Source organism: Clostridium sp. TW13 (assembly GCF_024345225.1).
Taxonomy (GTDB): domain Bacteria; phylum Bacillota; class Clostridia; order Clostridiales; family Clostridiaceae; genus Inconstantimicrobium; species Inconstantimicrobium mannanitabidum.
In genome coordinates this window covers 2076172-2191514 of the sequence record NZ_BROD01000001.1, presented here as the reverse complement: position 1 = coordinate 2191514, position 115343 = coordinate 2076172, and the positions used below count along the sequence as shown (strand labels likewise).

At 29.3% G+C, this 115343-nt stretch carries 106 protein-coding genes, 1 other RNA gene, 2 riboswitches and 1 other annotated feature (1 of these 110 running past the window's edge); of the genes, 80 read left to right on the top strand and 27 right to left on the bottom strand.

What is annotated here, in order from left to right:
• Positions 1-41 precede the first annotated feature (41 nt).
• The 7 genes from OCU47_RS10815 to OCU47_RS10785 all read left to right on the top strand — a co-directional run bounded on the left by OCU47_RS10815 (position 42) and on the right by OCU47_RS10785 (position 6289).
• Positions 42-1661, top strand: a complete 1620-nt coding sequence (locus OCU47_RS10815) for an ATP-binding protein (RefSeq protein WP_261828611.1) — start codon at positions 42-44, stop codon at positions 1659-1661.
• A gap of 635 nt (positions 1662-2296) precedes the next feature.
• Positions 2297-2911: a DUF488 domain-containing protein gene (locus OCU47_RS10810; protein ID WP_261828610.1), complete on the top strand. Its 615-nt coding sequence runs from the start codon at positions 2297-2299 to the stop codon at positions 2909-2911.
• Positions 2912-3364, top strand: a complete 453-nt coding sequence (locus tag OCU47_RS10805; protein WP_261828609.1) for a DUF488 domain-containing protein — start codon at positions 2912-2914, stop codon at positions 3362-3364.
• A 13-nt stretch (positions 3365-3377) separates the two neighbouring features.
• Positions 3378-4067, top strand: coding sequence for a dual OB domain-containing protein (locus OCU47_RS10800; RefSeq protein ID WP_261828608.1), 690 nt, complete (start codon positions 3378-3380; stop codon positions 4065-4067).
• Positions 4068-4553: 486 nt separating this feature from the next.
• Positions 4554-5534 carry an SMEK domain-containing protein gene (locus OCU47_RS10795; RefSeq protein ID WP_261828607.1) on the top strand — a complete coding sequence of 327 codons (981 nt, stop codon included), beginning with the start codon at positions 4554-4556 and terminating at the stop codon, positions 5532-5534.
• A 191-nt stretch (positions 5535-5725) separates the two neighbouring features.
• Positions 5726-5926, top strand: a complete 201-nt coding sequence (locus OCU47_RS10790; protein WP_261828606.1) for a hypothetical protein — start codon at positions 5726-5728, stop codon at positions 5924-5926.
• Between the two features lie 123 nt (positions 5927-6049).
• Positions 6050-6289 (top strand): hypothetical protein, encoded by a 240-nt coding sequence (locus OCU47_RS10785; protein ID WP_261828605.1) that lies wholly within the window; start codon positions 6050-6052, stop codon positions 6287-6289.
• A 120-nt stretch (positions 6290-6409) separates the two neighbouring features.
• On the opposite strand, the gene OCU47_RS10780 is transcribed toward OCU47_RS10785, so the two are convergent.
• Entirely contained in the window at positions 6410-6649 is a 240-nt protein-coding gene (locus OCU47_RS10780) for a hypothetical protein (RefSeq protein WP_261828604.1), read from the bottom strand.
• Between the two features lie 245 nt (positions 6650-6894).
• Here OCU47_RS10780 and OCU47_RS10775 point away from each other — a divergent pair, with 245 nt between their 5' ends.
• The 4 genes from OCU47_RS10775 to OCU47_RS10760 all read left to right on the top strand — a co-directional run bounded on the left by OCU47_RS10775 (position 6895) and on the right by OCU47_RS10760 (position 12767).
• Positions 6895-8904, top strand: coding sequence for a cell division protein FtsA (locus OCU47_RS10775; RefSeq protein WP_261828603.1), 2010 nt, complete (start codon positions 6895-6897; stop codon positions 8902-8904).
• Positions 8905-8911: 7 nt separating this feature from the next.
• On the top strand, positions 8912-10102 hold the full coding sequence (locus OCU47_RS10770) for a M20 metallopeptidase family protein (RefSeq protein ID WP_261830619.1): 1191 nt from the start codon (positions 8912-8914) through the stop codon (positions 10100-10102).
• Between the two features lie 70 nt (positions 10103-10172).
• Positions 10173-11144, top strand: coding sequence for an RluA family pseudouridine synthase (locus OCU47_RS10765; protein WP_261828602.1), 972 nt, complete (start codon positions 10173-10175; stop codon positions 11142-11144).
• Between the two features lie 12 nt (positions 11145-11156).
• Positions 11157-12767 carry a putative polysaccharide biosynthesis protein gene (locus OCU47_RS10760; protein WP_261828601.1) on the top strand — a complete coding sequence of 537 codons (1611 nt, stop codon included), beginning with the start codon at positions 11157-11159 and terminating at the stop codon, positions 12765-12767.
• Positions 12768-12823: 56 nt separating this feature from the next.
• Here the strand turns inward: OCU47_RS10760 and spoVB are convergent, their stop codons facing one another.
• The gene (gene spoVB, locus OCU47_RS10755; protein WP_261828600.1) at positions 12824-14335 is read right to left on the bottom strand and encodes a stage V sporulation protein B; all 1512 of its coding nucleotides are present in this window, start codon (positions 14333-14335) and stop codon (positions 12824-12826) included.
• Between the two features lie 203 nt (positions 14336-14538).
• On the opposite strand from spoVB, the gene OCU47_RS10750 reads away from it, so the two are divergent.
• The 11 genes from OCU47_RS10750 to aspS all read left to right on the top strand — a co-directional run bounded on the left by OCU47_RS10750 (position 14539) and on the right by aspS (position 27355).
• Positions 14539-15828 (top strand): PQQ-dependent sugar dehydrogenase family protein, encoded by a 1290-nt coding sequence (locus tag OCU47_RS10750; RefSeq protein ID WP_261828599.1) that lies wholly within the window; start codon positions 14539-14541, stop codon positions 15826-15828.
• Positions 15829-15896: 68 nt separating this feature from the next.
• Positions 15897-16415, top strand: coding sequence for a hypothetical protein (locus OCU47_RS10745; RefSeq protein ID WP_261828598.1), 519 nt, complete (start codon positions 15897-15899; stop codon positions 16413-16415).
• Entirely contained in the window at positions 16390-18057 is a 1668-nt protein-coding gene (locus OCU47_RS10740) for a B12-binding domain-containing radical SAM protein (protein ID WP_261828597.1), read from the top strand. Before OCU47_RS10745 ends, OCU47_RS10740 begins: the two co-directional genes overlap by 26 nt.
• A gap of 213 nt (positions 18058-18270) precedes the next feature.
• A complete protein-coding gene (locus tag OCU47_RS10735) occupies positions 18271-19224 on the top strand; it encodes an MraY family glycosyltransferase (protein WP_261828596.1) in 954 nt (317 codons plus the stop codon).
• 63 nt (positions 19225-19287) lie between these two features.
• Positions 19288-19401, top strand: a riboswitch (SAM riboswitch).
• A 269-nt stretch (positions 19402-19670) separates the two neighbouring features.
• Positions 19671-20567 carry a methylenetetrahydrofolate reductase [NAD(P)H] gene (gene metF, locus OCU47_RS10730; protein WP_261828595.1) on the top strand — a complete coding sequence of 299 codons (897 nt, stop codon included), beginning with the start codon at positions 19671-19673 and terminating at the stop codon, positions 20565-20567.
• Positions 20568-20597: 30 nt separating this feature from the next.
• Complete coding sequence (locus tag OCU47_RS10725) at positions 20598-21053, top strand: S-ribosylhomocysteine lyase (RefSeq protein ID WP_261828594.1); 456 nt, start codon at positions 20598-20600, stop codon at positions 21051-21053.
• Between the two features lie 8 nt (positions 21054-21061).
• Complete coding sequence (locus OCU47_RS10720; RefSeq protein ID WP_261828593.1) at positions 21062-21748, top strand: methionine synthase; 687 nt, start codon at positions 21062-21064, stop codon at positions 21746-21748.
• Positions 21741-24113 (top strand): homocysteine S-methyltransferase family protein, encoded by a 2373-nt coding sequence (locus OCU47_RS10715; protein WP_261830618.1) that lies wholly within the window; start codon positions 21741-21743, stop codon positions 24111-24113. The genes OCU47_RS10720 and OCU47_RS10715 overlap by 8 nt, the downstream gene beginning before the upstream one ends.
• Positions 24114-24223: 110 nt before the next feature.
• Entirely contained in the window at positions 24224-25057 is an 834-nt protein-coding gene (locus tag OCU47_RS10710; RefSeq protein ID WP_261828592.1) for a hypothetical protein, read from the top strand.
• Positions 25058-25124: 67 nt separating this feature from the next.
• Positions 25125-25592, top strand: coding sequence for a peptide deformylase (gene def / locus OCU47_RS10705; RefSeq protein ID WP_261828591.1), 468 nt, complete (start codon positions 25125-25127; stop codon positions 25590-25592).
• 79 nt (positions 25593-25671) lie between these two features.
• Positions 25672-25894 (top strand) — a binding site (T-box leader).
• 171 nt (positions 25895-26065) lie between these two features.
• Entirely contained in the window at positions 26066-27355 is a 1290-nt protein-coding gene (gene aspS, locus OCU47_RS10700; RefSeq protein WP_261828590.1) for an aspartate--tRNA(Asn) ligase, read from the top strand.
• A gap of 58 nt (positions 27356-27413) precedes the next feature.
• Here aspS and OCU47_RS10695 read toward each other — a convergent pair whose 3' ends face one another.
• Positions 27414-27866: a PA2169 family four-helix-bundle protein gene (locus tag OCU47_RS10695; RefSeq protein WP_261828589.1), complete on the bottom strand. Its 453-nt coding sequence runs from the start codon at positions 27864-27866 to the stop codon at positions 27414-27416.
• Between the two features lie 60 nt (positions 27867-27926).
• Positions 27927-28772 (bottom strand): SDR family oxidoreductase, encoded by an 846-nt coding sequence (locus OCU47_RS10690; protein WP_261828588.1) that lies wholly within the window; start codon positions 28770-28772, stop codon positions 27927-27929.
• A 174-nt stretch (positions 28773-28946) separates the two neighbouring features.
• Between OCU47_RS10690 and helD the strand changes: the two genes are divergently transcribed.
• The 7 genes from helD (at position 28947) to OCU47_RS10655 (ending at position 35450) form a co-directional block, all read left to right on the top strand.
• Positions 28947-31235 carry an RNA polymerase recycling motor HelD gene (helD, locus tag OCU47_RS10685; protein WP_261828587.1) on the top strand — a complete coding sequence of 763 codons (2289 nt, stop codon included), beginning with the start codon at positions 28947-28949 and terminating at the stop codon, positions 31233-31235.
• A 97-nt stretch (positions 31236-31332) separates the two neighbouring features.
• Positions 31333-31584, top strand: a complete 252-nt coding sequence (locus OCU47_RS10680; RefSeq protein WP_261828586.1) for a DUF1292 domain-containing protein — start codon at positions 31333-31335, stop codon at positions 31582-31584.
• 12 nt (positions 31585-31596) lie between these two features.
• Positions 31597-31986, top strand: coding sequence for a hypothetical protein (locus OCU47_RS10675; RefSeq protein WP_261828585.1), 390 nt, complete (start codon positions 31597-31599; stop codon positions 31984-31986).
• 62 nt (positions 31987-32048) lie between these two features.
• A non-coding RNA gene (gene ssrS / locus OCU47_RS10670) (6S RNA) lies at positions 32049-32238 on the top strand.
• Between the two features lie 594 nt (positions 32239-32832).
• Positions 32833-33012, top strand: coding sequence for a DUF896 domain-containing protein (locus OCU47_RS10665; RefSeq protein WP_261828584.1), 180 nt, complete (start codon positions 32833-32835; stop codon positions 33010-33012).
• 13 nt (positions 33013-33025) lie between these two features.
• Positions 33026-33940 carry an HPr(Ser) kinase/phosphatase gene (gene hprK / locus OCU47_RS10660; protein ID WP_261830617.1) on the top strand — a complete coding sequence of 305 codons (915 nt, stop codon included), beginning with the start codon at positions 33026-33028 and terminating at the stop codon, positions 33938-33940.
• 100 nt (positions 33941-34040) lie between these two features.
• Entirely contained in the window at positions 34041-35450 is a 1410-nt protein-coding gene (locus OCU47_RS10655) for an aminopeptidase (protein ID WP_261828583.1), read from the top strand.
• A gap of 117 nt (positions 35451-35567) precedes the next feature.
• Here OCU47_RS10655 and OCU47_RS10650 read toward each other — a convergent pair whose 3' ends face one another.
• Both OCU47_RS10650 and OCU47_RS10645 read right to left on the bottom strand, forming a co-directional pair.
• Positions 35568-36431 (bottom strand): PHP domain-containing protein, encoded by an 864-nt coding sequence (locus OCU47_RS10650; protein WP_261828582.1) that lies wholly within the window; start codon positions 36429-36431, stop codon positions 35568-35570.
• 90 nt (positions 36432-36521) lie between these two features.
• On the bottom strand, positions 36522-37001 hold the full coding sequence (locus OCU47_RS10645; RefSeq protein ID WP_261828581.1) for a DUF4883 family protein: 480 nt from the start codon (positions 36999-37001) through the stop codon (positions 36522-36524).
• A 113-nt stretch (positions 37002-37114) separates the two neighbouring features.
• On the opposite strand from OCU47_RS10645, the gene OCU47_RS10640 reads away from it, so the two are divergent.
• From OCU47_RS10640 to sufU, 9 genes are all read left to right on the top strand, one after another.
• Positions 37115-37555 (top strand): hypothetical protein, encoded by a 441-nt coding sequence (locus tag OCU47_RS10640; RefSeq protein WP_261828580.1) that lies wholly within the window; start codon positions 37115-37117, stop codon positions 37553-37555.
• Positions 37556-37633: 78 nt separating this feature from the next.
• The gene (locus tag OCU47_RS10635; protein ID WP_261828579.1) at positions 37634-38674 is read left to right on the top strand and encodes a pyruvate kinase; all 1041 of its coding nucleotides are present in this window, start codon (positions 37634-37636) and stop codon (positions 38672-38674) included.
• Positions 38675-38923: 249 nt separating this feature from the next.
• Positions 38924-39673, top strand: coding sequence for a DeoR/GlpR family DNA-binding transcription regulator (locus OCU47_RS10630; protein WP_261828578.1), 750 nt, complete (start codon positions 38924-38926; stop codon positions 39671-39673).
• Positions 39674-39695: 22 nt separating this feature from the next.
• On the top strand, positions 39696-41579 hold the full coding sequence (locus OCU47_RS10625; RefSeq protein ID WP_261828577.1) for a PTS fructose transporter subunit IIABC: 1884 nt from the start codon (positions 39696-39698) through the stop codon (positions 41577-41579).
• Positions 41580-41743: 164 nt separating this feature from the next.
• On the top strand, positions 41744-42490 hold the full coding sequence (gene sufC / locus OCU47_RS10620) for a Fe-S cluster assembly ATPase SufC (protein ID WP_261828576.1): 747 nt from the start codon (positions 41744-41746) through the stop codon (positions 42488-42490).
• A 19-nt stretch (positions 42491-42509) separates the two neighbouring features.
• Positions 42510-43919 carry a Fe-S cluster assembly protein SufB gene (gene sufB / locus OCU47_RS10615; RefSeq protein ID WP_261828575.1) on the top strand — a complete coding sequence of 470 codons (1410 nt, stop codon included), beginning with the start codon at positions 42510-42512 and terminating at the stop codon, positions 43917-43919.
• 10 nt (positions 43920-43929) lie between these two features.
• Positions 43930-45030 (top strand): Fe-S cluster assembly protein SufD, encoded by a 1101-nt coding sequence (gene sufD / locus OCU47_RS10610; protein WP_261828574.1) that lies wholly within the window; start codon positions 43930-43932, stop codon positions 45028-45030.
• The gene (locus OCU47_RS10605; protein WP_261828573.1) at positions 45023-46255 is read left to right on the top strand and encodes a cysteine desulfurase; all 1233 of its coding nucleotides are present in this window, start codon (positions 45023-45025) and stop codon (positions 46253-46255) included. The genes sufD and OCU47_RS10605 overlap by 8 nt, the downstream gene beginning before the upstream one ends.
• Before the next feature lies 1 nt (position 46256).
• Positions 46257-46691 carry a Fe-S cluster assembly sulfur transfer protein SufU gene (gene sufU, locus OCU47_RS10600; protein ID WP_261828572.1) on the top strand — a complete coding sequence of 145 codons (435 nt, stop codon included), beginning with the start codon at positions 46257-46259 and terminating at the stop codon, positions 46689-46691.
• Positions 46692-46763: 72 nt separating this feature from the next.
• Here sufU and OCU47_RS10595 read toward each other — a convergent pair whose 3' ends face one another.
• The 3 genes from OCU47_RS10595 to OCU47_RS10585 all read right to left on the bottom strand — a co-directional run bounded on the left by OCU47_RS10595 (position 46764) and on the right by OCU47_RS10585 (position 49064).
• Complete coding sequence (locus tag OCU47_RS10595; protein WP_261828571.1) at positions 46764-47738, bottom strand: glycosyltransferase family 2 protein; 975 nt, start codon at positions 47736-47738, stop codon at positions 46764-46766.
• 171 nt (positions 47739-47909) lie between these two features.
• Positions 47910-48311: a bacteriohemerythrin gene (locus tag OCU47_RS10590; protein WP_261828570.1), complete on the bottom strand. Its 402-nt coding sequence runs from the start codon at positions 48309-48311 to the stop codon at positions 47910-47912.
• 114 nt (positions 48312-48425) lie between these two features.
• On the bottom strand, positions 48426-49064 hold the full coding sequence (locus OCU47_RS10585; protein ID WP_261828569.1) for a histidine phosphatase family protein: 639 nt from the start codon (positions 49062-49064) through the stop codon (positions 48426-48428).
• Between the two features lie 192 nt (positions 49065-49256).
• On the opposite strand from OCU47_RS10585, the gene OCU47_RS10580 reads away from it, so the two are divergent.
• On the top strand, positions 49257-49637 hold the full coding sequence (locus OCU47_RS10580) for a GntR family transcriptional regulator (protein ID WP_261828568.1): 381 nt from the start codon (positions 49257-49259) through the stop codon (positions 49635-49637).
• Position 49638: 1 nt separating this feature from the next.
• Positions 49639-51015: a DUF5808 domain-containing protein gene (locus tag OCU47_RS10575; protein ID WP_261828567.1), complete on the top strand. Its 1377-nt coding sequence runs from the start codon at positions 49639-49641 to the stop codon at positions 51013-51015.
• Positions 51016-51178: 163 nt separating this feature from the next.
• Here the strand turns inward: OCU47_RS10575 and OCU47_RS10570 are convergent, their stop codons facing one another.
• On the bottom strand, positions 51179-52153 hold the full coding sequence (locus OCU47_RS10570; RefSeq protein ID WP_261828566.1) for an alpha/beta hydrolase: 975 nt from the start codon (positions 52151-52153) through the stop codon (positions 51179-51181).
• Positions 52154-52382: 229 nt separating this feature from the next.
• Here OCU47_RS10570 and recQ point away from each other — a divergent pair, with 229 nt between their 5' ends.
• Both recQ and OCU47_RS10560 read left to right on the top strand, forming a co-directional pair.
• A complete protein-coding gene (gene recQ, locus OCU47_RS10565) occupies positions 52383-54833 on the top strand; it encodes a DNA helicase RecQ (RefSeq protein ID WP_261828565.1) in 2451 nt (816 codons plus the stop codon).
• A 75-nt stretch (positions 54834-54908) separates the two neighbouring features.
• Positions 54909-55664 carry an exodeoxyribonuclease III gene (locus tag OCU47_RS10560; RefSeq protein ID WP_261828564.1) on the top strand — a complete coding sequence of 252 codons (756 nt, stop codon included), beginning with the start codon at positions 54909-54911 and terminating at the stop codon, positions 55662-55664.
• A 197-nt stretch (positions 55665-55861) separates the two neighbouring features.
• Here the strand turns inward: OCU47_RS10560 and OCU47_RS10555 are convergent, their stop codons facing one another.
• Positions 55862-57088, bottom strand: a complete 1227-nt coding sequence (locus OCU47_RS10555; RefSeq protein WP_261828563.1) for an aminopeptidase — start codon at positions 57086-57088, stop codon at positions 55862-55864.
• 358 nt (positions 57089-57446) lie between these two features.
• Here OCU47_RS10555 and polA point away from each other — a divergent pair, with 358 nt between their 5' ends.
• The 5 genes from polA (at position 57447) to OCU47_RS10530 (ending at position 62871) form a co-directional block, all read left to right on the top strand.
• On the top strand, positions 57447-60044 hold the full coding sequence (gene polA, locus OCU47_RS10550) for a DNA polymerase I (protein ID WP_261828562.1): 2598 nt from the start codon (positions 57447-57449) through the stop codon (positions 60042-60044).
• Positions 60045-60086: 42 nt separating this feature from the next.
• Positions 60087-60692, top strand: a complete 606-nt coding sequence (gene coaE, locus OCU47_RS10545) for a dephospho-CoA kinase (RefSeq protein ID WP_261828561.1) — start codon at positions 60087-60089, stop codon at positions 60690-60692.
• Positions 60693-60708: 16 nt separating this feature from the next.
• The gene (locus OCU47_RS10540; RefSeq protein WP_261828560.1) at positions 60709-61263 is read left to right on the top strand and encodes a lytic transglycosylase domain-containing protein; all 555 of its coding nucleotides are present in this window, start codon (positions 60709-60711) and stop codon (positions 61261-61263) included.
• Between the two features lie 32 nt (positions 61264-61295).
• Positions 61296-62222 (top strand): alpha/beta hydrolase, encoded by a 927-nt coding sequence (locus tag OCU47_RS10535; protein ID WP_261828559.1) that lies wholly within the window; start codon positions 61296-61298, stop codon positions 62220-62222.
• 61 nt (positions 62223-62283) lie between these two features.
• Positions 62284-62871, top strand: coding sequence for a protein kinase (locus OCU47_RS10530; protein WP_261828558.1), 588 nt, complete (start codon positions 62284-62286; stop codon positions 62869-62871).
• 117 nt (positions 62872-62988) lie between these two features.
• Here the strand turns inward: OCU47_RS10530 and OCU47_RS10525 are convergent, their stop codons facing one another.
• Together OCU47_RS10525 and OCU47_RS10520 are read right to left on the bottom strand one after the other, a co-directional pair.
• The gene (locus OCU47_RS10525) at positions 62989-64461 is read right to left on the bottom strand and encodes a HAMP domain-containing sensor histidine kinase (RefSeq protein WP_261828557.1); all 1473 of its coding nucleotides are present in this window, start codon (positions 64459-64461) and stop codon (positions 62989-62991) included.
• The gene (locus tag OCU47_RS10520) at positions 64448-65131 is read right to left on the bottom strand and encodes a response regulator transcription factor (protein WP_261828556.1); all 684 of its coding nucleotides are present in this window, start codon (positions 65129-65131) and stop codon (positions 64448-64450) included. The genes OCU47_RS10525 and OCU47_RS10520 overlap by 14 nt, the downstream gene beginning before the upstream one ends.
• A 95-nt stretch (positions 65132-65226) precedes the next feature.
• Between OCU47_RS10520 and OCU47_RS10515 the strand changes: the two genes are divergently transcribed.
• Both OCU47_RS10515 and OCU47_RS10510 read left to right on the top strand, forming a co-directional pair.
• A complete protein-coding gene (locus OCU47_RS10515; protein ID WP_261828555.1) occupies positions 65227-65706 on the top strand; it encodes a TspO/MBR family protein in 480 nt (159 codons plus the stop codon).
• Between the two features lie 120 nt (positions 65707-65826).
• Positions 65827-67992, top strand: a complete 2166-nt coding sequence (locus OCU47_RS10510; protein ID WP_261830616.1) for a type IA DNA topoisomerase — start codon at positions 65827-65829, stop codon at positions 67990-67992.
• A 190-nt stretch (positions 67993-68182) separates the two neighbouring features.
• Here OCU47_RS10510 and OCU47_RS10505 read toward each other — a convergent pair whose 3' ends face one another.
• The 4 genes from OCU47_RS10505 to OCU47_RS10490 all read right to left on the bottom strand — a co-directional run bounded on the left by OCU47_RS10505 (position 68183) and on the right by OCU47_RS10490 (position 71747).
• Positions 68183-69019: a tetratricopeptide repeat protein gene (locus OCU47_RS10505; protein WP_261828554.1), complete on the bottom strand. Its 837-nt coding sequence runs from the start codon at positions 69017-69019 to the stop codon at positions 68183-68185.
• 70 nt (positions 69020-69089) lie between these two features.
• A complete protein-coding gene (locus OCU47_RS10500) occupies positions 69090-69887 on the bottom strand; it encodes an ABC transporter permease (protein ID WP_261828553.1) in 798 nt (265 codons plus the stop codon).
• Entirely contained in the window at positions 69877-70641 is a 765-nt protein-coding gene (locus tag OCU47_RS10495) for an ABC transporter ATP-binding protein (RefSeq protein ID WP_261828552.1), read from the bottom strand. The genes OCU47_RS10500 and OCU47_RS10495 overlap by 11 nt, the downstream gene beginning before the upstream one ends.
• Positions 70642-70724: 83 nt before the next feature.
• Positions 70725-71747, bottom strand: a complete 1023-nt coding sequence (locus OCU47_RS10490) for an ABC transporter substrate-binding protein (RefSeq protein WP_261828551.1) — start codon at positions 71745-71747, stop codon at positions 70725-70727.
• Between the two features lie 490 nt (positions 71748-72237).
• Here OCU47_RS10490 and OCU47_RS10485 point away from each other — a divergent pair, with 490 nt between their 5' ends.
• From OCU47_RS10485 to OCU47_RS10455, 7 genes are all read left to right on the top strand, one after another.
• Entirely contained in the window at positions 72238-74127 is a 1890-nt protein-coding gene (locus OCU47_RS10485; RefSeq protein WP_261828550.1) for an ABC transporter substrate-binding protein, read from the top strand.
• 93 nt (positions 74128-74220) lie between these two features.
• Entirely contained in the window at positions 74221-75195 is a 975-nt protein-coding gene (locus OCU47_RS10480) for an ABC transporter permease (protein WP_261828549.1), read from the top strand.
• 3 nt (positions 75196-75198) lie between these two features.
• Positions 75199-76122 (top strand): ABC transporter permease, encoded by a 924-nt coding sequence (locus OCU47_RS10475; RefSeq protein ID WP_261828548.1) that lies wholly within the window; start codon positions 75199-75201, stop codon positions 76120-76122.
• A 12-nt stretch (positions 76123-76134) separates the two neighbouring features.
• Positions 76135-77142: an ABC transporter ATP-binding protein gene (locus tag OCU47_RS10470; protein ID WP_261828547.1), complete on the top strand. Its 1008-nt coding sequence runs from the start codon at positions 76135-76137 to the stop codon at positions 77140-77142.
• 20 nt (positions 77143-77162) lie between these two features.
• Positions 77163-78179 carry an ABC transporter ATP-binding protein gene (locus tag OCU47_RS10465; protein WP_261828546.1) on the top strand — a complete coding sequence of 339 codons (1017 nt, stop codon included), beginning with the start codon at positions 77163-77165 and terminating at the stop codon, positions 78177-78179.
• Positions 78119-78382, top strand: a complete 264-nt coding sequence (locus OCU47_RS10460; RefSeq protein WP_261828545.1) for a hypothetical protein — start codon at positions 78119-78121, stop codon at positions 78380-78382. Before OCU47_RS10465 ends, OCU47_RS10460 begins: the two co-directional genes overlap by 61 nt.
• 4 nt (positions 78383-78386) lie before the next feature.
• Positions 78387-79637 (top strand): glycoside hydrolase family 26 protein, encoded by a 1251-nt coding sequence (locus tag OCU47_RS10455; RefSeq protein ID WP_261828544.1) that lies wholly within the window; start codon positions 78387-78389, stop codon positions 79635-79637.
• Positions 79638-80016: 379 nt separating this feature from the next.
• On the opposite strand, the gene OCU47_RS10450 is transcribed toward OCU47_RS10455, so the two are convergent.
• The gene (locus OCU47_RS10450; RefSeq protein WP_261828543.1) at positions 80017-81426 is read right to left on the bottom strand and encodes an aspartate ammonia-lyase; all 1410 of its coding nucleotides are present in this window, start codon (positions 81424-81426) and stop codon (positions 80017-80019) included.
• 463 nt (positions 81427-81889) lie between these two features.
• Here OCU47_RS10450 and OCU47_RS10445 point away from each other — a divergent pair, with 463 nt between their 5' ends.
• Positions 81890-82330 carry an Lrp/AsnC family transcriptional regulator gene (locus tag OCU47_RS10445; protein ID WP_261828542.1) on the top strand — a complete coding sequence of 147 codons (441 nt, stop codon included), beginning with the start codon at positions 81890-81892 and terminating at the stop codon, positions 82328-82330.
• A gap of 59 nt (positions 82331-82389) precedes the next feature.
• Here the strand turns inward: OCU47_RS10445 and OCU47_RS10440 are convergent, their stop codons facing one another.
• From OCU47_RS10440 to OCU47_RS10420, 5 genes are all read right to left on the bottom strand, one after another.
• A complete protein-coding gene (locus OCU47_RS10440; RefSeq protein WP_261828541.1) occupies positions 82390-82641 on the bottom strand; it encodes a hypothetical protein in 252 nt (83 codons plus the stop codon).
• A 37-nt stretch (positions 82642-82678) separates the two neighbouring features.
• Complete coding sequence (locus OCU47_RS10435) at positions 82679-83947, bottom strand: D-alanyl-D-alanine carboxypeptidase family protein (RefSeq protein ID WP_261828540.1); 1269 nt, start codon at positions 83945-83947, stop codon at positions 82679-82681.
• Between the two features lie 103 nt (positions 83948-84050).
• Positions 84051-84782 carry a type 1 glutamine amidotransferase gene (locus OCU47_RS10430; protein WP_261828539.1) on the bottom strand — a complete coding sequence of 244 codons (732 nt, stop codon included), beginning with the start codon at positions 84780-84782 and terminating at the stop codon, positions 84051-84053.
• 11 nt (positions 84783-84793) lie between these two features.
• A complete protein-coding gene (locus OCU47_RS10425; protein ID WP_376778035.1) occupies positions 84794-86149 on the bottom strand; it encodes a MurT ligase domain-containing protein in 1356 nt (451 codons plus the stop codon).
• 62 nt (positions 86150-86211) lie between these two features.
• The gene (locus OCU47_RS10420; protein WP_261828537.1) at positions 86212-87087 is read right to left on the bottom strand and encodes a hypothetical protein; all 876 of its coding nucleotides are present in this window, start codon (positions 87085-87087) and stop codon (positions 86212-86214) included.
• Positions 87088-87322: 235 nt separating this feature from the next.
• Here OCU47_RS10420 and OCU47_RS10415 point away from each other — a divergent pair, with 235 nt between their 5' ends.
• The 16 genes from OCU47_RS10415 (at position 87323) to OCU47_RS10340 (ending at position 103434) form a co-directional block, all read left to right on the top strand.
• A complete protein-coding gene (locus OCU47_RS10415; RefSeq protein WP_261828536.1) occupies positions 87323-88180 on the top strand; it encodes an undecaprenyl-diphosphate phosphatase in 858 nt (285 codons plus the stop codon).
• Positions 88181-88403: 223 nt separating this feature from the next.
• Positions 88404-89501 (top strand): 6-phosphofructokinase, encoded by a 1098-nt coding sequence (locus OCU47_RS10410; protein WP_261828535.1) that lies wholly within the window; start codon positions 88404-88406, stop codon positions 89499-89501.
• 232 nt (positions 89502-89733) lie between these two features.
• Entirely contained in the window at positions 89734-90513 is a 780-nt protein-coding gene (locus OCU47_RS10405) for a serine hydrolase (protein WP_261828534.1), read from the top strand.
• Between the two features lie 266 nt (positions 90514-90779).
• A complete protein-coding gene (locus tag OCU47_RS10400) occupies positions 90780-90980 on the top strand; it encodes an alpha/beta-type small acid-soluble spore protein (protein WP_261828533.1) in 201 nt (66 codons plus the stop codon).
• A gap of 240 nt (positions 90981-91220) precedes the next feature.
• Positions 91221-91565: a hypothetical protein gene (locus tag OCU47_RS10395; RefSeq protein ID WP_261828532.1), complete on the top strand. Its 345-nt coding sequence runs from the start codon at positions 91221-91223 to the stop codon at positions 91563-91565.
• A 188-nt stretch (positions 91566-91753) separates the two neighbouring features.
• On the top strand, positions 91754-92332 hold the full coding sequence (locus tag OCU47_RS10390) for a hypothetical protein (protein ID WP_261828531.1): 579 nt from the start codon (positions 91754-91756) through the stop codon (positions 92330-92332).
• Positions 92333-92396: 64 nt separating this feature from the next.
• The gene (locus tag OCU47_RS10385; RefSeq protein WP_261830615.1) at positions 92397-93665 is read left to right on the top strand and encodes a dihydroorotase; all 1269 of its coding nucleotides are present in this window, start codon (positions 92397-92399) and stop codon (positions 93663-93665) included.
• 244 nt (positions 93666-93909) lie between these two features.
• Positions 93910-94833 (top strand): aspartate carbamoyltransferase, encoded by a 924-nt coding sequence (gene pyrB / locus OCU47_RS10380; protein WP_261830614.1) that lies wholly within the window; start codon positions 93910-93912, stop codon positions 94831-94833.
• 1 nt (position 94834) lies between these two features.
• Positions 94835-95272, top strand: coding sequence for an aspartate carbamoyltransferase regulatory subunit (locus OCU47_RS10375; protein ID WP_261828530.1), 438 nt, complete (start codon positions 94835-94837; stop codon positions 95270-95272).
• A gap of 30 nt (positions 95273-95302) precedes the next feature.
• Positions 95303-96175 (top strand): orotidine-5'-phosphate decarboxylase, encoded by an 873-nt coding sequence (pyrF, locus tag OCU47_RS10370; RefSeq protein WP_261828529.1) that lies wholly within the window; start codon positions 95303-95305, stop codon positions 96173-96175.
• An 11-nt stretch (positions 96176-96186) separates the two neighbouring features.
• Entirely contained in the window at positions 96187-96936 is a 750-nt protein-coding gene (locus OCU47_RS10365) for a dihydroorotate dehydrogenase electron transfer subunit (RefSeq protein ID WP_261828528.1), read from the top strand.
• 23 nt (positions 96937-96959) lie between these two features.
• The gene (locus OCU47_RS10360) at positions 96960-97862 is read left to right on the top strand and encodes a dihydroorotate dehydrogenase (protein ID WP_261828527.1); all 903 of its coding nucleotides are present in this window, start codon (positions 96960-96962) and stop codon (positions 97860-97862) included.
• 27 nt (positions 97863-97889) lie between these two features.
• Positions 97890-98564 (top strand): orotate phosphoribosyltransferase, encoded by a 675-nt coding sequence (pyrE, locus tag OCU47_RS10355; RefSeq protein ID WP_261828526.1) that lies wholly within the window; start codon positions 97890-97892, stop codon positions 98562-98564.
• Between the two features lie 186 nt (positions 98565-98750).
• Positions 98751-98828, top strand: a riboswitch (ZMP/ZTP riboswitch).
• Positions 98829-98969: 141 nt separating this feature from the next.
• The gene (gene pflB / locus OCU47_RS10350) at positions 98970-101198 is read left to right on the top strand and encodes a formate C-acetyltransferase (protein WP_261828525.1); all 2229 of its coding nucleotides are present in this window, start codon (positions 98970-98972) and stop codon (positions 101196-101198) included.
• A 130-nt stretch (positions 101199-101328) separates the two neighbouring features.
• Positions 101329-102048, top strand: coding sequence for a pyruvate formate-lyase-activating protein (pflA, locus tag OCU47_RS10345; RefSeq protein WP_261828524.1), 720 nt, complete (start codon positions 101329-101331; stop codon positions 102046-102048).
• Between the two features lie 114 nt (positions 102049-102162).
• Complete coding sequence (locus tag OCU47_RS10340) at positions 102163-103434, top strand: M48 family metallopeptidase (RefSeq protein ID WP_261828523.1); 1272 nt, start codon at positions 102163-102165, stop codon at positions 103432-103434.
• Positions 103435-103485: 51 nt separating this feature from the next.
• Here the strand turns inward: OCU47_RS10340 and OCU47_RS10335 are convergent, their stop codons facing one another.
• A complete protein-coding gene (locus OCU47_RS10335; RefSeq protein WP_261828522.1) occupies positions 103486-104091 on the bottom strand; it encodes a 3'-5' exonuclease in 606 nt (201 codons plus the stop codon).
• Between the two features lie 225 nt (positions 104092-104316).
• Here OCU47_RS10335 and OCU47_RS10330 point away from each other — a divergent pair, with 225 nt between their 5' ends.
• From OCU47_RS10330 to OCU47_RS10315, 4 genes are all read left to right on the top strand, one after another.
• On the top strand, positions 104317-105273 hold the full coding sequence (locus OCU47_RS10330; protein ID WP_261828521.1) for an L-lactate dehydrogenase: 957 nt from the start codon (positions 104317-104319) through the stop codon (positions 105271-105273).
• A gap of 337 nt (positions 105274-105610) precedes the next feature.
• Positions 105611-106249 (top strand): site-2 protease family protein, encoded by a 639-nt coding sequence (locus tag OCU47_RS10325; RefSeq protein ID WP_261828520.1) that lies wholly within the window; start codon positions 105611-105613, stop codon positions 106247-106249.
• Positions 106250-106498: 249 nt separating this feature from the next.
• A complete protein-coding gene (argS, locus tag OCU47_RS10320; RefSeq protein WP_261828519.1) occupies positions 106499-107980 on the top strand; it encodes an arginine--tRNA ligase domain-containing protein in 1482 nt (493 codons plus the stop codon).
• The gene (locus OCU47_RS10315; RefSeq protein WP_261828518.1) at positions 107964-108785 is read left to right on the top strand and encodes a ribonuclease H-like domain-containing protein; all 822 of its coding nucleotides are present in this window, start codon (positions 107964-107966) and stop codon (positions 108783-108785) included. Before argS ends, OCU47_RS10315 begins: the two co-directional genes overlap by 17 nt.
• Positions 108786-108865: 80 nt before the next feature.
• On the opposite strand, the gene feoB is transcribed toward OCU47_RS10315, so the two are convergent.
• Both feoB and OCU47_RS10305 read right to left on the bottom strand, forming a co-directional pair.
• Positions 108866-110629, bottom strand: a complete 1764-nt coding sequence (gene feoB, locus OCU47_RS10310) for a ferrous iron transport protein B (RefSeq protein WP_261828517.1) — start codon at positions 110627-110629, stop codon at positions 108866-108868.
• Between the two features lie 9 nt (positions 110630-110638).
• On the bottom strand, positions 110639-110857 hold the full coding sequence (locus OCU47_RS10305) for a FeoA family protein (RefSeq protein WP_261828516.1): 219 nt from the start codon (positions 110855-110857) through the stop codon (positions 110639-110641).
• A 233-nt stretch (positions 110858-111090) separates the two neighbouring features.
• On the opposite strand from OCU47_RS10305, the gene OCU47_RS10300 reads away from it, so the two are divergent.
• Entirely contained in the window at positions 111091-111831 is a 741-nt protein-coding gene (locus OCU47_RS10300; protein ID WP_261828515.1) for a ribonuclease H-like domain-containing protein, read from the top strand.
• Between the two features lie 37 nt (positions 111832-111868).
• On the opposite strand, the gene OCU47_RS10295 is transcribed toward OCU47_RS10300, so the two are convergent.
• On the bottom strand, positions 111869-112738 hold the full coding sequence (locus OCU47_RS10295; RefSeq protein WP_261828514.1) for a ComEC/Rec2 family competence protein: 870 nt from the start codon (positions 112736-112738) through the stop codon (positions 111869-111871).
• A 142-nt stretch (positions 112739-112880) separates the two neighbouring features.
• Here OCU47_RS10295 and OCU47_RS10290 point away from each other — a divergent pair, with 142 nt between their 5' ends.
• A complete protein-coding gene (locus tag OCU47_RS10290) occupies positions 112881-113585 on the top strand; it encodes a lysophospholipid acyltransferase family protein (RefSeq protein ID WP_261828513.1) in 705 nt (234 codons plus the stop codon).
• Positions 113586-113807: 222 nt separating this feature from the next.
• On the top strand, positions 113808-115343 hold the 5' portion of the coding sequence (locus OCU47_RS10285) for a phosphoenolpyruvate carboxykinase (ATP) (protein WP_261828512.1). The gene runs 213 nt beyond the window's last position; 1536 of the gene's 1749 nt are visible here — the first part of the coding sequence; the start codon lies at positions 113808-113810; the stop codon falls past the right edge of the window.

Sequence of the window (115343 nt, the reverse complement as noted above, 5' to 3'; positions counted from 1 at the left end):
ACATAAATTGAAATTTTAATGTAATGGAGTTGATTGATATTATGGATGTATTCATGCCTAAAGTTCAGGCAGTTGCTATGTTTAAAGAGATTGCTTTAAATATTAAGAATCCTAATGAAGTTGTTCGTGAAGGAATAAGTAATTGTTATGATGCAGACGCAAAAAATATTTGGATAACTATAAGAAGAAATTTGAATGGTGATGTGGAGATAATCATACGAGATGATGGAAACGGAATGAATATCGATGAGATACATTCTTTTTTTAATTTAGGTGACTCGAAAAAAATGGTGGAGAATATAGGAGAAAAGGGGCTTGGAACTAAAACTTTTTTTAAAAGTAAAAGGATAATTATTAGTACTAAGTGCAATAATGAGAACGGCTATATAGTAGAAATGGAGAATCCGTGGGAACATCTCTTAAACGGAATAGTTCCTACTTATACAGTAGAAAATGGAGATATGCAAGAAAATGGTACAGAAATCACTATAAGTGGATATATTATTGATAACCCTGAAAAGTATTTTAATTATTATAGTTTGAAAGATTATATTCTATGGTTTACAGCAGGTGGAAATTTTAAGAACATATTTGCAAATAATTTAATGTTGCAAAGTAGAGTAAAGGATATGAATAAATCTCCTAAAATACATATATATGACCAAATTTTAAATAGGCAGTGTCAAATGACAGGGGTTCATCAATTTGCAGCGCCAAGTGAGAATCCTAAAGAAGATCCTAACAATAGAAAGTATAAAAGAAGCGTAAATTATTGTAGGGCATTCGGTCCATTTAATGTGGAGACTACATTAAATGGAGAGTATGTTTCATTACAACTCTATGGAACTGTGTCTGGAGTTAATTGCAGGAGAAAAGTATGCAAGTTGAGGCAATCTGAAACGTATAAGGCAAGGTTTGGAATATATTTATGTAAAGATTTTATCCCGTTTGAAAGAGCGAATTTCTTGCTAGGTGATGAACAATATTATCATTACCACATACTGGTTAACTCTCAAAATTTTGAATTGACTGCAGACAGAAATAGTATAAGTAACATGGAGAGTGCGACAGTAAAGTGGATATTTAATCAAGTAGAAGATATATTTAAAAATAATATTAAACCTATAGCGGAAAAAGAATACTTTAGGATGAGAAAGGAAGAGGAGGAATCATATGATGCTGAATGCAGAGTAGTAGCAATGAATAATTATGTCAAGAAGATAGATTTGGTAGATAATTTATATATAAATGATATACCAATTAAAAAGATTCCACAGTGTGAGTATGAGGTCGCATTATTATTTGCTGCTATGTTAGCCAATGAAAAAACAAAAAAATTAGTGGAAGATATTAAGAATATTATTTCTTATTCTAGTCGAGCAACTACAGATGTAATATGTACAAATTATAATGAAGAAATAGTTTTAGTTGAGATAGAGTATAAATTGAGTAATATTTTTAAACACAAGCATCCAATTGGAACGTATGATTATGTAGTTTGTTGGAAGATAGATTTAGAGCAGAATGTAATTAATCAAGTTAATAACGTAAATACAGTATTGGTTAGTGAAGGAGATGAAAAATATATTGTAACTCAAAAAAATAAGAAAATGAAAGTGATGGAGTTAAGTGCACTTTTAAATAAAATCTATAGATCTTAATCACTTTTGATTAGTAAAATGGATATATTATTAGAGATATAAATATATTTAGAATTGATATAGATTATTTTGAATCATGGTAATAATAGATAAGAGTTATTTTAGTATATTTATTATAATAAAGAAAACTGCTAGTATTATTGTTGTAACAGTAATGTAATATAGCAAAGTAAAGTAGCCTATTATAAAAGGCTATTTTTATTTTGAAGAAGAACTGTGAATTAAGCAATTATATTGTTAAGTTTTGGTGTTTGCTTTTTTCAAGAGGTTAGTTGCCTATATCTTATAGATAAATTGATGTATATATTATAAAATGTACAACTAATTCATAATATTTAAGAGGATAAGATTGAAGAATACATTACTTGCGATGTAATACTATAGTGATAAAATTTACATAAATTGTAGAATAATTATAAGTATTGGTGTAAAATAGAAGTAGCAAATTAGTTTAGAATTATTGAATATATAAGCAGATGTTTGTTTAAATAGATAAAAATAGAAATATAGGTTTATGCATTAAATTAGAATTTGTAAGCATAAAAATGTTGCAATTAAATTATATTTTATATAAACATTTTACAATGAATCAAATTACCTACAAATATTAATGATAAAAAGAAATGAGGTGCTACATGAGAATATTTACGATAGGGCATTCAAATTATCCAATAGATTATTTTATTTCACTATTGAAAATAAATAAAATTAATTGTGTGGTTGATGTTAGATCAACTCCGTACTCAAAGTATACACCGCAATATAATAGGGAAGAAGTAAAAAAATTATTAAATATAAAAGGTATAACCTATATTCATATGGGAGAAGAGTTTGGAGCAAGAAGAGAAAAAAAAGAATTGTATTCAAAAGAGGGATATCTTGATTTTGAAAAGACTAGAAAGGATTCAATTTTCTTAAGTGGAGTTGATAGAATTATTAATGGATGTAAAAAAGGTTATAATATTGCATTAATGTGTACTGAAAAAGATCCATTTGATTGTCATAGGTGCATTATGGTAGGAAAAGGTTTGGAGGATAATGGATTCGAAGTAGATCATATAATGCAAGGAAACAAACATATAAAGCAAAAGGAAATTGAAAGAAAACTACTTGATAAATATTTTAAAGATAGAAATCAGATTATGCTTGAGTCAGTGCAAGGAAAAATTTTGTCTATAGAAGAAATGATAGAAGAATCTTATAAAAAAAGAAATAAAGAAATAGGTTATCATATGGATGAGGGTGAATAAATGATTAAGGTTTATACAATTGGTTTTACAAAAAAGACAGCAGAAGAGTTTTTTAATTTACTAGAACTAAATAATATTAAAGTAGTGCTAGATGTTAGATTAAACAACGTAAGTCAGTTAGCAGGTTTTACAAAGGGCAATGATCTTAAATATTTTTTATACAAGATACTGACTGTTGAGTATTTACACAATACCCAATTTAGTCCTACTAAGGAAATACTTATGGACTATAAAAATAAAGTTATTACTTGGGGAGAATACGAAAAAGAATTTAATATGTTATTAAGAAAAAGGAAATTAGAAACATATATAAGAGAATATTTGATAGATAAGTTAGATAGTATATGTATTTTGTGTAGTGAAAGTGAACCGACTTTTTGTCATAGGAGGTTAGTAGCCGAATACATTAAAGAAATATTGACTGGAGAAGATATAGAAATTATACATATTTAAATGGGGGAAGGATATGGATAAAAAGGTTATAATTCTTACAAAGTCAGATAAAAATGGTGGATATTGTGTTGCTGGAATTGATACTAGTAACGGAAAATTTATTAGATTAGTATCAGAAGATGAAGAAAGTGAATATGCACTATTTGATAGTGATATAACTTATGAAGATGGTCAGTGTTTAAAAGTAATGGATACAATTTATGTGAAATTGAAAGATAAGCAAGATTGTTGGTTTCAACCAGAAAACTACATTATTGATTCAGAATACTATTTGAAAAAAATAGGGACAGCAACGTTAGATCAAATTAAAAACTATCTTACACATCAAGATTATATCTTTTATAATAATAGCAATTCGATTTTAACCAATGAATTAAGAAAACAGTTAAAAAAATACTCATTACTAATTGTTGAACTAGATGAATTGAATTTATGGAGAGATAAATTCAAAGAAAAAAGAATTATGGCAAGTTTTTTATATAATAATCAACGATATAGTTATATTAAGATAACAGATTCAATATTGACAGAAAAATATTATTATGAAGTTTGTCAATCTGAACCACGACCTTATACACTGAACAATGTTATAGTGATATTTAGCCTAGCATGTGTTTTCAATATGAACGCTTCACATTATAAATTAATTGCTAATATAATCGAGCAACCACGTAGGGTTGGGTTTAGAAATATTATGTTTTAAACTAGTAATTATTTTTATGTATTACGTATAAATAAACTTTAGTCGAGGCTATATAGTCTAGTCCAAAGATCTTTGGACTAGACTATATAGCCTTTTTTATTTTGCTTATGTTAATGAACTGTGTTGATAATCTGATATATTAAGAGAAATCTATATAAGAATCCCATTGACATACAAGCCAGGACATCTGCCTCAAAAATATATTTTAAAATAAAACAAAATGATTTTCTGAAATTAAGAATAGAATTTGTGTTGGAATATAAAATAAGTTATGATAAAAATGCAAATGAAGAAGAATTCTATCGTCCAATAAACAGGTATATAATAAATAACAATGAATTCTAAACCTATAATATGTCACAATAAAGTGAGAGATTATACATAAATAATGATGTATACAATGTGATTATTAGCAAAGAATGAAGTTGCTTAGAAAATAATTGATATTTATTAGGCAATATTATATTTATTGATAGGAGGTACTGTATGATTAAAAGATCTAAAAAAGTAGAAGAAATTATAAAGGGACTTGCTTTGCTACAGTATTACATTAAATTTAATAATAAGTTATCCAAATATGATGTAAATAAGGATTGTGAATATTTTTTTTGTGATTTATTTAATATTGCATATGATTTAGAATTAAGCAATATGAATAGAATTCAAAAAAACTATCCGTCAATTGATTTGGGAAGTACCAATGATAAAATATCAGTTCAGATAACTGCAACAACTTCAAAGAAAAAAGTTGATGAGACAATTCAAGGTTTTGAAGATAAAGAACTATATAAAGAGTATAAAGAACTGTGGATATTTACTTTATTTGAAAAGCATTCGATGAAAAGTAATACTTATAAAAGTAATAAATACTTAATTAAGCGTATAGATTTGTATGATTTTATCAATGAAATTATGAATCTAAATAAGAAAAAGATTGAGAAAATTGCAAGTTACTTAGATGATAACTTGGAGAATTGTATGGATTCTGTTAATGGATCAATCGAGCATTCTAAAGGTAGTATAAAAAAAGGTAGTACATATGAGCAATATTTATGTTATGTGTTTGGAGAAGATTCAATAAAAGACATAGATAAAGATTATCGCAAAGAATATTTTAAAGTAATTGATGAATTTTCAAAAAAATTAATTAAACTAAGTAAAACTACAAGGAAATATTTAGTCACATGTATGAACTATCCTATTAAAGAACACTTATCACATGAGAGATTGGTAATGAGTTGGAATGAAGTATCTAGTAATGTTAAAGACATAAATAAATTATCAAGCCAAATAAGCATATTAATTGATAACAAATTTATCAGTCCTGATGATGACTCAGATTATGCATGTATCAGGATTTATGAATATGATTACGATATATTGTATGATTTATATTGTTATTGTAATGAGAAAGATATATCAGTTTCAGATATAATAGTTGAGTTAGATTTTACAAAATTAGACTAGATTATTTTCTATAAGATATATTTAGTAAAGTTATAGAAAACTCACATTAAATAGTTATTATATCATTTATTTAGTTTTCTATAAAAATATTCACACATTAATATTTTGTTGGGATTACAAGAGCAATAAATAATTTATATTTGTACTCTCCTAAAATGATAGCAGGTAAATTTAAAAATAGAAGTCCATTTATGAATGAAGTGAGATTTGAAAAAGTAACAATCAATGAGGAATCTGTAGAAGGAAAAAGCGTAAATCATAGGTCTTTCGGAAAAGGGATAATACAGAAACAAGACAATGATGAGATTACTATAAGCTTCCAGGATGGGATAGTAAGGAAATTTTCATATAAGGTATTATTAGAGAATAATTTATTAAATTTTATAGATTAAATTTTAATAAATAATAGTTTTAATAGCTAAAGTATGTTATTTTATTAATATATAAAATATGATAAGATATATAACATAATATTATAAATAAAATGATTTGAAAATTAATAAGGAGTGAATCAAATGGGGGCAATGAGTGTACGTGAAGAACAGTTATATGATTTAAATATGCAGTTAATTCAAATAACAGGTGTTAATGTATTAGTAAGATATAATTTAGAAACGGAGCTTATAGAAATAACTTATGTTACAGATAAGGTGGCAAGAACTGAAACTATAAAGGAAGAAAACATAGATAGATATATTGAATATGTTAAAAACCCAGGAACTAATCTTTTTAATATAGGTTTTGAAAGAGGCTAATAAGTAATTTTGTAAAGTGACTGTATTAGAATGTATAAGTGTACATTTTATGCAGCCACTTTATTTTTTTAATAAAATCATTACAAATATGAAAAATAATTAAATAATTTCGTAATAATTTTAATGATGAGAATTAAGAGATTTAATAAAATATCCTAAAATAAAAGCACCTAAAGAGAATAGCATAATTTTTTGAGTACTTTTCCCGTTTTCACAACAGCTAATTATAGTATCAATTGGATCACATTTAGCTGAAGCTTCATGGTTTTCGCAACAATTATGATTTGGTCTCCGGATCTTTATTCTTTTTGACATTTGATTAAGTTCTTTATTTAAGTTTACTCCTACACTACTATTCATAAAAATCACCTGCCTTTAAATATATTTTCCCAAAATATAAAAAAAATATTTAGAAAAAATAATAATTAATATAAAAATTATCGAAATAGTTGTGAGTTGAATAGTAAAGTATTATAATATATAATTTTAGTTAAGGCATCTGAAAATAAATAACAAGTTCCGGAATATGTCGTATAAGGACTTAATTATTTTTTGAAGATGCCTAAGTTACATAAAGTTAAAATAATGTTAAATGAGGAGTATTTATGAATATAGAGAATTTAAGTGAAAGAGAAGCAATATTTTCTTTAGATATAGGGACAAGAAGTATTAAAGGTACAGTTGGTGTTGTGAGAGATAAAAAATTCTGTGTAGTAGCAGAAAAGCTTATAGAACATAAGGAAAGAGCCATGTTAGATGGGCAAATACACGACATAGGTCTAGTTGCTGATACAGTTAGAAATATTAAAGCATATATAGAAAAGGAAATAAATATAAATTTAAGCAGTGTTTCAATTGCAGCAGCTGGAAGATTTTTAAAGACTGTAGAAGCTTCCTATGAGACAGATATAGATGATGTAGAAATAGATAAAAATTTAGTTAGAACAGTAGAAATGGGAGCAGTTAAAGAAGCAGAAGCTGTTATAAATAAACAAACAAATGGAAAATTATATTGTGTTGGCTATTCGGTTAAAACGTATTATTTAAATTCTTATGTTATTTCAAATTTAGTGGGGCATAAGGGAGAAAAGATAAAGGTTGATGTTATAGCTACATTTTTACCAAGATCTGTAGTAGATAGTCTTTATTCTGTTATGAATAAAGTTAATTTAAAAGTTGAGAATTTAACACTAGAACCTATAGCGGCATTAGAAGCAGTAATTCCTCAAAATTTGAGATTGCTAAATATTGCTTTGGTGGATATTGGAGCTGGAACTTCAGATATAGCAATATGCAACAATAATAGTATATCTGCATATGGGATGGTTCCTTTAGCTGGAGATGAGGTTACTGAGGCAATAGCACAGGCATATTTAGTAGATTTTATCACTGCAGAAAGAATAAAGAGACAATGTAGTGATAAAGAAGAGGTTACATATACTGATATTTTAGGGTTGGATAATACAATTAAGAGTGAAGATGTATTAAAGGTTATTGAACCTGTAGTTGATAAAATGACTAACGATGTTGGAGAACGATTATTAGAACTTAATGGCGGAAAGGCTCCTAGTGCTGTATTTTTAGTTGGAGGCGGAGCTCACACTCAATTTTTTAAAGAATTTATAGCTAAAAAGTTAAATTTACCAGTACAAAGAATTGCTATAAAGGGCAGGGAAGCAGTAATTGATTGTGTATGTGATGATATGAGTATAGGCAGTACAGGGGTAACTGTTCTAGGAATAGCGTTGGTTGCTATTAAGAATATGGGAAAAGATTTTATTGATGTTACGCTAAATGATTCAACTATAAGTTTATTTAATTCCCATAAGCATTCGGTGATGGATGTACTTATGAATGCACAAATAAATCCTAAAGTACTTATTGGCAAGAATGGCAAAAATATCAGATTCATGGTAAATGGCATAAAGCGCTTGGGATTTGGAGAGTTTGCAGTAGGAGCAAAAATATTACTTAACAATATAGAAGCTACCTTGGAAAGTGAAGTTAGTAATGGAGATGTAATCAAAGTAGATTTTGCACAAGATGGAAAGGATGCAGCTCCTAAGGTAATGGAATATATATCAGAAGTAGATGAAAAATATTTTTATTACAATGAAGAATTAATAAATATAGAGCCTATAGTAAAAATAAATAATGTTCTATCTCAGGTAGATTCTATAATTAAGAATAATGATGATGTTGAGATAATTTTTCCTAAAACCATAGGGGAAGTGAAAAAGTATGTAATTTCATGTAATGATGATGAGATTTTAAGTATTGGAGATATTAAGTTAGAAGATGACTATGAAATTAAAAATGGAGATAAAATAGTTACAAAGAATATATATAATGAAGAGAAAAAAGAAACACTAATAAATACGGATACAACATTTATTGGTGAAGAGGATACATTTAACCCTTTAAAAGTAATAGTTAATGGTAAAGAGTGTATATTAAAAAATAAAAAGCAATATATTTTTGTAGATATATTCAATTTTATTGATTTTGATTTACAAGCATCTAAAGGGATGATTAATTTACAATTAAATGGGGAGAAGGCATCTTATACAGATGTGTTAAAGGAAAATGATATAATTAAAATATTTTGGGAATAAGGAGGATATTATGGATTTTTATAAGGAAGCACTTGAAATAAAAGATTTGCTTATTGAAGTAAGAAGAGATTTACACGAAAATCCTGAATTAGGGTTTGAGGAATTTAGAACTTGTGGAAAGATTCAAGAATATTTAACAAAGGAAGGTATTAACACAGAAGTTATAGCTAGGACTGGAGTTTGCGGAATAATTCAAGGTGAAAAAGAGAGTATATCAAAACCTAAGGTAGTGGCATTAAGGGCAGATATAGATGCGTTACCAATTCAAGAAAAGAACAATTGTTCTTATAAATCCAAAGTTGCTGGAAAGATGCATGCGTGTGGTCATGATGCCCATACAACAATTCTGTTAGGAGCAGCTAAAATTTTAAACAGACATAAGAAGGATTTCTCTGGAACAATTAAACTTATGTTTGAACCAGCTGAAGAAACTACAGGTGGAGCTCCTGTAATGATAAAAGAAGGAGTTTTAGAAAATCCTAAAGTTGATGGAGTTTTTGGATTGCATGTAACAGAAGATTTACAGGTTGGAAAAATAAAAGTAAAATATGGTGTAGTCAATGCGGCATCAAATCCATTTACAATTAAGATAAAGGGTAAAGGTGGTCATGGTGCAGCACCTCAATATACAATAGATCCCGTAGTTATATCAGCTCAGGTGGTTTTAGCCTTACAAACAATAGTAAGTAGAGAAATTACTCCAACAAATCCTGCAGTAATAACTATTGGAAGTATAAATGGAGGAACAGCTCAAAATATAATTCCAGATGAAGTTGTTCTTAAAGGAATTATAAGAACGATGGATAAAGATGATCGAGAGGAAGTTAAGAAGAGATTAAATGAAGTTGTTAAAGGCATTTGTGCTTCAATGAGAGCAGAAGCGGAAATTGAAATAGAAGAGAGTTATCCTTGCCTTTATAATAATGATGCTATGGTTGATATAGTAAAAGGTTCAGCTAGTAGCATTTTGGGAGAAGAGAATGTAACAAATCAAAAAGCTCCAAGTATGGGAGTTGAGAGCTTTGCTTATTTTGCAATGGAGAGGGATGCAGCATTTTATTTCTTAGGAACAGGTAATAAAGAAAAGAATACAGATGTGCCAGCTCATAATGCATTATTTAATATAGATGAGGATGCATTACCAATTGGGGTAGCAATTCAGTGTGCTAACGCTTTTAATTATTTGACAAATGAGTAAAAAAAGCTTAATCTCATATAATGGATAAATCTTTATTACAAATGAAAATAAAAATGGGAGTTGATCTTTTTTGAAAATAGAAATAGGAGCAAATGAGGCGGGACAAAGATTTGATAAGTTTTTAAGAAAATTATTAAAGGATGTTCCACTTAGTGCAATATTCAAAGGGCTTAGAAAAGGCGATATAAGGGTAAATGGGAAAAAAGAAAAAGAAAAATATAGTTTGCAAATAGGCGATGTCATTGAAATAAAATATATGAATGTAAATATTACGCCAAAAAGTGAAGAAACTTTTAATACCGTAGATATTAGTGGAATTAAAATTACTTATGAGGATGAAAATATTTTACTCATAGAAAAATGGCCGGGAGTTTTGGTACATTCTGATAGAAAGAATGGAGAACCAACATTGACTGATTATGTTTTATCTCATCTATATAAAAAGGGAGATTATCAACCAGAAAAGGAGATTACATTTGTACCAGCTTCTTGTAATAGATTGGATAGAAATACTTCTGGAATAGTTATTTTTGGGAAAAACTTTGAATCTTTAAAAATACTTAATGAATTAATTAGAGAACGTAAGATTAAAAAGTATTATACAGCCCTTGTAAAGGGAAGAATTAGTGATGGTATACATACAGCTTATATTTCTAAGGATGAGAGTAAAAATTTATCTAAGGTTTTTGATGATAGCAAGCCTAATACCAGTAGAATTCAAATGGATGTTAAGACAATTCAAAGTAATGGAGCTTATTCTTTATTAGAGATTGAATTAATAACAGGAAAGAGTCATCAATTAAGAGCACATCTTTCTCACTTAGGAAATCCTATAATTGGGGATCCTAAATACGGAGATCCTAAATTAAATGCCTTTTTTGATAATAAGTTTGGGCTTAACTATCAATTTTTATATGCGTATAAACTAATATTTAGAGATGTACCAGAAAAACTTGAATATATGAAAAACAAAACTATAGCAGAAAGTTTACCTCCTATATTTAAAAAGATTAAGAAGGATGTTTTTAAGTTTTCAATATGATAGGAGATTCTTATGAAAGAACAGTCAACTAAAAATGGAATTTTAATATTGTCAATAGCAGGAATATTGGCGAAACTATTAAGTTTATTATATGTACCGATATTACAAAAGATAATTGGCCCTGAAGGATATGGATCATATCAGAAGATTTATGAAGTATTTGTTTTTATTTATGCTCTAACGAGTCTTGGAACACAAACAGCGGTGTCTAAATATGTAGCTGAGTTATCAGCTAAAGGCCAAGAAAAAGATGCCCTAAGGGCCTTTAACTTAGCAAGAAATACATTGTTTTTAGTGGGAAGTAGTTTTACAGTAGCTTTAGTAGTATTTGCAAAACCTATTGCTAATTTAGCAAGTAGTCCGGGAATATATGTAGGTTTAATAGCTTTAGCACCTTCTATAGCTATTACTGCTGTGTTGAGTTCTTACAGAGGATATCTACAGGCGAAGAACTTGATGACTCCTATAGGAATATCACAAGTACTAGAGCAGTTTTTTAATGTTTTAGTAAGTTTGATTTTTGCAGCTTTATTTATTAAGTATGGGTACAACTTTGGTGGTGCTGGCGGAACTATTGGTACTTCTGTTGGTGGAATCATAGCTATCATAATAATTATGAGGACCTTTATTAAGAATAAATTGGATAGAGAGGCGAGAAAAAATGATGTGACAGGAATTTTAGTTTCTAATAAGCAACATTTAAAGACTCTTTTATCCTATGCTTTTCCAATAACTTTAAGTGCAGGTATGCAAAATTTAGGAGCAGTAGTAGATACGTTTATTATAAGTGGAAGATTGAGATTTGCAGCAGGTTTTAGTGAAATGCAATCTGATGCGTTATATGGAACTTTAGGTTTATATAAAACTGTTTATTATGTTCCTTTAGTTATTATAACAGCTGTAGTTACAGCTATGTTGCCAAAGATAATTAAAAGTTATACATTAGAAAGTGGCAAGGAGCTACGATATAATGTGAGAATGGCACTTAGAATAACTTTGATGATAATAATTCCATCAGCTTTTGGCTTAAGTGTATTAAGCAGAGAGATATATGAGGTATTAGGATTTAGACAGCAAGGAGCAATTTTATTAACTTGGGGAGCTTTTGTCGTTATTTTTATGGCAATAGTTCAGACTCAGTCAGCTGTTTTGCAAGGAACAAATCAGTTGTTTTTTGTCGTAAAATCTTTGTTAATAGGTACTATATTAAAAATAATATGTAACTATGTTTTAGTTGGAATTAGAGGGGTTAATATTTACGGAGCAGTATTTGGTGGATACCTATGTTTTGTAGTGCCAATGTTTATAAATCAAGCAAGAATAGCGCACAGTATTAAAACAAAATTGTCGCTTATTAAATTATCTTTAAAACCTCTTATAAGTAGTTTGATTATGTATGCAGTGATATTTATAAGTAAGTATGTTATTTTTGGATTGAGTGCTAAAATTGGGTTAAGAGGTATTCTTAAGTTATTTCCTTTAAGTATAGTGATACTCATAGGTGTGATTGCATACTTTGGTATGATGGTGATATTAAAGGCAATAACTAAAAAAGATCTAGATACAGTATCACCTAAGATCTATAATATGCTGCCTATTATGCTGAAAAATAAAATTAAATAGGAAAATATAAAAAAGTTATCTTAGTTTAAGATAGCTTTTTTATATTTAAATAAATATTAATTAATGTCCAGCGTTTTTGAATATTTTATAGCAAATAAACCTATTAAGCCATACACAATGCATATAATAGTTAAGCTTGTTATTATTGGATGAACACATGAAAGTAAAGGCAAAGTAATTTTGGCTAAAAAGTATACAAATAAACCAACTAATATATAAATAATTACATTTGAAAGAGATACTTGGAAATTAGTTGTTTTTTTAACTTCATGTAAGTTAAGAAGTAAACTCAAGCTAGATATTATACAAGCTGTTATAGCATATCCATAAATATTTATGGAAGGAATTCCTGTTAAGACATATAAACAACACAATTCTAATGTTTCAGTTAATACTGCATTTCTTAAAATTATTTTTTGTTTTGATAAACCATTCAAAATGCCAAACATAGTCATTGAAGTAAAAGCTATAGGTGCAGCAATTGAGGCTGCTCTTATATAATTACCTAAGTCGTTTTTATTAAATAAAATTTTTCCGAGATAATTAGGAATTAAATTACATACAACTATAGAACCTATACCAATTAAAAAAACAATTAATAATACTTTTTTTATTCTTGCATTAGCAGAATAATAGTCTTTTTTGCTCATGGTTTGCGATAAGTCTGGAATTAAAACTGTATTTAAAGAATTTATTATTACTAAAGGGAAAAAAACCACAGGTAGAGCCATGCCAGAATATTTACCTATCATTTCAAGAGCAATGCTATATGAAAATCCAGCACTTAAAAGTCGTCTTGGAACTATTAATGCTGAAAATGTATAGAAAGCATTATTCAAGAAGGCATTTAAACATAGAGGTAAAGAAATAATAAGTATATCAAAAGTTAACTGAAATTTACTTTCAGTTTTAGTCTTAATATAAACAGTATGTTTACACTTATATTTATAATATAAATATAAAAGCAATAAACTCTGCAATTCTCCTATAGCTAAGGATATATATGCTGCGCAAACAAGACTTGAAAGAGTATCAGTAGCAAAACCTGTTATTAGCAGTGAGATAACTAAAATTCTCATGGACTTTTCTAGAATATCTATAAAGGCAGGAATTTTAATTTCAGAAATTCCGTAGAAATATCCCTTTAATATGTTTGAAAGAGCAATAAATATCATAGCAGGACAAGTAACTTTTATTGCAAGTATAGTTCTTGGGTCCTTGATCCATATCATTCCTATGGCAGGAGCAGCAAAGAAAACAGCAATACCTACTACTGAAGCCCAAAATAAATTGAAAAGAGTTATTGTTTTAATACTTTTGAATAAATTGCTATAATCACCTTTTTCAGAATATACAGCTGAAATTTTTGATATAGCAGCAACTATGCCTGCAGTCATTAGTCCAATAAATAAATTATATACAGGCATTACGAGATTATATAACCCCATGCCTTCTGAGCCTAGTACCTTAGAAAGATAAACAGAGAAAATAAAGCCTAAAATCCCTACAGTTATATTTCCAGAGGTAAGCATAAATGTATTTTTATAAAATGAGTCTTTCTCAACCATATAAATCCTCCATAAAGCTTTTACTAAGGCATTTGAACGTAAATAGTTTTATATGCTAGTTTGTTTTCACATGCCTAATTAATGAATATTCAAATAATAAAAAAATATTCTTTAAAATTATTTTAATTTAAGCAAGTATAGAGGGAATTATTTTTAAAAGATTTTAGTATTAATATATAGAACTAATTTCATGGGGGAAAGAAATGAGGAGAATATTTAAAGTTGCAGTTATGATAGTACTCTCTTTTTTATTTGCTTGCTATATATTTGGTTTTATTAGTTATGCAGGCATTGAATTTGATGATGAGAAAATGGATTATTCTATTAGTATAAAAGGAATAAAGAATTCAGTAGCCTTTGATGTCAATAAGGATGGTGAATTTATAATTGCAAAGAAGGATAAAATTTTATATTTAAAAAAGGATGGAAAGATTGAAACTTTATATTCTGATTCGCAAAACAACATTATAGATATGGTATTAAAAGACAGCATTATTTATATGGTAAAAGGAAATACATTATTTAGTTTTGATATAGATACTAAGAAGCTAAAACAATTATTAAATAATATTCCTATAAGGGGACAAGAGAATGAATGCAAACTGCTAGTTAATGGAGAAAATGTTTTACTTTCAATTGGAGCAGTTAGTAATTCTGGAATTATTGAAGATAAACAAATGGCTTTTGGGCAAGAAGTTTATGATAGAACTCCTATAGATTTATATTCAACAGGCAAAGTTTTTGGTAAATATAATACTGGAGCATTTAGTCCAATAGGTAAGAGTGTAAGTGAAGGTGAGAAAATAAATGGGACTCTACCAGCTAATGCTTGCATATTGAGTATAGATAAAAATAATAAAATAAAAGTTTTTGCAAGCGGAATTAAAAATGTTATTGGATTTGGTATAACAAGTGATGGAAACTTGATAGCTGCAGTATCAGGGATGGAGGAAAAGGGTATAAGACCTATTTCAAATGATAAGGATTATATATACGAAATCAAAGAGGGAGATTGGCTTGGTTGGCCAGATTTTAGTGGAGGAGATCCAGTAACTTCTCCTAGATTTAGAGTAAATGAGGAAAAGGTAAATTTTTTGCTTCAAAATCATATGACAGAAAACCCAAAATCACCATTGTATCAACACAAAGATGTTAATTCAATATCTTGTATGACACTATTAAATAACGATATATATAAAGATAATGTTTTATTTTATGATAAGAAAGATAGTACTTTAGACATTCTTAAAAACAATCGACTCCCATTCAAAATATTAAAATTAAATAAAAGAAGTAAGATAGTAGATTTAAAAAATGTAAATCAATCAATCTATATGTTGGATGGCGAAAAGGGTGTTATATATAATATTTTTAACAAGAGTAATGCAAATAGCAACAATTCAAATATTTTAGTATATTATTTTATTGGAATAATACTTGCTGGAGTAATTTTTATAGAAGGCAAAAAAATGAATGAAAAACTATCCAAATAATGGATAGTTTTTTAGTTTTATGGTAAAATATTCTAAATAGTTATAAAATTTAAAGGTGGTTATTTTGCATGATAATAGACATGTCTAAGTATTTGTTCAATGGGGATGTAATTGATATAAGTAAAGATAATTACAATATAATATATAATGTGATAAAATATGCTGAAGATGAAATTAGCATAGATTATATTGAGGAAGAGTATGATTTGCCTAAAGATAATAAATTTAATAGTTGTGTATGCTTTTTAACAATTGGTAAAATAAATACTACAAGAGGAAAAGAAAAAATTTTAAAAAAAGCAAGTAAATTTTTAAGAGAGGATGGGTATATTTATCTTTGGGATGTGTTAAAAGAAAAAAGAGAAAGTTTACAAATTCCAATAAAGGTTTTGATGCCTAATAATGAAATAAAGCTAATTAACTATACAAATAAGAATATTTTTTGTGAAAATAAAGAAAGAGATTTTAAATCTATAGTTGATAAATACTTTGAAATAGAGGAAACTAAGATTAGCGAAAAAATTATTTTTATTAAAGCAAAAATGAAAGGAACAAAGAAAGATGAAAATATTATTAACAGCAATTAACTCAAAATATATTCACAGTAATTTAGCAGTGAGATATTTAAAAGCATATACTAAAGATTTAGAAGCAGAGTGTAAAATTAGAGAATTTACTATAAATGATAGAGTAGAAAGAATTTTGGAAGAAATAATAAGTGAAAAGGCTGATGTAGTAGCATTTTCTTGCTACATATGGAATATGGAATATGTTAGAAAACTAGCAGCATTAATTAAATTGGTGGATGCCGATATAGAAATTCTTTATGGTGGGCCAGAAGTAAGTTATGACAGTAAGATGGTGCTTGATGAAAATCCAGGTGAGTATGTTATAGTTGGCGAAGGTGAAGAGACTTTTAGAGAATTTGTTCAATATAAATTGAAAAATAAATCCTTAAATGATATTTTAGGTTTGACTTATAGATATGGTGACGAAGTAGTACAAAATCCAGTAAGACCAGCTTTAGATATGAATACATTAATATTTCCTTATGAGGCAGATGAAGAGTTAGGAGAGAAGATAGTGTATTATGAAGCTTCTAGAGGCTGCCCGTTCAGTTGTAAGTATTGCTTAAGTTCTACAGATCATGGAGTAAGATTTTTAGAGGTAGAGAGAGTAAAACGTGAGTTAATGTATTTTATAGAGAAAAAAGTTAGACTTGTAAAGTTTGTAGATAGGACATTTAATTGTAAGCATGATTATTCTATGTCTATATGGAAATTTCTAATGGAACAAGATACTAAGACAACTTTTCATTTTGAATTGTCTGCAGATTTGCTTAAGGACGATGAAATTGAATTGCTTAATAAAGCACCTAAAAATAGATTTCAATTTGAAGTTGGAGTTCAAACAACGAACGAAGAGGTGCTAAAGAATATACAAAGATATGTTACTTTCAATAAACTTAAAGAAAAAGTTTTTGGAATACAGAAAGGAAATAATATAAAACAACACTTAGATTTAATTGCTGGGTTACCAGGAGAAGATGTAGAATCATTTAAAAAGTCATTCAATGATGTTCATTCATTGAGACCTGAAGAAATTCAATTAGGCTTTTTAAAATTACTAAAGGGATCTTCTATGCGTGAAGAGGCTGAAAGATGGGGAATGAGTTATTCACCTTATGCACCATATGAAATATTAAAAAGCAATAAGGTAAGTTATGAGGAAATGATAATGTTGAAGAAGGTAGAAGAAATGGTAGATAGGTACTATAATTCTGGAAAGTTTAACTCAATCCTAGGATTCTTAGAGCCTAAGTTTAAATCAGCATTTGATTTTTATTATGAATTATCAAAGTTTTACGATCAAAGTGGTTATTTTGATAGAAGTATAGGTAATGTAGAATATTATAAGGTGATTCACGATTTTGCAGCAGAAAAGTTAAATGAGGAAGAGCAAATAGTTTTAGATGAATTAATAAAATATGACTACCTTTGCTTTAATAAAAAAAGATGGCTTCCTCCATTTTTAGATAGATGTCTTGAAAAGGAAGAAGAGAAAGAAATTAAAGAAATTCTTAGAGGTAAGGAGCCTTATAATAAATTTCATATTGAAAAATTCAAAATAGATGTAAATAGATATCTTCAAGATAACTTCATAAGTAAAAAAGATTTTTATTTGATTTTTAATGAAGAAAATGATGAAAAAGCAGAATTTATCAAGTAATAAATAAATCTGCAACAATTATCTTTATGATTTTAAGTTTTACAAAGGTTATTGCTAAATTTTATTTAAAATGTAAGAAAAACTTATTATAAAATTCATTAAAATGTTAAAAATTAATAATATAATTATATTTAATGATAAATAACTCTTTAATAATAGTTATTTATCTTATATAATAATAAAGGAAATTATTTAAAAATTGAGGAGAATATTATGGTTAAGTATTTATATGCATTTATTATTTCTCTACTAATAGTACTAATAATAACTCCTATGCTTATGAAATTTTCACATAAGATTGGTTTTACAGATAAACCGACATCAAGAAAGAAGCATAATAAACCTATGCCATTATGTGGTGGTATAGCAATGTATCTATCTTTTATTATCTTATATTTAGTTATTTTTGGGTTAAAAGAGCCGCAAAATATTGCAGTTGTAATTACTACAACTATGGTAATGTTTATTGGAGTAATTGACGATTATTATAAAACTAAAGGAAAAGAGTTCAAGATTTATCCAAGAGTTATTATCCAGATTTTGGCGGCGATAATTTTGTATAAATCAGGAATGATTTTTTCTGGAATAACAAATCCTTTTAATGGTGCATACGTAGTATTACCAAAAGCATTACAGTTTATTTTGAGTATTACTTGGATGTTTGGTGTTACTACCGTAATTAATTGGTCTGATGGTATGGACGGACTTGCAGGAGGTATAACTGCTATATCTAGTAGTACATTGTTTGTAGTGGCTTTAGCTAAGGGGCAGACAGATTCTGCTATGATGTCTATAATTTTAGTTGGAAGTACAATAGGATTTTTACGATATAATAGGCATCCGGCAAAAGTGTTTATGGGAGATTCAGGAGCTAATTTTTTAGGCTTTATTTTAGCTATAATAGCTTTAGATGGAGCGTTTAAACAAGCTACAGTAGTATCGATTTTAATACCATTTCTAGCATTGGGAGTTCCTATATTTGATAATATATTTGTAATAATAAAAAGATACGTAGAAGGAAAGCCGATATATAAGGCTGATAGAAGTCAAATACATTACAGACTTCAGGAGAGAGGATTAAATACTAGGCAAGTAGTGACATATATTTGTTTATTGAGTGTTTGCTTAAGTTTAATTTCATTAGTGATATTATATTTAAATCACTAAAAAATATTTTAAATTTTCTTTACAGAATGACATTTACGCTATATAATAATAGCAACAAAATAAATTTTATCAAGAGTGGTGGAGGGACTGGCCCTATGAAACCCAGCAACCTAATTAAATTTTACATTGAATTTGAATAAGGTGCTAACTCCTGCAGCAATAGCTGAAAGATAAAGATGTCACTGAAAGTTTTGAACCTAAGGGATATCCTTAGGTTTTTTTTATTCTTTAGAATACTATAATAAAATCAAATTTGTGTACAACTTATATAAAAGGTTATTTGATTAGGTTGCGTATGGAAAAAGAATAAAAAAGAAATTATATTCGCCTGCCAAGTTTTTCTCACGTTCGTTCGAAAAGGCAGATGCGTAAAAAAAATCTTCGGCTCCATAGTCGCCTGTGATTTTTTTATTTGGGTTATTAGATTAATTACTTGGGGGGAAGATATGTTAATTAGAGATATTTTCAAACAAAAAAAAATTACCTTGTCTTTCGAGGTATTTCCACCAAAACCGACTTCTGACATAAGTACAGTATATAGCACAATTGAGGAACTTAGTTCACTTAGACCTGATTTTATAAGTGTGACTTATGGGGCAGGTGGATCATTTACAGATAGTAAAACATTAGAATTATCTTCAATTATCAAACAAAAACATGATATTGAGGCTATTGCTCACTTAACATGTATAAGTTCATCTGAAGAGGAGATAAGCAGGGTTATTAAGAGTTTAAAAGAAAGAAATATAGAAAATGTTTTGGCTCTTAGAGGGGATATACCTATAGATAGAAGTGCTAATGGCAGCTTTAACTATGCCACAGATCTTATAAAGTATATAAAGAGTCAGAGCAATCTAGGAATATCAGCAGCTTGCTATCCTGAAGGACATGTGGAAGGCAAAAACTTAGAAAAGTCTGTTAGGATAATGAAGTTAAAAGAAGAATTAGGGACAGATCATTTTATATCTCAATTGTTCTTTTCAAATAATGCTTACTATGATTTTATGAATAGAGTCTATCAGCAGAATATAAAGGTTCCAATAGAAGCTGGTATAATGCCTGTAACCAATAGAAAACAGATTGAAAGAATGGTGGCTCTTTCTGGAGCAAGTTTGCCTCATAAATTCTTAAAAATTATTGATAAGTATGAGCATTATCCAGATGCTCTTCAAGAAGCAGGTATAGCTTATGCGATAGATCAGATAATTGATTTGGTATCCTCAGGGGCTAGAGGTATACATCTATATACTATGAATAAACCTTACGTGGCAAAAAAAATAACAGAAACTGTAAGACCAATTTTAGATGCTATTAATAGCAAAGAAGAAAAAGAAATTGTATAAATTGTTTTAAAAATTAGGAGGAATTAAATTATGGAAAAAGTAGAAAGTTTTCAATTAGATCATAGAAAGGTTAAAGCACCTTATGTAAGAAAATGCTGTGTATTACAAGGACCTAAAGGAGATTCAGTTACAAAGTTTGACTTAAGATTTTGCCAACCTAATAAAGAGAGCATTCCAACAGCAGCAATTCATGCACTAGAGCATTTACTTGCAAATTATTTAAGAGAAGATGTAGAGGGCATAATTGATTTGTCACCAATGGGATGTAGAACAGGTTTTTATATTAGCCTTTTTGGGGATAGAGAGCCTAGCGAACTTAAAGCAGCATTAGAGAAAGCCTTAGGTAAAGTTCTTGAAGCAAAGGAAGTTCCAGCAGCTAATGATTTACAATGTGGTAACTATAGAGATTTATCTTTGTTTGGTGCTAAAGAATATGCTAAGGAAGTACTTGATAAAGGATTTAACTTAAATATATATGGGGAATAGGTAAGCTAATGGATGGAAGAGACTTTGAAGTAAATAAAGAGGAAGTCTTAAGATATTTAGGCTATAGAGGACAGGAAATTGACTGTTCTCTTCATAGTTTAATAGATGAATTAAGAAAAGAGATAAGGGAATTAAGTAAAATCAGGTTTATTTATAAAGAATATAATATTAAGCAAAGTGATGGAGTTATTGAATTAGAAAATAGCTCTATTTCTTTAGCTGGACATAGTATAACAGCACATTTGCAAAATAGCAAGACGGCTATAGTAATGGCAGCTACTTTAGGAAATAACGTGGATTTAAGAATAAGATATTATGAAAAAATAGATATGCAAAAAGCACTGATTTTAGATGCATGTGCAACTACTCTTATTGAAGAAGTTTGTGATGCTGTGGAGAAAACAATTAGAGATAAGGTGGCAAGTAGAGGAAATCTAAATTATAGGTATAGTCCTGGATATGGTGATTTGACTTTAGATTGTCAGAGAGGTATTGTAACAAGCTTAGAAACTCCAAAGTATTTGGGACTAAACCTTAATAGTCATAATATACTTATCCCAAGAAAATCTGTTACTGCAATATTGGGGTGGGTTTCAGATGAAAAGCCTGTAGAGACAAAAAGAGGCTGCGAGTATTGTAGATTAAAAGATAGTTGTAATTTTAGGAAAGGTGGTAAAAGTTGTGGCAATAAGTAAAAAAGATTTTAAGGATAGAATTTTTTTATTTGATGGAGCAATGGGGACTATGCTTCAAAAGGCTGGACTTAAGGGTGGGCATATTCCAGAGGAACTAAACATTGATAATAAAGAAACAGTGATTGATATACATAAAAAATATATTCAATCAGGCTGCGATATAATTACTACCAACACATTTGGTGCTAATAAATTGAAAATTGAAAAATCAAAATATTCTTTAGAGGAGATTGTTAAGGCGGCTATTGAAAATGCAAAAGAAGCTAGAAATGAAAATCAATCAGCAAATATTGCTTTAGATATAGGTCCAATTGGAGAACTTTTAGAACCAATGGGAACATTAAGCTTTGACGAAGCTTATGAAATATTTAAAGAAGTAGTATTACTTGGAGAAAAGTATGGTGTTGATTTATATATAATTGAGACTATGACAGATTTAAATGAAGCAAGAGCAGCAGTATTAGCCGTTAAAGAAAACTCTGAAAAACCTGTAATATGTACCATGACCTTTGAAAAGAGTGGAAGAACATTTACTGGGGTATCACCAGAAGCAATGTGTTTAACTTTAAATGGACTTAATGTAGATGCATTAGGTGTTAATTGTTCTTTAGGACCAAAAGAATTAGAGCCAGTAGTAGATATTATTTTAAAAAGTTCTACCAGTCCTGTAATTGTACAACCAAATGCAGGATTACCAATTAGTGTTAATGGAGAAACGATTTTTAATGTAAAAAAAGAAGAGTTTGGTCAAAGTATGCTAAGTTTTGTTAAGAAGGGTGTCAGCATTGTTGGTGGTTGTTGCGGAACTACTGAGGAGTATATTGCATATTTAAAAGATCTTATTAAGAATGAAGCTGTGAGTCAAAGAGAGATTACATATAGTCCTAAGATTTGCAGTGCTTCTAAGGTTGTAAATATTGATGGGGTAAAAGTCATAGGCGAAAGAATCAATCCTACTGGCAAAAAGCTTTTTAAGGAAGCTCTTAGGAATAATGATATTGATTATATTATTAAAGAGGCAATTTCTCAAATTGAACTTGAGGCAGATATACTAGATGTAAATGTAGGACTTCCTGAAATAGATGAAGTAACATATATGGTTAAAGTAGTAAAAGAAATTCAAAGTGTTACTGACACCCCACTTCAAATTGATTCTAATGACCCTAAAGTTATTGAAGCAGCTTTAAGAGTATACAATGGAAAGGCAATTGTTAACTCTGTAAATGGAGAAGAAAAGAGTTTATCTACAATTTTGCCAATAGTAAAGAAGTATGGGGCAGCAGTGGTTGGACTTACATTAGATGAAAATGGAATACCTAATACAGCTGAAGAAAGGGTAGCTATTGCGAAGCGAATAGTCAAGAGAGCAGAGGTATTGGGCATTAATAGAAATGATGTATTTATAGATACATTAACATTAACAGTATCGGCACAACAAGAACAAGCTTTAGAAACAATCAAAGCCGTAAGATATATAAGAGATGAACTGGGATTAAAGACTGTATTGGGAGTTTCTAATATATCATTTGGATTACCAAACAGGGAGCTTTTAAATAGAACATTTTTAACAATGTGCTTAAATAATGGATTGACCTTGCCAATAATAAATCCTAAAAGTCAAGAAATTATGGACACAATAAAAGCTTTTAAAGTATTAAGTATGGAAGATTTAGAAGAAAAAAATTATATTAAGCATTTTTCAACAAATAAAGAGGAACCTAAAATTGCCAAGAGTGGGGAAGCTTTATCTTTGAAGGATATAATAATTAAGGGAATGAAAGAAGATGCAAAAAAAGCTACAAAACTTTTACTAGAGACTAAGAAGGAACTTGATATAGTTAATGAAGACCTTATACCAGCCCTTGATATAGTTGGCGCAAATTATGAGAAAGGATATATCTTCTTGCCACAGTTAATAGGTTCAGCAGAAACAGTTAAGAATTCTTTTCAAGTTTTAAAAGAAAGTCTTAATAGTACTGGTGGCCAAAGTATTTCAAAAGGGAAAATAGTTTTAGCTACAGTTAAAGGGGATATACATGATATTGGAAAGAACATTGTAAAGGTAATCTTGGAAAACTACGGATATGAAATTATAGATCTTGGTAGAGATGTACCTATTGAAAATGTAGTAGAAGCAGCCAGAGTACACAAGGTTAAACTTGTAGGATTGAGTGCATTAATGACTACTACAGTTAAGAGCATGGAGGAAACAATAAAATCTTTGAGGGATAATAATATAGATTGCAAAGTTTTTGTAGGTGGTGCTGTACTTAATGAAGATTACGCTAAAATGATAAAGGCAGATTATTATGCCAAAGATGCTAAAGAAGCTGTTGAAATCGCTAAAATAGTATATACTGAGTAGAATTAATTATAAATATATGTGTATGTTAAGAAAATTTTAAGGTTTTATAGTGATTTTTATTAAGCTTTAGATTTTATAATCTTCTTATAGTGAGATAGGAGGAAGTTATTATGAAAACTAAAAAGAAAACAATTTTGGCATCTTTAATCCCTGGGTTTGGTCATTTTTATATTGGGTTAAGAGCTAGGGGAGGAATATTTCTTCTGGCGCAAATCATATTCTATATTTTAATAAGGAGCGTGCATTATAACAGTGAAAATAGTGTATCAATACTATCGTTTCAAAGTTTTAGTGTATCAAGTATAATTCAACCCTTTTGCTGGATACTTTATGTGTGTTCAATAATGGATGCCATAGTGTGCTTTGAAAATATTTTTACAGGAAAAATAGATATAAATGATGAAGAAGCTGAAGAAAAGAGAGATAGAAAGCTTATAGGAATGATTTTGAATATAATACCAGGAGTTGGACATCTTTTTTTAGGAAAGGTAAACAAAGGAAAGAGTTTATTATTATTGTTTTTTTTAATTTATGTAATAGCCAATGTTGTTAATTTGCAAATACTTACAATAGCGCTAATGCTATTGATAGTTTTAAGTGTATTGGACTTATATAGAGCTGAAGAAAGTGAGGTAAACAACAATCTATTTGAGATAAAAGATTTTTATGAAAAATGTAAAAAAGTATGTGTTGTTGCCGGAGTTTTATTAATTTTATATGCCATAGTATATGCAGCATCTGAAGTTTTGGCTTATTTCGGGAATGTTGAAATGGTTAATTATATAAAGTACTTTTTTAATATTGCTATAAATGCTCTAATTGCAATATTTATAGGATTCATTTTAATAAAAAATGGTATTAGATATTCTGAGGCAAAAGAAAAAGAATTGGACCAACAAATATCAGAAGAAAAAGAAAAAGAAAAAATTGATGAAGATTTTTAATGAAATTAATTAATTAATATGCCATAATATAATATATGTTATGAGATGAAAGGAGATATATTATATTATGGCAGTAAGAAAGATTATACAATTAGGTGATGAACGATTAAGAAAAGTTTGTGAGCCAGTTGAACAAATAGATGAAGAAATAAAATCTTTAATTCAAGATTTAAAAGATACGTTATATACAGTTGATGGAGTTGGCCTAGCTTCACCACAAATAGGTATCAATAAAAGGATTGTTTTTATTGATTTAAGAGATGAATCTGGTCCAATTGTACTTATTAATCCCGTAATAACTAAAGCACAAGGGAAAGAACAGGATTATGAAGGATGTCTTAGCTATGTAAATTATGAAGGTTTAGTAGAAAGACCTAAAAAAGTAGTGGTTGAAGCATTAGATGAAAATGGAGTTTTAAAAACATATAAGGCTGAAGGTATGCTTGCTAGATGTTTTTGTCATGAAATAGATCATCTTGAAGGAATAATGTATGTAGATAGAGCTATTGAGATGTATGAATTAGTTGAAGAATAAATCTACGTTAAATGTTATTCTTTAAAGTTTATAAGGTTGTTGACAAAATGGAATTTGAGTATTAAAATGATATCAATATTTAAATTCTGTGAGTAGCAGAGTAGTCTTTATAGGAGTATTTAAAGAGAGTGAGGAATGGTGGAAACCTCATAAGAAACTTTTAGATGAAAGACGGCTATGAGAAGTTTATCTGAAATTTTAAAGTAGGATAAAACGCTAACCTACGTTACAGGTAAGAGATGACTTTATATTTTTAAAGTTGAACAGGATGGCACCGTGAATATATACCTTTCACTCCTATATTGGAGTGAAAGGTTTTTTTATTTATAATGCTATATATTTGTTCAGTGAGAAATTATAAATTAATTAGGATGGTACCGTGAGATTTCCTCACTCCTATATGGAGTGGGGATTTTTTTATTTTAAATCTGCTGCAGAGGATTTGAAAAATAAAATTGCATGGAGGCGTTATTATGGAAAGAATATTGACAAATAAGTTAGAAAATAAGATGAATGAAGATGTTTTGATAAAGGGATGGATTCATAGAATAAAGGTAATGAAAAATATTAGTTTTTTAATTCTTAGAGATAGAGAAGGGCTTGTTCAATGTGTGGTAGATAAGGATGTTGAGTGGATAAAGCATGTTAGGTTAGAGAGTATAGTTTCTGTTATGGGTGTGGTTAAAGAAGGAAAGAACAAATATAAGAACTTAGAAGTAGAAGTTAAAGAAATCGAACTTGTAAATGAAGCTGTAGAGGAATTGCCAATAGAGATAAACAAGGATAAACTTGATATCTCGCTTGACACTATGTTGAATAATAGAATGCTTAGTTTAAGGCATGAGAGCAAAAAAGAAATAATAAGGATTGGTAATCTAATATTGAAGTCATTTAGAGATTTCTTAATAGAACAAGGGTTTACAGAAATAATAACTCCCAAAATAGTTTGTGAAGGTGCAGAAGGTGGGACAGAAGTATTTAAAGTAGATTACTTTGGGAAAAAAGCTTATCTTGCTCAAAGTCCTCAATTTTATAAACAGATGATGGTTATATCTGGTTTTGAGAGAGTATTTGAAATAGGAACGTTTTTCAGGGCGGAAGAGCATGATACAAAAAGGCATTTAAATCAATTTGTAAGTTTGGACCTTGAAATGGCATTTATTGAAGATGAAAATGACCTAATGAATTTAGAAGAGAAAATGCTTAATTATATCTTTGATGTTTTAGGAAAAGAAGCTGTTAAGGGCTTTGAAGCTTTGGGTTTAGAAACTCCTAAAATAGAGACTAGGTTTCCAAGATTGGATATGGAAGAAGTAAAGGATATACTAAAGAGAAAATACAATAAAGAGCTATTAGAAAAGGATTTAGATACTGAAGCAGAGAAATTACTTGGAAGATATATAAAGGAAAAATATAAGTCTGATTTTGTATTTGTAACAAACTATGGCAAGAAAAAAAGACCTATGTATACAATGCCAAAAGGAGAAAGTGGTACACATTCTTTTGATTTAATTTATAAAGGCACTGAAATAACTTCTGGAGCACAAAGAATTCATGACTACAATATGTTACTACAAAGTTTTAAAGAAAAAAATTTAGATGCTTCAAGTTTTGAAAGTTATATAAATTCCTTCAAGTATGGAGTTCCACCACATGGAGGATTAGCCATAGGCTTTGAGAGACTAGTAGCACAAATTTTAGATTTAGACAATGTCAGAGAAGTTACCTTGTTTACTAGAGATAAGAACAGAATGATACCATAAATTAAAGAAATACCTAAGGGTTCTTTTATGACCCTTAGGTATTTTAATGTAAGCAAAGCTATTTTTTATAGGGAATTCTTGTTGGAAAAGTATTTAAGAGTTCATCCTGATTCTTTAAGTCAGTTAATATTAATCTTTTTGAAATAGGATCTAAAGTGTTTTCATCAAGAAATTTATTGCCCATTTGTATTCCAGTTTGAACAGAATTATAAGCATTAGTCATTAGGTTATCATCACCTTTTATAGTAAAGGAATCCTTTATATTTGTAAAAACTTCAGTAGCTTTGCCTATAAATCCAGTATCATCTTTATTTTCACCATTCAAATCTGTAATTCTATCTATTACTAGAATTGCAGATTCTTTATAGTACATATAGATATTCATTAGTATTTTTTTTGTTTCATCTTCTTCGGCAAGTGATAAGTAATGATTAAATGTGTCTATTGCCATATACACTCCTTGAAGATATTTATTTAACGCGTCAACAATATTTTTATTTTTTTCTGCCATAGTAAAATCTCCTTTAAATAAATAGTGTAATCATAGTATTTACTAAGGAGATAGAAAATATTATAGTATATTTTTGTCGATTAATCCATTTAAATAAATATTCATACTTTCTTCCCAAGAAGGAATTTCTAAATTAAAAGACTTTTCAATTAAATTATTAGCTAAGGAACAATTTTTAGGCCTTGGTGCCAAAGAATCCATTGTAGATTTAGGTAAAGAAATGATCTTTTTATCATATCCTAAAAGGTCAAAGATATATTTAACTAAATCACATTTTGAAGTTTCACCTTTATTCACACAGTTGTAAACTCCGTACGAAGTAGAGTCAATTATGGACAGAATGGCTCTAGATAAATCTTGTACATAAGTTGGATTTACTACCATATCAGCAACCATGAAAATAGGGGTATTCCTTTTAGATAAAATGCTTTTTACGAAACATTTTTCTCCTCCGAAACACCAAGAGGTTCTTAGAATAAAATATTTTTTGCAAAGAGTCCTTATTAAGTTTTCACCAGCTAATTTAGATTTTCCAAAAATGTTTATTGGATTACAATTTTCATGCTCAGAATGAACATTAGTATTGTCAGAGCCATAAACTTGAGCGCTAGAAATATATACTAATGGTATGTCTAGTTTTGAACATGCTAAAGCAATGTTCATAGTGCCTAAGGTATTAACGGAATAAGATATTTGTTCATTAGCTTGACAATAATCAATGTTTGATATTCCAGCTGCATCAATAACAATGCTTGGAGCTTTACTTGAAATTATAGAAAAAACACTGGACTTAGATGTAATATCTAAATCATCTTTGCTTACAGAGATAATATCATGATAAGGTTCTAAATCTTTTGAGAGAAAACCTCCGATATTACCCTTTCCACCTAAAATTAAAATTTTCAAAATACTCACCTCATTAACTTTTGTTAAGGCATATAAACTTACTTATTTTTGAAGATGCCTAAATTGTTATATAATATTTATATTATTAATGTAGTGAAAATATTGACAATAAATCTAAGCTACTTTAAAATAAATTAGTTGTCAAAAGAAATTACAGTAGGGGGAGGTGCTCTTATGGAAAAACAGGAAGAATTACTTTATGAGAAGCAACATCTTTTAGATGTAAGAGAGTGGCTTAATTCATATGTGAAAAAGCAGATAAAGGAAGAAGAAAAATTAGAAACTAAAATTTTCAATATGAAGAAAGCTTCAAAAGGAAGCTATAACTATGAACTTGAAACAACAGAAAAGTTATATGCTGTGGTAAAGAAAAATGTTTCAAATTATAATGAGGCTAAAGAACAGCCCTATTTTGCCAGAATAGACTTTAGAGAATACAGAAAAGAAAAGGAAAGTCTCTATATAGGCAAGTATTCTTTAGGTGATTGGGATACTGGTGATGAAAAGGTTATAGACTGGCGTTCACCAATTGCAGATTTATACTATAGTGGAACGGAAGGTAAAGTTTATTACAAAGCTCCAGGAGGAGTTATTGATGGTGAACTTTCATTAAAAAGAAAATTTTTATTTAATGATGGTGCCTTAGAAGATATTTTTGATGAAAGCATAAATGATATAATCTTAAATAATGTTGGAGAAGAAGGTACAGAGCTTATTGATGAATTTTTGAAAATTAATCTAGAAAAAAGTAGTGGTAATAAGTTAAAAGATATTGTGGCTACAATACAAAAAGAACAGAATGAGATTATAAGATGGGATAAGAATCTTCCTATTATAGTTCAAGGAGCAGCTGGTTCAGGTAAAACTACTGTAGCATTGCATAGATTGGCTTATTTATTATATAGATATAAAGATAGTATAGTTGGAGAAAACATCTTGGTATTGGCTCCTAACAGTATATTTCTAGATTATATATCAGATGTATTGCCTAACTTGGGTGTAGATAAAGTTAATCAAAGAACTGTAGAAGAGTTTTTACTTAAAGTTGTAGGTTCTAGGATGAATGTAATTACGAAAGATCAAAAGTTAACTGCAATTCAAGAAGAATCTGAACAAAATAGAAAATTTATTTTTAATGAGAGTAAGTTGAAAGGTTCACTTTTATATAAAGAGATACTAGATAGATATATTAAAACTTTAGAGGTAAATGAAGCTCAAATTGATGACATAAAGATAGATCAATGGACTTTATTTCAAAGTAGTGAGATAAAGCGATTATTTTTAAAGGATTTAAATAACTTACCAATAAATAAACGTAAGGAAGAAATAAAGAAATATTTCTCTAAAAAATTAGGAGAAAATATCAAGAAGGTAATTGAGAAGATTGAACTTTACTACGAATACAAAATAAATAAGTTGAAAAAAGAGATAGATGATACTATTGAACGTAGGAAAGAATTAATAAAGATATATGATGAAAGAGATGAACTAAAGAAAAATACATTAAAAGAAGGCAAGGTAGCTTTTGAAGATTATTTTAAGCAATGGATAAATAAAGATATGAGAGATCAATATAAAGATTTTCTTTGTATTGATGACAACTTTGAAGAAATTACAGGCAATAAAATTCCATTAACATTGTGGGAGTATATAAAAGAAAAAACCTTAAGTAATTTCAGTGAAGGATATATAGATGCAGATGATTGTGCTGCTATGGCTTATTTAAAATTAAGAATAGATGGAATGCCTAAGATGACAGAGATAAAGCATGTTGTTATAGATGAAGCTCAAGATTATTCACCTTTTCAGTTATATGTAATATCAGAAATAGTTACAGGCAAGTCTATGACTATTGTAGGAGACTTAGGCCAAGGAATTTATTACTATAGAGGAATAAATGATTGGAATAACGTTATTAATGAAGTATTTAAAGAAAAATGTAGCTATAAAACACTTACACAAAGTTATAGAAGTACTATAGAAATAATAGAATTTGCAAATACAGTCTTAAGCAAACAAAAATTAAATTTGACTCCAACTAAACCAGTAATAAGACATGGGGCAAAACCAGAATTAATTAAATTAGATTCAGAACAAGACTTTATTAGTCAAGTAAACTCTATTGCAGAAAAAATAAAATCTGAAAATAAAAAGAGTGTAGCTATAGTTTGTAGGAATTTTGCACAATGCAAAGAAGCAGATAAAATTCTAAAAACTAAAGCCAACCAAATTAAATGGAAGATGGTAAAGGAAAATGATAAATCAATAAAGGATGACTTCATTATAATTCCTGCTCATCTAACAAAGGGATTAGAGTTTGACTGTGTTATAATTTATGATGCTAATAGTGAAAGTTATACTGCAAATGAGTTTGATTCTAAGTTATTATATGTTGTGTTAACTAGAGCATTACATTATGAATATATATTTTATAAAGGAGAAGTAACTCCATTATTAAAATAAGCATAAATATTTTAGGAAAATATTTGTGAAAAGGTTATAATACACATATATACTTATATATATTATATTAAACTAGAGATAGGGAATGGTGAAACAGATGGAAGAAAAAGAAATAATGTATTTTAAAGATGAAGAAGGTAATAAGGTTGCCTTTGAAGCAATCGCTAGAATATATCTAGAAGAACAAGAGTATTTAATATTATCTCCTCAAGGTGAGGATGTGAACGATGATGATGCTTTTGTTTTTAGAGTAGATGAAATAGATGGGAAACAAGAGCTAAATTTAGTTGAAGATGATGAAGAGTTTGAAAGAGTGAGAAAAGAATATAAGAAATTACTTTATAATTAAGGAGTGGAGAAAATGTATAAAAATGAAGTGATTGAATTTCTACTTGATAATTCTCTTTCTGAAGTAGAAGTAGTGAAAGACAAGAAAAATGTATTAGTATTAACTTTTTTCTATGATTTTGATAAAGATGAAATAGAAGCAGCAGAAAGTTATGCTAATGATGAAGGAGATTATGAGGAAAAAAGCACTGAATGGTATGGAGAGTTATTTTTGCCATACTTAAAGGACATAGCTGTAGACAATGTTAGTGATATTTTAGAAGAGCTTTCAGAGGAATTTTCATGCAGTTATGATATGAAATATGATGAGATGGATGCTAGCACTTATACGTATATGAAATATTATGTTGCTATAGCTTCACAAGATAGCGATGAAGATTTAGACGTGGAAGAATTCATTTAGATTATGTGTATTGGTACCAGTAAATAACATTGATTTTATTTTGTTGTATGATATAATCTAATTAAATCCTGAGATGTGCGCGAAGCTTATAGTATTCAACCTACATTATGTATACGGGATTTTCAACATTATTATGGATGACGGACTTCATTAATTCACATTGTGGCGGAAGATGTCAGAAGTAATATGAGAGAAACCCACCTGTGAGTAGCAGGTATGAATTTATAGGTGTGACGGCATGTTGGGATGTTTGATGTAACAATAAATGCTCCTTTTATAAAGGAGCATTTTTTTTATATAGTAAAGTAAATAGTGATTAAGCTGCTAATTTGGAATTGTAATGGGATATTTTAGCTATTCTTTGTCTATTTATATATTTTTTATAATGTATTGTTTGATATAATGATATTGGCTTGTCTAATTGCTGACTAAGGTATATTGTTAAATTATTTGTAGGGGCAAAAAATCTTAATGACAAATGTAAGAGTTTTTTAATTAAGTTGATTTTAAAAATAAGATATTTTTCATACATAACTTTACCTCCGATATTTATAAAATTATTATAGAATTATTATATCAAAAATATGCCAAATTTGAATTTTTTTCGTTCACCAACTTATGACAAAATAACTCAATGTTGTAAACAAAAATGAAAAAAGCGATAGAAATGGTTAATTTACATAAAATTCCAAAAACCTGTAAATGTAGAAAACAGTAATTTTGTAAATATTGGAAGTGTCGAAAGGTATTGAAAATTAATTGATATTTATATTCCAATACATTGATTATTATTGCATATAAAGGTAAAATGATATTGTTAATCTTAAAAAATAAGGAGAATGAAATATGAACATAGATGATATGGTTAAACGAATAAATGAACTTTATAAAAAATCTAAAGAAGAAGGCTTATCCGAAGAAGAAAAGATTGAGCAAGAAAGTCTTAGAAGACAGTATATAGACAATGTTAAGAATAACTTTAGATCACAATTACAAACTATAAAACCAAATAAACCAAAGAATTAGGGGAGAGATTATGATGGAGGTAAATGTTGAAAGATTAATAAGTGATTTTGAAATGGAAGTACTTGTTCCAGGAGAAAAAAACGTAACTATAGATGTAAATGATGTTACTAGACCTGGATTACAATTAGCAGGTTTTTATAATTATTTTGCTCCAGATAGAATACAAGTTATAGGTAAAGCTGAATGGAGTTTTTTAGATGATATGTCTGTGGATTTAAGAAAGAAGAGATTAAAGAAGTTTTTCAGCTTTAATATAAAGAGTTTAATAATTACTAGAGATTTAGAACCACATGAAGAATTAGTAACTTTGGCTAGACATAATAAAGTTTGGCTTATAAGAACAACTATGACAACTACAAAGTTTATAAGTAAACTTACTATTTATTTGGCAGACAAGTTAGCACCAGAAACAAGACTACATGGAGTGCTAGTTGATGTATACGGTATTGGAATACTTATAACAGGTGAAAGCGGAATAGGTAAAAGTGAAACTGCTTTGGAGCTTATAAAGAGGGGACATAGGTTAGTTTCTGATGATGCAGTAGATATTAAAGAGATAGATGGTGAACTTACAGGAACTTCTCCTCATATTACATTTGGAATGCTTGAAGTAAGAGGTATGGGAATCATAGATGTTTCGGCTTTATATGGATTAAGTTCAGTGCTATCACAAAAGGAAATAAAGCTAGTTATGAATTTGGAACATTGGAAAGATGATGGAGACTATGATAGACTTGGAATAAATGCAGAATATATGAATATTTTAGGCGTACCAGTAAGAAAGCTATCAGTACCAATAAGACCTGGAAGAAATGTTGCAGTCATAATTGAAGCTGGTGCAGCCAATTATAGATATAACTTAATGTCAGATGTTAGTCCTGTGGATATAATAGAAAGCAGAATGGAAAAAGAAAGCATGAATAAATAAAAAATATTTAAAGAATGTTGGCATTATTTGATAAAAGTAAGTATATGGTGTACAATTGATTATAAACTACTAAAAAATATAAAAATTAGGGGGCATATCGATGGCAGTAAAAGATTTAGAAAAGCAAAAGAAAAATGCATGGACAAAATATGATGATAAGGATTTAGAAAAAGTTTTTTCTTTATCAGATAGATATAAGAACTTTATGTCAAAATGCAAAACAGAAAGAGAATGTGTACTTGAACTTGTTAAGCAAGCAGAGGTAAAAGGATTTAGAAACCTTGAAACTATAATTAGTAAAGGCGAAACTTTAAAGAAGGGTGACAAGGTATATGCCAACAATAAAGATAAGAATTTAGCTTTATTTGTTATAGGAAATGAACCAATAGAAAATGGTTTAACAATACTAGGTGCTCATATAGATTCTCCTAGAATAGATTTAAAGCAAAATCCACTTTATGAAAGTAAAGAATTAGCATTGTTTAAGACTCACTATTATGGTGGTATAAAAAAATATCAATGGGTAACTTTACCTTTAGCAATTCATGGAGTAGTTATTAAGAAGACTGGAGAAAAAGTTGATATAGTAATAGGAGAAGATGATGAAGATCCAGTAGTTGGTATTTCAGATTTATTAGTGCATTTAGCAGCTGACCAAATGGGCAAGAAGGCTTCAGTGGTAATTGAAGGCGAATCATTAAATGTATTAATAGGCAGTATTCCATTAAAGGATGATGAAGAGGATGTTAAAGAAAAAGTAAAGGGTAACATCTTAAAGCTATTAAACGAGAAATATGGAATAGTTGAAGAAGATTTTATATCAGCAGAACTTGAGGTAGTACCAGCAGGAAAAGCTAGAGATTATGGTCTAGATAGAAGTATGGTAATGGCTTATGGTCATGATGATAGAATTTGTGCATATACTTCATTCGAAGCTATTTTGGAAATGAATAATCCAAACAGAACTTCTTGCTGTATATTAGTTGACAAAGAAGAGATTGGAAGCATGGGCGCAACAGGAATGCAGTCTAAATTCTTTGAAAACACAGTAGCAGAACTAATGGATAGAGTTGGAGAATATTCAGAATTGAAAATTAGAAGAGCGTTAACAAACTCAAAGATGTTATCATCAGATGTTAGTGCAGCTTTTGATCCAAATTATCCATCTGTAATGGAAGAAATGAATGCACCTTTCTTTGGTAATGGAGTTGTATTTAATAAATATACTGGTTCAAGAGGAAAGTCAGGTTCAAGTGATGCAAATCCAGAATTTATAGCTGAAATTAGAGCTGTAATGGATAAAAATAATATTTCTTGGCAAACAGCAGAGCTTGGAAAGGTTGACCAAGGAGGCGGTGGAACTATCGCTTATATATTAGCTAACTACAACATGAATGTAATTGATTGTGGAGTAGCATTAATGAACATGCATGCACCTTGGGAACTTGCAAGTAAGGCAGATATATATGAAACTTTCAAGGCATATGTAGCATTTTTAAGTGAAATATAATTTAATATGTTGATATAAAAAAGTGAACCTTAAGGTTCACTTTTTTTATTCTTTAGGATACTAGAATAAAATTAATTTGTGGATAAACTATAAAAAGGTTATTTGATTAGGTTGAGATTAGTAATTTGGATTAAAGTTATTAAACATACCATTATAAGTTTTTAAGAAGTTGTGTATATCTTCTAGAGGCATGGTTATATCTCCAATATCGCCATGTTTTGAATCATTTGGATCAATACCATGAAAATCTGATCCACAGGTAGCAACTAAATTATTAGTTCTACAAAGTCCAATTAATTTTAACGTATCATTTTTGAAATTTTGAGCATAATAAGCTTCCATACCGTCAAAACCTAAATTTAAAAATTTATCAATGGAAGATTTTTTTATTAAAACAGGATGAGCTAAAGATACAAAACAGTTAAATTTTTTTAATAGTTTTATACCATCTTGAGTTTCTATTTTTTTATTAGGAACATAAGCTTTAGAATCATTTCCGATAAATTTATCAAAGATTTCTTCCCAAGTATAGTTATAACCTGCTTCAAGTATAGCTTTAGCAATATGAGGTCGAGCAACTACGCCATTGCTTTCAGATATAATCTTGTTTATATCAATTTCTATATTGTAAAAGTCTTTTAAGTTTTTAACTATTTTGTTAGCTCTGCTTTCTCTTTTTTTCTTTAAATCTTCTAGGAACTCTAATAGTTCAGGATTTTTATAATTTTCATCTCTAAAGTATCCAAGAACATGAATGCTCTCATTATTAAAATCAGTTGATAACTCTATGCCAGGAATTAGTGTTAATCGTACTTCTTCAGCGGCAGTTAAAGCTTGTGGTATTCCTAGAGTAGTATCATGGTCAGTTAATGCTAAAATATCTACATTGTTGCTTTTGGCCCTTCTAATTACTTCAGTTGGAGATAATATACCATCTGAAGCTGTGGAATGGCAATGTAAATCTATTATAATTTTATTCATATTCAATCTCATCTCCTTTTTAAATAGTATATAATAACTAAACAAAAATTAAAAATAAAATTAGAGATAAGATTCAAATTCTAAATTATTTTAAAGATATTCTCTAAATATATATTTACAAAAACCATAAAGATTATAATTTCTAGGGATACCATCAGAATCAATATAATCCTCAACAAATTCACCATCCCAAGGATGAACAGCACAATATTTATCATTGTATATATTAATAACATATTTCTGGCTGTTTGCTTCAATAAACATTTTGTACTGAATTTTTTCATTAGAAATGTCATTTCCAGTATTAGTGATTATGTTCTTTTTTTTATCCATATGTTTAAAGAAATCAATTAATACTTTTTTTTCTTCATTAGAGATTTCTTTCTGTTTATACATATTTAAGTCTAGTATTTTTAAGTTATAAGAATTTGAATTAATAAGATTAGAGAGCTCATCACAGTAGTATGAATTTGAAGGCTTTTTTTCGAAAGATATAAATTTTGTGTTTGAACAGCCTTCAAGGGTTACAATTGAGAAAATTACAATCAAGCAGTAGAACAGTTTCTTCATTTAATCAGTCCTTTCGGAGAATTTCTATATATAATATGCAAAAAATTTTAAAAAAGAACTTACATAATATTTTTGAATAGGATATATTATAAAACCATGAATAGAGGTATAAAATGAAATATGGAATAGATATAAAGGATGAATATTTTGGAAATATAATTAAAGAAGGTTTGAAGAAAAAAGGACACAATATAATAAATTGTACAGATAATGGTGTTCCGATACTTGGAGAAGCAATAATGAAAAAGGCGATTTTAGCAAATCAAACAAAGATAGATGTATATGTACAAATAGATTTGAGCACTGAAAAAACACATGAATTAAAAATAGTAACAGGGTTTAAAAAGGTAGGCATGGAGTTGGTTGAAAGCATTGGTGAAAAATTAAAAGAGGCAGGATTTCAAGATATAGTAATAGAAAATGGAGATAAGCTATATTTGATAAAGCATATAGATTCTCCAGTAATTATTTTAGAAGTTAGAATTGGGGATAAGAGTGCAAGAAATGAAATAGCTGAAAAATTGGTTAATGCACTTTCATGTATTAATGATTGATCGAATATCAATATAAAATGTATAAATCAAAGTCTTCCATAATAAACATTATATAAATAATGTTTTTAGGGGGAGACTATGTACATAGTGGCTACATTAGGTCCTAGGACTGTTGGAGAGAAGCAAATAGTAGATATGATAAATGAAGGTGTTAATGCATTTAGAATTAATTTATCACATATGGATAAAGAAACTATAATAAAAGTTGTTAAATTTATTAAGCTACAATGTCCAAATATAAAGATAATAGGGGATCTGACAGGAAAAAAGATAAGAGTATCTGACATGTTAGAAGAAAGTTTTAAAATATATAAAAAGGAACGTCTAGTTTTTTGTGCTGAGGAGGATTATTGTAATTTAAATCATATATTTTTAGAAAGAAACATTAAGGTAGTTCCATTAAACATAAGTAGTGATTTAGTAAATCATATAACTACAAAAAGCATTTTTGTTAAAGATGGCAGGTATGAGATTAAAATCTTAGAGAAAAAAGGAAGTATATTAAATTGTGAAGCTGTTAATAGTTTATATATTACAAAAGGAAAAAGCTGCACTATAGCAGGAATTGATAGAGATAAAATGAGTATTCCTAAAAGAGATATGGATGATATACAGTTCTTAATTGATAACAAAATAGATATAGTTTTACTTTCGTTTATATCTTCACAGTTAGATGTTCAGGAATATAAGAAAATAATATACAAAAAAACAAAAGCAGCAAAAAGAGATATAGAAATATGGGCTAAAATTGAAACTAAAGAAGGCGTAAATAATATAAAAAAAATAAGTGATGAAATTGATACAATAGTCTTTGGAAGAGGGGACATGGTTGCAGAAGGTGGGCTTATTAATTTGCCAATATATCAATGGGGTGTATGCAGGGACTTATACAATTCAGGAAAGAAGCTTATAGTGGCTACAGATTTAATGGAATCAGTAGCTATAAAAGGCAAACCATCAATTGCAGAAATGAATGATATTTTCATAATGGTAAAAAATGGAGTTGGCGGATTTTTGCTTGCATCAGAAACAACCGTTCAGAATAATAGCATAGAATCTGTGAGAAATATAGTACGTGCTAGTAAGTATTATTATTCAATAATTAAAAAGAAGGTATAAATTTTTATTAGTTAAAGATACTAAAAAGTAGAGTTACCTAACTGCTTTCTAGTATTTTTTTATTTTACTATGCTAAGTATTAAATGAAAGATGTGATGGATAAAAATGATTTTATCATGCAAGAAATCATAAAAAATCATTAAAGTTGAAAAGATTTGAATGAAAATGATTTTTTATAAAAGATTTTGAACAAAAATGGTTGACAAACGTTTACATGCGGTGTATTATTTAATCAAGGAAGTGATAAAAATGCTAACAGAGGAAAGATACCAGATCATCCTAGAGAAATTAAAGTTGGATGGTATAGTATCAGTAAATGAGTTAATAACCAGTTTACAAACTTCAGAATCAACCATTAGAAGAGATCTAAATTCATTGCACAAGCAAGGTAAATTAAAAAAGGTACATGGAGGCGCGGTACTCCTTGAAGACAATTACTCAAAAAATGATTTCAAAGTTTCAATTAGAAAAGGTATAAATATTAAAAACAAGACAGTTATAGCAAAATATGCTGCCAGTCTAATTAAGGATAACGATGTGATATTTTTGGATGCTGGAACAACAACCGAAATTATTATAGATTATATAACAGCAAAAAATATTACAGTAGTAACTAATGGAATTGGGCATGCTAAAAGTCTATTAGAAAAAAATATTAAGGTTCATATTTTAGGTGGTGAAATCAAAGCTGTAACAGAAGCAGTTGTAGGTATTACTGCAGTACAAAATTTACAATCATATAACTTTTCTAAAGGATTTTTTGGAGCCAATGGTGTAAGTGTAAATAGTGGGTATACTACTCCAGACATTAATGAAGCAATGGTAAAAAAAGAAGCAATTAGAAGATGTGCAAAAACTTATATATTGGTAGATAGTTCTAAGTTTGAGGAAACAAGTTTTATTACTTTCTGTAAGTTACAAGATGCAATAATGATAACCGATGAATTAAATGACGTAAATTATGATGCGGAAGTTATTCAAACTAACAAATTCATTTAAATAATGAGAAGGGGGAAAAAAGATGCGTATAGTGGATTTATTAAAATCTAATTCAATTGACTTAAATTTTAATCCATCATCAAAGAGAGATGCCATAGATAAATTAGTAGACTTAATGCACAAAACTGGAAATATTAAGGATAAACAAACCTATAAAAAAGCTATTTTGGACAGAGAAGCATTAAGTACAACAGGGATAGGGGAAGGTATTGCTATACCACATGGTAAGAGTAATGCAGTAACTAAGGCTACTTTGGTAGCAGCAGTAAGCAAACAAGGAGTAGATTATGAAGCATTAGATGATATGCCTTCACATTTATTCTTTATGATAGCAGTACCAGAAGGAAAGAATGATACTCATCTACAGTTGTTAGCAAGATTGTCTACTATTTTGATGGATGAACAATTTAAAAATTCATTAATTAATTCAAAATCTCAAAAAGAATTTTTAGATTTAATTGATACTAAAGAAAAAGAGAAATTCGCAGAAGAATTAAAAGGGGACGGGGAAACTATGAATGATAAGCAAAAATATAAAGTTTTAGCAGTTACAGCTTGCCCAACAGGAATTGCTCATACATACATGGCAGCTGAAAAATTATCAACAACAGCGGCAAACAAAGGGATATCAATAAAAGTTGAAACAAATGGTTCAGAAGGAGCAAAAAATGTTTTAACAGCAGAAGAGATAAAAAATGCAGATTGTATTATTGTAGCAGCAGATAAAAAGGTTGAAATGGCACGTTTTGAAGGAAAGAAAGTACTTCAAACTAAAGTTGCTAATGGTATAAATAAAGCAGATGAATTAATCAGTAAAGCAGTGTCAGGTGATGTTCCAGTATATCATCATGGAGGAAATGGAGAAGCAGAATCCTCTGATGAAGGTGGAGTTGCACACAGCTTATACAAACAAGTAATGAATGGTGTATCTCACATGTTGCCATTCGTTGTTGGTGGAGGTATATTAATAGCGTTAGCATTCTTATTTGATAATTATGCGATTAACCCTAAGAGTTTCGGTAGTAACACTCCTTTTGCAGCATTTTTAATGAATGCAGGTAAAAGTGCATTTGGATTCATGCTTCCAGTATTAGCAGGTTATATAGCAATGAGTATAGGAGATAGACCAGCATTAGCAGTAGGTTTTGTTGGTGGTTTAATAGCTAGAGATGGTGGTTCTTCTTTCCTAGGAGCTTTATTTGCAGGTTTTGTTGCAGGTTATATAGTTGTAGCATTAAAGAAGATTTGCAGCAAGTTACCAAGTTCTTTAGAAGGAATAAAACCAATGTTAATTTATCCAGTAGTAGGTATTTTAGCTATAGTAGCTGTAATGGTATATGCTATCAATCCACCAGTTATAGCAATAAATGCAGGAATAAATGGCTTCTTAACAAGTATGGGAGCAGGTAGCAAGATATTACTAGGAATAGTTTTAGCTGCTATGATGGCAGTTGATATGGGTGGTCCAATAAACAAAGCAGCATACGTTTTTGGTGTAGCTCAATTAGATGCAGGAAACTTTGGAGTAATGGCAGCAGTTATGATTGGTGGTATGGTTCCACCATTAGCAATCGCTTTAGCAACTACATTCTTTAGAAATAAATTCAATAAGAAAGAAAGAGATGCTGGTTTAACAAACTATGTAATGGGTCTATCATTTATAACTGAAGGGGCAATACCATTTGCAGCTCAAGATCCATTAAGAGTATTACCTTCAATCATTGCTGGTTCAGCAGTTGCAGGTGCTTTATCAATGGTATTTAACTGTACACTTAGAGCTCCTCACGGTGGTATCTTCGTTGTTCCTGTTATAGGAAATCCATTTGGATACTTAATAGCTTTAGCTGTAGGATCAGTAGTTGGAGCATTATTATTAGGAATATTAAAGAAACCAGTTAACGAATAAAAAATAACTTATATGAAAAATCCTTTGAGTAGATTAATCTGCTCGAAGGATTTTTTTGCGTGAAAATTTTAGGATAAAATTTCTTGATTAATTCCTAGCAAAGTAGTAAGATATAAATAAACCAGAGTAAACAACTCTGAATTATCGTGTTAAGGAGTAGGGTTATGAGTGAAAATTTATTGAATATAACAAATTTAAAAACAGAAGTAGAGGGCAAAGAAATATTAAAGGGATTGAATCTAAAGATAAATGAGGGAGAAATTCACGTAATAATGGGACCAAATGGAGCAGGAAAATCTACTCTTGCCAATACCTTAATGAATCATCCTAAATATAATGTTGTCAGTGGAAATATTATTTTTCAAGGAGAAGAAATAAATGATTTGAAGACAGATGAAAGAGCTAAAAGAGGATTATTTTTATCTTTCCAATATCCAGAAGAAATATCAGGCATTACTGTAGAGAATTTTTTAAAATCAGCCAAAAAGTCATCAGGAGGTAGTGTATTAAAGCATTTAAAATTTGATTTGGATTTGAAGAAGAATATGAAGGAATTAAAAATGGACACTAGTTATGCAAAAAGATATTTAAATGTAGGATTTTCAGGTGGAGAGAAAAAAAAGAATGAGATACTGCAAATGCTTACTTTAGAACCTAAGTTAGCTATTTTAGATGAGACAGACTCAGGTCTTGATGTTGATGCAGTAAGAACAGTATCAAGTGGAATTAAGATGTTTTCAAATGAAAATAATGCAGTATTAATAATAACTCATAATACAAAGATACTTGAAAATTTAAAACCAGATTATGTTCATATTCTAGTGGATGGGAAAATAGTTAAAACAGGAAATGGCTCATTAGCAAGAGAAATTGAAGAAAAGGGTTATGAAGATTATAAAAAGACTTTGTAATGTAAGGCGGTGAAAAGAAATGTCATTGGATAAGAAAACAGAAATTGACGAAATGGATAGAGGAATCTATGATGTGAAAAATAGAGATAGTTTTAGTTTTAAAACTCAAAAAGGGCTAACTAAAGAAATTGTAGAAATCATATCTAAAGAAAAAAATGAACCTAGTTGGATGAAAGAATTTAGATTAAAATCTCTGAATATATATAATAACTTGTCAATGCCTACTTGGGGGCCAAGTTTAAATGAATTAGATATGGATAACATAGTAACATATGTTAGACCTAAGAGTAAGTTAAAAGGAAGTTGGGATGAAGTGCCAGAGGATATAAAGAAAACCTTTGACTTATTAGGCATTCCAGAAGCAGAAAAAAAGTCTCTAGCAGGTGTAGGCGCTCAATATGATTCTGAAGTGGTTTATCACAGTATTAAAGAAGAGTTGGTTAAGCAAGGTGTAATTTATACTGATATGGAAACTGCCATTAAAGAACATGAAGATATAGTTAAAGAATATTTTATGAAGTGTGTTACGCCAAGTGATCATAAATTCGTAGCATTACATGGTGCAGTATGGTCAGGCGGGTCCTTTGTATATGTTCCCAAGGGAGTAGAAGTAGATATTCCATTACAATCTTACTTTAGATTAAATTCTCCAGGAGCAGGTCAATTTGAACATACTTTAATAATAGTAGATGAAGGAGCAAAACTACACTTTATAGAAGGATGCTCAGCTCCTAAATACAATACAACAAATTTACATGCAGGTTGTGTTGAATTATTCGTAAAGGAAGGAGCTACATTAAGATATAGCACTATTGAAAATTGGTCTAAGAACATGTTGAACTTAAATACAAAGAGAGCAATAGTGGAGAAAAATGCAACTATTGAGTGGGTATCTGGTTCCTTTGGATCTAAGATTTCAATGTTATATCCAATGAGTATTTTAAAAGGTGAAGGTGCTAAAGCTGAATTTACAGGAGTTTCTTTTGCAGGTAAAGGGCAGAATTTAGATACTGGAGCAAAAATAGTTCATGCAGCACCTAATACATTTTCAACAATAAATTCAAAATCAATATCTAAAAATGGTGGTTCAGCAACTTATAGAGGAGTAGTAGTAGTAAATAGTAATGCTATAAACTCAAAGTCTATGGTTTCTTGTGAATCTTTGATGTTAGATAATATGTCTAAATCTGATACTATTCCAGTAATTGATTTAATGAATGATGAAGTAGAGATAGGGCATGAAGCTAAAATAGGAAAGATTAGTGATGAAGCTATATTTTATCTTATGACCAGGGGAATAAGTGAAAATGAGGCCAAAGCTATGATTGTAAGAGGTTTTGTAGAACCGATATCAAAGGAATTGCCTTTAGAATATGCTGTTGAAATGAATAATTTAATCAATTTAGAGTTGGAAGGAAGTATAGGATAGGGTGATAAATATGAAAGAAATGCAATTCGAAAATTTGAATAAGACACCAGTTAGGACTAAGAGCTGGCTTAACATAAATGATATAAATCTCAAAGGTTATATAATGCCTAATATAAGAAAGTTTAGCAATGTAAATATTAATAAAGCTGATAGTGGGATTATTATAGAAAGATTACAAAATCACATTAATTATGGATATAATCAAACTTTTGATTATGGAGTGAGCGAAGAGCTTATTAACCAAGGAAAAAATAATTATAATGAAGGTTACTTAATAAGAATATCAAAAAACACAGTTGCATTTAATCCAATTGTAGTAGAGTTTAATTTAGATAGTAACAATAACACTTTAGTTGATAATATAATTATTGTAGGTGAGGAGAATTCAAAAGCGAATATAATAATTAAGTATAAATCTGTAGATAACACAGAAGGATATCATAATGGTATATGCAGCGTATTTGCAGAAAAAAACAGCCAGCTTAAGGTGGTTAAAGTTAATATGCTAAGTGACAAGATAGCACATTTTGATTCTAATGTTTCTAATATAAAAAATGAAGGAAATGTAGATTTTATAGCGATTGATCTTGGAGGGCAGTACAGTATAACCAATTATCATGGAGATTTACTTGAAGCAAACTCAAGAACCACAGTAAATTCTGTATATTTAGGATGGGATGAAAAACTTATAGATATAAATTATGTAATTACTCATAAAGGTGAAAATAGTAAGTCTAATATAATTACAAAAGGTGCACTAAAAGATAATGCTAAAAAAACTTTCAAAGGAACAATTGATTTTAAAAGAGGGGCTTCTGGCAGTGTCGGAGCTGAAGATGAGTACTGCTTAATGCTTTCGAAAGAAGCAAGAGCAAAGGCGATGCCTTTATTGCTTTGTGAGGAAGAGGATGTTTCTGGTGAGCATGCGGCTTCATCAGGAAAAATTGATGAGGATAAATTATTTTATCTTATGAGTAGAGGATTAAGTTTTGATGAATCTAGAAAGTTGATTGTGCAAGCTGCTTTTAATCCTATAATCGATAAAATAGATGAGGCTCAGATTATTTCAGAAATTGTTGAAGAAATAGATAGGAGATTAATAAATGGATAATAAAGATTTTATAAAAGATTTTCCTATACTGAATTCAGAGTTAAATGGTAAGAAATTAGTTTATTTAGATAGTGCTGCTACAACTCAAAAACCAATGCAGGTAATTAATGCTATAGAAGAATATTATAAAAATTATAATGCAAATCCTCATAGAGGAGCTTATGAATTAAGCATATTAGCTACAAAAGTATATGAAGATGCGAGAGAAAAGGTAAAGAATTTTATAGATGCAGAAAGTTCTGAGGAAATAATATTTACTAAGAATGCTACAGAAGGATTTAATCTTTTAGGATATTCATATGGAATGAGTTTTATACAAGAAGGAGATGAAATAGTCATATCCATAGCAGAACATCATTCTAATTTGTTACCCTGGCAAAGAGTAGCAAAAGCTAAGGGTGCAATCCTTAAATATATGTATACTGATGAAAATGGTGAATTGTCTCTTGAAGAAATTGAAAGTAAAATTACAGATAAGACAAAGATCGTTAGTATAACCCATGTTTCTAATGCTATAGGTACTATAAATCCAGTAAAAACAATTATAGACTATGCTCATTCAAAGAATGCTGTAGTTATAGTAGATGGGGCTCAAAGTGTTCCTCATATGAAAGTAAGTGTAAGGGAATTAGATGCAGACTTTTTAGTTTTCTCTGGACATAAACTCTTAGCTCCAATGGGAATAGGTGTAGTTTATGGTAAGAGAAATTTGTTGGAGATTATGGAACCATATACACTAGGTGGTGATATGGTGGAGTATGTATATGAACAAGAATATACATATGATGATATACCATGTAAGTTTGAGGCTGGGACTCAAAATGTTGAAGGGGCAGTAGGTTTGGCAGCAGCTATGGATTATTTAAATGATGTAGGTATGGAAGTTATTGAAGAGATAGAGGGAAATTTAGTTTCTTATGCTTTAGAAAGATTAAATGCAATTCCATATGTTAAACTATTTGGACCTTCAGATGTAAAGAAGAGGACTGGAGTAATATCTTTTGAAATAGAAGGCGTGCATCCTCATGATGTGGCATCAGCATTAGATACTTATGGAGTATCAATCAGAGCAGGAAATCATTGCGCACAACCATTTATGAGATATATGGGAATAAGTGCAACTTGCAGGGCGAGTTTTTATTTTTATAATACTAAAGAGGATATAGATATACTTATAGAAGCTATTAAAGAGACATATAATATGTTTTCAAAGTGGAGGGATTAGTGTGGATTTAAGTTCAATATATACTGAATTAATAATGGAACATAGTACATCAAAACATAATAAAAGAAAGATAGATCATCCAGATATCTGTGAGCATGGACATAATCCAAGTTGTGGAGATGAGATTACTTTAGAGATAAAGTTTAATGAGGATATAATAGAAGATTTAGCATTTACAGGACAAGGATGTGCTATTTCTCAAGCTTCTACATCAATGATGATAGATTTAATAAAAGGGAAAAATAAAGAAGAAGCGCTGAAACTGGTAGAAACATTTATATCAATGATTAAGAGAGAAATAGATAATGATGATGAGTTAATGGTTTTGGAAGATGCTATGGTACTAAAGAATATATCTAACATGCCAGCTAGAGTTAAATGTGCTGTTCTTGCATGGCATACATTAAAAGAAGCTGTAGTAAAAGCTAATCATTAATGAAAATGTTGTGCAGAAAGGAGCAACTTTTGAAAATTACCGTAAATATTTTTCAAAAATTGCTCCTTTAATTTATATTATTGATTTATGATTTTCTTCATGAGAGATAAGTATAGTTTCGATAATAAATCTAGGTCTATGTTTAGTTTCATTATAGATTTTTCCGATATATTCTCCAATCACACCTAAAGATAAAAGTTGAATTCCACCAAGCATCCATATTGAAACAGTTAAGGAAGTCCAGCCTGTTACGGTTTTACCAAAGAATTTTACTATTAGTGTGTAAAGTAAGGCAAAAAAGCTTATTAAAAATATAGAAAAGCCTAAGCCAGTGATTATTCTTATAGGCTTAATACTTAGTGAAGTAACTCCATCTAAAGCAAAAGCAAGCATTTTCTTTAATGGATATTTTGATTCACCTGCAAAGCGCTCATGTCTTTCGTATTCAACTATAGAAGATTTATATCCAATTAAGGGTACAATTCCACGAAGAAACAGATTAACTTCTTTGAATTCAGCAAGACCTTCCAAGGCACGACTGCTCATAAGTCTGTAGTCAGCATGGTTGTAGACTACATCCACACCTAGCAAATTCATGAATTTGTAGAAACCTAAAGCTGTATTTCTTTTAAAGAATGTATCAGTTTTTCTTGAAGATCTTACGCCATATACGATGTCATTACCGTTGTAATATTCTTCAACAAACTTATCTATTACATCAATATCATCTTGTAAATCTGCATCTAATGATATTGTCATATTTGCATAGTCTTTAGCAGTCATAAGGCCAGCTAATAAAGCATTTTGATGCCCTTTGTTTCTGGATAGGTTTACTCCACAGAATATAGGGTTCTCATTATGCAACTCATTGATTATGGTCCATGTATTATCTCTGGAACCATCATTAACAAATAATATTTTGCTTTTCTCTGATATACTTTTATTTTTTATCATAGTTGATAATTTAACTAATAACCTCTTAGAGGTTTCTCTTAAAACTTGTTCCTCATTATAACAAGGAATAACTAAATATAACACTTCTTTCATAAAATACCTCCAACTAAAATATAGATTGATTTCGTTCTATATTGTTTCAATAACTATATTTTTACTTAGCAATGTGACAGTTTTGTGTTAGTTTTATGAAAATTTTAAGATTATTAATTGGAGGATATTTTGTAAGAAAGAGTATATACATCGATAATTGAAAATATAGATCTAATTATAAATTAACATTTTTAGTTTTGTATCTCTTTCTTTAATATGTGTTAATATATATCCATATAAAGTGTTTAAAAAGGTCTTGAGTTCGTTATAATCTTCGTTAGAGAAGTTAGTAATATCTATGTCAGTAAGTTTATTTATAAATAAAGTATGTTCATTAGTATGTTCATAAAAATCACTTGAATTTAAATCTTTTAAATAATTTTCTTCAAAATAAAAATGAAAAGTTACGAAGTTTCTAAAGTCACATAGAAGCATTATGGCATCCTCTTTTTTATCTACACCTATAGGAGTTTCTAAAAGTATCTCTAATTTTCTGCTAAGGCTGAATAAATACTTATGTTGTTGATCAATTATTTCTATTCCAGTACTAAAACTATCATCCCAAATTATCAATTATTTCGCCTCCTTAGGTTACTATGTTATTTTATTATAGAATTAATTATAATTAAATTCAATAAAATTCACCTGAATGCATAAAAAAACGACAAAATAGGACAAAATTATGGGTTAGGTTAGGGACTTAGATGAATAATTTACAGGAAGATGACTAGTATCATTTATAGTTACTATCTTAGGAGCCAATTCATCGTTGAAATTAATCTTACATATAGCCGTGTTTCCTATAGTGATTTTGTGATACATGGACATATCCCAGCCAAATAATCCAATCAATGCTGCTTTTATTATTCCACCATGTGCCAGGATGACAATTGTTTTATCCTTATGCTTGTTTACTATATTTATTATGGAGTTGCTAGCTCTATTACTAGCAAAATTAATACTTAAATCATTTCCTGGAATTGGAGCATTGATTTTATCAGTTGTCCATAAATGAAATGCATCAGGATATAATTCTTTTATTTGATGAATAGTAAGCCCTTCCCAATCACCAAAGTTAATTTCTCTTAAAGAATATTCAACTTGTGGTTTTATATTCATGTTTGTACAAATTATATTGGCAGTTTCTGAGGCTCTTTTTAAAGGACTTGTGTATATATAATCAAAGTTATTTTCTAGTCTTTTTCTAAGATAGTCAGCTTGCAAGAGACCATCAGCAGATAAATCAATATCTGTACATCCTTGGAACTTACCTAAGGTATTCCATTCAGTTTCACCATGTCTTACTAATAATAATGTGGTTGTCATACAAAATCTCCTTTATGTAAAATCTAATTTTAAATATGTAAATAATACTAAAAGTTTTTAATTACTTAGTCAATAACTTTGGGAAAAAGCTCTAAATATATATTGACTTTGTATTATATCTGTTCTATATTATGTATAACAGATATAATACAAAGGATAAATAAATTTCATGTTAGCAGAGGGCGGGATTAAATGTTTGTAACAATAGATTTTGAAAGTGATTTACCTATATATACTCAATTAAGAAATGAGATTGTAAAGGCTATCGCTAAAGGAGAATTAAAAGAAGGAGATGAATTACCTTCAGTAAGACAATTAGCAGAAGATGTAGGAATAAATATGCATACTGTAAATAAAACCTATAATATTTTGAAGCAAGAAAGTTTTATAAACATTGATAGGAGAAAGGGTGCAGTTGTAAGCCTGAAAAATTTACAGAACTCAGAAATCAAAGAAAAATTGATTTTAGAGTTAGATTCTATTGTAGCTACGGCAATTTGTAACAATGTATCAGAAGAGGACTTTACAAAAATAATTAAGGATATTTATATAAATTATAAGGGGGAAAAATAAAATGGATATAGCAATGATGGTAATTGGTGCATTCATAATAGGTATTACATTTCTAATAGGAATATTTATAGATAAAATGAATAAAAATTCAGTATTTTTTGGCGTAAGGATACCTATTGGTTATGAAAAGAGAGATGATTTATTAGAGCTTAAAAAGAAGTATAAAATTAATTTTACAATTACTACGTTAATATTTTTGTGTGTTTATTTGATTTTAATTGGTATTTCATCACTTTATTCACCATTTGTATTGATTTTGGGAATGTATATATATATTGGCTTGATGCAGTGGAACTTCTATTTAGTATATAAAAAAGTAAAGTTCATTAAAAAATCAGAGAAATGGATTTTGGAAAGTAAGAATAAGGTAGTTGTTGATTTAAAATATAGAAATAAAAATGAAAAACAAAAGGTGTCAATTAGTTTGATATGGTATATAGTCCCTTTCATTATAGTGTATTTTTCATTTATACTCTCATTTGAATCTAATATGGTAATTTTGGCTGTAAGTGAAGCTATAGTAACTATTATATCAATTTTATCAACAATAATAATGGTTAGATCAAAACAGAATATAAATGGTGGAGATGTAAATAAGGTAAAAGAACAAACCAAGCGTATTAGGTATAAAATAAGCAAAGCATTTTATTTTCTATGTATAATGACGAATTTATTATTTTTAGTAGTTATAGCATTATATAAATATGAAGTAGAATCTCCAGCTATTTGGGGAACAATTTTTATGAGCTTTTTTATACTTACATTTGCTATTGTAATTTATTTGATTCATATAAATAAGGAAAAGCAAACATTACAGGAAGATATGCCAGATAGTATGGTAATTAATAGGGAAGATGATGATAACTATCTTTTAGGAAATATATATTATAATAAATATGATCCAGCAGTATTTGTAGAAAAAAGAGTTGGTATAGGAACTACATTTAATTTTGCCACCTTACCAGCAAAGATTTTTATGGGAATAATGTCACTTATTTTATTTGGAACGCTTGTGCTTATGCTATTTATTCCATTTACAATGAAAGAAAGTGAAGTAACCTTTAAGCAAGATAGTATAAATATAAGTGGAATTTATGGCACTGAAATCAAGTATTCTGATATAAATAGTATAAAATTAGGTGATAAAATAGAAGGTAATATGAAGCTTTTCAAAACAAATGGATGCGCTACTGGGAACATTGATATAGGGCACTTCAATATAAAGGGGGTGGGTAAAGCAAGATTGTTTATAATGAATTCAGAAAAAATTGATGTAGAAATGAAATTAAAAGATGGTACCTACCTAATGATAAATTATGAGGATATCAACAAGACGAAATTTTTATATGAAAAGCTTGAAGATAAAGTGAAAAAGTAAAAGGTTTTAAGCATCAAATTATTAACCTGAGCTTTAAATTAAATATTAAGCCCTCTAGATAGTTACTGTTATAAGGTACTTATCTAAAGGGTTATTTTATTCTTTATTAAATTATAAAGTGCTGATAATTTAAGCATAATTTATAAGTAAATTATACTTAAAATTATAAAGGGGAGTTGGAGATTATAAATTTTAATATTTCCATAGACAATGTAGTTATATCGTCATTAGTAATGTTAGAAAAATCATGATTACTATTGGATAGAGTAATTAATTTGGCATCTGAGCCTGCAGCTTTAATTTTATTGTATAGAAGAGTTGAATTTCTATAAGGAACCATATTATCCTTTTTACTATGAATAATTAATGTGTTAGGTAGATCTTTATTAATATGATTTATAGGACTATACTCACTTAAAGTTTTTTCTGTATTTGAAGAAGATTTAATTAGTTTTGTTATATCTGGCGAAGCTTGTGATAAGTCTAAAGTAGTTAAGTCTGTAGGACCAGAAAAGTCAATTACATATTTTACTTTAGAACTATAGTTTTTTAAGCTTACATCACCTATATATTCAGAATCAGATGTATAAGATGCCATTAATGCTAAATGAGCTCCTGCAGAGGTGCCAATAACCCCAATTGCATCTGGATTTAAATTATATTTATCTTTGTTTTTTCTGATCCATCTTACTGTATCTTTTACATCCTCAATTTGTTCATTGAAAATAACTTTGTCCTTCATAAGGTGGTAGGATGTACTTATAACGGTATACCCTTGATCTCTCAACATATCAAGCAGTGGTGAAATATTTTGTGGAATATTTTTGTCACCATAAGCCCAGCTTCCTCCATGTACATATATTATTACGGGAGAACCATTAGTATTAGCCTTTTTTGCTGAATATATGTCAAGTGTTTGGGGGGAGTTGGGACCATTTTTATATACGATATCCTTATAATTTGTATTTAAAACTATATTTTTGTTTACTGAACTTGTTGCAACATTATTTGAGGTGTTAAGTTCGCCTACATCTCTTATCATGTTGATAGAAAGGAGGATTCTATTTCTAAACACAATAATCAAAATGAAACAAATTATAAAGGCAAATAGGCACAAATATTTAACAATTTTTTTCATAATCAAATTTCCTCCGTGATAGTATAGTAAAAAGCATAGCATGTTTATATTGTACTACAATTAAGTCTTATATTCATTAAGCAAAGTGGTTTCTCTATTTTATGAGAAAATCAATTGTGTGTAAAGCAGTAAATTAGAACAAATTGTGATATAATTTGATTTATTGAATTGCAATAACTATTATTGGATATAATTGAGAAAGACAAACTAGATGAGGTGAAATAGTTTTATGAATAAGGCAAAAGAGGTCTTGGAGAAGTATTATGGATATAAGGAATTTAGAAAAGGCCAAGAGGAAATAATAGACAATATAATTGAAGGTAAGGATTTGTTGGCAATAATGCCAACTGGTGGAGGAAAGTCTATTTGTTATCAGATACCTGCACTTATATTAGAAGGAATAACCTTAGTAATATCACCTCTTATTTCTTTAATGAAAGACCAAGTGGATACTATAGTAGAAATGGGAATAGGTGCTGCTTATATAAATAGCAGCTTGAGCGAAAATGAATTGAATGAAATATTAAACGGCATAAAAGATGAAAAATATAAGATAGTATATATAGCGCCTGAAAGGCTTGATTCATACGAGTTTTTATCTATAATAACAGGCTATAATATAGCACAAATTGCTATAGATGAAGCTCATTGTGTTTCTCAGTGGGGACATGATTTTAGAACTAGTTATAGAAAAATATCTTCATTCATAAATAGCTTATTAAAAAGACCTATAGTTACAGCATTTACTGCCACAGCTACGGAAGAAGTAAGGGAAGATATAGTAAGGTTGCTAGGGCTTAGAGATCCGAAGGTATTTATTGCGGGATTTGATAGAGAAAACCTAACTATTAATATACTAAAACCGGAAAGTAAAAGAAATTATGTATTTGACTATGTAAAAAACAATGCTGATCAAAGTGGAATTATATATGCAGCTACAAGAAAAGAAGTAGATTATCTTTATGAATTTTTACAAAGAAGTGGTTTTTCAGTAGGAAAATATCATGCAGGAATGAGTAATGAAGAGAGAATAAGTAACCAAGAAGATTTTATCTATGATAGGACGAATTTAATTATTGCAACTAATGCTTTTGGTATGGGAATAGATAAGCCTAATATAAGATATGTAATTCATTATAACATGCCAAAGAACATAGAAGCTTATTACCAAGAGATAGGTAGAGCTGGGAGAGATGGAGAAGAAAGTGAGTGTATTTTGCTTTTTAGCCAAATAGATGTGCAAACGCAGAAGTATTTAATTGAGGTTGGAACAGAAAATTCTGAAAGAAAGAATGTTGCATATAAAAAACTGCAACAAATGATAGATTTAGTTCATAGTAACGATTGTTATAGAAAATATATACTAACTTACTTTGGAGAAACAGTTGAACAAGATTGCGGAAAGTGCAGTAACTGTAATTTAGAGGGAGAAATTATAGATAGAACTTTAGATGCTCAAAAAGTATTATCCTGTGTGTATAGAATGAAAAGAAACTTTGGTACAGGTATGATTGTAGATGTACTTAGAGGTTCAAAGGGTAAAAAGATTATGGATTTAGAATTTAATAAATTATCTACTTATGGCATAATGAAAAATTACTCCAAGGATGAACTTCGAGATTTTATTAATACATTAATTTCGCATGGTTACATAAATTTAGAAGAAGGAACTTTTCCTTTGGTAAAACTTAATGAACGTTCTATAAGCGTTTTAAAAGGTCAAGAAGTTGTAAAGTTCAAGCAAGTTGTATCAACTAAAAACTTTGATATTAGCAATGAGCTTTATGAAGAACTTAGAGATTTAAGAAGACAACTTGCAAAAGAATCAGGGGTACCGCCTTACATGGTATTTGGAGATGGAACACTAAAGGAAATGAGTACTAAGTATCCTATAAATAAGGAACAGATGATGCTAGTCTCAGGAGTAGGAGAAGTAAAGTATGCAAAGTATGGAGAAACATTTGCAGACCTAATTTCAAAATATGTGGTGGATCATAATATTAATATAAATTCTGAAGCACAAAAACAAGAAGTAAAAGATAATAGTGAAAAAGTAGAAGATGAATTCAATGTATTAACAGATAAAGTATTATTTAAAAGTTTGGTTGAATTGAGAGTAAAGTTTGCCAAGAAAGAAAGAGTTTTTCCTCAATCTATTTTAGCAAAAAATACATTGAAAGAAATTAGTGGACGTTACCCTATAAACACAGAGCAATTAGGGGATATAGCAGGTATTGGACCAATTAAAATACAAAAGTATGGCAAAGAAATACTAGAAGAGGTTAATAAGTATATCTTAGAGAATAATATAAATGTAGATTGGAAAGAAAAGAAAAAAAGAAAATTAATCATAGATGGGGATGCAAGGAAGGATAAAGAAAAAGTTATTGATATGATAAATGAAGGTAAAACTTTAGATGAAGTCTATGAAGAAACTGAAGTTTCAATATCTACAATATTAGGATATATGACTGAAGATTTAATTGATGGTAAAGAAATCTTGGTTAACTTTAATATTAAAGATTTTTATACAGAGGAAGAAGAAAGGCTAATTATAAATGTATGTGAAAACTTAGGTTATGATAAAGTTGGAGCAGTTAAAAAAGAGTTACCAGACTATGTTAAATATGAGAGTATTAGAGCGGTAATATTAAATAAATATATTAAAAGTTTATCCTAAGAGTAGAATTTTGGTGTATAATATAACAAATAATAATTATTAAAGAAAAATATTTATTGAAACAGGAGGCTTAGAATGGCTAAATTAATATCATGGAATGTTAACGGACTTAGAGCATGTGTCACAAAAGGATTTTTAGATTATTTTAAGGCAGTAGATGCAGATATATTTTGTATACAAGAAAGCAAATTGCAAAATGGACAAATAGATTTAGAATTAGATGGTTATTATCAATACTGGAACTATGCAGAGAAAAAAGGTTACTCTGGTACAGCTATATTTACAAAAGTTAAACCAATTTCAGAAAGTTATGGCATAGGAATAGAGGAACATGATAAGGAAGGCAGGGTAATAACCTTAGAGTTTGAAGAATTCTATATGGTTACTGTATATACGCCTAATTCAAAACAAAACTTAGAGAGATTAGATTATAGAATGGAATGGGAAGATGCATTTAGATCATATCTGAAAAATTTAGACAGTAAAAAGCCTGTTATAGTTTGTGGAGATTTAAATGTTGCCCACCAAGAGATAGATCTTAAGAATCCTAAGAATAATAGAAAAAATGCAGGTTTTACAGATGAAGAAAGAGAAAAGTTTTCAGTGCTACTTGATAATGGTTTCATAGATACATATAGATATCTTCACCCAGATACAGAAGGTATATATTCTTGGTGGAGCTATAGATTCAATGCTAGAGCAAATAACGCTGGTTGGAGAATTGATTATTTTTGTGTATCAGAAAGAATGAAGGATAAAATAGAGGCTGCTAATATTCATACAGAAGTTTTAGGATCAGATCATTGTCCTGTTGAATTAATTATCAAGTAGAAGAACCATTTAATTTGGATCTTATATTTATAATTTATTTTAGTATTCTTTTGATTATTGATACTTTAATAACTCTACACAAAAAATAAATTATATTTAATTATAGTTAAGAATTATCTGCAGAATGTTATAAAAAATGTGGTATACATCGAAAATGTATACCACATTTTTTATATAATTGAAAACAATAAGACAAATTAGATTGCCCAGTTTCCGTCTTTAAATACTTGGATTTCTTCGTTATTTTCAGTGTAACCAACAATATTTAAATCCTTTGTGCCTATCATAAAGTCAACATGAGTTAATGAATCATTTACTCCAAGTTTGCTTAATTCTTCTGTTGATAGGTTGTTTCCATTTTCAATGCAAGAAGGATAAGCTTTTCCTAAAGCTAAATGGCAAGATGCATTTTCATCAAATAAAGTATTGAAGAAGATAATTCCAGAGTTTGATATTGGAGAATCATATGGTACAAGTGCAACTTCACCAAGTCTTCTTGATCCTTCGTCTGTATCTAGAAGGTGTTTTAAGGTATCAGCACCTTTTTCAGCAGTAAAATCTACAACTACACCGTCCTTAAAAGTAAGACTGAAGTTATCGATAAGATTTCCACCATAGTTTAATGGAAGAGCACTGTATACAACACCGTCTATACCATCTTTGTCTGGAAGAGTAAATACTTCTTCAGTTGGCATATTAGCTATAAATGGAACTCCTCCTTGAGTATCTTCTGAGCCACCAGCCCATAAATGTCCTTTTGGAAGTTTTATCCATAAGTCTGTTCCTTTAGAATTAGTGTAATGTAATTTTGCAAATTTCTTTTCATTTAAGAAATCCATATTCTTTTTTAATGTATCAGTATGTTCTTTCCAAGCAGCTACTGGATCTTCTTTATCCACTCTTACTATTTTAAATATTGCATCCCATAAAAGTTCTACAGCTTTTTCAGGAGTTTCATCTTTAAATACTTTTGTTGCCCAAGCTTCAGTAGGAATTGAAACTATTGACCATGCATTTTGGTTTGACATTAATTTTTCACTAAATGCTCTTAATGCAGTGCTACGGGATTTATTATCCTTAGCTATTCTTTCTGGATTTACTCCTTTAAGATTTTCTGGATTAGAAGCGCTAATACTTATAAATGCAGCTCCTTTGTTAGCAAAGTACATTTGTCTATCTACTAACCATTGAGGAACTTCCTCAAATACTTCTTCAGCTGCATTTAGGTAAGTAAGTCTACCTATTTTTTCATCGGACCAGTTAATTATTACTTCTTTAGCACCAGTTTCATAAGCAACCTCTGCAACCTTTCTAGCAAATTCAGCACAGTCTACTGGAGAGTTCACTACTAATAATTGATCTTTTTGAAGATTTACACCTGTCTTTACTGCTAAGTTTGCATATTTTTCTAATAATTTTTCCATAACTTAAATGTGCCCCCTTAAATATAATTATATGATTACATTCTCTCATAATTTGGGTTCTTTGTCCAATAACGTTGAAAATTTTGGCGTTTTACAATTGCATATAAGATTTTTATAAGGAAAGAATAATTAAAGTGTATTAAAGTTCTAGATTAAGCAATAATATCAAAGTTATGATACTATAAAAAAATAATGAGAAAGTACTTGTAACACATGTTATAATATATTTATCTGTAATTTAAATAAGTTTAGAATTAATTCTCTTAAATAGTATTTAAGGGATGTAGATTAGATTGAAAATTAATTAAGTTTATTATAGAACAGAAATAAGTACAATATACATTTTGGAGGAGAATAAATGGAGAAAGTATTAATATTAGATGGAAATAGTTTGGCCAATAGAGCTTTTTATGCCATTCCAGATCTTACGACTGTAGATGGTAGACATACTAATGCTTTATATGGTTTTGCCAATATGCTATTTAAGATGAAGGAAGATATTAATCCTACATATATATTTGCGACCTTTGATAAAAAGGCTCCTACTTTTAGGCATCTAGAATATAAGGACTATAAGGCAGGAAGAAAGCAAATGCCATCAGAATTAAGTGAACAATTTCCAAGGATAAAAGAGATGCTTTCACTTATGGATATAAAAATTTGTGAACTTGAAGGGTTTGAAGCAGACGATCTTATAGGAACCATTGCAAAAAAATCAGAAGCAGAAGGTTTGGAAGTATATATAGTTACAGGAGATAGGGATGCGCTTCAACTTGCAAGTAACAATATTAAAATAGTAATAACCAAAAAAGGAGTATCAGAAACTGCTATATATGATCAAAATAGAATGTTAGAAGAGATGGGAGTAACACCAACTCAGTTTATTGACGTGAAAGGTCTTATGGGAGATAAATCTGATAACATTCCAGGAGTTCCAGGGATAGGAGAAAAAACAGCTTATAAGTTAATTCAAACTTATGGCAGTGTTGAAGCTGTTTTAAGCAATATAGATGAAATAAGTGGTAATAAAATCAAAGAAAATTTAAGGGAATATAGCATGCAAGCAATCGATTCAAAGAGGCTAGCAACTATAATTACTGAAGTTCCTATGGAGTTTAATATAGAAGAAGGTTTAATGAATGATTGTAATAACAATGAGCTTAAAAAATTCTTCTTAGAATATCAAATGAAGTCACTTGTAAGCAAGTTGCCTGAAGAGGAAGTAGAGAAGCAAGAAAGAGATAATTCATATATATTAGTTGAAGAAATGGGAAGTCTTAAAAAGATGCTTGATTCAATTAATAATACTGTATTTATTTCATATGCGATTAGAGATAAGCAGAGATATTCTACTATAGAAATTGATGAGATGTATTTATCTTCAAATGAAAATACCTATATGGTTAAATTTGATGAATTAATAAATAATAATGCTTGCTTTAGCTTGATAAAACAATATTTTGAAAATGAAAAACTATCGAAAGTAGTTCATGATTGTAAAGATTTTATAACAGTATTAAGTAAATATGACATAGAATTTAATGGTATAATTTTTGATACCACAATAGGAGCATATTTAATTAATTCTGCCAAGTCAGATTATAATTTAATTAATCTTATTAATGACTATTTAGGAGAAGATTTAAAAGATACAGAAGAAAATTTAAGCATAATTGAAAATAAATTGATGAGTAAGCTGTATTTGATTTTAGATGAAAAGATTAAAGAAGCAAAGATGGAGGAGCTTTTATATAATGTAGAGTTGCCACTTTGCAAGGTACTTTCTTCTATGGAGTCTGTAGGAATTAAAATAAATAAAGAAAAATTAGATGAGTTGGAAGTTAACTTTAAAGTTGAGATAGACAGAACTCAGAAAGAAATATATGAATTATCAGAGGAAGAATTCAATATAAATTCACCAAAGCAATTAGGAAAGATTCTATTTGAAAAGTTAGATTTGCCTGTGGTAAAGAAGACAAAGACTGGTTATTCAACTAATGCAGAAGTGTTAGAAAAGTTACTTGATAAACATCCTATTATTCAAAAAATTATATATTTCAGACAAATTACTAAAATTTATTCAACTTATGTTGAAGGTTTGAAGCAAGTAATTGATGCAGATGGTTGCATTCATTCAAGTTTTAATCAGACAGTAACTACTACAGGAAGATTGTCTTCTACTGAACCTAATCTTCAGAATATCCCAATTAAATATGAGATGGGAAGAGAAATTAGAAAAGTTTTTATACCATTAGACAAAGATGATATAATTTTATCTGCAGACTATTCACAAATTGAACTTAGAGTACTAGCACATATGGCAGGAGACGAAAATATGATAGATGCGTTTAAGCATAACGTAGATATCCATACAAAAACCGCTTCAGAGGTATTTAAAACTCCTATTGAAGAGGTGACATCTCTTATGAGAAGCAGAGCAAAGGCTGTTAACTTTGGAATAGTTTATGGAATAAGTGATTTTAGTTTAGCTCAAGATTTAAATATTCCTAAAAAGGAAGCTAAAGAGTATATTGAGATTTATTTTGAGAGATATCCAAAAATAAAAGACTATCTTCAAAGTGTCATAACCCAAGCTAAGGAAAAAGCTTATGTATTAACTTTATTGAATAGGAGACGTTTCATTCCAGAGATTACATCTTCAAATAAGATAGTTAAAGCTCTAGGTGAAAGATTGGCCATGAATGCTCCAATTCAAGGCAGTGCGGCAGATATAATTAAGTTAGCAATGGTTAATGTTCATAATAAGCTTAAAGAAGGTAATTTTAAAAGTGAAGTATTATTACAAGTTCATGATGAACTTATATTAAATGTGAAAAAGAATGAACTTGAAGATATAAAGAAAATTGTAAAACAAGAAATGGAAGGTGCTGTAGAACTTGATGTACCTTTAGAAGTAGATATAAACCTTGGTAGTACTTGGTATGAGGCGAAGTAGTATTATTAAATAATGAAATTTTCATTAGGAGGAAATAAGGTAATGATAAAAATAGGGTTAACTGGAGGCATTGGGACAGGTAAAAGCACTGTCTCAATGATGCTTAAGGATGCTAATTTTAAAATTATTGATGCAGATACAATTGCAAAGGATGTTCTAAAAAAATATCCTCAAATTTTAAATGAAGTTAGAGTTAAATTTGGCACTGGCTTTTTTGATTGGAGGGGAGAATTTAGAAGAAGAGAATTTGGAAATCATATCTTTAGATTTCCAAAGGAAAGAATAAAATATGAAGAATTAGTAATGCCATATATATTAAAAGAAATAAATTCTGAATTTGATAAATATAATAAATCAGGAGAAAAATTAGTAATACTTGATGCCCCTACTCTAATAGAAAATAACTTTCATGAAAACATGGATTTTATAGTATTAGTTTGGGTAGATATAAATACACAAATTGGTAGAGTGAAAGAGAGAGATAAGCTACCTAATAATGATATTATTAATAGAATTAATGCTCAAATGTCTTTAGAACAGAAGAAAGATTTTGCGGACTTTTTAATAAATAACTCTGGATCTCTTGTTGATACCAAAATTGAGGTTGAAAAACTAATAGAGTATTTTAATTTATTAACCAAAAAATAAAGTTTAAGGAGTAAATATGAAAAACAAGAGCAAAGGTAGAATAAAATTAATAATAGCAGCGACATTGATAAGTTGTATCTTAATTATTATATCTTTATATGTGAAATTTTATCCGCTTAAATATTATGATTTAGTAAAAAAATATGCGAAACAATACAACTTAGAGCCTTTGCGTGTAATGGCAGTTATTAAGGCAGAAAGTAATTTTAATAGAGAAGCAAAGTCAAATAAAAATGCTTATGGATTAATGCAGATAACAGAATCTACTGCAAAATGGGCGAAGGATGAAATGCAAATAGATTACAAAGGTGCAAGTGATTTAAATAATGAAGAGTATAATATAAAGATGGGGTGTTGGTATTTAAGCTACCTAAAAAAAGAATTTGGTGATTGGGATTTAATTATAGCATCATATAATGGTGGGCCAGGTAATGTTAAGAAATGGTTGGACAATGATTCATACTCAAAAAGCGGCAATAAATTAGATAATATTCCTTTTTTAGAAACTGATAAATATGTAAAAAAAGTTAATACAAATTATAAGATATATAAACTACTTTATAAAGAGTAGCATTATATTAAAATTTATTAAGGGGTATTGGTATGAAAAGTGAATTTATATTTGCTGATAAAGAAAAGAAAATAATACATGCATACAAGTGGACTTTGGAGAATAATATGAAACCTAAAGCAATAGTGCAGATTGCTCATGGTATGGCAGAAACAATGGCAAGATATGACTATTTTGCACAAAAGTTAAATGAAGCCGGTTATTGTGTTTATGGAAATGACCACAGAGGACACGGAAATACAGCAGCCAATAAAGAGGAATTAGGATTTTTATCAGATAAAGATGGATTTAATCTAATGGTAGATGATTTATACGAGTTGACACAAATTATTAAAAAAGAAAATAAGGGGATACCTGTTATTTTATTGGGGCATAGTATGGGATCTTTTCTTGTGCAAAGATATATACAGATTCATGGGGATGAATTAAAGGGAGTATTTTTATCAGGTTCTAATGGAATTCCTCCTATTGGAACGTCAATGGGTATTATTATAGCTAAAGTTCAAAGAATAATTAGAGGAAAAAACTATAAAAGTAGATTAATGGATAAACTTTTGTTTTCAAATTACAACAAGAGAATTGAAACTAATGTTACTGAATTTGATTGGTTAAGTACAGATGAGAAAGAAGTAGACAAGTATATTAAAGATCCATTATGCGGATTTATTTGTAGTACTTCTTTTTATTACGAGTTGCTAAAGGGAGTAAAGCATAATTTTAAAAGTGAACAGTTAAGTGCTATTCCAAAGGATTTGAAAATACACATTATGTCAGGTGAAGAGGATCCAGTGGGAAACTATGGAAAAGGCGTCATTCAATTATATACTATATACGATAATTTAGGAATAAAAAAGGTTACATATAAGTTGTATAAAGGTGGACGTCATGAAATCTTAAATGAAGTAAATAAAGATGAAGTGATTAAGGATATTTTGACTAAAATGCAAGAATTTTTATAGTTCTCAAAATGCTAAGTAATTCATACAATAATTTTGTAGAATACTATTTTGAGGTTAAAATATGGCTAGAAACTATAGCTATAGTGTTAATTTCAGCGAAAAAGCTGAGAGTTTGTTTAGGAACGGAGAGTTCCTTGGAGAGGGCCATAATGGAGTGGTGTTTTTATTGCCTAATAACCTTGCAATAAAAATTTTTAAGAATAAAGAAGTTTTAAAAGATGAAAGTTCCATTCTTCTTAAAACAAAAAAATCAAAATATTTCCCTAAGATTAAAGAAGTTGGGGATTTTTATATCATAAGAGAGTATGTAGAAGGTGAAAGATTAGATAAATACTTAAAGCATAATAAACTTACAAGAGAACTTGGAGAAAATTTATATGATTTAACTAGAGAATTTATAAGACTTGGGTTTAAAAGGCAAGACTTGAGATGCAAAGATATTTTTGTACAAAAAGATATGGGCTTGAAAATAATTGATCCCAAAAATAATTATCACAAAACAGTTAGGTATCCTAGACATTTAATGAAGGGACTTAGCAAGGCCGGTGTATTAGATGATTTTTTGTTAATTGTTAAAGAGAAAGACAAGAGAACTTATGAGTATTGGGAGATGAAAATAAGAAAATACTTATTATTTCATTTGAAATAGCTGATTTTGACTTGAAGAAAAAAGTTAATAGAATTAGTCTAATATATAAAGACTTTATTATGAACTGCTTCATATATAACAGACAGGGAGCAGTTCATTAAATAAGGTCTTTTATATTTATTCTTTACATTCAACGTTTGACATATACAGAGGAATAGTTATTTTAAAAAGACAACCTTCATCACTTCCAGAGATAAGTTCAATAGTTCCGTTATGTTTCGAAATTATACTTTGAGTTATAGATAATCCTAAGCCAGTACCCCCGCTTTCAGAGTTACGAGATTCATCCACTCGTACAAAGGGGTCGAAGATCGTATCAATTTTTTCTTTTGGAATTCCAATTCCATTATCACTAATTAATAAATATAGATTATTATCATCAGTCTCTATATCTATAGAAAATTTAGTGGAGGCTGGATTGTATTTTAATGAGTTTAGAATTAAATTGCTAAGAGCTCTATCTAAATGCTTTGAATCCATTAAAATTAATATTTTTTCTTCTGGAATCTCGAAATCATAATCAAAGTTTTTTTCTTCAAAGAGTGGGATATATGAAGCTATCAGTTCTCTAGTAAATTCGCAAATATCACCAGGCTGCAAGTCTAAATGAAAATCCACACTGTCAAACTTAGAAAATTCAAATAAATTTTGAATAAGATTATTGGCACGAACACTGTTTCTTTGAATTATATCTAAGTATTTGTTCATTTCATCTTGAGAAATCTCAGGAGTGTTCACTAAATAATCTGCGTAACCCATTATATTGGATAGCGGGTTTTTTAGATCATGAGATACATCAAGGATTAATTTTTTCCTAGATAATTCAGATTTTTCTTTTAAATATTGTTCCTCTGAAATCCGGCTAGCCATTAAGTTAAGGGTATCGCCTAAGTCTTGAAATTCATTAGTAGTTTTTAGAACAATTCTGGCTGAATAATCACCAGCTGCAAAGGTTTCAGCTCCATCAATTAAAATATTTAATGGTTTAATAAAAAATCTAGAAGTTATCTTAGAATAGATAACGAATAATATAAAAAATAGTAAGGAACAAATACTTATTGATATTATTGCAAACTCTACTCCAGTTATTTTTCTATCTTTAGTAGTAAAAAAGTCAGCAGTTTTTTGAGGGAAACCTACCATAAGTATATAGTTGCTTTTTTTATTATAGCCAACTTTAACTATATAATCATTATAGTTAAGGCTAAAATTATTTTTAGCGGTCTCAAGTTCAAAGTTATTTTTGTAAGCTAAAGTTAATAAAGTATCTGGATTATATGCCTTATAATTGAAATTTGTTTTATTATATTTTGTATGAAGTAAATTACCAAACTTATCGAAGACATAAATAAAACCATTTTTAGAAGTGACAGCATTAGATTTTATTTCTTTATAATTGTCTCTAAAAAATACGCTTGCAGTAACCTCATCTCCTGTAAGAATATCATAGTAGATAACAGCTACAGTGAAAACAGTAAAACCGGCAACTATTAATAAACTAAAAGCAATAAAGAAGGCAACGATATAATTTTTGAAAAGGAGATTAACAAGTTTTTTTCGCTTACATCTTCTTTCTTTATATCTTTTCAAATTTATAACCTATACCACGAATAGTTTTTAAATATTTCGGCTCTTTTGGATTATCTTCAATTTTATCTCTTATATGACTAATGTGAACCATGATTGTATTGTCATCTCCATAATATGCATCTTCCCAAACATTTTCGTAAAGCTGCTTTTTTGTATATACCTTGCCTACATTTTCTATTAGCAATTCTAATATTTTATATTCTTTTGCATTTAATTCTAATTTTGTATTGTTTTTAAATATTGAACAACTTTCTTTACTTAAAGTTATATCACCAACACAATAAGCTGGCTCATTTTCTTTGGAATTATATTTATAGTATCTTCTTAATTGCGCATCAACTCTAGCTAATAGCTCCATTGTACTAAATGGCTTAACCATGTAGTCATCAGCACCAAGACCGAGACCTAAAACTTTATCTACATCATCTCCACGTGCTGTTAAAAAGATTACTGGTATGGTACTGCTGGTTCTTATGTGCTTTAGAACTGACAGACCATCTGTTATTGGCATCATAACATCAAGTATAGCCAAATCTATTTGATTATTATCAAAAGCATCTATAGCTTTTTTTCCATTACAAGCTGTAAATACTTGAAAACCTTGCTTAAGTAAGTGTAATTCAATTAAATTAATAATATCTAGTTCATCTTCTGCAATTAAAATATTCATAATTAATCACCCCCTGATAGGATTATATCATATCAATAAAAATTATCATATATTTCAATTTATTTTCATATCTATCTATAAAGGTAGGTGATTGTATGAATAATGAAAAAAATAGAATTGGTGAATTAATAATTGATATTTTGATACCTTTAGCAGGTGGGTTAATTATTGGATTTCTTATTACAAACTCAGGGCAACAGTATGGGCAGTTAATAAAACCAAGTTTTGCTCCACCATCATGGATTTTTAGAGTGGTATGGCCAATATTATATATACTAATGGGTATATCCTACAATATATATAAACATAAAACAAAATCAGATAATTTAAAAGTTAACTTATTATATTATTTTCAACTAATAATTAATTTTGTATGGAGCTTTATTTTCTTTAGATTAAGATTATATGGAATTAGTTTTTTACTTGCAGTATTTTTAGCTATCTTAGTAGGAATATTATTTTATAAGTTTTTCAAGACAGATAAGGTATCTGGTTTGCTATTAGTACCGTATTTATTATGGTTGATTTATGCAAGTGTATTATCTTATTTTATTTGGATGTTAAATGAAATGTAATTTTTTAAGTTTTGTAGTATAATATATTATAGGTTAGTAAGCATTGGGGTTATCTTAAACCAAAAAAGTTTGAGATAACCTTATATTTGTTAAAAGCAGTGCTAAAATCCATTGAATGGAGTGAAAAAGTTGAAATTAATAATAGCAGAAAAACCATCTGTTGCTAAAAATATTGCAGATGCATTAAATATTAATTCTAGAAAAGATGGTTATTTTGAAGGGAAAGATTTTATAGTATCTTGGGCATTTGGTCATTTACTGCAACTTTTTGATGCAAAAGATTACGATGAAAATATGAAGAGTTGGAGAATGGATAGGTTCCCTTTTATTCCTTTAGAATTTAGATATAAGATTAAACAGGATGGAGCCAATAGAAATATCATTGATGCAGGAGCTAAAAAGCAAATTGGTATATTAAAATCATTGATAGATAGGGAGGAAGTAGATGGCATAATTTCTGCAACCGACTATGATAGAGAAGGTCAAGTAATAGCAGATGAGATCTTTCTATATCTTGAGGTGGAAAAGCCAATTTATAGATTACTATTAAATGAGTGGACAGCAGATGAAGTTAAGAAAGGAATGGCTAATTTAAAGCCTAATACAGAAATGCAGCCATTACAGGATGCAGGTATTAGTAGACAATGGACTGATTGGATTATAGGAATTAATCTTACTTCTGTTACTACATTAAAGTATAAATTGAGTGAATCAGATCAAATCTTGAATATAGGCAGGGTATTGTTACCTACATTAAAAATAATTTATGATAGGGATAAAGAAATAGAAAACTTTGAGGCTAGTACTTATTATAAATTGATTGGAACATTTAAAACTAAATCTTTAGAAGAATTTGAAGCTACATATTATGAGAATGATTCAGAAAAATTTGAATTGAAAGAGTATCTAGACAAAATTAGTGAAATATTAAAAGATAAAAATGCAGAAATTGTTGATAAGCAAACAGAAAAGAAAAAGGAATATCCTCCTTATCTTTTTAACTTATCTAACCTTCAAGGACACATAACTAGTAAGTATAAGGGCTGGACTTCTGACAAGGTTTTAAAGGTGGCACAATCCCTTTATGAAAAGAAGTTTATTACTTATCCTAGAACAGCTAGTATTGTTTTGGAAGAAAGTCTTGAAGATAGGACGAGAAAAGTACTAGAAACATTAAAAAAAGGATTGCCTTATGAAAATCAAATTAAGTTTATAAAGACAAAGAGAATATTTGATAACTCAAAGGTAGAGAGTCATAGTGCAATTGTTCCCACTTATATCAAACCTTCGAGTTTGAGTAAGGATGAAGAAATAGTATATTCAGCTATTAGGAATAGATTTATAATGCAGTTTATGCCAATTGCTGAGTTTGAAGAAACAAAAATTACATTAAAGGTGCATAACCAAGATATCAGTGGTATATTCATAGCTAAAGGTAGAGTGCAAATTGTAGAAGGATGGCGTGTAGTAGAAAAGATTGAAACTAAAGATACTATATTACCACAGGTTAATTGCAATGAGTTTGTAGATGTTACAGATAGTAAAGTAAATGCAGTAACTAAAAAGCCACCAAAGCTTCACACAGAAAAGACCTTATTAAGAGTTATGGAGACTTGTGGTAAAAGTGTTAACGATGAAGAGGATTCCGATGAAATGATGAATGCTATACTTAGCGGATATAGCATCGGCACTCCTGCTACAAGGGCAGAAACTATAAAGAAATTGAAAGATATAGGATATATTAAGCCTAAAGGGAAGAGTCTTACTACCACAGAGTTAGGAAAAACTATAGTTGAAATCTTTCCAGTTAGAGATTTACTTGATTTAGAGTATACAGGAAAATTGGAAAAAACCTTAGCAGATATAGAAAAAAAGAAATTTAACAAGAAAGATTTTCTGGATTTTATTTATGATTTTACAAATCGTTCTGTTGGGTTAATTAAATCAGATACGTCTATGTTGAGTAAGATAAAGGTTAAGCTTCCTGAAGGAGCAGAAGACCTTGGAAAGTGTCCTGAATGCGGCAATCCTGTGGTGGAAGGTGAAAAGAGTTTTGGATGCACTAATTGGAAAAATGGCTGCAAGTTCACCATTTGGAAAGATGATAAGTATATAGCTTCCTTTGGCAAAAAAGTATCGAAAGAAATGATAATTTTGCTGTTAAAAAATGGGAAGGTGGGGTTTAGAAATTTAAAAAGTAAGAAAGGAAACTCATTTTCAGCCTATTTTAAGTATAATAAGGATGAAAAATCCGGATATTATAAATGGGAATTAGAATTTATATAAGGTATCTTAAAATAAAAAAGGAATCCCAAGAGATTGAGGATTCCTTTTTCAACGTTAAGTACTATAATAATATTAAGTGTATCACTTTGAAAAAAATAAGTAAAATGCAGGATAGTCAATGAAGTATATAAAGTAAACAGTTACATCAGTTTCTAATAATAAAATTTAAATAAAATGATTAAATAAAAAATTAATCTTCAATTTTAAAGTTAGGATCTATTTCAAAAATTCTATTCTTTATATCTTCAGCACTTATGGAAGTTAATAAACTCTTAGGACAATATAAAGCAGATTCAAGAGTTCTTAAAGCAGTCTCATCTTCTCCACGCATATGTTGAATAACTCCCATGTAATAGTGTGGCTCCACAAACTTTACTTTTTCCTTGATTTGAGAAGTGAATATATCTGCAGCTTTATCAATTTCACCTTGTCTGAAATATGTTTCTCCAAGATTAGTTGTAATAACTTTGGTTGAATTAGGAATCTTTGTTCCCTCTAAATTTATATTAAAAGCATTTTCAAGGTCACCTTTTTGAATAAGGAAAAATCCATAAAGTTCATAAGTAAAAGGTTCTTTATCAATTTTGTAGATATTTTCAGCAATTTTTAAAGCTGAATCTAAGTCATTAATATTCCAATAGACTAAGGCTTTATGCAATTCTATAAAATTTCTATCCTTTTGTTTCAAAGTGGTATTATTAGCTAAAATAGCATCGATTTTTTCTAAGAGGTTATCAGGTGAACCTTGTTTAAGTGTTAAAAAAACAAAACTGCTAATTGTTTTAGCATTACAAGTAGGAATTAATGATGCTTCCTCAATAAGTGTTAGAGCAGTTTTATAATCTTTACTTAAGTAGGCTCTGTTAGCTTTTCTAGATAATCTTACATATTTTCTTATATAGAATTTACAAATTATATATACACCTAAAATTAAAATAGAAATCAATGGTTGTTTAATAATTATAAAAAAAACAGCTGCTGCAATTATTAAAGCAAATAATAATATAGATTTATTTAATGATTTCATTTATCAAATCCCCCTAAAAATAATATAATACTTACTTTAATATTATACAGTTTCTACGGGGAGTTTCAAACTAATATTTGGTTTTAATTCTTTTTTCTATTAATTCAACAACCTTATACATTATATAGGCGATTAATGAAAGTATTACTATACTCATCATTACCATATCAAGTTGAGATATTTGTCCACCATACACAATTAGAAATCCTAGACCCTCTTTAGCTACTAAAAATTCACCTATAATTACGCCTACCCAAGAAAGTCCTACATTGATTTTTAGCGCAGACATTATTGTAGGGATAGATGCAGGGATAATTAGATTTATCAGCATTTGGAATTTGCTAGAACCAAAAGTCTGCATAAGTTTAACTTTTTCAGAATCTATTTCAGAGAAGCCAGCTAAAATGCTAATTATAGTGGTGATTATGGAAATGAGTAATGTAATTACTATAATTGCTGTTATACCATTTCCAACCCAAAATATTATTATAGGACCAAGTGCTATTTTAGGAAGAGCATTTAATACAACTAAATATGGTTCAGCAACTTTAGATGCAAAATTTGAGCACCAAAGTATTGTAGCAATTATTGCACCTAAAACAGTTCCTAGTAGAAATCCAACCACTGTTTCAAAGCAAGTAATACAAATATGACGAATCAAAGTACCTTCTACATAAAATTGTAATGCGGACTTTAGTATTCTAGAGGGACTTGATGTAAGAAAGGGATCTATCCACTTTTGGTCTGCTGCTATTTCCCACAAAACTACAAAGAATATTAAGATAAAAATTCTAGTTAAACATAATTTTATTTTGTAATTTCTTTGTTGTTTTAAAAATGTAAGATGTTCTTGTTCTTTAGTCATCATTTACATCAAGCTCCTTCCAAAGAATATTAAAGTATTCTCCAAACTTAGGATGATCCCTACGTTCCAAAGGAGAAAGATTTGTTGGAAAATCTATAGAAACTTCTTTCTTTATTGTTGATGGCCTTTTTGAAAGTATAACTATTTTAGATGATGTAGAAATAGCCTCAGATAAATCATGAGTAACCATTATTGCTGTCTTATTTTCGTGTTTAATTATGCTTGAAATTTCATCACATACCTTTAATCTGCTTTGATAATCTAAGGCAGAGAAAGGTTCATCTAACAATAATATTTCTGGACTTAAGGCAAGGGTTCTGATAAGTGCAGCTCTTTGACGCATGCCACCAGAGAGTTCACTTGGATGATGCTTTTTAAACGAAGATAGACCATAAATATTTAGCATATTTTCTAGCTCTTGTTTTTTGTCTTTTGATAGATTTTTTTTGATTTTAAGGCCTAAGCAGATATTTTCCCAAATTGTAAGCCACTCGAAAAGATTATCTTTCTGAAACATATATCCAAGAACATCCTTATGAAGAGATATATCTTCATTTTTATATAATATCTTGCCAGAAGAAGGTGATATTAGTGAGGCTATGATATTTAGTAAGGTAGACTTACCACAACCTGAAGGACCTATTATGCTTACAAAGTCCCCTTCATTTACAGCAAAATTAATATCTTTTAAAGCTTCTGTTATACCTTTTTGTGAATGATAATTCATTTTTATATCTTTAATGTCTAAATAATTCAAAAGAGCTCACCTCCTTAATTTTAAAATCAGGAGTGAACATTTATTATTAAAGTACAAACATTCACTCCAAATTAAAAGGAAACTTATTTAGTAACATCTTTTGTTACTTTATCAGCAAATTCATTGTTTACTATTGTTTTAAAATCAGGACGTTTTGGAAGTAAAGATTTGTTATAAGATTGCATAATATCCATTAGTCTATTATAGTCTTCTTCCTTAATACTTGGAGTCTCAGCAAAGGCTTTTATATCTCTATAATTTTTTGTGACATTTGTTAGTAAATCGATATCTGTACCAGGGAAAAAGCTTTTAATGGATGTTGCCACCTCTTTATCACTATGAGATTGAACCCAAAGTTGACCACGATGTATAGCTTTTGTAAAACTTTCAACTACTGATTTGTTTTTATCAATATAAGACTTAGTAGCAAAATAGCAAGTGTAAGGTAGTGAGCCAGCTTCAGCGCCTACTGAGGATACTATATAACCTGACTTTTCTTTTTCAAGCATTGAACCAGTTGGCTCGAATAATGTTACATAATCACCAAGACCTCCTTTAAAAGCACCACCAGTATTGGCAAAAGAGATATTTGTGATTAGTTTAATATCTTTTTTTACATCAATGCTATTTTTCTTTAGGACATATTCAAACGCCATTTCAGGAACCCCTCCAGGTCTTCCACCTATAATGCTCTTTCCACGAATGGAGTCCCAATTAAAATTCTTATCCTCAGATCTGCCCACTAAAAATGAACCATCTCTTTGAGTAAGTTGAGCAAAAACTACTGGGTAGTCTTCACGGCCTTGATTGTAAATATACATAACTTGTTCAGGACCACAAAATCCTATATCAGCATTTTTTGATAGAACCTGTTGCATAGTTTTATCAGCACCTTGACCAGTAGATAAGTCGATTTCTATGCCTTCATCTTTAAAGAATCCCTCATTCATTGCTACGTACATAGGAGCATAGAATACTGAACGTGTGACTTCATTTAAACGAACAGTAGTAGTTGATGAAGTTTTTTTATTTCCACAGCTAACTAAGGATGCAGCTAGAACAAATGCTAAAGATAAAGAAACAAGTAGTTTAGATTTTTTCTTCAATTAAGTGCATCTCCTGATAAATATTTATGTTGTATAATATGATAATTAATTGAAAAATGTTATGGACAATCAAGTGATTACAAAATTTATTAATAAAAGGTATATATTATGAAGAAAAACTTTAGATTATTAGGTAACAAAGTTTCAGATGAGTATATCAATAAAGTTACTAATAAGGTTATTAATAAAAATGTGTATAGTTAGATGTTGAAGGAAATGAAATAATGTTATTAATTTCTAAACTTTTAAACTGAATAAGTGATATTTATAATGTAATAAAATAAATAAATTACTAATTTTTACACTAAAGTAGTATTATACTTCTATTAGTGTAAGATAATATAAAAGTTAAGAGATTATAATAACATGAAAAAATGCAAATAAATATAAAAAAATGCTATTTATTTCCTCTAAGAAAAGGATTACAATCACAGTAAAGTTATCGATAACTTAATGTTGTTACTCATATTTATATGGTGGAGGGGAATTTATGAAAAAGAACAAGCTGATTAAAAAAATTGCCTTAGGGATGACTTTAGCAATGTGTGCTACAAGTCTTTTTGGATGTGGACAAACAGGTAGTAATAAGCCTACTGACAATTCACAAATAGAAAATAAAATTATAAGTATAAAGACAAAGCTAACCAACGCTAAAATTGACGGAGAAAAATTGGATGGAACAGGAAAGACTCTTACTACAATGGTATCCTTTACTCCACCACCAGCAACTCATGGTAACCCAGCAGTAAATGGTGGACCAGATTGGTCTATGGTTCCATTGATATATGATTATCTATGCGACTATAGTGCGCAGCCAGAAAAAACATTTAAACCATCATTATTAGATAGTTATAAATTTGAAAATAAGGTTCTAACTTTAAATTTAAAAAAGGATTTGAAGTGGAGTGATGGTAGTCCTTTAAATGCAGATGATATTATGAATGATATATTCGTAAATATGACTGTAAATAAAGTTGCATATTATGCAGAAAGTATAACAAAAAAAGATGATACAACAATAGAAATTAAATATGCCAAAGACTCAACTTTGATGTTAGATTATTTATTAAAGTTTGAAGTTAAATATTCAAAGAAAGAATATGGTAAGTGGGGATCTCAATTTCAAAAAGTATTTGAAACTATGAGAGAAAAAGATGATAAAGGTGGATATAAATTCACTAAGGATGGAGATAAGAAACAAAGTGAGATTAACAATGATATGTACAAATATTTACCTGACTTAACTAAAATATTATGTTCAGGACCATTCGTACCAGAAAAAGTTACATCTTCAGAAATTATCTTCAAGAAAAACCCTTACTATAGAATAAATGTTCCAATTGAGAAAGTAAGAGGAATTAGACCAACAAGTACAGAATCTACAGCAGTAGCAATTATGAACAAAGACTACACAATAGAAAATATGGGATTATCGCCAGATTTGGCTCAAAAAGTAGTTGAAAAAAATAGTGATACTATTAGACAAGTTGAAGCACCAGAATATAGTGAGCTTGGTTTCGCATTTAATGTTAATAAGGCTCCTACTAACAATTTAGCAGTAAGAAAAGCTATAGCATATATTATTGATAAGAAGCAAATAGCACCAGTATCCGAACCAGGTATGAGACTTGGAGATGAATATGCAGTAGGGTTACCTCCAACAGTAAGAGATAAGTACTTAGACAAAACTTACCTTAATACTTTAGAAAATTATACAATGGATAAGGACAAGGCAAAGAAATTACTTGAATCTGCTGGTTGGAAGAAACAAGGAAATAAGTGGGTTGATGCAAATGGTCAATCTCCAGAAATAAAGATTGCCGGAGTAGGAGAATATCCAGCTTATGTAATAATGGGTGAAGCAGCAGCAAATATGTTAAAAGATTTTGGATTAAATGCAACATTTACTCCTAAAGAAGCAGCAGCTTATAATGACTATTCAATGTCAGGAGATGCCCAAATGGTTATCAGTGGATTCGGAAGTCCTTCAAGTACTCAACATCCATTTGAAGCATATGACGGAATATGGTGGTATGGAAAGATGAATAATATTAAGTTCCCAACAAGTGGTGGACTAGTATTTAAAGATGAAAAGACAAACGAAGATTTTAAGTATAGTGAAAAAGAAACTGAATTATTTGATGCTGCTACAGCAGCAGAAATTACAGAAAAAACAAAGGCATTTGCAAAGTTCTTTAATGATAATATGTGGTATATTCCAGTAACAGAAAAATTCGTAATAACTAGAATTTACGATCCAAAGCTTTCATTAGCAGAGGCTCAAACAGGAAAAGAAATAAAAGATTTCTATTGGGGAGCAATGCTAAATGTTTCTATTGGAAAAATGATTAGAGGAGAAAAAATATATTTCGTTAAATAGATGAAATAGGTATTTATGCATATCCCAAAAGTAATTTTTAAAGTAAAAACTATTTTTGGGATAGCATAATTTAATAGGAGGGGGTACTTAATAATGAAAAAAATAATAACTTGCGTACTAACAATGCTAGCTTCATTATTATTAGTTTTCTTTGTAATACAAGCTATGCCAGGAAATCCAGTTAATGTATTGGCACAAGATTATATGAGAAGCACTCAAATGCCATATGATCAAGCTCTTAGTAAAGCCAAAATGGCGTTAAACTATGATCCAGATGAACCAGTAATTCAAAGATTTATTACTTATGTTAAAGGAATTGCAACAGGAAATTTAGGAAGTTCAATGTCATTTAAAGAACCTGTAACAAAAATAGTATTAGGTGCATTACCTTGGACATTACTTGTTTGTAGTATTTCATTATTATTATCTTTTGCAGTAGGAACTATTCTTGGTATTTATATTGCCTGGAAGAGAAGTAAAGTTTGGGATGGAATAATTACAGGATATCAAGCAATAATTGGATCAATTCCAGATTATATTGTAGCTTATTTATTAATAGTAATATTTTCAGTTGGATTAGGCTTGTTACCATCCAAAGGGGCATATGATTCTGCAGTGGAAGCAGGGTTTAATGCCACTTTTATAGGAAGTGTTTTAAAGCACGCAGCTTTACCTATATTAGCATATTTCATGACAACTCTAGCAGGTTGGATAATGGGAATGAGAGCAAACTGTTTATCAGTTTTAGGAGAAGACTATATAAATTATGCTAGGGCAAGAGGTCTATCAAATAGAAGAATAATATTTAATTATGTTGGAAGAAATGCAATGCTACCTATGGTAACTAGTGTAGCTATATCTTTTGGTATGATGTTTGGTGGATCACCATTAATTGAAAATTTATTTGTATACCCAGGAGTAGGATATTATCTATCTACTGCAATATCTAGAAGAGATTATCCTTTAATGCAAGGTATGTTCCTTATGATTATAGTAATGGTGTTATTGTCAAGTTTAATTGCTGAATTTTTATATGTAAAATTAAATCCAATGTTAAGGGAGAAATAAGATATGAATAATGCAGTAAATCTAAATAAAAATAAAACCACAATTACTAAAACAAATGAACAAGACGGCAAATTTTTGACAACAGTTAAAGAATTTTTCAATGTAATTTGGAATAATAAAATGTCTAGAGTTGGATTTCTTATTCTAGTATTTTTCCTTCTATTATCAATTTTTGGGCCTATGTTAGTTCCTGCACCAGAAAGTAATTATCTAAATAGATTGCTTGAACCATGTGCAGACCATTGGTTAGGGACAGATTATGCAGGAAGAGATATACTATGTCAATTTGTCCATGGATCAAGAGATGTACTTTTAGTAGCTTTCTATGCAGCCTGTTTTTCTATAGTATTTGCATGCGCTATAGGGATTTTTGCAGGATTAGCTGGTGGAAAAACTGATACTACTTTAATGCTTATCACTAATATTGTATTAACAATGCCAAGCTTTCCAGTAACAATGGTTCTTTCAATGGTTATAAATGTAAGTAATGATATTTTATTCGGTCTGGTTTTAAGTATATGGTCTTGGGCAGGATTAGCTAAAGCTATTAGGTCTCAAGTATTAGTATTAAAACATAAAGAGTTTATAGAAGTAAGTAAACTTATGGGAATTAGTTCTTTCAATATAATAACAAAGGATGTTATTCCTAACATAATATCTTTTATAGCAATAAATTTTATTGCCATAATGAAAGGCGCAATAATGACATCAGTTGGATTAATGGTTTTAGGTTTAGTTCCATTCCAAGGTAGTCATTGGGGGATGATGATACAAATGGCTATGTCTCAATCAGCAGTTTTATATGGTGGATTAGGACCAATAGTTTATTTTGTTACACCAATAATCGGAATATTATTATTCCAATTAGGATGCTATCTATTTGCTAATGGTTTAGATGAAGCATTAAATCCAAGACTACGTAAATAAGGAGTGAGAATAGTGAAACCATTAATTGAGATAAAGAACTTATCAATAGAATTTGAAGTTAAGGGTGGGAAGTTAAAAGCTTGTGATAATGTTTCTATTACAATAAACAGAGGAGAAATTCTTGGAGTAATAGGAGAAAGTGGTAGTGGAAAGTCTACCTTAGCTTCTGGTATTTTAGATTTGGTACAAGCTCCTGGAAAGATTAGTAATGGAGAGGTAATTTATTATACAGAAGATGATAAAAAAGTAAGTTTATTAGATCTTCCAAAAGAGGAATTGATGCAATATAGATGGAGTGAGATAGCAACAGTTTTTCAAGCAGCTCAAAATGCATTAAATCCTGTGCTTAAAATAAGAGAGCATTTTTTAGAAACAGTATATGCTCATTCTGATAAAGTAAAAGAAGATGAAATAATAAAAAAAGCAGAAGAAGTTTTAAAGTATGTTAGGTTAGATAAAAGTGTATTAGAATATTATCCACATCAGTTAAGTGGAGGAATGAAGCAAAGAGTATTAATTGCTTTAAGTCTTATCTTAGATCCTAAAATAATAATTCTTGATGAACCAACCACAGCTTTAGATGTAATAACTCAATGGTATATTATGGAGTTGTTAAAGGAAATTCATCAAAAGTTAGGAATTACTTTAGTATTTTTAACTCATGATATTTCAATTATTTCAGAAGTAGTTGATAGAATTGCAGTTATGTATGCCGGTGAAATTGTTGAATGTGGAGATGTTGCAAATGTATTTAATGAACCTTCACATCCATACACAAAAGGATTGCTAAATGCGATACCTACATTACATGATGATATTACTGAACGTAAGGCTATACCAGGAAACCCTCCTAATTTGTTGGAGAATTTCAAAAACTGCAAGTTTTCTGCTCGTTGCTACAGATTTTTAGGAAAAGAATGCTCTGGTGACAAAGAGAAAACTGAAAAATTATATGAAATAAGCAATAAGCAATGCACAAGGTGCTATGCTTATGCAGAAGAAGTAGAATGTACTAAGTAAAAAAGAAGGAAGGGATATAAGTGGGACTATTAAGTGTAGAAAATGCTAGTATTTCCTTTGAAAGTAGAGTGAATAAGAAGGAAAAAGTAGAAGTTTTATCAGATGTTAATTTAGATGTTAATAAAGGTGAAATTGTAGTAGTTGTAGGTGAAAGTGGATGTGGCAAAACTACTTTAGGGAAAATGATAGTTGGACTTCATAAGCCAACTAAGGGAAAAATAGTTTATAAGGGTAAGGATATAAGTAAATTAAAGGGAAAAGATTTTAAGGAGTATAGATTAGGTGTACAGATGGTACATCAAGATTCATTTGCTGCTTTAAACCCTAATAGGACAATATTCCAATCCTTATCTATGCCTTTATTACAACATAAAATTGCTAAGAATAAAAAAGAAGCAGAGGATATACTAAGGGAATCTTTTCAAGAAGTTGGATTAGTTCCACAAGAACAATTTTTATATAAATATCCTCATCAATTAAGTGGTGGACAGAGGCAGAGAGTGCTTTTAGCAAGAGCATTATCTGTAAAACCTGAGTTAATTGTTGCAGATGAACCAGTATCTATGGTTGATGTTTCATTAAGAATTTCTTTGATTGATTTAATGACAAAAATGAATAAGAAATTTGGAATATCTTTTGTATATATTACTCATGATTTAGCAACAGCAAGATATATTGCAAAGGATGGAAGGCTTGTAGTAATGTATCTTGGGAAAGTAATTGAATTAAACAATATTACTGATGCAATAGATCATCCTAAACATCCATACTTTCATGCATTGCTTGCAGCTGTACCTAAATCAATTAAATTTAGAAAAGACTATAGTTCAAAACAATTACCATTGAGAACATTGGATATGCCAAGCATAGTAAATCCTCCAACAGGCTGCAGGTTTCATACAAGATGTCCTTATTATACAGAGAAATGTGAGAAAGAAGCACCAAAATTATCTGAATACAAGGGAGGATATGTAGCATGTCATTATCCAGAGGAAGTAGAAGCACAAAGAGCACAAAGTCAAGAAATATTGAATTAACTTCAATTATTAGTTTTATTAAATTTATTCGTTGTATGGCGTTCGGTTTATTAGGTCTTGCTATTTTAGGAGTGGCCTTAATAAAAGATAATACTGAGGCACAAGTTATTTATGTAATGGTTATAGTTGTTAATTTAATAATGATAATAGGTGCAGGAATAGTTATAAGATTTTTAAGTATAAGAAATAACAAAGGAAGATAGATGTATGGTAAATGAAAATAATAAAATAGCTATTGAAAAATATTTATCTGAAATTGGATTCTACAGTATATTACTTGAATTTGATAATGTAAAAGAATATGCAGTATTTGTGGTTTATGTTAATGAAAAGTATTATGGAAAGATAGTTTTAAATGAAAAAGAAGATATAAGGATAAAGAAAACTCCGGCAATAAAGCTTGATGGAGGAGAAAATTGTATTGTTATTGAGAAAATTTATGGTTACGTTAATATAGAGTGTGCAAATTTACTTAAGGTGGATAGGCCTATTGATAAAAGTATAAGTTTTCAACTCTCTAATGTTAATTCTTCTAATGAATGTAAAGAATTAATGGGATTTTTCAAGAAGATTAAAGGAAAGGGTATACTTACAGGGCAACACTGCAATAAATCAACTGCTCCTGATGTGGAGTATGTTAAACGACTTACAGGAAAGATACCTGCAATAATTGGATTTGACCTACTTAGTTATTCTCTTCATGTAGGAACAAATGACAGTACATGGGAATGCATTGATGAAATTGCTAATAATAGAGGGAGTATTGAAGGTGCAATTGAATGGTCAAGGAAGGGTGCTATTATAACTTTTTGCTGGCATTGGTTCTCACCAATGTATGGAGAAGATAAGAGTTTCTATACAAGTAATACTAAATTTGATTTAAAAGAAGCATTGATCCAAGATAGTAAGGAATATATTGAAATGATTAAAGATTTAGATGCTATTGCGAAAAAGTTAAAAGTTTTAAGAGATAATAATATTCCTGTTTTGTGGAGACCATTGCATGAAGCCGATGGTAATTGGTTTTGGTGGGGAGCACAAGGACCTGAATCATATATTAGGTTGTACAGATTAATGTATGATAGATATGTAAATTATCATAATCTTAATAATTTAATATGGATATGGAATGCACCTGATAGGCAATACTATCCAGGAGATGATGTGGTTGATATTGCTAGCATAGATATATACACACCAAATGGAAATGATGGGCCGATGTCACTGGATTATCAAAGTGTAAATGAGATTCCTAGTAAAGGAAAACCTATAGCGTTAGCTGAGAACGGTACAGTTCCTAATCTTGATTTAATAGAGCAGAGTAAAACAAATTGGCTTTGGTTTATGACTTGGAATGGTTTTCTAGCTGATCAGAAATGGAATACTAAAGAAAAAATAATAGACGCATTTAACCATCCTTACGCAATTAATTTAGATAATTTGTTAGATATCAAGTGAATCTTAGTTGAACTTACACCCTCAAGGGGTACCTCGTCCAGGAGCGTGCAGCCGTTATCTCCAACTTAAGCAAATAAGTGAAAGTCAAAATCTATGATTTGGTTACTTGAACTTAGTTAACTAATGAATTAGTTAACTTCATTAAAATCAATTTAGTGTGAATCGGTTAAGCAGACATCTCAAATCTATGATTTGATGATGGTCGCTTACTCTGTGAGTACTCATCTGACTTTAGGAAGGGGAGTTTCATATAAAGTTGGAGTGTTACGGATGCTAGCTATCGGATAAAAAAATAAATAACTGATAAGAAAAGTCTGTAGTTATATTATTCAATATAATTTACAGACTTTTCTTATATAAGGTAGTCAAAGCAATGATATTAAATTGCACATTTATCAATTTTAGCTTCAATTTGTGTCATAGCTACAGGATTTAATATATCTTGGAGTTCAGTTTCAGTAAGAAATCCTCCTTCTAAAACTAAAGTAGTTACAGTTTTTCCTGTTTTTAAAGCAGTTTTTGCAATTTCTGCAGATTTCTTATATCCGATATATGGACAAAGAGCAGTAGCAGTGCCTACGCTTTGGTCTAATAATTCTTTACATCTTTCCTCATTAGCAGTAATGCCTGTAATGCAATTATCTACAAAAGTTCTTGTAGCATTTTCTAAAGTTTCTATAGATTCAAATAGATTGTAGAATAAAACTGGCTCGAAGGCATTTAATTCTAATTGCCCAGATTCAGCAGCCATAGTTATTGTAAAATCATTTCCGATTATATTAAAGGCAACTTGAGAAACCACTTCTGGTATTACAGGATTTATTTTTCCTGGCATAATTGAAGATCCGTTTTGTTTTGCTGGAAGGTTAATTTCAGCTAGCCCAGTTTTTGGACCACTTGATAATAGACGTAAGTCATTAGAAATCTTAGATAGATTAACAGCACAAGTTTTAAGAATTCCAGAAACACTAACAAAACTATCTAAGTTTTGAGTTGCATCTATAAGGTCATCAGCTTGAACTATTTTTTTGCCAGTCACAGTTTGGAGGTTAGCAGTGATATTACTTAGATACTCAGGTGTTGCATTAATTGAAGTACCTATAGCAGTAGCTCCTATATTTATTGTAAGCATTTCTTTTTGGGCTTTATTAAGACGATCTATATCACGTTTTACTACTGAAGCATAGGCATTAAAAGATTGTCCTAAACGTATTGGAACTGCATCTTGCAATTGAGTTCTTCCCATTTTAATTATATTATCAAACTCTGCAGATTTTACTACTAGAGCGTTGTATAGTCTTTGAAGTTGTGCAATAGCTCTTGGCAATAAAGTAAGGACTGAAAGTTTACCTGCTGTTGGAAAAACATCATTAGTTGATTGAGCCATATTTACATGGTCATTTGGATGAACAATAGTGTAGTCACCCTTATTGCCACCAAGCAACTCTATAGCACGATTTGCTATTACTTCATTAGCATTCATATTAGCTGAGGTACCAGCGCCACCTTGAATTGGATCTACTATAAATTGGTCATGAAGCTTTCCAGATATTATTTCATCACAAGCTGTTATAATTGCTTTAGCAATATTATCTGTTAAAAAACCTGCCTTATTATTTGTAATTGCTGCAGCTTTTTTTATTTCAGCAAGGCTAATTATTAGGGTAGGATTCATTCCTTTTCCAGTTATATAAAAATTATTGTGAGCACGTAAAGATTGCACACCATAATAAGCTTCTATTGGAACTTTAATACTTCCTATTGAATCAGATTCTATCCTTGTATTCATATAAAAATTCATCTCCGTTTTCAATTATTTTCTACATGATTGAGAATAGCATCCTTTAGAACTAAAGTAAATGATATAAGTCTAATTGCGAATAATAACTATAATATTATAAGTTTATCTTAACTAAATTAATAAATGAGAAGTTTGACTTAAATAAATTAATACCGAACAGAAGAGAAATAATTTAAAGAAAAAACAGAATATTTATATTATTTAGTAAAAAGCATAAAAAATTAATTTTATTAAGTGAAATGATAAAAAAGACTTGTACATTTGCTAAAACTGCCGTATTATATAAATATAGTGCAAAGGAGCACATCAATATGCAATATTGATGTGCTCCTTTTTTTAAAAGAATTTAAGCATCTGAAAGTAGATAGGTTTATATTCTAATTTATTTGGACGGGCTATTTATTTTCTGATGCCTTATTAAGAAATAATATATGTTTGGAGTAGTGCAGATATGGATAAGATTGATTTTAAAATCATTGAATTATTACAGGAGAATGCTAGATATCCACTTAAGCATTTAGCAGAGGAAGTATATTTATCAACACCAGCAGTATCAACTCGTATAGAAAAGTTAGAAAAATCAGGGGTAATCACTGGATATAATGCTAAAGTGGATCAATTAAAGCTTGGATATAATATTACAGCTTTTATTAATTTAGAGATGTCACCAAAGCAAAAACCAATATTTTATCCTTTTATAGCTGAATGTCCAAATGTAATTGAATGCAATTGTGTAACAGGAAAGTATTCAATGCTTATCAAGGTTGCATATGCTACAACATTAGAACTAGATGCATTTATTGGTCAATTACAGAAGTTTGGAAATACAGAAACTCAAATTGTATTTTCAACTCCAGTGGAGCATAGGGGATTGAAGGTTAAGGAAAAATAATATCATAGAAAAAAGACTTCAGAAAAATTTCTGAAGTCTTTTTTCATTAATAATGAAAATTATGTTTCTTTGGTAGTATTAGATCCTCTAAAGAAAGAAAAACTAATAATGAATATGGCAAGTACATTTATCAGTCCAAATATTGTACTTTTAGTATAATCTAAATTTTGTATAACATTAGTTTGATAAATTACGATACTTATTCCTGGAATAAGTATTAAAGCAGCATAAAACTTTCTTCTTTTAAAATTTGAGAAGATGAACATACCACACATTATAGCCACAAATATAGCAACAACGATAATTTTCATTAATAACACTCTCCAAAGCAAATATATTTAAATTATTTTAAAAGATACCTTTTTTCTTTGATCTTTTTCTGTTATTAGCTTTAATTAAGTTAATAATAAATAAAATTAAGAATATAACTACAGCAGCAACTACTAAACAAATAGCATAAAGACCAAGATTATCTTTAACTAAAGTTGATGTAGAAATTTGAGCAGATGCAGAGTAGTCTTTTGAATAAGCTCTTTGAGAAGCTCTAACTTTTACTAGTGATGAATTTTTAGCTAAATCCCAAGCATTTGTAGTTGAACCTATAACTTTAGTTTTTAACTCTTTATCGTTAACAGCATTTTTATAGTATTCAATATTTTCATTAAGAGTAATTGGAACATCTATAGTTTTTGTTGGACCAAAGAATCTCAATGGTTTATAGCTAACTTTTACAGTTTCAATTGTTTTTCCCTTTGGTAAAAATACAGATTTTTGTTGTTTATAACTCCAATCTATAATGCTATTCATATCCTTGAATACTTGAACACCAGTATCACGAGTAGATTTTAATACAACTCCAATTATCTTTCTTCCATCTCTATCATAAACTGAAGTTAGACATTTACCAGCCTGACTTGTTGTCCCTGTTTTTCCGCCTATGTTTCCATCTTTACCTAAAAGATTATTTAAATTTGTCATATCTATAGATTTACCATTACTTATAGAAACTTTAGCTTTTTCTGTTCCCATTACTTCCTTTATCCAATCATTATGGAAGGCAGCCTTAGTTAAAATTGATAAATCATAAGCAGTAGTATAGTGATCGTCATCATGAAGACCATTTGGTGTTACAAAGTGTGTATGACTTAAACCTAGGGCTTTTGCCTTATCATTCATCAACTTTGCAAAATCTGTAGTATTTCCAGCAATGCTATCAGCCATCATTGTTGCTGCATCATTTGCTGAGAATAAAAGTAATGATTTCATTACATCATCAGCAGTCATTGTTTCTCCAACCTTTATTGCTCCTGGGTAATTTGCACTAAAGGATTCAGCAGGTTGTGTTTTTGCATCCTCAGTATAAGGAATTGTATCACTTTTTTGTTTTTTCTCAGCAAATACCAATCCTGTAATTAATTTTGTAATTGATGCAGGATATCTTTTAGTGTCTATATCTTTTGCATAGATTATTTCTCCTGTTTCATAATCCACAGTTATTGCAGATTGACCTACTACACTTGGTTGAGTTTCACTAGCATGTGCTATTTTAGCAGTAGGAGCTAAAACAGTAATAAAACAAGCTATAGCTAATGTACTAATTATTCTTTTACGTCTCACTTTTTCATCTCTCCAATCATTGTCTTTAGCAATATTAAGTATAGCATTATTAAATATGCTATACAATATATAAATAATAATGTAACTATTTTGAAATAGTCTTTTAATTCTTAGTCGAATTTAATTTTCTTAGAATAGCTTCTTTTGCTTTTAGTTCAAAAGTATCATTTAAAGGTTCCAAGGAAAAATCACTGTATTTTTTGTGTAATGCGGCATTTATAAGTCTATCAGCTAATTCAGGGTTTTTGGATAACAGAGATCCATGGAAGTATGTGCCGTAAGTGTTTTTGTAAATGCAACCCTCGTAACCATCAGTTCCATTATTACCATACCCGTGAAGTACCTTGCCTAAAGGCTTTAAATCATTTATATAGGTTCTTCCTGAATGATTTTCAAAACCTACATAGGTTTCATTAAAATCTTCATTAATTATTGCTGTATTACCTATAAATCTGTCGCTGCATGCCTCAGTATAGATATTTAATATATCTAAACCATTTAGCTTTTCACCAGTAGAAGTCATATAGTATTTACCTAAGAGTTGGTAACCTCCACAGATTGCAAGAAATACTTTTCCTGATTCTATATAATCTTTGATGCTGTCTCTTTTAGTATCAAAGATATCTTGAGATACAATGGATTGCTCATAATCTTGTCCCCCACCAAAGAAGGTGATATCATATAGATCTTTATCAAAATCATCTTTAAGTGAAAGATTTGAAATATTTACAGTAATGCCTCTAAGTTCAGCTCTATGTTTAAGTATTAATATATTTCCTACGTCACCATAAACATTAAGCAGATCAGGATATAGATGACAAATATTAAGCTCCATAAAATCACTCCTTACCAAAGTTTTTTAATATAGCCCACACTATGTAAATATTTTCTGTAATTTATCATAGCAGTGTAGGTTGCCAATATATAAACTTTATTACCATTTGAAGAAGAAATCTTATCTGTAAGTGTTTTGTAGTCTTCTTCAATTATAAAATTATCTTTATCTAGATTAGCTACTTTTAATCTAACAGCCATATCATAAAGTCTTGTTCCACTGATAAATATATCCTTTACTGGAGTTTTAGATAGTTTTTCAAAGTTTACGTCCCAAATCCAAGAAACATCTCTACCATCAGCATAGTTATCATTAAGCATGAAACAACAATTGTAATCAGCTTCATTAAGACAAAGTAAATCAATAGCTTGATTGAATCCAGCAGGATTTTTTACTAATATAATTTTTATATCCTTATCTCCAATCTTGAATTCTTCCTGTCTACCAAAGCTAGAAGTTTGCTTTTCAAAAGACTTTTTGATACTTTCGTCAGAAACCTTAAGTTCTTTACCAATACTATAAGCACATAAGGCGTTATAGATGTTATAGATTCCTGATTGAGTTACAGTAAATTCAGTATCATTTAACATAACCTTTGAGTAGTCTGAGGTTACCTCTAAGATTGAAGTAACAGCATAATTAAGTGGTTCTCTCTTATAGCCACAATTTGGACAATAAAAATCACCAAGGTGATTATAAGTTATGAAATTATACTCATAGGGTGATTTGCAGAATTTACAGAATTTAGCGTCTGCATTGATATCAACCGTATTATTTTCGCTTATTGATTGGTTAAAACCGTAATAAACTTTGGGGTTAGGCAAGTCGAGCTTTCCTAATAAAGATTCATCACCATTTAAAACTAGGGTAGAACTTGGTACTTTAACTACACCTTCAAGAATTTTGTTTAGAGTAGTATAAACTTCTCCATATCTGTCAAGTTGATCTCTAAATAAATTTGTTATAGTAATAATTTCAGGTGTAATATATTCTGTAATAAATTTTAAATTAGCTTCATCTACTTCTAAAACTGCATATTTAGTCTTTCTATTATTAAACTTAAAGTTTTGAAGAAGGCAGGAAACTATACCAGGAAGCATATTTGCACCAGTATTATTAGTTATAGTATCAAGTCCATGTTCAGTAAGAAGATTATTTATCATAGAGGTAGTGGTAGTTTTACCATTGGTACCAGTTATTAAAACAACCTTATAATTTTTAGATATCTCTTTTAAAATTGTATTATCGAATTTTAAAGCTATCTTTCCAGGAAAATTACTTCCTCCCTTTAAAAGATGTTTAGAAATAAATAAGGTGAACTTTCCACAAATAATAGCCATAATAGATTTGAATTTTATTTTAAACACCACCTTAAATTAAAAGTTATATATTAATTTTATACAATAAATGAATACATTAATCAATTTTACTAGTAAATATCTATAAAAGTAAAGCTTTCTTTTATTTTTTTAGTAAATCCTTTAATCTTAGAGTTTACATTGTTTATGATTTGTTCTCTGTTATTTACATCGTTAATAAATAATTTTAGTCCTACTGAAATTGGTTTTTTTGAATCAAAAACTATATCAACTAATGGAGTATAGGAATTTTTGTTATCATATAGGTTATACAGTATTAGACTTTTTTTTCTTAATTCAAAACTTGCATTAGTATCTCCTGTAGTAATTAAGACTGTTACTCCTGATTTTACTAATAGGTCAATAAAGTCATTTTTCACCAAGTTCTTTGAGTCTAAAAATACTATAGTGGCAAAATTTAATCTTGTATATTCTTTTATAGAATTAACTGTTGACTCCATGGTTCCCACAGTTAAAGAATCCATATTTACATATATATAAGCAAGTTTATTTTTATCATTTATATTTTCTATGATATGAGTTTCATTACACTGTTTTATATTATTTAACGCATTTCCAGATGCTTTTAATGTATCTAAAGAACACATAAGTATATTAGGAGTTAAACTGTTTAGATTTTGATTTAAATATGTATTATTTATTCTATCATTATTGGATAGCATAGCTAACTTAACATCATAATCAGAAGCTTCAGGGAAAAATGTTACATTTTCATCCTTAGGAGTGTTAATCCAATAAGGAGCCACAGTAACTTCAGAAATATTTTTATCAGAAGCTCCGCTATAATAATTATCAGTAGCATATTTGTTTTTATAATTTATAAACATTAACGGGTTTAAATTATTAAATAATACTCCTAGTAAAAAGAAGGCTAAGAAAAAAATAATTAACGTAGATAGACGTGGTTTAAGTTTTTTAATTTTCATAAAATCACCTTTCAAAATAGACTAAACACAGTATAGCATATTGAATAACAAAATTAAACGTACTTATTAATGATGATAAAAGTGTGTGATCCATAGTTTAAATTGATTGTGTAATTTTTAAAGAACAACAATAATATGTAAATCTTAAGAAAGTGTTAATAAAAAATTAAATAGACAAAAAAAGTTAATCTATTATAATTAAATAAGAGACATTACAATTAAGGAGTGAAGAAATTTGGATTTTATATTGATATTTAAGGCAATTATTATTGCTATTGTAGAAGCACTTACAGAGTTTATACCTGTATCTTCAACTGGGCATGAAATTCTCGTAGGAAAGCTTATAGGGTTTTATGATACACCTTTTACCAAAATGTATATGGTAGTTATTCAATTAGCTGCAATTTTTGCAGTAGTAGTTTTATTTTGGCAGAAGATAAAGAATGCAGTGATAGAATTCTTTGCATATATTTTTTCAGGCGGAAAAAAAGGTGAAGAAGGATTTAAGTTTGGAATTAATGTTATTGTAGGAACAATTCCAGCTGTAATAGTTGGATTAGGGATACACAAAATAATTGAAGAAAAATTAATGAGCGTAAGTACAGTAGCTATTGGTTTTATTGTAGGTGGTATATTACTTATAGTTACAGAAAATATGTATAGAAAAAAGAGAAAGCATGCTAAAATGGCTACTGAAATTAATGATATAAGCTATGGTCAAGCATTGACTGTAGGAATATTTCAATGTTTGTCTTTATGGCCAGGTATGTCAAGGAGTGCATCTACTATTATAGGTGGATGGTTAGCAGGTATGAAAACATCTCTTGCTGCTGAATTTTCATTTTTCTTAGCAATTCCAGCAATGTGTGGAGCTACAATAATGTCAGTTAAAGATTTGGATTTTTCAATTATGAATTCAAGTAACTGGGTAGCTTTAGGTTTAGGTTGTGTAGTTTGTTTTATAGTTTCATACTTTGTAGTAGAAGCATTTATGAATTACTTAAAGAAGAAACCAATGAGAATATTTGCAGTTTACAGAGTTGTAGCAGGTATATTACTAGCAGTATTAATCTTTACTAAGGTAATACAATAGATAAAATAGTTGTTTTATTTAAGTTTTTTAAATAGAACAACTTTTTTTATAAAGCAGGATGGTAAAATTTACAATTAAAATTGTCTGGAATTATGAAAATTGTGAAAATTTTTAACATTCTTAAAAAGTTACTTTAATATAAAATATGAATATGATATATTTGAATAAAGAAGAAAACATTTACGTCTTCTAGAAAGTAACTAATGGTTAGGGGGAATATGAGATGGCAAAAGAAATTAAAAAAATTGCACTATTAACAGGAGGAGGAGATTGCTCAGGCTTGAATGCAGTAATACAAGCTGCAGTAAAAACAGCCATACTACAATATGGGTATGAAGTATATGGCTATAAGTTTGGATATAGAGGATTATATAATAATGATTTGATGCCACTTACATTGGAATCAGTATCAGGAATATTAGGAAGAGGAGGCACAATATTATATAGTTCAAATAAAGATAATTTATTTGATTATCAAGTTGAAGAAAATGGAAAGATGGTCAAAAAAGATGTTTCTAATGTGGGTGTAGAAAATCTAAAAAAAGAAGGAATTGATGCTTTAGTTGTAATTGGTGGAGATGGAACTTTAACATCAGCAAGAGATTTTTCAAGAAAAGGAGTAAATGTAATTGGTGTTCCTAAAACTATAGATAATGATTTAGCTTGCACAGATGTAACCTTTGGTTTCAATACAGCTATTGATGTGGCTACAGAAGCATTAGATAGATTACACACCACAGCAGAATCACATCATAGGGTAATGATTCTTGAAGTTATGGGCAGAAATGCTGGATGGATAGCTCTTGAATCAGGTATAGCAGGATCAGCAGATGTAATACTTATTCCTGAAATTCCTTACGACATAAATAAGGTTGTAGAAAAAATTAGAGCAAGAGAAGAAAGAGGAAAGTTATTTACAATAATAGTTGTAGCAGAAGGAGCAAAACCAAAAGATGGAGAGGTTGTAGTTCAAAAAATAGTTGAAGATAGTCCAGATCCAATAAGACTTGGTGGAATTGGTAACAAACTAGCTGCTGATTTGGAAAAACTAGTGAAAAATCATGAGATTAGAAATACAGTTCTTGGACATATCCAAAGAGGTGGTACTACTGGTACTTATGATAGAATATTATCAACCAGATACGGAGTTAAGGCAGTTGAATTAGTTGCTGAAGGAATGTTTGGTAATATGGTAGCATTAAAAGGTGATACTATAGGCTATGATAGTTTAGAAAACGTAATTGGAAAATTGAAAACTGTAAAACCAGATGATGAACTTGTTAATATAGCAAGAAGTATTGGTATATCATTTGGAGATTAAGATTATATTATAAGATAAATTTAAATAAGCTCCTTGAAATGTCTATTAATTTTTAGAAGTTTCAAGGAGTTTAAATTATAGGTTTTACAAAGATGGTTAAAAATAGAGTTTGATGTATCTTTTCAAGATAAAAGATTATTATGGGAAATTAAAAAAAAACTTCAAAATATTCTGACAATATGTTATACTTAGTATAGAGAATTTAACTTTATATAGAAAGCTGGAGGGTATTATGAAAGAGATAAAAAGATATTTACAAACAAGATTAGGATCTTATGGCTTTTACTTTGAAGATTTAAAAAGTGGGTATTCCTTTGGATATAATGAAAACGTCCCAATGACAGCTGCGGGATGTATGAAACTTCCTATAGCTGTGGCTCTGATAAAAGAAGAGGAGTTTGGCAATGTGAGTTTTTTAGATAAAATAAAAATAGAAGAAAATGATAAGGTTTACGGCACTGGCATTATTCATGAATTTAATGATAGAGAGTACACTATTTTTGAATTAATGGTAGCAATGCTGATTCAAAGTGATAATACTGCTGCAAATAAAATAATAGATATATTAGGATTTGATAGAATAAATTCTGTTATAAAAGAATTAAAACTTACAGAGACTGTTCTTAATAGAAAAACTAGCGATGAAAGAAATGTGAATAGTGAGGTTGAAAACATAACTTCAGCTAAAGATCTTTCTCTAATTTGGAAGACTCTATACAACAGAACATATTTAAATGAAAAAAATAGCCAAATGCTTATAGATATATTGACTAGACAACAAATTAAAAACAAATTAGCTTTATATATACCAGATGATTTGAAGTATGAAATTTCAAGTAAAACAGGAGATAAAAAAGGCATTGAGAATGATACAGAATTAATAAATCTTGATAAAGGTAATTTTGTATTTACTGTAATGTCACAAGATATACCTAATTCAGTTTATGGTACAGTGACATTGGCTAAGTGTGGGAAGATGATGTGGGATAATGTTATGAATAACTGGAATTAATTTAAGAATGTGATAACTCCTAGGTTTCTAGGGGTTATTATTTTTAATTAAATAGTAAATTAAAAAAAATTGATTAGGATGAAAGGAAAAATAGCTAAAGTTATCTAATATAAGTGTACAATGCTACTTCTGTTAACATTTTTATCGGTTATTATTTTGCCATACTGGTTAATATAATAGTGCCGGCAAGAAATAAATAAAAAATATTTCAAGAAATTAAAAAATAATTTTTTGAAGTAAAAAAAATTTTGAGGAGGTAATTCATTATGGCATCTAATAATAACAACAGAGTTTTAGTTCCAGAAGCAAAAGCAGGTTTAAACAGATTAAAGACTGAGGTTGCATCAGAAGTAGGAATATCAAACTATGACAGCGTAGACAAAGGAAACCTTTCTTCAAGACAAAACGGAAGCGTTGGCGGAGAAATGGTTAAGAGAATGATAGAAAGCTACGAAAAACAACTTTAATAAATAAATAATTAAATAATATAAATGCACTAGGTGTATACTTAGTGCATTTATAAATGTAAACATAATGTCCATCAAATGAATTTACCAAGCAATGTATTAAATAAAAAAGGTACTATTTAGATTAAGATATCAAATCTAATAGTATCTTTTTTTATGTACCTAATAAAATAACTTCTTTTATATTTATATATTTTAGTTTATAATTATTTAAAGAATAATTATTTGAAGGATAACCCTATGGAAGAGCTATTAAAACAAATATTATCTAAGATTGATACTATGGATAAAAAGCAACATATTATGCAAAATAGCATAGCTGAAATGCAAATTGATATAACTGGAATACAAAAAGATGTTTCTGAAGTGAAAGTTGAAATGAATTTAATGAAAGATGATATAAAAGAAATCAAATATAAAGTTGACACTATTTATGATCAAACTGCTGATCTTACAGCGTTTAGAACTGAAACAAAAGAAAAGTTGAATTCAGTAGTAACAGATATTAGATTTATACAACATAAACTTAGTGATACAGAAAAAGATATTTTTCAGGTTAAAGATTATCTTAAAATAGTTAAATAATTACTGATTTGAGCTATTCACCAAATTTTATTTGGTGTTTTTTTTATATTCAAAGTGGATATATATTTACAGTGGTGTAGCCTAATACAGTAGTTATATTTTCCATAAGTGTTATTGATGAAGTATTAAATCCAATGTTATAATTAGCTAAGTAAAAATAAGTTTATAGAAAAATGGAGGAAGATTAATTGATAATAGGAAGTTTTGATATAGAAACTGATATACTTAAGAAAATTGAAGATGGTAATGTCCTGCTTCACATTATGCATATGAATACTGCAGTAAATAAAAGTAATTATTCAGCAGCGTTAATAGAATGTCAAAGCGCTATAGATGTATGTATTAAGGAAGAAGATAAGGTGTATTGTCTTTATACTAAAGCCTTGATTTTATTTTATGCTAATAGAAATGATGAATGTTGTGATTTTATTATGGAAAATATGAAGAAATTTAAGAAGGTATTTAAATACTATAGCTTAGTGCTTTGTAGAATTTATAATATGTTGTGGCAATGTAATTATAGAAGAAAAAAATACCTACAATCATTGTTAGACCTTTGCAATATTACATATTTAAGTGGCGTTCTCCAAATAATATGTTTTGCAGTTCTTTTTGGTGCTATAGTGAAAAAAGTATCAATAGATTTATTTTTTATTAATGGTCAACTTGCTATGGCAGTGCTATTTGCAGTTGTATGGTTTTTTATAACAATAGTAGCGATGTTCTATTTTAATAAGTGTTATTTGATTCCTAAAAAAGAGATATAAACGAATTTAAAAACATGAAGGGAGAGCCACAACATCAAGTGAATTTTTAGTGGCAATTGAAACTATGATTCTTATAAAAAATGGTAGAGTGATTGATCCAAAAAACAAAAGAGATGAAGTTATAGATTTAATAATAAGTGAAGATTTAATTTACAAGATTGGAAAGTTCAGTGAAGATGAAACTTACGAGCAGATTATTGATACAAGGGGAAAAATAGTTGCACCAGGATTAATTGACGTTCATGTTCATTTTAGAGATCCTGGATTTACATATAAAGAAGATATTCAGACAGGTGCAGATTCAGCAGCTAGAGGTGGTTTTACCACTGTTGTTTGCATGGCTAATACAAAACCAGTAGTAGATAATGAAGATACCTTAAAATACATATTGGAAGAATCAAAAAAAACTAAAATTAATGTATTGCAGGTTGCAGCTATATCAAAAGAGTTTAAAGGAAAAGAATTAGTGGATATGGATTCTTTAAAAGCTTCAGGTGCTGTTGGGTTCAGTGATGATGGTATTCCATTAATGGATAGTAAAATTGTGTTTGAAGCAATGGCAAAGGCAAAAGAACTTAATGTGCCAATTAGTCTTCATGAAGAAGATTCGAGTCTGATAGGAAATTCAGGAATAAATGAAGGAAAAATATCAAAGCAACTTGGCATTATAGGAGCGCCTAATGTAGCAGAGGACGTAATGGTAGCTAGAGATTGCATGCTGGCATTAAATACAGGTGCAAAAGTTAATATTCAACATATTAGTTCGGGAAATTCAGTAGATATGGTAAGAATGGCTAAACAAATGGGAGCGAATGTTACAGCAGAAGCTTCACCACATCATTTTACGTTAACTGAAGAAGCTGTTTTGAAGCATGGAACACTTGCAAAGATGAATCCACCAATCAGAACACAAGATGATAAAAAGAAAATTATAGAGGGATTAAAGGATGATACTATTGAGATAATAGCCACAGATCATGCACCTCATAGCAATGAAGAAAAGGGAAGGGAATTATTAAAAGCACCTAGTGGGATAATAGGTCTAGAAACTTCTTTAGCCTTAGGGATAACTAGCTTGGTTAAACAAGGACATTTGCCAATGATAAAGTTACTTGAGAAGATGACAATAAATCCAGCAAAATTATACAATTTAGAAGTTGGAACTATTGAAGAAAATGCAAAGGCAGATTTAGTTATCTTTGATGCAGATGAGCAATGGATAGTTAAAGATTTTTCATCAAAAGCAACTAATTCACCTTTTATTGGAGAAACCTTATTTGGAAAGGTAAAATATACAATCTGTAATGGAAATATAATTTATAGAGATTTATAACTAAATATAGAAATTAATTTGACATTATACTTAATTGGTGATATTTTAGAAGGAGTAAATAAGTTCTTTTAAACTGATTCAGAGAAATCAGCAAGGAAGTTATATAATGCTGTATACATTAGGGTTATTATGTCTTCCTTTAAGCAGGAAGACTTTTTTTATATACAGTTTTTTTACTTAAGCTTATTTTACACTTTTAGATACCTTTAAGTTTAACTCAGAGAAGTTAAGAAGGAGTGATTATATTATGAAAAACAAACACTTAATAGATCCAATGGATTTTTCAGTTGAAGAATTAGCAGAGGTCTTTAAACTAGCACGTCAAATTATTGCAGATCCAAAAAAATTCTCTAAAGTATGTGATGGCAAAATTTTAGCTACACTATTTTATGAGCCTAGCACAAGAACAAGATTTAGCTTTGAAGCAGCTATGATGAGGTTAGGTGGCAAAGTCTTAGGTTTTTCTGAACCAAATTCAAGTTCAGCATCAAAAGGGGAAACTCTTGCAGATACAATAAAAATGGTATCAATTTATACAGATATAATAGCTATGAGACATCCAAAGGAGGGTGCAGCTAAAGTAGCTAGTAAATTTTCCACAGTGCCAATAATTAATGCAGGTGATGGAGGACATCAACATCCAACACAAACTCTTGCAGACTTACTTACAATTGAATGCTTGAAAGATGGTTTAGAGAATCATGTGGTAGGAATATGTGGAGATTTAAAATATGGAAGAACTGTTCATTCAATAATAAAGGCCATGTCTAGATATAATGGAACAAAATTTGTTCTTATATCACCTAAAGAATTAAAAATCCCAGACTACATAAAAGAAGAATTTATAGAAAAGAATAATATTGAATTTAAGCAGGTTGAAAAACTTGATGATGTTATTGAAGAACTAGATATACTTTATATGACAAGAGTCCAAAAAGAAAGATTCTTTAATGAAGAAGAATATTTGCGACTTAAGGATTGTTACATTTTGGATGCAGACAAAATGAAGCAAGCTAAAAAGGATATGATAGTTATGCACCCACTTCCAAGAGTAAATGAGATAGCCATGGAAGTAGATAATGATTCTAGAGCAGCATATTTTAAGCAAGCAGAGTATGGAATGTACGTAAGAATGGCTTTAATGTGTAAACTATTGGAGGTGCTATAGAATGTTAGAGATTACAAGTATAAAAAATGGATTTGTAATAGATCATATTGAAGCTGGAGTAGGTATAAAGATATTTAATTATTTGAAATTAGATAAATTAGGCTATAGAGTAGCATTAATTATGAATGCTGAGAGTAAATTACTTGGTACAAAAGATATAATCAAAATTGAAATAGAGGATTTTGATTATATAGATTACACCATTCTTGCTTTATTATCCCCAACTGTAACTATAGATGAGGTTAAGGCTGAAAAGATAGTTAGCAAGATAAAACCTGAATTACCAAGTAAGGTTGAAAATATAATAACTTGCAAAAATCCTAGATGTATAACAGGAGTAGAAAAGTACGTTCCACATTCTTTTATATTAATGGATAGAGAAAAAGGAACTTATAGATGTGAATATTGCGACGAGATAACAAGATTGTCAGAAATATAGTAAAAACAAAAATAAGGAGGCATGGGATTTATGAATTCAATCATGGATAAGTTGTACAATGCAGTAGAAGAAAAAGGTGTTGTATGTGTTGGACTTGATACAGCTTTTGAATATATACCACAGCATATTAGTGAAGGAAGATCTGTTGAAGATGCTATAGTGAAATTTAATAAGGATATTATAGATGCAACTATAGATGTAGCTGCTTGCTTTAAAGTGCAAATAGCTTATTATGAAGCTCTTGGAATGAAAGGAATGATGGCATACAAAAAAACTTTAGAATATTTAAGAGAAAAGGAAGCAATCATTATAGCTGATATTAAAAGAGGAGATATAGCTGCTACTGCTAAGATGTATGCAAAAGCTCATTTTGAAGGTGATTTTGAAGCAGATTTTATAACATTAAGCCCTTATATGGGTATGGATAGCGTAGAACCTTATCTTCCTTATATAACTACAGGAAAAAAGGGAATATTTAGTTTGGTTAGAACATCAAACAAAGGTGCGGAAGATATTGAATATCTTGATACAGCTTCAGGAGATAAGGTATACCATGTAGTTGGAGATAGATTAATGGACATGGGAAAGGAATATGTAGCTGATTGTGGATATCATCCTTTAGGAGGAGTTATAGGTTGTACTCATGTAGAAGAAGGAAAGGCTTTAAGAAAGAGATTTAGTAATATGTTCTTCTTGATTCCAGGATACGGAGCACAAGGTGGAAAAGCTGAGGATGTAGCAATGTATTTAAATAATGGTAATGGCGGAGTTGTAAATTCATCAAGAGGAATTTTATTAGCATATAAGAAAGATGGTAGAGAGAAAGAATATGCTTTATGTGCAAGAGAAGAAGCTATAAGAATGAGAGATGAAATAAGAAAAGCTGTAGCTGACTTAAAATAATGGAGGGTTCTATGAGTATAAATTACTGTGATGCAGAAATATTAGAGAATACAGAAGTTGTTAATGGAATATTTAAGCTTGTAATCAAAGAAGAAAATCAAATTAAACCAGGTCAGTTCTATATGCTAATGCCTAAGACTGCTCTTCTTGGAAGACCAATTTCTATATGTGAAAAGATAGAAGATACAATAGTATTCTATTATGCTGCTGTAGGTACAGGAACTAAGGAGTTTTCAAAGCTTACAGCAAATGATACTTTAAAAGTTTTTGGACCTTTAGGAAATGGATTTGATGTGGAGACAATAGCTAAGGAAAATAAAAAAATAGCTGTAGTAGCTGGTGGGATTGGAACTGCTCCAATGATACAAACTTCTAAGAAAATAAAAGAAATTAATGCTGCTTGTGAGATATATAGTTTCTTTGGATTTAGAGATGATGTATATCTTGAAGAGGAGATAAAAAAATATTCTAAGGAATATTTAGTAGCAACTAATACTGGAAGCCATGGACATAAGGGTTTTGTTACTGAGTTGTTTAACCCAAGTGACTATGATGTAGTTCTTTGTTGTGGACCAGAGGTTATGATGAAGAAAGTGGTTGAGATGTGCAAAGAAAGTAACACAAATGTATTAGTTTCAATGGAAAAGCATATGGCTTGCGGAGTAGGTGCTTGCCTTGTATGCACTTGTAAGACAAAGAATGGCAATAAGAGAACTTGCAAAGATGGTCCAGTGTTTAATGGATTAGAGGTTGAATTTTAGTTGAAATTGAGAGGAGAACCATTATGTTAAATGTTGATATAAATGGCGTTAGCTTTAAAAATCCAGTTATAGCTGCTTCAGGTACTTTTGGTTTTGGGGCTGAATATAGTGATTTTTACGATGTTGGTGTTTTAGGAGGAATATCTTCCAAAGGCTTAACAATAAATCCTAAGGAAGGAAATGAAGGAATCAGAGTTGTAGAAACAGCAATGGGAATGATGAATTCAGTGGGATTACAAAATCCAGGAGTAGAAAGATTCATAAAGGAAGAACTTCCTAAGATGAAAAGATTAAATACTAACATACTAGCCAATATTGGTGGAGCAACAATTGAAGACTATGAAAGAGCTGTGGAGCTTATTAATGATACTGATGTTGATATTATAGAACTTAATATATCTTGTCCTAATGTAAAATCAGGGGGAATGGCCTTTGGAATAAAATCTGAAGTTGCAAAGGATGTAGTTTCAAAAATAAAAGCAATATCCAAGAAACCTCTAATGGTTAAATTATCACCAAATGCGGAAGATATAGTAGAAATGGCATATGCCTGCGTTGAGGCAGGAGCAGATTCCTTATCACTTATCAATACATTAAAAGGTATGGCAATTGATATAAACAAGAGAAAGCCTGTATTTAATAATGTTTTTGCAGGATTATCAGGTCCAGCAGTGAAACCAATAGCTTTAAGAATGGTGTACGAAGTGTGCAAGGCTGTAAATGTGCCAGTAGTAGGACTTGGTGGTATTGCAACTGGTGAAGATGCCATAGAATTTATGATGGCAGGAGCAACTGCTATACAAATAGGGACAGTAAACTTCTCAGATCCATTAGCAGGACCTAGAATTATTAAAGAAATGGAACAATTTTTAAATAGAGAAGGTATTAAAGATATAAAAGAGATAATTGGAGCAGCGAGACTTTAGTAGATATAATTTGAGGAGGAATTTTTAATGGAAACATACAAAAAAGAGTTTATTGAATTTATGATAGAATGTGGAGTTTTAACTTTTGGAGATTTTGTAACAAAGAGTGGAAGAAAGACACCTTTCTTTGTAAACACAGGAAATTATCAAACTGGAAGTCAATTAAGTAAGCTTGGAGAATTTTATGCTCAAGCGATTAAAGAGAACTTCGGTGAAGATTATGGTATATTATTTGGACCAGCTTATAAGGGAATTCCATTATCAGTTACTACGTCTATAGCTCTTTCAAACAAATATAATATAGATGTTAAATATTGTTCAAATAGAAAAGAAGTTAAGGATCACGGAGATACAGGAATACTTCTTGGTAGTAAACTAAAGGATGGAGATAAGGTTTTAATAGTAGAAGATGTTACAACAGCAGGAACTTCTATATACGAAACAATGCCTATATTAAAATCTCAAGCTGATGTTGAAGTTAAAGGGCTTATAATATCTGTGGATCGTATGGAAAGAGGTCAAGGAGAAGCGTCTGCTCTAACAGAAATAAGAGAAAAATTTGGATTTAAAACTTGTGCAATAGTTACCATGGCTGAAGTGATAGATTACTTATATAACAAAGAGGTACATGGAAAAGTTATTATAAATGATGAAATAAAGGCTAGAATTGATGAGTACTATAAACAATATGGTGCAAAATAATTTTTTAAAAGAATTGTTTATTCAAATAATTTAAAAATATTGAATTGTATAAACTTAAGAATAATTTACAAGAAATATGAATTTCTATTGAAATAGTTGTAAATCAAAACATTAGTAATATAAAGAAATAAAAAATAAATAAAAACTGTTGAACATATTTACTTCATAAAGTATAATATTTTTATAAACGGATCATATGACTGACGGAAAGTGGAGTAACCACGTGAAGTATGATCTTGAAAGCCGACCGTCTGGGCACCATAATGCTCAGATGGTCGTTTTTTTATAGGATAACTTACAAATGAAAAGGGAATATTAAGAAGGACAGCATGGAAGTAAATCATTGATTCTTAACCCTAGATTCAAAAAGGTGATTATCTGAGTAAATTTAGGAGGTTTTGTATTATGTTTAAAGAATGGGAAGGTTTTAAAGAAGGAAGTTGGCAGGAAAGAATTGACGTAAGAAATTTTATACAAAAGAACTATAGTCTATATGAAGGCGATGATAGTTTTTTAGTTGGAACTACAGAAAAGACAGATAAAGTATGGTCTAAAGCTCGAGCACTAATCATAGAAGAAGTAAAAAAAGGAATAATAGATGTTGCAACAGATAGAGTATCTGGAATAGACAATTATGATGCAGGATATATTGACAAAGACAATGAAGTAATAGTTGGTCTACAAACAGATGCGCCGCTTAAGAGAATTGTAAATCCTTTTGGTGGTATGAGAATGGTACAAAGCTCATTAGAAGAGTATGGGTATAAGCTGGATGAAAATATTCAAAAGTATTTTTCACAATATAGAAAAACTCATAACCAAGGTGTTTTTGATGCCTATACAAAGGAAATAAGACTTGCTAGAAGTGCTGGATTATTAACTGGATTACCAGATGCTTATGGTAGAGGAAGAATAATAGGTGATTATAGAAGAATTGCTCTTTATGGGGTGGATTTCTTAATTGAAGAAAAGAAGAAGGACTTAGATGCACTTCAAGGAGATATGCTTGATGAGCTTATAAGAAAAAGAGAGGAAGTAAGTGAACAAATTAGAGCTTTAAGTGCAATAAAATCAATGGCTGCAAAATATGGATGTGATATATCACAACCTTCAAAAACTGCTAGAGAAGCTATACAAGCTCTATATTTTGGATATTTAGCAGGAATAAAAGAAAATAACGGAGCCGCTACATCTTTAGGTAGAACTTCTACTTTCTTAGATATCTACATTCAAAGGGATTTAGATTTAGGTTTAATAACAGAAGCTGAAGCACAAGAAATGGTGGATCAATTTATAATTAAGTTAAGATTAGTTAGACATTTAAGAACTCCAGAATATAATGAATTATTTGGTGGAGACCCAACTTGGGTAACTGAGTCAATAGGTGGCATGGGGATAAACGGAAAACCGCTTGTAACAAAGAATTCATTTAGATATTTGCACACTTTGATTAATTTAGGGACATCCCCTGAACCTAACTTAACAGTATTATGGTCACCAAGTTTACCAGAAAACTTTAAGAAATATTGTGCTGATATATCAATAAAAACAGATGCTATTCAATATGAAAGCGATGAAATAATGAGACCAATCTATGGTGATGACTATGCTATAGCTTGTTGTGTATCAGCAATGCAAGTAGGTAAACAAATGCAGTTCTTTGGTGCTAGATGCAACATTGCAAAATCACTTTTATATGCTATAAATGGTGGTGTGGATGAGAAGAAAGGTATTAAGGTTGTACCAGGAATTGAAAAGATTGATGATGAGATTCTTGAATTTAAGAAAGTTAAAGCTAACTATGATAAGGTGTTAGAATACGTAGCTAAATTATATGTTGATACAATGAATATAATTCACTGCATGCATGATAAATATGCATATGAAGCAGGACAAATGGCACTTCACGATACAGATGTAGAGAGATTAATGGCATTCGGTGTTGCAGGGCTTTCAGTAGCTATAGATTCATTATCAGCTATAAAATATGCGAAAGTTAAGCAAATAAGAAATGAGGAAGGTATAGCAGTAGATTTTGAAACTATAGGTGAGTTCCCTAAGTATGGTAATGATGATGACAGAGCAGATGATTTAGGTGTAGAGTTAGTTACTAAATTCTCATCTGAACTGAAGAAACATCCTCTATATAGAGATGCAAAACATACATTATCAGCTCTTACAATAACATCTAATGTTATGTATGGTAAGAAAACTGGTTCTACACCAGATGGAAGAAAGGCAGGAGAAGCTTTAGCTCCAGGAGCTAACCCAATGCATGGTAGAGATATAAATGGTGCCTTAGCATCACTTAATTCAGTTGCCAAAATACCTTATAACGGAATATGCCAAGATGGTGTTTCAAATACTTTTTCTATCGTTCCAGATGCTTTAGGAAAATCTGATGAACAAAAAGTAAATAATCTAGTTTCAATTTTAGATGGATATTTTGTTCAAGGAGCACATCACTTAAATGTTAATGTTTTAAATAGACAAACTTTAATTGATGCTATGGAAAATCCAGAGCAATATCCAACACTTACAATAAGAGTTTCTGGATATGCAGTTAACTTTAGCAGATTATCAAGAGAACAACAGCTAGAAGTTATAAGCAGAACTTTCCACGAATCAATTTAATAAATTATATTGAAGAATACCTCTAAGATTTTAGGGGTATTTCTTTTATTATATATAATTATAATGAACATATAAAAATAATAATGTATAATAAAAATATAACTTGATTTCAAACAAATGAGGTGATGAAATGTTAGGAAGAATACATTCTATTGAAACCATGGGGTTGTTAGATGGACCAGGGATTAGAGTAGTGATTTTTTTACAAGGATGTGGATTAAGATGTTTATATTGTCACAATCCAGATACTTGGGAGTTTAGTGAAGGAACTGAAATGAGTTCGGAAGAACTGATAAAGAAGATAGTAAGATATAAACCATATTTTGAAAGATCTAAAGGTGGTGTCACATTCTCTGGAGGGGAACCAATACTACAAAAGGAATTCTTAATTGATATTTTAAAAAAATGTAAAGAAAATAATATTCATACTTGTATAGATACTGCAGGATATGGAGATGGAGATTATGAGGAACTTTTAAAATATGTAGATTTAATTTTATTTGATATTAAGCATATATCAGAAGAGGGTTATACAAAGGTAACTCAAAGAAAAATGGATAAATCCTTAGAATTTTTAGAAAAGGCTCAAGAGATGGGTAAAGAATTTTGGATAAGGCATGTTGTTGTTCCAGGAGTAACAGATGGAGAAGAACATTTAGAAAATGTATTTAAGATGGTGGAACAAATTAATAATGTTAAAAAGTTCGAATTATTACCGTATCATGTGCTTGGAGTTAATAAGTATGAAAAATTGGGTATAGAATATAAGCTAAAAGGTGTAGAACCTATGAACAAAGAATATGTTAAAGAGAAGGAAAAAGAATTTAATAAGCGATTAGGTTTAATCTGATAAATCATAGATAGGTTTAAAATAAGACCTATCTATAGTTTTAATTTTGGTTATATTTATTGATTATTATAAGTATTAATTATATATAATAAAAAACCGGGGTGGAGAAACATAGTGAAGGATATATTAAGAAAAATCATTTTTATGTTTTTATGGATTTCAATAATCTTGTTTATTGGCACAGCAATACTTGAGAAAACTCAAGCAAGAAGTATAAATGGGACAAGACAAATAGAAATAAAAGTAGAAAACCAGCAGGTGGTAGTACCTAAGGCTTCACCAGTGGCTGAAGCAAATTATAAATTTTCTAGATTCTATAGAGTTATAAAGGTTGTTTTGATGTTCCTTATACCTATATCATTTATTTATTTTGGAATACCAAAAATAATTTTAAAATCTCAGAAATCATTAAAAGAGATATTAGTTCTTTTTGCGGTTTATTCAGTTTATGAATTTATAATGTATTTACCAGTAGGTATAATTGCTGGATTTTATAGAGGGAAGCTTTTTAAGTCTCTTAATTTAAATTTTAGTAGTTGGATCTTTTCTAATTTAGAAGATTTTCTACTCAATTTTATAATAAATGCAATAAGTTTTATGGTTATATATTTCGTTTATAAGAAATTTAAACATTATTATGTTATCTTGTTTTTACTGATGATACCTGTAAGTTTGTTTGGAGCTTATGTGCAACCTATTGTAATAGATCCATTATTCAATGATTTTAAGCCATTACAGAATGCAGAATTAAAAACTAAGATAGATGCAATCTGTGAAAAAGCTGGGCTTAAGAATGTTCAAATTTTACAAGTGGATAAGAGTAAAGAAACAAATTACTTGAATGCATATATGACTGGGGTGGGAAATAGTAGACGAGTTGTATTATGGGATACAACACTAAATTCTTTAAGTGAAGATGAGATATTGGCAGTAGTGGCTCATGAAGTAGGGCACTATAAATTAAATCATGTTCCAATAGGAATTGTATTACAAGTCTTTGAAAGTCTTATTATTCTTATTTTAGTTGATAGTATAGGTAAAAAAATATATAAGAAGAAAGTCAATGGAACAAATTACAAAGAAAATGCGTTTATTCCTATTATGCTATTAATCTATTTGACTATTGGTTTCATTACTACTCCAGTAGATAATTTAGTTAGCAGAAAGATGGAAATGGATGCTGATAGATTTGCTATTGAGTGCACTCATAATAACTTGGTAAATGGCAAGTTGCAAGCTAAACTAATGGAAACAAACTTGCAGGTACCTAAAGTAGATATTCTTACAAAGTTATGGGAGTATGATCATCCAACTACAGAAGAAAGAATTGAGATGGCTAATTCATATAAACCATGGGAGAATAATTCATATAGATTTGTAAAGTAATAAGAGTCCCTTCTTTAATTTAAGAAGGGACTCTTATTAAATTGTTTCTAATTAACTTTGTTTGCTAAAATATCCTGCTGGAATTAATCTCTTTTTGATTCCTTCAATTACTGCTAAATATGTGGCAGCAGTATCAAATCTTGCATCATGATAATCGCCACTTCCTTCAAAAAGTTTATCTGCAGTAGCGGCTATAGTGCCATCTGATATATTTAGGAACTTTACCAGCTCAGATAATTTTGGATTTTTAATTTCTCCATTTGGTCTAGGAATATTACAAATATTCTTATAATAACTCATCGTACAGAAAGTATTTTTAGGTACGAAATCTTCTCCCATAGGAGCAAGTTCATGTTTTAAAAATTTTATATCAAAAGATACATTATGACCTATGATAAAATCAGCACTTTTAAAATCTTCATAAAAATTTTCTACTAAATCATCAAAATACATTCCATCGCTTAATTCATATAACTTCTCTACAGAGAAGCCATGAACTTCTTCTGCGGAAGGCTCAACATAATCAACTGTAAAAAAATAATTTTTTCCTTGAGTTAATTGTGGCTTAACAGAGGTATCTACTGTTATATAACTTAATTGACATATGCTTCCCGGTTTTATGCCAGTTGTTTCTGTATCAAAAAATAAAAGTTTCATAAAATTTTGCCTCCAAATAAAACAGTTTCTAAAAACAATTATATATGTTTTGCCTATGAAATTACAACTTAGAAATTAAAAATATATACATAATAATTCTAAAGGAGTTGATAATAAAGAAGATAAGGAGTATAATGGTATTAATAAAAGTTATTAATTAATAATATTTATCCAATAGAACTTTTGTAAGATTGTATAGTAATATAGCTTAGGAGGTATATTTTTATGAAGATAGAAAAAGGAAATAAAATTTCAATCATAGGAGCAGGCTTTGTTGGTTCAACAACAGCATATGCTCTCTTATTAGAAGGAATAGCATCAGAAATAGTAATTGTGGACATAAACAAAGACAAGGCAGAAGCCGAAGCAATGGATTTATCTCATGGAGCTGCTTTTCTTAAACCTTGTAATGTAAAGGCAGGAGATTATGTTGATACAAAAGATTCAGATATAGTTATTATAACTGCAGGAGTAGGACAAAAACCTGGAGAGACAAGATTAGATATAATTAATAAGAACTTGGGTGTCTTCAAGCAGATTGTTCCAGAAGTAGTTAAGTATAATCCAGATGCAATTCTATTAGTAGTATCAAATCCGGTAGATGTATTAACCTATATAACTTACAAGTTATCTGGATTCCCAGCTGAAAGAGTCATAGGTTCAGGTACTGTTCTTGATACATCAAGATTTAAGTATGAGTTAGGAGAACATTTTGATATAGATCCAAGAAATATTCATAGTTATATTATAGGAGAACATGGCGATTCAGAAATAGCAGCATGGAGCTTAACAAGTATAGCAGGAATGAGTGCAGAAGAGTATTCAACTAAGGTGTGTGAACATTGTGGTCCATCCTTAGAGTTTAAGAAACAGATACCAGAGAAGGTAAAGAATGCAGCATATGAAATGATAAAGAAAAAGGGTTATACAAATTATGCAGTTGGGTTAGCAGTAAGAAGAATAGTGGATGCAATATTAAGAGATGAGGATGCTATATTAACAGTTTCATCATTGTTTACAGGGCAATATGGAATTGATAATATATATTTAGCAATTCCAACTATAGTTAATAGAGGTGGAGCTAAAAAAATATTAGAAGTAGATTTATGTGAGGAAGAGAAGGAAAAATTAAAGGCTTCTGGAGATCTATTAAAATCTCACCTAAATGAAGCAGGTATATAAAAGTAAGAAAAAAATTGATCATAAAAAAATGGCTACTGTGGGCACACAGTAGCCTTTGCTACTAAATATGGCATAATGCCATCGTAAATTAAGAGGGCAAAATAAAAATCCGTACAAGTATATTATACATAAGTTTGTTAAATAAACCAAGCTTTTTCTGATAAATATTTAAAAAAATCTTAATTTCAATTATAAAAACCATATTAAAGTTGGAGTATTCTTGATAAAGTATTATTATTTTACTTGTTTATAATACGATCTTTTTAGAATATTAAGTTTTCATGTTTTAAATAAAATATGATATAATATACTCTAATATCATAGGGAGGAATTATATATGATACAAGATTATTTATTAAAATTGATATTAAGTATTCCAGGAATTTTACTTGGGTTTGCTTTTCATGAATATGCTCATGCAAAGGTAGCAGATAAACTAGGAGATAAAACACCAAGATTTGAAGGAAGATTAACTTTAAATCCACTAGCACATATAGACATCATAGGATTTATAATGATAGTCTTGTTTGGGTTTGGATGGGCTAAGCCTGTTACAGTTAATAAAAGAGCATTTAAAAATTATTACAAGGATGATTTAAAAGTATCTGCAGCTGGACCTTTAGCAAACTTAGTATTAGCATTTATTTTAACTATAGTGCTTGCACTTTTTCAAAAATATGTACTTTTTATGCTTGGAACTCAGTTAGCACTTATAATTTATTCGATTATTTACAAAGGGATTTATATAAATATAGGATTATGTATATTTAATTTGTTACCACTACCAGGTTTAGATGGATTATCAATTCTACAAGATTATAGTCCAAAAACATATTATAAGTATGCAAACCAACTATATAGATATGAAATGCCAATTTTATTAATTGCAATTGCTATAGGAGGTAGAATATTATATTATCCTACTACAGCAATAGGTAACTTATTTAGTATTCTTGTTTTCTCAGTCATTAGGTAACATTAAACTATTGCTAAGTGCTCTTTAAATCATTTAGTAATAGTTTTTTTTGTTAATCAAATAAAATTTAAAATCAATTGACAAAGGATAGTTGACTATTATAATATTTAATTAACAATACTTGTAAAAAATAATTATTTATTAATTTACCAATATAAATAGTAATGCAGAAGTGACCGTCTCTAAATTATGTATTAGGAGACGGTGCTTTATTTTAAGAAGACATGTATTTGGAACAAGGAGGTAGGGATGAACTTTAAAAACCTTGCAGTAGAAAGACTATCTGAAATTCTAGATTTAGATAAAAATAGTTTGGAGAAGATGCTACAAATCCCTCCTAAACCTGAAATGGGCAATTTTGCTTTTCCATGCTTTCAGTTAACTCAAATTCATGAGAAAACTCCTAATTTAATAGCAGAAGAAATAAGTAATACAATAAATAAAGAGTGTTTTGAAAAGATAGAGAATGTAGGTCCATATATTAATTTTTATATAGATAAGAAAATATTTATTAAGGAAACTATACAAAATATATTATCTAAAGGTGATTTCTACGGGAGATCAGAGTGTAATAAAGGGAAAAATGTATGTATTCAAACCTCTTGCTCAAATATAATTAAATTATCTGGCATAGAAAGTTTATCTTTAACAGTTATAAGCAAATCATTATCTAGAATTTTTCAGAGTCAAGGTTATGATGTCATAACAAGTTGTTGTGATAAGAATTTAGAAAGTGTTATGTTTAGTGAGTATCAAGAAATATACAAATTAAATAATATGAAATTTGATATATATATTGAGGAATGTGCTTCTAATAAAATAGAGGAAGTTATTGAAATATTGATTCAAAATAAATTGCTAATCAAAAGTAATGGAGCAGAAGTTGTAGAATTGAAGAAATATAACATGCCGCCATTTATAGTTAAAAATGTAGATGGAACATACTCATCTTATATCAAATTATTAACCTGCATAATAAATCAAAAAAATATATATAGATTTGATAAAAGTATCCATATTGCAGAACTGGAACAGCGAAGTTACTATGAGCAAGTATTAAAAGTAATGGGTATCTTAGATAAGCAGTTGTCAAAGGAGTGCAAATATTTTGAACTTGGGTTGGTTAAGTTATTTAATCCTAGATGTTTTGCAGATGAAAATGGATATATAAACATAAGAAGCTTAGAGAAGGCATTAATACAAAAGGCTTTTAATATGATGAGCAAGCTTAATGTTTATGTTAGCAATAAAGAGGAAGCTAGTAGAATACTTGGTATTGGAGCAGTTAGTTTTTTTCTAATAAAGAACTGTAAAGAAAGGCAGTTTTATTTTGATTTAGAGCAGGTAATGTCTTTAGAAGGTGACACAGGAGCGTATGTGCTGTATACTTATTTTGTAGGAAACAGCATTTTGTGCAATAATGAACTAACTTTAGCAGAACCTGAATATTCAAAACTTTATAGTACAGAAGAATATGAGTTAATAAAACTTTTAGATGAATATATACAAAGCATTGATATGGCTATAAATAAATTAGCACCTAATATTATAGCTGAATATTGCATTCAGGTTTCAAAGGCTTTTAATAAGTTTGTTAATAATCATGAAATTGAGAATATAGATGATGAAGGACTGAAATGCGCAAGGCTTAATTTAGTTAGGGCAGCTTGCCAAGTAATAAAGAATTCTTTAGCATTAATAGGGGTGGATATAGTTGAAAAAATACGATAATTTAACAATAAGACAAAGCAATAAGAATCCACTTCCAGTATCAATTATTGGAAAGTATGGTTTGGATAAATGTATTTTTATTGATATTGAATGTACAGGTTTTAGTAAGGAGGAAGATGGAATATTTTGCATTTCTATAGGTAAATTATTTGATGATAGATATGAGGTCACTGTTTGCTTTAATCCTTATGATGAGGCGAATTTACTTAACGAAGTAGAACCTTTGCTACGTTGTGAAAATATATGTACATTTAATGGGATAGCTTTTGATGAGCCTTTTATCAATGCTAGACTAAAAAAATATAATATTGATGAAGTTAGTTACAAGAATCATTATGATTTTTATAGGATTTTGCAACCATATACAAAAGGATTGGGTAGTAAAGGATGTTCTTTAAAAAGCTTTGAAGAACTTGTTGGAATTTCAAGAATAGATGAAATAGATGGCAAGGAGTGTAGAGATAAATTCCTGTTATATCTTGAGCAACAAGATGAGACGTTAGTTAAAGCTATAATACAACATAATTTAGAAGATGTTCTAGAATTACCAAAGTTATTTTTAATTCTAAATAAAATTAAAAGCGAAAATATATTGCGTGATGATGCTCTTTCAATAAATGAGATACGATATATTTCTAGATTGATACAAAAAAGAAATATTATTATTGAAGATATTAAATTTAATTATTTATCTACAAAAGATAGTCGTAGGCTAATATATCAATTACGACAGAAAATCATAGATTATAATGAAATTGATAATATTTTAAAAGCAAATCATAAACAAGCAAAGATTTATGAATGATAAAACCTATGTAGAAAATATCTTCTACATAGGTTTTATTAGCATATGGATTTAATTGTTTTTTGAAGATTCATTATATATTAATGAAAAAACATGGAGCCTACAGTAAAAAATAAGAAAGAAACAATCCATGCTAGAAGTATTTGGTAAATAACAGAGAAAACAGTCATTGCAAATCCAAATTCTTTTTTCATTGTGCCTATAACTGAAATGCAAGGAGAATATAGAAGTACAAAAACTAAGAAAGCATAAGCTGACACTTGAGTAAAGTGTAAAGGAATTATAGTAAGTAGGTTATTTCCGTATATTACTGATAATGTAGATACAACTGTTTCCTTGGCCATTATTCCTGTTAAAAGAGAAACGGAGGCTTCCCAGGTACCAAACCCTAGTGGTTTAAAAAATGGTGCAATAGAGTTTCCGATGGAATATAGAAAGCTTTGATTTATATTTGCAACTTGTCCAGAAGCGTTGAAGGCTTGTAAAAACCATATTATTACACTCATTGCAAAAATAGTGGTTCCGGCTTTTGAAAGAAAACTTTTAGTTTTTTCTGATAATTGATTAAGTATATTTTGAGAATTTGGCATTTTTAGTTTAGGTAATTCAATAATAAATGGATGTTCGTCCTTTTTAAATAAACTATTTTTGAAAATTAGTGCCATAATAAATGCAATTAGAATTCCCAATCCATATAAGGAGGCTATGAGTAACCCCTGATTTTTGGGAAAAAGTGCTAATGCAAATACCATATAAATAGAAAGTTTAGCGTTACATGACATTAACGGAATCAATAAAGCAGCAAGTCTTCTATCTTTTTCACTTTCTAAAGTTCTTGCAGACATTATGGCAGGAACAGAACATCCAAATCCTAAAATCATAGGAATGAAAGCTTTTCCTGATAGACCTATTTTTCTCATAATCTTGTCCATTAGAAATGCAACTCTAGCCATATAGCCACTATCTTCTAAAATAGTAATACAGAAAAATAAAGCTAAAATTACAGGGAGTAAAGTAAGTATCCCACCTACACCGCCTACAATGCCATTTACTATAAGAGAGCTTATCCATGGAGAAGCACCTGATAACAGATTATTTAAATAAGGCATAAAACATGAATTTAATAATATGCCTAAAATCTTAGATAAAGGTGCACCAACCCATGAAAAGGTAAATTTGAATATAAATAATAGTATAAGTAAAAACATGGGGTAAGCTAATATAGGATTGAGAAGTATGCTGTCTAGAGACTCAGATAAATCCAATTTGGTTTTGGTACTCATGATTCTGCATGAAGAGACCATGGAATCAATATAATTGTATGCTTCATTTTCATTTGTAAAATTAGGTGGAGTTAAATCCAAGCTATTAGAATAATATTCCTTCTGTATATACTTCTTTATTTCATCTAATCCTATGGATTTTGAGGCGATTATAGGGAAAACTTTCATTCTAAAATTCTTTTCTAATAGTTCAAGGTTAAATTTGTATCCTTTCTTCTCGGCTACATCTATCATGTTTAATACAAGAATCATTGGCTTTTTATATTGCTTTAACTGATAAGTAAGATATAAATTTCTATCTAAATTTGAGGCATCAACTATATTTATAATTAGATCAATAGATTCAGTTTCTAAAAAATTTTTAGATATTTTTTCTTCATTTGAAAAAGCATCCATAGAATATATTCCAGGAAGATCTATGATTTTAAAATTATCTAAGAATCCTTCTTTTTTTTCTACAGTAACTCCAGCCCAATTTCCTACATATTGATTGGAACCAGTTAAAGAATTGAATAAAGTTGTTTTTCCTACATTGGGGTTGCCTAATAATGCAATGTTCATATTATCTACCTACTTTATTAATATATTTTTAGCATCTACTTTTCTTAAAGCAATATCAAAACCACGTATACTTATTAGGATAGGATCGCCCAAAGGTGCAATTCTTTTTAAGATTATTTCTGTATCTTGAATACATCCTAGAGCTTGTAGTCTTTTTGCTAATTTATCATTTCCTATAATTTTATATATTTTAGCTACTTCCCCAATTTTTAAATTGCATATATTCATATGGTTCACTCCTAAAAATGATTATAAATTTTAATTTTAAATAATTTTATTATTAAAATATGACTTATAATATAATATAAAAAAATTAACTAAAAAATGTATTAAAAAAATTATTTTTCAAATAAATCTCTAGGAATCATGGTATAATTAAATAGAGTTTAATAATTTTTTGAATTAATTGTATTTATACAGTTACTAAAGAAAAGCATAATCAAAAAGGAAAGAGTGATATAGTGATAATTAAAGAAAATCAATTAGATATAGATGAAATTAATACTGAGGATGTATTAGCTGTGGAAGATAACAACATGCAATATAAGGATGCTATTTTTTTTGATTTAGAGCATTATGTGTATAAAAAGCCTAAATGTGTTGGTGTATTTGGTTGTTGTTATTATGATGAAGTTAAGGATAAACTAATAGTTACTCAATACATGATTGAAAACAGAGAAGAGGGAAAAGATATACTTTTAATGGCAGAAAATTATTTTAAAGTTATGCAAGAAAAGTATAACAAGAAGTACATTGTTACTTTTTCGGGTAATAATGATTTTTCAGTTATCAATTATCTATTTAATCAAAATGGTGTTAAATATAATATTTTAGAAAACTTCAAGCATATTGATTTACAAAGGGAATATGAAAAAGTGATTAAGCGTGGAGTAGGATTAAAGGCTTTAGAAAAGATATTTGATATTGAAAGGGAAGGAGAGCTTATAGCAGGTTCCAATTTGGCAAAAACTTTTCATAAAGTCATGAAGGATAGCGAATATTTTTCTAGAATGCCAAAAGAAAAGGTTGAAAAAATTCTGCAGTATAATGAGCAGGATGTAGTTAACTTATTTCACATATATGTAAAATGGAATAAGTATATTAATAAATTAAGAGAGCAAATTGAATTAGAAAATAGTATTTTAGAAAGTGAAAAATTAAGTGAAACTGAAATAGATAATAACTCTGAGGCAACAATATAGGCTACATTAATAATTATATTAATGTAGCCTATATTATTTATTTGGTAGTTACTTTTATGTTTTTTCCATCGCAATCAATAATAATATTTCCATCATTATCAGTTCTGTATATTTTAATAGAACTTTCTTTTAATCTATCAATAACGCTTTTATTAGGATGCTTATATGAATTGTTTGCTCCTACTGAAATAACAGCTATGGAAGGATTTACCTTTTTCAAAAATTCATTGGAGGTAGAGGTAGAACTACCATGATGCCCAACTTTAAGTACATCAGCTTTGACATCATAATTTTTTGATAATACTTCTTGTTCAACTTCTTTTTGGGCATCTCCTACAAATAAAAATGAACGAGAGCCATAAGTAAGCTTTATCATTGGAGAATAGTTGTTTAATTCCTCATAGCTAGAGTTATTTGGAGATAATACTTCTACAGTTATGTTTTCACCTAAATTAATTACTTTAGAACCAGCCTTTATAGCATTAATGTGCATATTTTTGTTTTTTAAAGCTAAAAGCATATTCTTAAATGTACTGGTGTTAGTAGTTACTTTAGGTGCTAAAAAAGTTGTAATATCATATTTTTTTATTATTGCCGTCATATTTCCAATGTGATCCTCATGGGGATGTGTCGCTAATATGTAATCAAATTTATTTATATGTAGATTCTTTAGATACCCCAATATTTTGCTTTGTGAATCAGAAGGCCCCGAATCAATAAGAAAGTTTTTATGGTTTACTTGAATTAAGATAGCATCTCCTTGACCAACATCAATATAATGGATTCTCAATGCTGAGGTTTCAGTTAAATTATCTATAGAAGAATCAGCAGACTTTGAGCAAGATGTTAATGTTATACAGGTAAAAATAATTGCTATAGATAAAAAGTAAGAAAAAATTTTTTTCATTTTGCCCCTCCAAAATAGTATCTTGTAAAAATTAGTTTAATCTATTAATTAATATCTGTCAAAGTTTGCTTGATAAAATTGAAATAAAGCTATATTATAGTGAATATATAGATATATTCATATTAAGAGGAGGGCAATTTTAATGAGGACGTTTTTTCTATTGTTTATATACTTTTTCTATCTTCTAGTTCAAGTGTTTAGAATGATAAAACTTAAGTTTCTTTATAAGTTTAAGGGAAAAGAAATAGCTGAAAAATATACAGATAAAGTGCTTTTAAAGTGGGTTAAGGTGACAAATAAAATTTTTGGAGTGAAAATCAGAGTACATGGCAGGGAAAATATTCCTAACCAAGCTTGTGTGTTTATAGGAAATCATCAAAGTAATTTTGATATTACAGCTTTGATAGAGGCGGCTAATTTACCTATGGGGTTTATTTCAAAGAAAGAGGTATTAAAGGTTCCAGTTATAGGCTATTGGATGAAAGCTATTCATTGTGTAGGCATGGATAGGGAAAATGTAAGAGAGGCTGTTAAAGTCTTTAAAGAGGGTAGTGATAATATAAAGAATGGTCATAATATGACCATATTTCCAGAGGGTACAAGAGCGAAAGATGGAGTTATGAAAGATTTCAAGCAAGGTAGCTTTAAATTAGCTACAAAAGCAAAAGCACCTATAATTCCTGTAACAATTTCAGGGACAAACAAGGCATATGAACTTGAAGGCAAGTTAAGAAAAGCAACTGTAGATGTCACTTTCCATAAACCCATATATACAGCAGAGCTTTCTAAAGAGGATGAAAAAAATTTAGCTGAAAAAATTCAAAAAATAGTGAAATCAGCATTATAAAATTATTGATTTATGAGAAAAATAGACTAAGCAACAGTTAGACGATTGCTTAGTCTATTTATTTTATTTAAAACAAAAATTAAATAAGAGCTTTTTTTGAAAAATGAAAAATTTATCTTTATAATATTGCAAAATATATGGTATAATGTTTATTGAATTGGAGATTAACTTTAAATTGTGAAATATTAAAAAAAAATAAATTCATTTAGGGGGCTATTTTTTATGATTAAGGAATTTTCTATGAGTAATGATAAGGCAGTAATTAACTTTACAGCTAAGTATTGTAGTGACTATCAAACTTTATTAGAAAGTGATGGATTTAAAAGAGTTTTAGAAAACTTTTTAACCACAGCTGAGAGAAGAAATACAAACAGTTTTAAATTTGTTAAGGAAAAATTAAAAGTTAATGATATTCATGAAATAGCTAAGAAAATTACTACTACATTTCTTTTATTAGCAACTATGAATGTTGAGGAAATTGCAGATTTTAATCAAGAATATTCAGTTCTATTAGATAATAGAGATGAGTTTATCTCTTTTGTAGAAGCATTATATTCTTTCTGGAGAAGGCTTGAAAGATATTCTATTGTTCACAATAATAGAATTAAGGCAGGAATTGCAGCAGTAAGCTTTACAGAGGCTAATCCAGGTTTTTCAAAATTAATACTATCTTTATATAGAAAGATAGAAAAGAATGTATTGGGGTCGAGCCCTAATATATATAGACAATTGCCAGCAGGTTCAAATGCATGCATGATGTTAAGTGATGTTATTTGGCCAGTACCAAACGGATATCAATCATTAGAGGAAATACCTTTTATTGATACTATTGCTTTAGAGACTCCATTTATAACTTATCCTAAAAAGAATACAAGGGATGGAATGTTTTCTGAAATAGATTCAAATCCATTAGCAAAGGCTAGAATTGACAAAGATCATTGGTTCTGTTATCCAGCCAAAATAGGGGAGTTATTAGGGTTCGTTTATTTCCATAGAGATTTTATGGAACATGGTATTGCATTATGTAACTTATTTGAACTTGCAAAGATAGAAGAGTACAGAGGAAGAAAACCTGATTTAATTTATGTATATGGGGCAAGAGATGAGGGGGAAGAATTAAAAACTGTATTCTATGATGATGAAGAAAATGATATAATGCTAGGTTTTGTAAATCATAGTGAAGAAATAGATTACTTTGGATATATGAAGAAAATGTGTTTAACATTACACAATTTAATCATGATAAAAAGAGGATACTTACCAACACATGGAGCTATGGTTAACATAGTATTAAAGAATGGTAAGGAAGCTAATGTAGTAATTATGGGAGATAGTGGTGCAGGTAAGTCAGAAAGCTTAGAAGCATTTAGAGGATTAAGTGAAGAATACATTAGTGATATGACTGTAGTATTTGATGATATGGGAGTAATGAAGGAAAAAGACGGTCAAATATATGGATATGGTACTGAAATAGGTGCATTTGTTAGATTAGATGATTTAGATCAAGGATATGCATTTAAAGAAATGGATAGAAGTATATTTATGAATCCGGATAAGATAAATGCAAGACTTATTATGCCAGTAGCATCTTATAAAGAGATTACTAAAGGTTATAAAATTGACTTATTACTTTATGCAAACAACTATACTGAAGTAACAGAAGGAGAGGATTCAATTACTTTCTTTGATAATGTTGAAGAAGCTAAGAAGGTGTTTAGAGATGGGGCAAGAATGGCGAAGGGAACTACTACAGAAACA

Coding starts and splice junctions, on each gene's coding strand:
- OCU47_RS10535 (WP_261828559.1), top strand. CDS start 61,296: ATGAAAAGTGAATTTATATTTGCTGATAAAGAAAAGAAAATAATACAT.
- OCU47_RS10485 (WP_261828550.1), top strand. CDS start 72,238: ATGAAAAAGAACAAGCTGATTAAAAAAATTGCCTTAGGGATGACTTTA.
- OCU47_RS10750 (WP_261828599.1), top strand. CDS start 14,539: ATGAGGAGAATATTTAAAGTTGCAGTTATGATAGTACTCTCTTTTTTA.
- OCU47_RS10815 (WP_261828611.1), top strand. CDS start 42: ATGGATGTATTCATGCCTAAAGTTCAGGCAGTTGCTATGTTTAAAGAG.
- OCU47_RS10405 (WP_261828534.1), top strand. CDS start 89,734: ATGAAAGAGATAAAAAGATATTTACAAACAAGATTAGGATCTTATGGC.
- OCU47_RS10605 (WP_261828573.1), top strand. CDS start 45,023: ATGGATAATAAAGATTTTATAAAAGATTTTCCTATACTGAATTCAGAG.
- OCU47_RS10775 (WP_261828603.1), top strand. CDS start 6,895: ATGAATATAGAGAATTTAAGTGAAAGAGAAGCAATATTTTCTTTAGAT.
- OCU47_RS10385 (WP_261830615.1), top strand. CDS start 92,397: ATGATTCTTATAAAAAATGGTAGAGTGATTGATCCAAAAAACAAAAGA.
- feoB (WP_261828517.1), bottom strand. CDS start 110,629: ATGAACATTGCATTATTAGGCAACCCCAATGTAGGAAAAACAACTTTA.
- OCU47_RS10410 (WP_261828535.1), top strand. CDS start 88,404: ATGGCAAAAGAAATTAAAAAAATTGCACTATTAACAGGAGGAGGAGAT.
- OCU47_RS10795 (WP_261828607.1), top strand. CDS start 4,554: ATGATTAAAAGATCTAAAAAAGTAGAAGAAATTATAAAGGGACTTGCT.
- OCU47_RS10430 (WP_261828539.1), bottom strand. CDS start 84,782: ATGGAGCTTAATATTTGTCATCTATATCCTGATCTGCTTAATGTTTAT.
- OCU47_RS10780 (WP_261828604.1), bottom strand. CDS start 6,649: ATGAATAGTAGTGTAGGAGTAAACTTAAATAAAGAACTTAATCAAATG.
- OCU47_RS10445 (WP_261828542.1), top strand. CDS start 81,890: ATGGATAAGATTGATTTTAAAATCATTGAATTATTACAGGAGAATGCT.
- OCU47_RS10655 (WP_261828583.1), top strand. CDS start 34,041: ATGGCAGTAAAAGATTTAGAAAAGCAAAAGAAAAATGCATGGACAAAA.
- OCU47_RS10515 (WP_261828555.1), top strand. CDS start 65,227: ATGAATAATGAAAAAAATAGAATTGGTGAATTAATAATTGATATTTTG.
- OCU47_RS10560 (WP_261828564.1), top strand. CDS start 54,909: ATGGCTAAATTAATATCATGGAATGTTAACGGACTTAGAGCATGTGTC.
- OCU47_RS10365 (WP_261828528.1), top strand. CDS start 96,187: ATGAGTATAAATTACTGTGATGCAGAAATATTAGAGAATACAGAAGTT.
- pyrF (WP_261828529.1), top strand. CDS start 95,303: ATGAATTCAATCATGGATAAGTTGTACAATGCAGTAGAAGAAAAAGGT.
- OCU47_RS10455 (WP_261828544.1), top strand. CDS start 78,387: ATGGTAAATGAAAATAATAAAATAGCTATTGAAAAATATTTATCTGAA.
- recQ (WP_261828565.1), top strand. CDS start 52,383: ATGAATAAGGCAAAAGAGGTCTTGGAGAAGTATTATGGATATAAGGAA.
- OCU47_RS10785 (WP_261828605.1), top strand. CDS start 6,050: ATGGGGGCAATGAGTGTACGTGAAGAACAGTTATATGATTTAAATATG.
- hprK (WP_261830617.1), top strand. CDS start 33,026: ATGGAGGTAAATGTTGAAAGATTAATAAGTGATTTTGAAATGGAAGTA.
- OCU47_RS10710 (WP_261828592.1), top strand. CDS start 24,224: ATGAAAACTAAAAAGAAAACAATTTTGGCATCTTTAATCCCTGGGTTT.
- sufB (WP_261828575.1), top strand. CDS start 42,510: ATGTCATTGGATAAGAAAACAGAAATTGACGAAATGGATAGAGGAATC.
- OCU47_RS10530 (WP_261828558.1), top strand. CDS start 62,284: ATGGCTAGAAACTATAGCTATAGTGTTAATTTCAGCGAAAAAGCTGAG.
- OCU47_RS10695 (WP_261828589.1), bottom strand. CDS start 27,866: ATGGCAGAAAAAAATAAAAATATTGTTGACGCGTTAAATAAATATCTT.
- OCU47_RS10475 (WP_261828548.1), top strand. CDS start 75,199: ATGAATAATGCAGTAAATCTAAATAAAAATAAAACCACAATTACTAAA.
- OCU47_RS10570 (WP_261828566.1), bottom strand. CDS start 52,153: ATGAAAAAAATTGTTAAATATTTGTGCCTATTTGCCTTTATAATTTGT.
- OCU47_RS10675 (WP_261828585.1), top strand. CDS start 31,597: ATGTATAAAAATGAAGTGATTGAATTTCTACTTGATAATTCTCTTTCT.
- spoVB (WP_261828600.1), bottom strand. CDS start 14,335: ATGGTTGAGAAAGACTCATTTTATAAAAATACATTTATGCTTACCTCT.
- pflB (WP_261828525.1), top strand. CDS start 98,970: ATGTTTAAAGAATGGGAAGGTTTTAAAGAAGGAAGTTGGCAGGAAAGA.
- sufD (WP_261828574.1), top strand. CDS start 43,930: ATGAAAGAAATGCAATTCGAAAATTTGAATAAGACACCAGTTAGGACT.
- argS (WP_261828519.1), top strand. CDS start 106,499: ATGAACTTTAAAAACCTTGCAGTAGAAAGACTATCTGAAATTCTAGAT.
- OCU47_RS10800 (WP_261828608.1), top strand. CDS start 3,378: ATGGATAAAAAGGTTATAATTCTTACAAAGTCAGATAAAAATGGTGGA.
- metF (WP_261828595.1), top strand. CDS start 19,671: ATGTTAATTAGAGATATTTTCAAACAAAAAAAAATTACCTTGTCTTTC.
- polA (WP_261828562.1), top strand. CDS start 57,447: ATGGAGAAAGTATTAATATTAGATGGAAATAGTTTGGCCAATAGAGCT.
- OCU47_RS10450 (WP_261828543.1), bottom strand. CDS start 81,426: ATGAATACAAGGATAGAATCTGATTCAATAGGAAGTATTAAAGTTCCA.
- OCU47_RS10290 (WP_261828513.1), top strand. CDS start 112,881: ATGAGGACGTTTTTTCTATTGTTTATATACTTTTTCTATCTTCTAGTT.
- OCU47_RS10790 (WP_261828606.1), top strand. CDS start 5,726: ATGAATGAAGTGAGATTTGAAAAAGTAACAATCAATGAGGAATCTGTA.
- OCU47_RS10305 (WP_261828516.1), bottom strand. CDS start 110,857: ATGAATATATGCAATTTAAAAATTGGGGAAGTAGCTAAAATATATAAA.
- coaE (WP_261828561.1), top strand. CDS start 60,087: ATGATAAAAATAGGGTTAACTGGAGGCATTGGGACAGGTAAAAGCACT.
- OCU47_RS10325 (WP_261828520.1), top strand. CDS start 105,611: ATGATACAAGATTATTTATTAAAATTGATATTAAGTATTCCAGGAATT.
- OCU47_RS10575 (WP_261828567.1), top strand. CDS start 49,639: ATGGATATAGCAATGATGGTAATTGGTGCATTCATAATAGGTATTACA.
- OCU47_RS10645 (WP_261828581.1), bottom strand. CDS start 37,001: ATGAAGAAACTGTTCTACTGCTTGATTGTAATTTTCTCAATTGTAACC.
- OCU47_RS10665 (WP_261828584.1), top strand. CDS start 32,833: ATGAACATAGATGATATGGTTAAACGAATAAATGAACTTTATAAAAAA.
- OCU47_RS10625 (WP_261828577.1), top strand. CDS start 39,696: ATGCGTATAGTGGATTTATTAAAATCTAATTCAATTGACTTAAATTTT.
- OCU47_RS10400 (WP_261828533.1), top strand. CDS start 90,780: ATGGCATCTAATAATAACAACAGAGTTTTAGTTCCAGAAGCAAAAGCA.
- OCU47_RS10520 (WP_261828556.1), bottom strand. CDS start 65,131: ATGAATATTTTAATTGCAGAAGATGAACTAGATATTATTAATTTAATT.
- aspS (WP_261828590.1), top strand. CDS start 26,066: ATGGAAAGAATATTGACAAATAAGTTAGAAAATAAGATGAATGAAGAT.
- OCU47_RS10585 (WP_261828569.1), bottom strand. CDS start 49,064: ATGACAACCACATTATTATTAGTAAGACATGGTGAAACTGAATGGAAT.
- OCU47_RS10500 (WP_261828553.1), bottom strand. CDS start 69,887: ATGATGACTAAAGAACAAGAACATCTTACATTTTTAAAACAACAAAGA.
- OCU47_RS10680 (WP_261828586.1), top strand. CDS start 31,333: ATGGAAGAAAAAGAAATAATGTATTTTAAAGATGAAGAAGGTAATAAG.
- OCU47_RS10745 (WP_261828598.1), top strand. CDS start 15,897: ATGATAATAGACATGTCTAAGTATTTGTTCAATGGGGATGTAATTGAT.
- OCU47_RS10360 (WP_261828527.1), top strand. CDS start 96,960: ATGTTAAATGTTGATATAAATGGCGTTAGCTTTAAAAATCCAGTTATA.
- OCU47_RS10805 (WP_261828609.1), top strand. CDS start 2,912: ATGATTAAGGTTTATACAATTGGTTTTACAAAAAAGACAGCAGAAGAG.
- OCU47_RS10725 (WP_261828594.1), top strand. CDS start 20,598: ATGGAAAAAGTAGAAAGTTTTCAATTAGATCATAGAAAGGTTAAAGCA.
- OCU47_RS10630 (WP_261828578.1), top strand. CDS start 38,924: ATGCTAACAGAGGAAAGATACCAGATCATCCTAGAGAAATTAAAGTTG.
- OCU47_RS10735 (WP_261828596.1), top strand. CDS start 18,271: ATGGTTAAGTATTTATATGCATTTATTATTTCTCTACTAATAGTACTA.
- OCU47_RS10540 (WP_261828560.1), top strand. CDS start 60,709: ATGAAAAACAAGAGCAAAGGTAGAATAAAATTAATAATAGCAGCGACA.
- OCU47_RS10740 (WP_261828597.1), top strand. CDS start 16,390: ATGAAAATATTATTAACAGCAATTAACTCAAAATATATTCACAGTAAT.
- OCU47_RS10720 (WP_261828593.1), top strand. CDS start 21,062: ATGGATGGAAGAGACTTTGAAGTAAATAAAGAGGAAGTCTTAAGATAT.
- OCU47_RS10420 (WP_261828537.1), bottom strand. CDS start 87,087: ATGAAAATTAAAAAACTTAAACCACGTCTATCTACGTTAATTATTTTT.
- OCU47_RS10295 (WP_261828514.1), bottom strand. CDS start 112,738: ATGAAAAAAATTTTTTCTTACTTTTTATCTATAGCAATTATTTTTACC.
- pyrE (WP_261828526.1), top strand. CDS start 97,890: ATGGAAACATACAAAAAAGAGTTTATTGAATTTATGATAGAATGTGGA.
- OCU47_RS10440 (WP_261828541.1), bottom strand. CDS start 82,641: ATGAAAATTATCGTTGTTGCTATATTTGTGGCTATAATGTGTGGTATG.
- pflA (WP_261828524.1), top strand. CDS start 101,329: ATGTTAGGAAGAATACATTCTATTGAAACCATGGGGTTGTTAGATGGA.
- OCU47_RS10460 (WP_261828545.1), top strand. CDS start 78,119: ATGTCATTATCCAGAGGAAGTAGAAGCACAAAGAGCACAAAGTCAAGA.
- OCU47_RS10480 (WP_261828549.1), top strand. CDS start 74,221: ATGAAAAAAATAATAACTTGCGTACTAACAATGCTAGCTTCATTATTA.
- OCU47_RS10335 (WP_261828522.1), bottom strand. CDS start 104,091: ATGAAACTTTTATTTTTTGATACAGAAACAACTGGCATAAAACCGGGA.
- OCU47_RS10760 (WP_261828601.1), top strand. CDS start 11,157: ATGAAAGAACAGTCAACTAAAAATGGAATTTTAATATTGTCAATAGCA.
- def (WP_261828591.1), top strand. CDS start 25,125: ATGGCAGTAAGAAAGATTATACAATTAGGTGATGAACGATTAAGAAAA.
- OCU47_RS10395 (WP_261828532.1), top strand. CDS start 91,221: ATGGAAGAGCTATTAAAACAAATATTATCTAAGATTGATACTATGGAT.
- OCU47_RS10555 (WP_261828563.1), bottom strand. CDS start 57,088: ATGGAAAAATTATTAGAAAAATATGCAAACTTAGCAGTAAAGACAGGT.
- sufC (WP_261828576.1), top strand. CDS start 41,744: ATGAGTGAAAATTTATTGAATATAACAAATTTAAAAACAGAAGTAGAG.
- OCU47_RS10635 (WP_261828579.1), top strand. CDS start 37,634: ATGTACATAGTGGCTACATTAGGTCCTAGGACTGTTGGAGAGAAGCAA.
- OCU47_RS10650 (WP_261828582.1), bottom strand. CDS start 36,431: ATGAATAAAATTATAATAGATTTACATTGCCATTCCACAGCTTCAGAT.
- OCU47_RS10810 (WP_261828610.1), top strand. CDS start 2,297: ATGAGAATATTTACGATAGGGCATTCAAATTATCCAATAGATTATTTT.
- OCU47_RS10330 (WP_261828521.1), top strand. CDS start 104,317: ATGAAGATAGAAAAAGGAAATAAAATTTCAATCATAGGAGCAGGCTTT.
- helD (WP_261828587.1), top strand. CDS start 28,947: ATGGAAAAACAGGAAGAATTACTTTATGAGAAGCAACATCTTTTAGAT.
- OCU47_RS10640 (WP_261828580.1), top strand. CDS start 37,115: ATGAAATATGGAATAGATATAAAGGATGAATATTTTGGAAATATAATT.
- OCU47_RS10595 (WP_261828571.1), bottom strand. CDS start 47,738: ATGAAAGAAGTGTTATATTTAGTTATTCCTTGTTATAATGAGGAACAA.
- OCU47_RS10375 (WP_261828530.1), top strand. CDS start 94,835: ATGTTAGAGATTACAAGTATAAAAAATGGATTTGTAATAGATCATATT.
- OCU47_RS10505 (WP_261828554.1), bottom strand. CDS start 69,019: ATGAAATCATTAAATAAATCTATATTATTATTTGCTTTAATAATTGCA.
- OCU47_RS10580 (WP_261828568.1), top strand. CDS start 49,257: ATGTTTGTAACAATAGATTTTGAAAGTGATTTACCTATATATACTCAA.